The organism is Corynebacterium sp. CCUG 69979 (genome assembly GCF_024454095.1).
Classification (GTDB): Bacteria; Actinomycetota; Actinomycetes; order Mycobacteriales; family Mycobacteriaceae; genus Corynebacterium; species Corynebacterium genitalium.
Map to the genome: position 1 here is coordinate 1 of NZ_JAGPZA010000004.1, position 115,343 is coordinate 115,343.

Here is a 115,343-nt window from a genome sequence, read left to right on the forward strand (position 1 = left end):
CTTTGGTGACACAGTAGTCATTATCGGTGAAACTCCCTCTCAATCAGAGCCTCACACACAAACATCCTGACACCCTCCCCTGACCCGGATGCCGACAAGCCCGCTCCGCAGTCCATCGTCCGGTTCGGCCGGTCACGCAAAGGCAAACGCACCTTTAGCGCCACCGGTGATGACCGCGATATCGCCGCCCTTGAGCACGCTCTGCGGAAAAACCTCGACGCGGATCGTCCTGAAGGTCCGCAGATGCACGAAGCCTTCCACGACCTGCTGCACAAAGAGGGAGCTGTCGCCGCGTCGGTGCCGCGCCCGTTGGTGCAGATCCCGCTTCCGGACTATGTGAAGATCCTCGCCGGTACAGGTGACGAGACCATCCTGGGTCTATCTGATGGCACCACCATGACCGGTGCGGAGTACTTGACCCACCACCACTCGAAAGACTTGGAGGTGGCGTTGTTTCATCCGCAGGCGGGTGCGGTGAACCTGTACAGCACCAAACGCTTCGCCAACACCAAGCAGCGGGATTTGGCGCGGGCGACGTTGACGACGTGTCCTATGCCGGATTGCCGGCATGCTGCGGATAATTGGGAGGTTCACCACATCACCCCGTGGGCGAGCGGCGGGCCCACCAATATGGACAACTTGGCGGTGTTGTGTAGGTATCACAACCGGACCAACGACGACGGCCCCCACCGGAACCATCGGGGTCGAATACGGATGCGCGGCGGGACCCCGGTGTGGGTCTCACCGCGCGGAACACCGGTACCGAACACCACACACCAGTTTGGTGCGATGCACCTCCTGTTCGGGAAATAGCGAAACAGCCGAAGAGCACACACCGGGGCGAAGCATGCCCTGCGGCCGAAGAGGCGCGCGCCTAGGCGTCCCGATTTTTGTATCGTTCCGCGAGGCGTTCGATGAGTTCATCGGTGAGCTTGGCGTCGGACAAAACGATGTCCAGCATGTCCGCATGCATTGCTTCGGTCTCGGCGGGGTCGGGTTCCGTCGTTTCCCCGTCGTAGGAGTCGCCGGCGAGGTCGACACCGATGCCCTCGAAGAGGTTCTCCTCTTCAGTGGGGGTCTCGACTCCAGCGGCGGCAAGTGTTTCAGCATCGATGGCGGGGAACTGGTTGGTGAATTCGGTGAGAAACTCGTCGGCGTCGCTGCGGGCCTCGGCTGGGTGCTTACCCTTGCGGATCTCCGCCTCGATGCGCCGCTGCAAGGCTTTCTCCATCTGGCGGTGGCGCCAGGCACGCACGCTTTTGGGCTCCAGTCCGCGGGCTACGGCGCGGGAGCGGTCTTCGGCCTTCCGGGCAAGCGACGCCACTTGCGTTGCTGTGGCAGTCACGGTGGCGTTTACCGGCGCGAAGTCCGGATCTTGGCTGACCCGCCAGTTGCCGTAGTAACCGAAGAGGAACAGCGTGAAACTCGCGACCGGTCCCAGCACCATCGATATGGCCAGGTAGCCGGTGGCGTTACCGATCAACACGATCACCGCGCAGGCCACCGCCGGAATCACGGCTGGCTGGTTCCCGCCGAACACGGCTGGCTCGCGACCGGTGACGACGTCGCGGATCATGCTGCCGCCAGTGGCGGTGAACACACCCATCATGATGGTGGGCAGAAGCGGTAGCCCGTACTGGATGGCCTTGGACGCACCGGTGGCGGCCCACAACGCAGAAACGAGGGCGTCGCCGTGCGACTGGAGGAACTCCCACGCACGGCCCTTGAAGTATGTGAACCGGGAGATCAGCGCTCCGGTGAACGCCAGGATCAGGTATTCAGGCTGGCTCATGGCGGCGACGGTGCCTTGGTTGATGAGGACGTCGCGAAGCATGCCGCCGCCCAGCGCCGAAAGCATGGCGATGAACAGAAACCCCACGATGTCATAACCGAGCTGACGCGCGAGGGTGCCGCCGATGATTCCCATCAGGAGAACGCCGGAGACGTCCATCCATTGGTAGATAGAGCTGATGAGCGGGTCGACCTGGTCCACGGGCATACCTGGTGATTGTAGAGCTAGCCCCACTAAAAAGGCATGTCAGGTGCGCTGACGGCTCCGGGGCATAGAACCCAACCTGGCAGTTACGCGACGTATTTCTTGGTCTCGGCGAGCCAGGTATCCAGTTCGCCGGCATTTTCCCACAGGTCGTAGAGCTCGGAGCTACCCGGCCGCAGGGCCTGGCTCGCGCGACGGCGAATCCAGCGGCGGTCGTCGAGGGTGAACGGGAAGCGAAGCGCGGGTGCGAGAGCTTCGGAGGGCACGTGCCCGTTCAGCACGGCGGCTAAAGCGATGACGGATTCAGCTTCGTCGGTGCCGAGCGGTCCGCGGCCGCAGTCGAAACGGAACTGGTCCATGCAGAAGGAGCCGTCAGCAAGCGCTGCGACGGCGTCCACTGCCGGGTCGTTGTCGAACGGCCCGATGTCCCACGTTCCCATGGCCGGTCACCTTAGGCAACGTAGGTGAATGGGACGTAGCGTGGCCTTGAACGTTGTTCGACTAATGGGCGAAACTTCAGGCCCTCAAGCGCGCGATCAGCTGGTCGACCTGCGGTTTAAGAGCGTCCAGGTCGCCGTTGTTGTCGATGAGGATGTCGGCGGCGGCGTTGCGGGCGGCGTCGTCAAGCTGCTGCGCGATGCGGGCGCGGGCGTCGGCTTCATCGAGGCCGCGCGACAAGACGAGCCGCCGCACGCGTTCCTCGGCGTCAACGTCGACGACGACAGTGAGGTCCATGTCGCGGTGCATGCCGAGGTCGACGAGCAACGGCATGTCGTACACGACGGCCGGTTCGCCGGCAGCTTCCGCCTCCGCGAACCGACGCTCGGACTCCGTACGGATCGCCGGGTGGGTGATCGAGTTCAGCTTTTCAGTTGCCCGCTTATCGACGAACGCCCTTCCCGCCAATGTCCCCCTATCCAGCGTCCCGTCCTCACGGATGATGTCCGCGCCGAATTCCGCCGCGACGCGGTCGAGGACGGGTGAGCCCGGTTCCATGATCTCCCGGGCGATCTGGTCGGCGTCGACCACCGCGAAGCCTTCCTCTTCGAGCATCTTCGCCACAGTGGATTTGCCGCTGCCGATTCCGCCGGTGAGTCCGATCTTTTTCATGTGCTTCCGCCTTCCCGTTGGCTGGCTTGTTAGATACTCGTTTAGTCGATGTCGCTTAGCGGATCTCGCCGCAGAAGTCCCAGAACATTGCCGCGGCTGCGACGAGATTCGCGCGGAATTTCGCAGGCTGCTCAGCGGTGCTGGTGTTCCAGGAGACGCAGAATTCGGCGTCGTTAGGAAGCGGGGTATACGAGATGCCGAAGCCTTCCGGCAGGGTCGGCGCGAAGCAGTAGCGCACGATCTGGTCGGCGCCACCGATGGAGGTCGTCGACAGGAAGTCGCGACGCGCGGCCGTGGCGGCGCGGTCGGTGAAGAAAACGTCGGAGTCGTCGATGCTGGCCATCATCTGGATGTGGCGGTCGAACCCATTGCCGGACTTGCAGCGCTTCACCCACCCGCGGTGGGCGTCGAGGGCGGAGGTGAGGTCGTGGGGGGTAGCGGTGCCGTCGATAAGCTTTTCTGCGAACAAGACCGCTTCGGGCGTGGCGGCGCGCAGGCACTCGGTGCGGCCGGCGCGGAATTCGCGCATATCGACGGCCTCGTACACCGCGCGCACATGCCCGTACGTGAGCTGCTGGGCGATGTGCATGGTGATCTGTGCCGACGCGTCGCGGCTGATCTTGAACGGCAGCTCCGCCGGGATGGTGTGAGGGACCGTGATGATGTCCGCCGCCAGCTTCCCGGCAGCTTTCCGGACATCGTCCAGGCGCGCGGAAATCGTCTGCTGTGTCGCGTCGTCGAGGCCCCATGCGAGCTCTTCCGGTGCTGCGTTCGCGTCGGCCGCGTCGGTCGTGTCGGTCGCGTCGGTCAGCTCCGCGTCCTGCATGCGGCTGATCGCGGTAACGAGGGTCGCGCCGTCCTGGCACGAGTGCTCGACATGCACGGCAGCCCAGTCGCTGTTGAGGCTGATTTGGTAGCTCAATGGCTTGTATACCCAGGCGCCGCGCGGGGCGAAGGTGGCCTCACGGATGCGCTCGGTGTCGCTTGTCGCGGGGGCATCGGCCGCGACTTCCTGGATGTCAATAGTGAACAGCATGTCGCTGAGGCGCTCGTAGGTGGCGCGGTTGCTGCCCTTGTCGAGGATCATCGGCAGAAGGTCGGCGAGAATGCCGGAGCCGAGCAGCGACGGGGCGTTGAAGTCCTGGGCGGCCTCGCCAGGTTGCGCCGCGAGTTCCAGCACCGTGGCGAGACCGTCGCGCAGGGCACCGGCGGACAGGGGAGCGCCTTCGGCGTTACTGACAGGTAGCGCGAAAAGTCGGCCGTCGACGAACACGCCGATCTCGCGGTTCGCGGCGCCGAGCTGTGTCGCGATGATCCTGTCTTCCCCCTCCTCCGGATGCCTGATACCGCCTGCGTAGACGAACCACTGGTTCATGGTGATGCGGTTGCCACGGGCATCGACATCCTCGGGCAGGGCGTCAGCTGCAGCGGCGAGGTGGACGGCAGCGGCACGGCGGATGAATTCGACGGCGCGGTCCAGGTCGGCAGGGTTGGTGGCCGCAGCACCGGCTGCGGTAGGGCCACCGGACACAGGGAAGGCGATCTGGAACCCCACATTTGACGCCAGGGTCAAGGGGGAGCGGGTGGAGAGGTAGGAGGAATACCATTCGTCGTTAAGCCAATTGGTGCCCGCTGCTTCGCGCTGGGCCGCGCGTTCCCGCAGCTGCGCGTCGAGGCGTGGACCGGCTCCCGTGCGGAAGCTTTCGACGACCTCCCGCGCATGCTCCAGTTCGCTGCCGTCGAGGACCGCTTCGAGGGCGTGGCTGTACGCGTCGAGCGTGCCGTCGAGCGGCGGGACGGGCAACGGCTTGAGGTCTGTCGTTGCGGGGTGGGAAGTGGGGTGTGCCACGGCGTTGTCCTCCTGTTTTCGCCTGCGGATATACACACCTCACACTACCCACGGGGCGCAGTGGCTAGAGCGACGGGATATTCGTTAGCAAGCTGCGCGTGTAGTCGTGGAGCGGGTTGTCGAGAACGTCGTCGACAGGACCGTCGTCGACGATGACGCCCTTGTTGAGCACAGCGACGCGTGTGGCGATGTGCCGGGCGAGCGCGATGTTGTGCGTGACAAACAGCAGCGATAGGCCACGCTCGTAGCGGAGTTCGGCGAGCAGCTGCAGGATCGATGCTTGGACTGACACGTCGAGGGCCGAGGTGATCTCGTCGCACACGAGGACCGACGGCGCGTTGACGAGCGCGCGGCCGATCGCGGCGCGTTGGCGCTCGCCGCCGGACAGGTCGCCGGGACGGCGGTCGTAGAAGCTGCGGTCGAGCTGCACGGCTTCGAGGGTCTCCTCGACGATGGCGCGTTGCTCGTCGCGGGACAGTTCGCCCGCCATGATAAGCGGCACGCTCATCGATTCACCGATGGTGCGCCGCGGGTTCAGCGATGAGAACGGCGATTGGAAGATGTACTGCACGTCCTTGCGGTGCTCGAGGGTGCGGTCGCGGCTGGAGTGCGCGAGGTCTTTGCCGCGCAGCAGCACGTCGCCGGTGTAGCCGGGGTTGAGGCCGGCGATCGAGCGGGCGAGGGTGGTCTTGCCGGAGCCGGATTCGCCGAGGAGTAGCGTGGATTCGCCGGCTTCGATGGCGAGGTTGATGCCGTGCAGGACCTTGTTGTCGCCGTACGCCATTCCGAGATCGCGGACTTGGAGAAGCGGCGTTTCAGCGGACGCCGCGGGGTCGCCGTGGACCTCGGCCCAGGAGTTGGTCCAGCGGTCGTTGCCCGCGATGTCCTTTTCACCTTCCAGGTCGGGGATGGCGCCGAGGAGCTTGCGGGTGTAGGCGTGCTTCGGGTTGTACAGGACGGCGTTGTAGGGGCCTTCCTCGACGATGTCGCCGCGGAGCATGACGATGACGCGGTCGACGAGCTCGCCGACGACAGCCAGGTCGTGGGTGATGTAGAGCGAGGCGACGTCGTTCTTCATCGTCATGGTGCGGATCGTTTTCAGGACGTGGTTCTGGGTGGTCACGTCGAGGCCGGTGGTCGGCTCGTCGAGGATGAGCACGTCGGGGTACATGGCGAACGCCATGGCGATGCCGACGCGCTGCTGCTGCCCTCCGGAGAGCTGGTGCGGCCAGCGTGCCAGGTATTCGTCGGTGTCGGGCAGATCGACGTCGCGCATGACTTCGCGGACGCGTTCGGCGCGCTCGGACGAGCTGGAGCCGTACCCGTGGATGTCGAGGACCTCGCGGATCTGGTCGCCAATGCGCATCGCCGGGTTGAGGCTGAGCGCGGGGTCCTGCGGGATATAGGCAACGCGGGAGCCGCGCATGTCGCGCACGTCGTCTTCGCTAAGCGAGAGGACATCGGTGGTTTTGTCGTCGCGGGAGTAGAGCGTGACGGATCCGTCTGTGATGGTCAGGCCGGTGCGCACGTGGCCGAGCGCTGCAAGTCCGGCGGTGGTCTTACCGGAACCGGATTCGCCGACGAGGCCGACAATTTCGCCGCGGTAGAGGTCGATGTCGACGCCGTGGAGGATCTCGGTGCCGCTGTAGGTCGCCATCCGCAGGTCGCGGATGCGCAGCACGAGCGTGTCGTCGTTGCGTACAGGGGGTACGTAGTCGCCTTCGCCGCCAGTCGAGGACCACAGCGAGTCTCTTCCGCTTATCGACGACTTCTTCGGCCCCTTGCCGTCCGCATTAATCGAGGTGGTCATGCGTTCTCCTTCGGGGCAGCCTGGGTGGTGCGGCTGCGGGTGTCTTCGTTGATGATGGGGGCGACCTTGTCCTGGCGGTCGCTCGGGATAGTGGTGCCGGTGCGCTTGATGGGGGTGGCGGTGGAGGCGGTGGCGCGGGCGGTGGCGTCGGCAAGCATGTTGGTGCCGATGGTGAGCACCGCAATGGCGATGACCGGCAGAACCACGCCCCACGGCTGGATGGACAGCGCGATGCGGTTCTCATTGATCATCAGGCCCCAGTCAGCGGCCGGCGGCTGGATGCCCAGGCCCAGGAAGGACAGGGACGCAATGGAACCGATGGAGTAGGTCAGGCGCAGCCCGGCCTCGACGGACAGCGGGCCGGTGATATTCGGCAGGATCTCCTGGGTGAGGATCTTCCAGTGCGGCACCGAGTACATCTGGGCGGCGCGGATGTAGTCCTCGTTGGTGACCGACTGGGTGGCCGAGCGCGCCACGCGGGCGATGCGCGGTGCGTGGGTCAGGCCGATGACGAGCACCAGGACGGTCGCGGAGGGGCCGAAAATCACGATGGCGAGCATCGCGAAGAACAGCTGTGGGAAGGCCAGGAGAACATCGTTGATGCGCATGATCACAGCGTCGGTTACACCGCCGGTGTAGCCGGCGATCATGCCGAGCACCGTGCCGACGACCATGCCCAGCACCGTCGCCAAAAATGCCGTGATGAGCAGGATCAGTCCGCCGCCGATGAAGCGGGAGGCGACGGAGCGGCCGAGGTTGTCGGTGCCGAAGATGCCGTCGGAGGTGAACGGGAGGCCGAGGAACTCGGTGGTGGAGTAGCCGGTGAGCTGCTCGGTGAAGAAATAACCGATCAACGCGATCAGGAGCACTAGACCGGTGAGGATCATGCCGACCTTGCCCTCCGGCTGCGCCCAGATGCGCTTGAGCAGCGGGTCGGGTTTGGACAGGGAGGCTTTCAGCTCGTCGCCGGTCCTGACATCGGAGGGGGCGCCGGTAGCGCTGTTAGCGGCGCTGCTTTCGGTGTGCGCGGCAGCCGGCTCGGTCGCGGCGGCCTTGTCAGCCTTGAGCGACTCTACGGACTCGGCGCCAGTATTGTGCGGCTGGGTCATTAGTTGCTCCTTAGCTTGGGGTTGGCCATGATGCCGATGACATCGGCAAGCAGGTTGACAACGACGTAGACGGCGGCGATCAGGAGGGTGACCGCCTGCACGACCTGGACGTCTCGGTAGTTGACGGCGTCGATCATGGCGACGCCGAGGCCCGGGTAGCGGAACAGGTACTCGACCACGACAATGCCGCCGGCGAGCCATGCCAGCTGGATCGCGACGACCTGGGCGATGGGGCCGATAGCGTGGGGGAGCGCGTGGCGGAAGATGACGCGGCGCTCAGGCACGCCTTTGAGACGGGCCATTTCGACATACCCCGAGTCGAGGGTCTCGATCATCGTGGCGCGGGTCATGCGAGCGATGTACGGGCTGACGACCAGCGCGAGGGTCAACGTCGGCAGCACGAGCTGCGACGGGTACGACCAGACAGAGGCGCCCGGCTGCGACATCGTCACCGCGGGCAGCACCTGGAAGACCGAGGTTGCGAAAACCGTGACCAGCAAAATACCGATGACGAATTCCGGCATCGCGGCGAGGATCAGGGTGACCCAAGTGATGGCCTGGTCGCGGCGGAAGCCACGCCACCACGCCGCATAGATGCCGACGAGAATGCCCAGCGGAATCGCGATTAACGCCGCCAAAACCATCAAGACCAAAGAGTTGACCAGCGGTTCACCGAGCAGCTCGGACACCGGGCCGCCGGTGGTGGTGGAGGTGCCGAAGTCGCCCGTCAACACGCCGCCGAGCCACAGGAAGTAGCGTTCGACGGGGTTTTTGTCCAGGTTCATTTCGGCCTGGAGCGCGGCGATGCGCTCCGGGGTAGCCTGCTGGCCCAGGATGGCGCGGGCGGGGTCGCCCGGCAGGAGCAGTGTGGCGCAGAAAATGATGACGGACACTGCCAAAAGAATGAAGATGCTCAAGCCGAGTCGGCGAGCGATGAGTTTGCCCATTGTCTATGCCTCCGCAATCCACATGTCGTAGAACAACGCCTGGGACAGTGCAACGCCACTTGGGTGGGGGCGCGCTCCGACCACGTAGTTGTGGTACGCGTCCACCTGGTTGGGGAAGCCCCAGATGATGTATCCGCCGCGGTCGTAGAATTCGCGCTGGAGCTCTTTGATCTTCTTGCTGCGCTCGCGGTCGTCGACAATGCCGCGTGCGGCTTCGACGCGGGCGGTGAATTCGTCGTCGACCCAGTGCGTCTCGTTGAACGGTGCCTCCTCGGTGGCGCAGCGGTTGACCTGCTCGAGGAAGTTTCGCGTGTAGTAGAAGGTCTGGGAGAACGGGTAGGACAGGTAGTTTCCGTCGGCCCAGAAGGTGGTGGAGTCGACTTGGTCGATCTTCACGCGGATGCCGGCATCGCGGACCTGCTCCGTGAACACCTGAGCGGCGCGGACAGCACCGGAGGCGATTTCGGAGGTGGCAAGGGTGACGTCGATGCCGTCGGGGTAGCCGGCGTCGGCAAGCAATTTCTTTGCTTCTTCGATGTTCTGCTCGCGCTGGGGGAATTCGTGCGGGTACGCCGGGTCGTAGAGGGCGAACATGTCGTTGCCGACCTGGCCCTCGCCGGAGAAGACTTGGTCGACCATGCCGGGGCGCGCGCAGGCCAGGCGCATAGCTTGGCGGACGCGCTCGTCGTCGAAAGGTTCGTGGTCGACGCGCATGGTGAAGGGGAGCCACATGCCGGTTTCAGAACTGACGACGTGCATGCGCGGGTCAGACTCGATGACGCGGACCAGTGCGTGGTTGAGCGCTCCGATGCCGTCGACCTGGGAGGACAAAAGCGCGTTGAGCATCGCGTCCTCCTGGTAGAAATCGACGACCTCGACGCGGTCCAGGTTGGCGGGGCCGAGGAAGTAATGCTCGTTGCGCTCCATGACAGTCTCCCGGCCGGCGGAGAAGCTGACCAGTTTGAAGGGGCCAGCACCGATCGGATTCTCCGGGTCGTAGTCTTCGGGGACGATGCCCATTTGGTACTCGGCGAGCGCATCGGTCAAGGTCGCGTCGGGCCGCGACAAGGAGATCGTCAGCGTGCGGTCGTCGACGACGTTCATGGCTTCGATGTGCGCGATGGACCCTGCGCCGTTCTTCGGGTCGTCCGGATCGGCGACGCGCTCGTAGGTGGCAATCACGTCCTCCGGGCGCACCGGGCGGCCGTCGGAGAATTTCACGCCTTCACGCAGACGGATGGTCCACTCGGTCGCGTCTTCATTCGGCTCGAGGCTCTCGGCGAGACGGTTTTCCAGCTCGTATTCGTAGCCGCGGCGTACGAGGGGCTCGTACAGATTGACCACGCGGGCGGCGTCGCTGGCACTGGCGGGAATGTGCGCGTCCACGGTGTCGGCGGTGGAGCCGCCCACGAGTCCGACGCGCAGGGTGCCACCCTTGCGCGGCGGGCCCGACGTATCGATATTTTCAGCAGGCATCGTTGGCGAGCATGCCGCGAGGGCAGTCGCCGAACCAGCGACTGCCGCGGTGCCCAGCAACTGCCGGCGCGAAAGTTCAACCATGTTTATGTGTTCTCCTTCACGAAGACAGCGTCCGCTGTCATCCACGTATTCAGATATGCCGTCACAGCGTCCGCCGCGTCCGTTGCCGACAGTGCGCCGATGAGCATTTGCACACCGAGACCGTCGATCGTCGCCGTGACAGCGCTCATCATGTCCTCGGGTGCGGAGGCGGTGAATTGGCCGGAGGCCATCCCTTCGAGCACGATGGCGCGCAGCTGCTGGTCCCAGCGGCTGTACGCCACGGCAGTCGCCTCCTTCGCGTCCGCGAACATCGGCGACGACGCCCAGAATTGAGCCCACGTCGTCCACTCCCGGGTGGCTTCCGCGGAACCGTCGAGCTGCACGTGCGCAAAGCGCACCAAACGTCGTGCAGGATCGCTTATCGACGTCACCGCCTCCCGTCTTCCCGCCGCCTGCTCCGAACACAAGTCGAGAGTGGCGAGGAAGATGTCGTTTTTCGAGTGGAAGTAGTAGTGGACAGCTGAGCTGGACATTCCTGCTTCCCGGGCGATGTCGGCCACCTTGACCGCCTCGTAGCCGTTCGACGTGAACAGCGGCCATGCGGCCGCGGCGATTGCGCGGCGCCGGGCGGCCCAATCTGCTTCGCGCGGGCGGGCGGCCGGTGCGTGGCCGGTGGCCGTTGTGGACAGCGGCCTCAGACTGTCCACGGTGACGCCGGTGATCTCCGCCAAACGCTGCAGCTCGGTGGCGCTGAAGCGCCGTACGCCTGAGAGCGACTTGGACAGTTTGCTGGCGTCGATCCCCAAATGGGTGGCCACATCCGCGTGCCTCAAACCCGCCGCGGTGATCGCGGCGCGAGCTGCAGTGTTCGGATGTGTCTGGGCCATGGGCACAACCTTATGTGCAGCTGAGAGGCAATCGCAACAATTTGACTTAGGCGCGAAGGGAATCGCAACTGGCGCGGGGCGTCGATAAGCGAATCGCGGAACTGACCTAGACTGGTGTGCATGGCTTTTGCTGCTGAGCACCCCGTTTTATCGCACTCCGAATTCCGCCCTGTGGGGGAGGTGGAGCGCACCGAGAAACTCTTCAAGGTCGAGTCCGAGTTCGAGCCGTCCGGCGACCAACCGACCGCGATCGCAGAGCTGGACCGCAGGCTGCGCGACGGCGATCCGGATGTGGTGCTCATGGGTGCGACGGGCACCGGCAAGTCGGCGACCGCGGCGTGGCTGATCGAGCAGCAGCAGCGCCCGACGCTCGTGATGGCGCCGAATAAGACGCTCGCCGCCCAGCTGGCCACGGAGCTGCGCGAACTGCTGCCGAATAACGCGGTCGAGTACTTCGTGTCGTATTACGACTACTACCAGCCGGAGGCGTACATCGCGCAGACGGACACCTACATTGAGAAGGATTCGTCGATCAACGACGATGTCGAGCGCCTCCGCCACTCTGCGACGTCGGCCCTGTTGTCCCGCCGCGATGTGGTGGTGGTGTCTTCGGTGTCCTGCATCTATGGCCTGGGTACGCCGCAGTCCTACTTGGACCGTTCTTTGCTTCTTCGGGTCGGTGAAGAAGTGGAGCGCGACCGGTTCTTGCGTTTGCTTGTGGACGTCCAGTACGAACGCAACGACGTGGACTTCAAGCGCGGGACATTCCGCGTGAAAGGTGACACGGTGGACATCATCCCCGCCTACGAGGAAGTTGCCGTGCGCGTGGAGTTCTTCGGCGACGAAGTCGATTCGCTCTACTACATTCACCCGCTCACCGGTGACGTTCTGCAGCAGCGCGAGGAGCTGCGCATTTTCCCGGCAACGCATTACGTAGCTACCGAGGACCGGATGGAGAAAGCAATTGAGGCGATCAAGCTGGAACTCGCCGACCGCCTCGAAGAGCTAGAAAGCCGCGGGAAACTGCTCGAAGCGCAGCGCCTGCGCATGCGTACCGAATACGATCTCGAGATGATTCAGCAGGTCGGGTTCTGCTCTGGCATTGAGAACTACTCGCGGCATATTGACGGCCGTGGTCCTGGATCCGCTCCCGCCACCCTTATCGACTACTTCCCGGAAGACTTCCTCACCATCATCGACGAGTCTCACGTCACCGTGCCCCAGATCGGCGGCATGTACGAGGGCGACATGTCGCGCAAGCGCAACCTCGTCGAGTTCGGCTTCCGTCTGCCGTCCGCGGTGGACAACCGTCCGCTGACGTTCGACGAGTTCGAGGACCGTGTCGGCCAGACCGTGTACATGTCTGCGACCCCGGGCGACTACGAGCTGGAGGCGGCCGGCGGCGAGTTCGTTGAGCAGGTGATTCGTCCGACGGGCCTGGTCGACCCGAAGGTAACGGTCAAGCCCACCAAGGGCCAGATCGACGACCTGATCCACGAGATCCGCGAGCGAACTGAGAAGGATGAGCGCGTCCTGGTGACCACCTTGACCAAGCGCATGGCTGAGGATCTCACTGATTACTTCCTGGATAACGGCATCCAGGTCCGCTACCTGCACTCGGACATTGACACCCTGCAGCGTGTGGAGTTGCTCCGCCAGCTGCGGCTTGGCGAGTTCGACGTTCTCGTGGGTATCAACCTGCTCCGCGAGGGTCTCGACCTGCCGGAGGTCTCTCTCGTGGCAATTCTCGACGCCGACAAAGAAGGCTTCCTGCGCTCGACGAAGTCGCTCATTCAGACCATTGGCCGCGCAGCCCGCAACGTCTCCGGCGAGGTCATCATGTACGCCGATGACATCACTGAGTCAATGCAGGAAGCCATCGACGAGACGGAGCGACGCCGCACCAAGCAGATCGCGTACAACAAAGAGCACGGCATCGATCCGCAACCGCTGCGCAAGAAGATTGCCGACATCCTCGACGAGGTTTACGAGCGCGCCGAGGACGATACGTATGGCGACGGTGCGAAGCGCGGCAGCAGCGGGGAAGAGGCGATGATCGAAGGCCGTGACACATCGTCGATGGCTTCGGACGAGATTGAGAAGCTCATCGCGGACCTGACAACGCAGATGACCGCAGCTGCTCGGGAGCTGAAATTCGAGCTCGCTGGCCGCCTGCGCGATGAGATTGCGGACTTGCGCAAGGAGCTACGCGGGGTCAAAGAAGCCGGTATATAGTGGCCACCATGAGCAAGAACTACAACACCGTTGTTGTTGGCACAGACGGGTCGAAGTCCTCGATGCTGGCTGTTGAGCGTGCCGCGGAACTCGCGGCTGCGTTCGATGCCACGCTGGTCATCGGTTGCGCCTACTACGAGTCAGAAGCAGATGTTTCCACTGCGCTGCGTCAGGACTCGAACACGATTCTGGGCGATGAGACCGCACGCGAGAATCTTGCCAAGGCCGCTGAGCACGCGTCAGCTACCGGTGTGAAGGACGTGCAGACCACGGTTCGCCCGGGTACCCCGGTCGAGGCGTTGATGAGCATCGTCAACGATTACTCTGCAGAGCTGCTCGTCGTGGGTAACCGCGGCATCAACTCTCTGACCGGCCGCCTGCTCGGTTCCGTGCCGGCTGACGTCGCGCGCCAGTCTGACTGCGACGTCATGATCGTCCACACTGTTTCTTAAGCGCCGGAGATCAGGAAACGGGGAGTTCCCCAATTACGGTCAGAGTTTGCGTCGCTCGCGTGACTGCGACGTAGAGGTCTTGCCAGCCTTGCGGTGAGGCATCCACGATCGCCGCTGGCTTATCGACGATGACGTGGTCGAACTCCAACCCCTTCACCTCGTCTACATTGTCTGCGGTGAGTACCGCGACCATCCCGCCGAGGCGTGAGAGCTCAGCTCGCACGGCCTCGGCGTTCGTGTTGTCGGGAAGCCACCGGACCGATTCGTGCTCCTCCGCCTCGCCTGATTCGCGCACCGTCGCGGCCGGGGTGGCCTCCGGATCAATGACCTGCAGGATCTTGTCGGCGACACGCATGATGTCGCCAGGGGTGCGGTAGTTCACCGTGAGTTCATGGGAGCGGTAGCGCTGGCCGACGAACGGCTCGAGCGCGCTGTCCCACGTGTCCACGCCCGCCGGTGAGGAGGTCTGCGCAGTGTCACCCACCAAGGTCATCCACCGCGAGGGGCAGCGGCGGAACACCATCCGCCACTCCATTGCGGACAGCTCCTGGGCTTCGTCGACGATGACGTGCCCGTACGCCCAGGTCATATCCGCTTGTGCTCGCTGGGCGGTGGACCGGATGTCCGTCTCACGTTGGCGGCCGGCGAGCGTTTCAGCATCGATAATGTCGTGCGCGGACAAGACTTCGGCTTCAAACTCGTCGTCGGTATCGGTGTTTGCTGAGGATGCGAGGATGTCGAGTGCGTCTTCAGCGTCTGCGACGAGCTCCCGCCACTGCCGTTCGGCCTTTTCAGCTTCATCGCTGGGTGTGGGGATGCCGACGAGGGTGTACAGCTCGTCGATAAGCGCCGTGTCAGACGCCGTGAATGCGGTGCCGTCAGCGCGGTAGAGCGCGTCTTGGGTCAGCTCGTCATAATCGAAGGCTGCGGCGGCAATAGCCTCCCGGTCGCTGAGGAACTCGGCGAGCACCTCCACCGGATCGAGCTCAGGGAAGTGCTTATCGACGAGCTGAGCCACCTGCGGGTCATCCGCGAGATCATCATGAAGCTGGTCGACATCCGCCTGGGACAGTAGGTTAGACCCGCCGAGGGGGTCTTCACCGATGCGCTTGGCCAGGGCCTCCGCAACCAGTTGCGTCAACGCTTCGGCGAAGAACGGGCGCGCTTCGTTGTGGGGTTTGCGCGATCGACGTGCCCTTGTGCGGGCAGCGGTGATCATGGACGCAGTGGCGGCCAGATCAATGCCGTCGACGCGCAGCAGCTCGTCTTGCTCGGGAACTGTCTGATAGTTCCACACCGCCCGCTTGAGAATAGTGGCCATGTCCTGGCACCCCTTGACCTCGCGGGCGACAAGACTGTCAGTAGCGGCGGGGTCAAATCCTGGCACGAGCTGATCCACGGTGTTCAAGACGACACCGGTTTCACCCAGTTCCGGTAGAACCCGGGAGATGTAATCGAGGAAGGTGCGATTCGGCCCGACAATGAGGACACCAGTGCGCGCGAGCTGGTCCCGCCACGTGTACAGCAGGTAGGCGACACGGTGCAGGGCGACCGCGGTCTTGCCCGTTCCCGGTCCACCAGAGACAACCAGGACTCCACGGGTCGAATCCCGGATGATCTGATCCTGCTCGCGCTGGATAGTTTCCACGATCGACTGCATGTGCCCGGTGCGCGGTGCGTTCATGGCACGGCGCAGAGCCGCTTCGCTGCTGACGTCACTTGTCGTGCCCGACGTTTCCCCAATGGTGTCAGCGTCATCCCAGCCGGAGAGCACTTCGTCATCCACCGCCGTCACGGAACGGCCGCGCATACGGATGTTGCGGCGCGTCTCCACGCCTTCGGGGTGGGCAGTTGTGGCCAAGTAGTAGGGCCGCGCCATCGGGGCGCGCCAGTCCAGCAAAAGAGTGCGGTAATCATCGGCGCGGTCGTCGATGGCCATGCGGCCGATGTAGCGGCGGTCCACGTTCTCCCGGCCGTCGGCGGGATTCTCCGGGGAGTCATCCGCGACGTCGATCCGCCCAAAAACCAAGCCGGTTTCAACGACGTTGAGATCATCCAGTTTCGCGTTCAGGCCGTGATACTCCGTCTCACGGCGAACCAAAGCATCCGCATCCGGGTTGTCTGGGTCCACGTCCAACGCCACAGCCTCAAGCCGTCGCTGGGCAGCCTGAACCTCCGCGTCGAGCCTGCCGAACAAAGCATCCGCGTAGTCCTGTTCCTGGGCGATCTTGGAATCTGTCACCGAGCGCCTAACCTTTCTCTTCCCACCGAAGGAGTGTGCCAGTAAGCAAACAGCCCCGAGACAGGGAGTATTCCCTGCCGCGGGGCTAGTAGGTGCGACCCGGTGAATTAACCGAGCTTCTTCTGCACCTTCTTCACAGCCTTCTTAGCCTGCTTCTCGGCCTTGTTCGCCCTCTTCTTCCACTTACGCTTCTGCCACCAGCTCGGGGAGGCGTCCAGCTCATCGAAAGCGTGCTGCAGGTTCGTGATGGCATCCTGCGCACGGCCCTGCGCCTTGTCAGCAGCCTTGTTGACCTTGCGCTTGCCCTTGAACTTCTCCCACTCGGACGGGCCGAGGTCATCGAGAGAACCCTGCAGGTCGCTCACAACGGAATTGACCTTGCGCTTGGCCTTGAACTTGTCCAGCTCGGACGGGGTCAGATCCTGGACCTTGTCCTGAGCGTCACCAATGAAGCCCTTGACCTGGCGCTTCATGCGGGCCTGCTCGAGCTTGTTCGGCTTGAGGTCCTTGTAGGTGCCCTCAGCCCAGTCGGCAGCGTCAGACGCAGCATCCTGCGCCTTGTCGGCGAACTTGGACGCGGTCTTCTTCCAGTCATCCTTGTTGTCGTCGACGTAGTCAGCGACCTCGGAAGCTGCCTGCTGTGCACCCTCGGAGACAGTCTCCGCGGTATTCTGGAACCACTCGCTGGCCTTGCTCATGGCCTTCTCGGTCTCAGACTGAGTCGGCAGAGCGGACTGGATGTTCTTGTTCGCACGCTTGGCGGCATCCTGTGCGCGCCATGCCAGACCCGGCTTGCCTTCGGTGTCAGCAGTAGCCAGCAGAACACCGCCAAGCAGAGCGACGTTGGTCAGAGCGCCGGTGCGCATCTTGGCCTTCTCCTCGTCGTTCTTGGCCTCCCAGAACGCGTTGCGGGCCATCAGGGTGCACACGGTGGACCCTGCGAGCAGGCCAGCAGAAAGACGCGACATCTTGCCCAGAGCGAAGGTGGCACCCGCGCCGATCTTCACACCACCGTTGATCTTTGCCACAGTCTCCGGGTCGGAGGGAATGTAGCTTGCGTACTGTGCCGGCAGCACAGACTTAATGGTGTTGACGACCTTCTCTGCGCCCTTAGCGTGCTCAGAGGAGCTCGTCACCGTTCCCACGCCGTCTGCGATGTACACAGACGCAAGCATGGGGCGAGCAAGTTTGCGGATCATACTCACTATTCCTTTTCTTATAGGGGTCTTTCTCTACCCACTGTAGACCGATTCCACGGCAAGCGTGCCGGAAATTCTCCGGCAGAGACCTACCAGCGGCGCTCCCACCACTCGTCTAGCTTCGGCCGTTCCTCACCGAGAGTTGTCGGGTCGCCGTGGCCCGGGCGGACAATCGCGTCATCGGGGAAGCGATCGAAGATTCGCTCTTTCACGTCGTTGAAGAGACGGATGAAGTCGCCTTCACCGTTGGTCTTGCCCAACCCGTCAGGGAAGAGGGAGTCTCCGACGAAAAGATTGGTGGTGCCGTCGATCTCAGCCGCGATAGCGGCACCGCCCGGAGTGTGGCCGCGCAGAATGTAGACGGGGAAGGAGTGCCCGGCGAACTCGAGGGTGTCTTCGTTGTGCAGTTCCTTGTCGGGAGCAACCGGCAGGGCAGGGGCATCGAGGAAGGAACCCCAATGAGTCGCACCAGTGCGTTCAAGGATGTCTTCGAGCGCACCGACGTGGTCCCAGTGCCGGTGCGTTGTCAGCACATCGGTGATCTCCACTCCGGCAGATTCGGCCATGGCGAGCAGGGTGTCGGGCTCGCAGGCGGCGTCGATAAGCAAGCCCTGCCCCCGCGAGCACAGCAGATAGCAGTTGTTGTCCATCTCAGAAACAGACACGTGATGCAAGGTGAGGTCCATGCCGCCCCACTGTAGGGGAATGAACAGGGACGTAGATGTGTTGGTAAATTCGTTCGAGGACCCGCAACGCCCGAAATGGAGGACAAGTGGCCGACAAACTCACTGTGCGCGGAGCGCGCGAACACAACCTCAAAGGCATCGACGTGGAGCTGCCACGCGACAAGATGGTCGTGTTCACGGGCTTGTCGGGCTCGGGCAAGTCCTCGCTGGCGTTCGACACGATCTTCGCGGAAGGGCAGCGCCGCTACGTCGAATCGCTCAGTTCTTACGCGCGCATGTTCCTCGGCCAAATGGACAAGCCGGATGTCGACTATATCGACGGTCTGTCGCCGGCTGTGTCCATTGACCAGAAGTCGACCAACCGCAATCCGCGCTCGACGGTGGGCACGATCACGGAGATCTACGACTATCTCCGTCTGCTGTACTCGCGCGCCGGCACCCCGCACTGTCCGGTGTGCGACGCCGTCATCGACCGGCAAACTCCGCAGCAGATTGTGGACCGCGTCATGGAGAACCCGGAGCGCACGAAGTTCCAGGTGCTCGCGCCCATCGTGCGCAAGCGCAAGGGCGAGTTTGTCGACCTGTTCTCTGACCTGTCCGCCCAGGGGTATGCCCGCATCAACGTCGACGGTGAGACCTACCAGCTCTCCGAACCGCCGAAGCTGGAAAAGCAGGTCAAGCACAACATCGACGTCGTCGTCGACCGTCTCACTGTGAAGGAAAGCCAGAAGCAGCGGCTCACGGACTCCGTCGAGACAGCATTGAAGCTTGCCGACGGTCTCGTCGGGTTCGATTTCGTCGACCGCGACGCGGACGACCCCAACCGCGTAGAAATCTTCTCTGAAAAGATGGCCTGCCCGAACGGGCACACGCTCAACGTGGAGGAGTACGAGCCGCGCGCGTTCTCCTTCAACTCTCCCTTCGGCGCATGCCCCGCGTGCGACGGCCTGGGCACCCGCAGCGAGATCGATCCGGACCTGGTGATTCCGGACCCAGACGCACCGGCCGTCGACGCGTTCCAGCCGTGGAACTCCTCGCCGAACAAGGGCTACTTCACCAAGCTCATCGTCGCGCTCGGCAAAGCGGAGGGGTTTGATCCGCATGAGCCGTTGTCGTCGCTAAGCAAAAAGCACCGCACGGCGCTGATCGACGGCACCTCCACGAAGGTGTCCGTCCGCTACAAGAACCGCTACGGCCGCCAACGCAACTTCACCGCCGCGTTCGAAGGTGTGAAGGGCTACTTGAACAGGAAGATCGAGCAGTCCGAGTCGGAGCACGCGAAGGAGAAGTACCTCGCCTACACCCGCGATGTCGCCTGCCCGACGTGCAACGGTGCGCGCCTCAAGCCCGAGATCTTGGCGGTTCGCCTCGACTCGAAGACGCACGGGGAGAAGTCCATTGCGGGGCTGACCGAGCTGTCCGTCGAAGACGCGTCCCAACACCTAGACAACCTCGTGCTCGGATACCGCGAGGAAATGATCGCCGGGGCCGTGCTCCGCGAGATCCAGGCGCGCCTGCACTTCCTGCTCGACGTCGGACTGAACTACCTGACGCTGTCGCGCTCTGCGGGAACGCTCTCCGGCGGTGAGGCACAGCGCATCCGTCTGGCTACTCAGATCGGTTCGGGTCTGGCTGGTGTGCTTTACGTGCTCGACGAGCCGTCGATTGGCCTGCACCAGCGCGACAACCAGCGCCTCATCGCGACGCTGCAGAAATTGCGCGACTTGGGTAACACCCTGGTTGTGGTCGAGCACGACGAAGACACCATTCGGGCCGCCGACTGGCTTATCGACGTCGGCCCCCTCGCCGGTGAATACGGCGGCAAAGTTGTGTACCAGGGCGAGCCGAAGGGCATTGAGAAGGTCGAGGAGTCCCTGACCGGTGCCTATATCTCCGGCCGCAAGGAGATCACGGTTCCGGATGCACGCCGCCCGCTGGACAAGGAGCGGAAGCTGCGCGTCGTCGGTGCCCGCGAGAACAACTTGGACAACGTGTCTGTCGACATTCCGCTGGGCATGCTCGTCGCGGTGACGGGTGTGTCCGGCTCCGGCAAGTCCACGCTGGTCAACCAGATCTTGGCGAAGACCCTGCAGAACCGCCTCAACGGTGCGCGCCAGGTGCCCGGCCGTGTGAAGAAGGTCGATGGCCTCGAGCACCTGGACAAGCTCGTGCAGGTGGACCAGTCGCCGATCGGCCGCACGCCGCGCTCGAACCCGGCGACGTACACCGGTGTCTTCGATAAAATCCGCAACCTGTTCGCGGAGACACAAGAAGCGAAGGTGCGCGGTTACAAGGCGGGGCGTTTCTCCTTCAATGTCAAGGGTGGACGCTGCGAGGCTTGCCGCGGTGACGGCACGATCAAGATTGAGATGAACTTCCTGCCGGACGTCTACGTCCCCTGCGAAGTGTGCGGCGGCGCGCGCTACAACCGCGAAACGCTCGAGGTCCGCTACAAGGGCAAGAACATCGCCGAAGTTCTGGACATGCCGATCAGTGAGGCGACCGATTTCTTCGAGCCCATCACATCGATCCACCGCTACTTGCAGACGCTGTGCGATGTCGGCCTTGGCTACGTTCGACTGGGTCAGTCCGCTACGACTCTTTCCGGTGGCGAGGCCCAGCGTGTGAAACTCGCCGCGGAGCTGCAGAAGCGCTCCAACGGCCGGACGATCTACATCCTGGATGAGCCCACAACGGGCCTGCACTTCGAGGACATCCGCAAGCTCATGCTCGTGCTCAACGGCCTGGTGGACAAGGGCAACACCGTCTTGGTGATTGAGCACAACCTTGACGTGATCAAATGCGCTGACTGGATCATCGACATGGGTCCGGAGGGCGGCTCCGGCGGCGGAACCGTTGTTGCGCAAGGCACGCCGGAGAAGGTGTCCAAGGTGAAGGGGTCCTTCACGGGCGAGTTCCTCGCGGATGTGCTGACGACGTAGCAAGGGGGCGACCATAACCGAGTCCACGAGCGACGACCTCGTTGTGCTCTTCACTGACGGGGAGAAAGTAGTCCTGCCTGACGGCCTCGAGCACTCCGATCCGCTGTACGTCGTGTGTTTTTGGGAGTACAGCGGAGACGGTGAGAAGGACTACTTCATCCAGCGGACTGAAATTGTCCGCGGAGCGACCGACGTGCTCCAGGTCATCGACTACGCGCGGGAGTCGCTCGCTGAGGACGAGCTAGGCACGACCTTCGGTGTATTCGTGATTCCACCGGATCCGTCAGGCACGCGTGAACACATTGACCTCGTCCGTCTGTATGGAGAGGTGCCGCAAGGGCCGTTTGAAGAACCCGCGACTTTCGGCTGGACCATGTACGTAGCCGAAACGGAGGCCTCCGGGACAGTGCGGGGGATCGGCGACCCGCCCGACCCCCGCGAAGCACGGCTACTCCGGGCGGGAGCGCGGGTGGAGAAGTAGCGCTCCTACATCTCGGGGGCTGGCGGTGGAGTGTCCTGCGGGGGTTGGGGTTTGTGAGGTACCGGGCCACCATGTGCCGGTGTTGCGGCGGGGGCCTGTACACCATAAGGTCCCGGTGTCTCTGGTGCTCCTGGTGCCGCCGTTGCCGCGGGCTGAGGTTGCGAGCCACTGTTTCGTTGTGCTCCCAGAACCGCGACCGCGATAAGGAGCAGGCCGGAGACGGTGAACGCCAGTACCCTTGGAATGCCGCTCAGGGAGGCCATATCGAAGAACACGAGCTTTCCTGTTGCGACTAGGGCGAGAACCAGGCCGGCTGTGCGCGCGGACTTCGGGTTCGAACCGGATTCGGGGCGTGGTCGTTTCAACAGCAGCCAGGAGGCGAGAGCCATCACGGCGATCGAGACGGACATATGGCCGATCAGGAATCCAATGTCAGCGCCTGTCAGCGAACTGCGATCACGAGAGGAGAATGGCTGATCGCTCGGCTCAGGCCGCGGCGCAACGAAATCACCGATGATAGTGGTGATGCTGACCCACGAGACCATTGCCAAGATGAGTCCGGCTCCCGCGAGAGCGTTCTGGGCCTCGGTGGGCATTGTGCGCCAGAGTTTCCTTTGAGTCGCGACGACGATGAGGACGGCTGAGAGTGCGATCGCCTCAATGAAGATATAGGAGTCGAGCCCGAACCCCGTGTAACCGCCCGTCGTGATCAAAAGGAGCACACGGACGTTGATGAAGAGGACGATCACCCACGCAAACGTCACGCCGGGAAGATGTACAGGGCGGGTACGGAAGAGGAAGGTTGCGCCGATGAAGGCCATCATGAAGACGATTACGTAGATCGTGTAGCCGAGAACGGACCACTCCAAGGATGCAACTGCATAAGCGACAAGGAACGTCAACGGCGTGACAATGAGCCAACCGTTGACCATGGTGTCGGAGGCGCGCCTAGTGAGAGTGACGAGGACGCACACGATGCATGTTGCAACAACGGGCAGCCAGACGGACCAAGCGTCTGTGATTCCAAAACATGTCCACATGACAAGAGTGGGCATGATGACCGCGTTCAGGATCGGCGGGTTCTGTGACTGGGCGGCCGGTGTGGCCGGGATGAACAGCTCTGACACAACGAGCATGACTGCACCGGCTACCGCGATAACAACGATGACGTTTACTGGGCCTTCCTCAAGCATGCTCGAGACCCACAGAGTCTGCCACGCAAGTAGCGCCGCCGTAGCGGTGCGCACCAAAGCGTGGAGATTCTTTTCGCCGGCACGGAGTTTCCACGTGACTACGAGTGCCGAGAGCGGTGCGACCATTGCGATAGTCGTTTGAAGCACATCGAATGGGTACAGGCAGAAGTGGTAGACGAACATGGACAGACACATGCACAGCACGAGGCCCAGATTGTTCCGTACGGTCGCTAGAACGAGATAGATCATCCACAGGAATATGAAGAACGCGCTCAAGGCGAGGGCTGGGAGCCAGAGCTTCACCCAGGTGACGTAGTACAGGTCGGCATAGATGACCAGTAGAGATGTGATGTACAACGCCGTGACACCTGCCGATGGACCGCGGCGTGTGTCTACCCGGATACCGATGCCCAGTAGCGCGACCCCGAAGATGAGCGCGCCCACCGCGCGGCCAACGGGGCCGAGGAGACCGGTTTGAATGGCCAGGGCGATACCGAAACTGGCGCCTGCAAAGGTAATGAGAGAACCGATGATGGCTGCTACCCGGACTATCTTCTGCTCCGGAGTCAGACTCGGCTTTCGTGGGGCTGAGGGGGCGACAGGCATCGTTGGGCCAATGGGCGGCGGTGACGCTGGATACGGCGACGGTTGCCCCGCCTGGGGTTGGGGAGGCTGCGGCTGCTGAGGCTGTGGTGGCGCGGCGGGAGCTGACACAGCTGCGGGGGCAGACGAAGGCACCGGAACGGGTCCAGGGTCGGAATTTAGCGGGGCAAGGGAGTGGACAATGTCGTCGATAAGCTGTTGGCTGTGCGTGGTCACACGGCGCAGTTCTTCTAGCTGGCTTAGAAGCTTCTCGTTGCTTGTCATACCCTTTAGACTGAAATCCGCTCCAAATGGTTCCATCCGGGAAGGTGTTTTTATCACCTCGTTACCGAGATTTGGCCGAACGTGACCTTGGATGCTAGGGTTCTATTCACTACCGCCTTGCGCGATGTTTCACCGATTTCTCATTGGAGATGCAAAGCGCGGGTTGCAAGTGGAGTTACTCCCACCTGATGCCGCCAGCTAGATGGAAGGCTAAGGGTCAAAATCACGGTAGGTTCGCGTAAGCGCGCCTGCCGTGGACGGATGAACTCCCACGCTATCTCTGAGAGAGCGTGGGTTTTTGTTTGGGGGAGCTGCGTTTGCGGTTCGGTAGCGAACCATTGAAACCCTTCACACTCTAGGAGTTCTCATCAGCGCTGAAGCTCGGATCAACGAACGCATCCGTGTTCCTGAAGTTCGTCTCGTCGGCCCGTCCGGCGAGCAGGTTGGCATTGTCCGTACCGATGACGCACGCAAGCTTGCATACGAGGCAGACCTCGACTTGGTTGAGGTTGCGCCGAATGCAAAGCCGCCCGTGTGCAAGATCATGGACTACGGCAAGTACAAGTACGAGCAGGCCCAGAAGGCCCGCGAGTCCCGCAAGAACCAGCAGCAGACAGTGGTCAAGGAGCAGAAGTTCCGGCCCAAGATTGATGAGCACGACTACCAGACCAAGAAAGCCAACGTTGAGCGTTTCTTGGAGAAGGGCAACAAGGTCAAGGTGACCATCATGTTCCGCGGCCGCGAGCAGTCGCGTCCGGAACTTGGCTACCGCCTGCTGGAGCGCCTCGCTGAGGACATTCAGGAGGTCGGCCAGGTCGAGTCCCGTCCGAAGCAGGACGGCCGCAATATGACGATGGTCCTGGGCCCGGTTCGCAAGGGCAAGAAGTAGATCGTAGAAGCACCAAAGGATTTACAGACATGAAGCAGAAGACCCACAAGGGCACCGCTAAGCGCATCAAGGTCACCGGTTCTGGCAAGCTCCGCCGCGAGCAGGCCGGTAAGCGCCACCTGAACGAGAAGCTGTCGGCTAAGCGCCGCCGCAAGCTCTCCGGCACCACCGACGTTGCTAAGGGTGACGTCAAGCGCACCAAGCGTCTCCTCGGCAAGGCTTAAGAGCGCCCTGCCTCCCAGAAACAATCCGTAACGAGAAGTAAGGAAGTATCACTGTGGCACGTGTCAAGCGCTCAGTTAACGCCAAGAAGAAGCGTCGCGCCATCCTCAAGTCCGCGAAGGGCTACCGCGGCCAGCGTTCCCGCCTGTACCGCAAGGCGAAGGAGCAGTGGCTGCACTCCCAGACCTACGCGTACCGCGATCGTCGCGCACGCAAGTCTGAGTTCCGCAAGCTGTGGATCCAGCGCATCAACGCTGCAGCCCGCATGAACGACATCACCTACAACCGCCTCATCCACGGCCTGAAGCTGGCTGAGGTCGAGGTTGACCGCAAGATCCTCGCGGACCTTGCTGTGAACGACTTCGCTGCATTCTCCGCCATCTGCGAGGTGGCCAAGAACGCTTTGCCGGAGGACGTCAACGCCCCGAAGGCAGCTGCCGCCTAAGTCGCGTTGTGCGGTTCTCCGCGCATTGCTTATCGACGCCCCGTGCGCCACGGTTCCGAACCTGGCCGCGGGGCGTTTGGCGTGTATGCCCCTCATTGGGGCTTACCGAAGTTCCGCGGGTGGGGTGAGCGGGGGTGGTGTTTGGTGGTGTTTGCACCCGGTATTCCTGTCAATTTTTCCGCGGTCGATCATGGCGCGGACCTCGGCCATCCCGCGTTTGTGCTCAGGTAAATATCAGCTCAGACTTCGTTTCCGCTTACATTCTGTGACATTGATCTTTTACACTTCGGCACCGCTCCGTCGCTGAAACGACGGGCGGGTGGATGCGACATGACGCTTCACCGAGGTACCGACAGAAAAGGAACGTCAATGAGACACAAGAAAACAGCGGCCGTCGCGGTAGTGCCTGTAAGCCTCGTGCTGTTAGCCGCAGCGCAAATACCGGTTGCAGGGGCGCAAGATGCGCGCATCACCGATGCTCCGAGAATTGACACGCAGGTGCAGGACGATGAGGCTCCGACGCGCTTCATCGTCGAGTTCACAGAGGAGCCAAGTGCTCCTGAGGAGCGCGCCAGCATTCTCAATTCAGCGACGGACGACCCGCTTCCCGAGGTCACTGAAGTTCGTGAGCGTGAAGACGGCACGAGTGTCGTGGCGGCTGACAAGCGCATGAGCGATGAAGAAGTCCAGGAGTTCATCAAGGACACCCAGAACAGCGGGAAGGTCGCGCACATTGAAGAGGATGTGCGGATGTTTCCCATGGCTGTCAATGATCCTCGCATGGGGCAACAGTGGGCGTTGAACGGAATGGCAGGCCCGAGCATCGAAAGCGCGTGGGAGAATGCTCCGAAGCGGGGCGACGGGCAGACGATCGCTGTTCTGGACACCGGCATCACCTCGCACCCTGATTTGGATGAGAACGTGGCCGGGGGATATGACTTCATTTCTTCTTCCAAGCAGGCTCGCGACGGGGATGGCTGGGACCCTGACCCCCGTGATGAGGGCGACTGGGGGGAAGCGGGCATCTGCGGTGGCGGTGGCGGCAGGCCGTCACCATCTTCCTGGCACGGCACCCACGTTGCAGGTACGTCGGCCGCAGTGACGGACAACGGCGAAGGGGTAGCCAGCGTTGCGCCGAATGCAACGCTACAGCCGGTGCGCGTCATGGGACCGTGCGGTGGCTACAGTTCCGACATCTTCGATGCGATGGATTGGGCCTCTGGTGGCACAGTGAGGGGAGCTGAAGACAACCCGAATCCCGCCAGCATCATCAACATGTCGCTGGGTGGCCCGGGCACGTGCTCCCGCTACTACCAGGAAGTCATCGACAGGGTACGCAGCCGCGGCACCGTCGTCGTTGTCGCCGCTGGCAATGAGAACCAGAACGCGGCCAATGTTTCGCCAGCTAGCTGTAGTGGAGTAGTGACGGTGGCCGCCTCAGGTCAACGGGACGAGAAAGCAAGCTACTCCAACTATGGGGAGTCAGTAGACATCACGGCTCCTGGCGGCGACGCACGCCAAGGCGGCGGGATTCTGTCTACCTACAACTCCGGGAGCAAGCAGCCGGAGCAGCCGAACTACGGCTCGCTGCAAGGCACGTCCATGGCGACGCCGTTTGTTTCCGGTGTCGCTGCACTGATCCGTGGAGAGAACCCAGACATGAGCCCGGAGGAGGTTGCAACTCGACTACGGGACACGGCGCGCCCGATCAAGGGCTCGTGCGCAGGCTGCGGCAGCGGCATCGTCGATCCCGCTGCTGCCGTCGGCGGGCAGGGTGGCGACACCCCGCCGGTCCGGGAACCGGAGAGTTAATCTTCGCTCCCGGAGCACTGCGCGGCCCCGTGCGCCACGGTTCGCAACCTGGCCGCGGGGCGCTCGGCTTACGGAACCTACCTGAGAAGGCTGTTGTGAGTGTAGGTTGAACCCCAGCAGCGAGGTCAGGAGGGTATCGGTATGGCGGTGAGAGTGGGCGGTGCGCCGTCGGAAAGCGCGTGGCTCTTCTTCGACCGTACGCTGAACACGTACGTCTGCAAAGCCGCCCAGCGAAGATAAACCGAAGCGCAAGCCGAATCCCGTGGTGAGAGCGATGAAGGATTTCGCGATGCAGTTGATTGGTCTCCACCTGGGGTACTTGCTCCCGGTTGCCGTGGTTCTCACGTTCGGATTGCCGGCGGTGCTGGTCATCGTTTTCTTCCTGAACATTGAGCGGATGAATTCCGGTGTCGGTGGTCTGGTCATGTTCGCAATCTTGATAGCGCTGGGAATCGCGTGGTTCTTCGTCATGAAACGCATCGTGTCTGATCCCGACTTTCCTCATTCGATCTCGAGGAAGGCGCGCGGCGTGCTGACCAATCCGCTTGTGAAGCAAGCGCAGCGCGGCACGTTCAACGGCATCAACGAAGTTCCGCACGCCTTGCCTTACGCGCGAGCGTTGTTTGAACGGCAGCAGCGCGGGCTCGAACTAGAAAACATGCTGCCTTTTGACGTGCAGATCGCTCACGACATCGAGTTGAACCCCGGCCGGAGTTCGAATCTCATTCGCGTCGCGGAAACTGAGGTGCGCGCAGTCAACCCCATTGCGTTTACTCGCGTCGATTCCGCAGCCTCGGCCACGAACCCGGACCCGAACGACCGTTTCCTCCGGGCACTGGTCGACGAAGCCCGATCGACGAGGACTCTTCCCGTTGGGCATATCATTTCCACCCGTGGAGGCGTTGTTGTGGCAGACGTCAAGTACTGGCGGGGGACTCTGACTCAGACATCGAAGCACACCTTGGTGGATCATGCCCTCGGTCTCGAGGAGCTGTCGCGCCACCGGTCGGTGACCGCGCTCGCCGAAGCAGGACGGTTCATCAACGGCGGTGACGTAGCTTTGATCCTCGTCATCGTTGTCGGAGGCAAGGTCGAGGGCGGACAGCTGGAGACACGAATGAAGGGGTTTCCGGTCGTCGTCGCTGAGTGGGAGGAAGCAATGTCGGTTCTCCACCACCTCGACGCGAAGAAGAATGTCGAACCGGTCTCTATCGACACCATTCTCGAGAACAGCCCAGTTGCTTAAGCAAGGTGGGTGAGCTGACATGAAGTAGCTTCGGGCTAGGTAGCGGCGTTCACTCGGTACTCTTGGGGGTGTGGCAGAAGTTGTCGAGCTCGACTTCCCGTTCACCGGATGGTGGCGCGCACGTAATAGCCCCGCCCGCCGGGTGCCCAGTCACGGCTCGCACATGCTGGGGACTACGTACTCAATTGACTTCATCGGTCTGTCCGAAGGTGGTCGCACCGCGCCGTGGAGCTGGTCCACTCCTTTCGGATTGGAGGATCCGGAGTCGTTCCCGTCATTCGGGTGCGACGTGCTCGCTCCCGTTGGCGGGGAGGTGGTGGAGGCATGGGACGGAATTGCAGACCATGAAGCGCGCCGGTCGCCGTTCCGGCTGCTGCCGTACATGCTTGGCCAGCGGAAACGCTTGCGCACCGGCGGCATCCGGGCAATCACCGGAAATGCCGTGGTGGTGCGGTGCGCAGCAACCGGGTACTACGTTGCTCTTGTGCACCTGAAGCAGGGGAGCGTGACGGTAACAGTCGGGGATAGTCTCCGTGCCGGCGACGTGATCGGCCAGTGCGGAAATTCGGGGAACAGCACCCAACCACACGTTCACGTGCAGGTGACTGACTCACTGGACTGGACGCACTGCACAGGCATCCCAATGGCTTTTCGTGCGAGCCCGGATGAGACGGCGTGGATGCCGGGGGAGAACGAGATTTTCCATGTTGCCGAAACGCACCGGTGATACGCGGTGGCGGGTACCACGATGACACGGATGCACGCGAAAGCGCTTAGCATCGAAGTCACATTGCACCCGATTCCGGAGGCTGTCGCCTAATGGCTCTCGACTTTTCTGAACCGTTCACCGAACGCACCCCGCGCGTGGTCAACGCCGCCAAGCTGAACCGGGCGGCCGGCCGGAAGAAGGCTGGTCGGTTCCTTGCAGAAGGAGAGAATTCGGTGGAGGCCGCCGTTGCCACGGGCGCGGCAACAGACCTCTTCGTCACTGAAGCCGCTGCCGATCGCTTTTATGACGTAGTGACCACCGCCGCCTACATGGACGTGTTCACTCACGCCATCACGGACAAGGCCGCCCAGTCTCTCACTGACACAGTGCACACAACCGGCATTTTCGCCGTGTGCAAGCCGGTCACCTGGACGCTCGGCTCTGTGCTCACAGGTCGCCCCAAACTCGTCGCGGTGTGCGTGGGCACGAATGATCCGGGCAATGCGGGAACCATCATCAGGCTTGTCGACGCGCTCGGTGCCGACGCCGTCATTTTCGCCGGTGACACAGTCGACCCAGAGTCCCCGAAGGTAGTCCGTTCTTCTGCCGGCTCGCTCTTCCACGTGCCGGTGGCGCGTGAGCGCGACGTGAACGGTGCGATTGGTCAACTCCGAGCAGCGGGTCTGAAACTGGCGGCGACCACAATGGGCGGAGAAGTCTCGCTCGACGACCCCGGCAACGCGCTTGATCAGCCGACTGCCTGGCTGTTCGGCAACGAGGCGCACGGGCTTCCCGACGATGTACTGGCTGCCGCTGACTATCGCGTCTCCATCCCGATCAAGGGCTCGGCCGAGTCGCTGAATCTTTCCACGGCCGCGTCCATCTGCCTGTGGGAATCCGCCAAGATGCTGGGGGATTGAACCTTTAGCCGAGGCACGGTGGAACGGGGCTAGCGCCCGGGCAAGAATGACAGTATGCTGTCATGTATGACCAAGCTGCTAGCTTGCTACGCCACAGACACCATGGCCGACTGGGAGTTTGCCTACCTCACGACGCTGGTTGCTCGGGCGCAGCAAGCGAAACCGGGGACCTGCGAGATCCAGTTCGTGGGAGACAGAGTGGAAGACGTTCACACTCTCGGCGGTTTGAACCTCAAGCCAGATGTTGATCTCGATGAGCTTGATCTCGACCAGTTGAGTGTCTTGGTTATCCCAGGAGGGGACACCTATGGCTCGGGTCATGAACCACTCTTAGAGATTGTCCGAGAATGCGAAAGGCAAGGAGTGCCGGTTGCCGCCATCTGTGGCGGCACTATCGCACTCGCGCGGGCTGGAGTACTCGATCATCGCAAACACACCTCAAACGCCATGGAGTTTCTGGTCGGGACCGGTTATCTAGGGGCCGACAACTACTCGGACGCGCCCACGGAAAGTGACAGGGGAGTGATCACAGCGTCTGGCATCTATCCCGTGCAGTTCACGGCCGCTGTTCTGCGTGAGATTAATTTGCTCTCAAACGACCTCATCGACTCATGGGAGAAGCTCTACTTGGGTGACCCTGAGATATTCCCAGAGTTTATGGAGGCTCTAGATGCCTGGCAGAACGCCTGAGGGGGATGCTCTCACAGACCTCGTTCTGCCCCTCTTTGAGGTCGCTGCTGAACTGGAGAGCGCAGCTATGTCGATCACGGATGGTACGAGCCTGTCGCCAGCGATGTGGAAAGTTCTGGGCTTGGTCATCGATGAACCGTTGACGGTCGCGGAGATCTCCCGCCGATTAGGAAACGCGCGTCAGAGCGTGCAAAGACTGGCTAACGTTGCCGTCGAAACGGGGGCAGCACAGTGGCAAAGCAATCCCGCGCACAAACGTTCGCCTTTGCTCGCACTCACTCCAGTAGGCAAAGCCAACCTTGCTGAACTCCGGCCGCGCCAACACAGGTGGGCGAATGCGGTTGGCGGCAAGATGGGCGAGGAGGAATTGCAATGCCTCTCGAGCCACATCGAGAGGCTTCTTAGTACCTTGCGGGATGTGAGCATTAATAGGGCCCAGCTCACGGTAGCCGAATAACTGGGCCTTGCCGCGGGGAAACCGAGGTGCGCAGGTATGCTGGTGACCGTTTTGAAAACGTATGTCTGGAAAGGCGCGGGTGAACGGTAGCGTGGCTGATCAGAGCACTCCCACACCGGAAATCGAACTGACCGAAGAGAGCTTGAATGCCGCTGCGGATGCAGCCATCGCCGCCTTTGAGGCGGCGGAGGATCTCACCGCCCTCCAGGCCGCCAAGCGCGCGCACCTTGGTGAGCAGTCGCCGATCATGCAGTCACGCAAGGCGCTCGGTACTTTGCCCAAGGACCAGCGTAAAGATGCCGGACGGTTCGTGAACATGGCCCGCGGCCGGGCTGAGAAACGCTACAGTGAACTGCACACCGAGCGTGAGGCGGAGTACCGCGAGCAGCAGCTGCGCGAGGAGAAGGTCGATGTCACCCTGCCGACGTCCCGTGCACAGGCCGGTGCAATGCACCCAATTACGACTCTCAGCGAGAACATTGCAGACATCTTCATCGGCATGGGCTGGGAGGTTGCCGAGGGGCCGGAGGTTGAAGCTGAGTACTTCAACTTCGACGCGCTCAACTTCATCCCGGACCACCCGGCGCGCACGCTGCAGGACACGTTCTACGTCGGCAGCGAGCGTTCTCGCCAGGTCATGCGCACGCACACCTCACCGGTACAGGTGCGCACGATGCTCGAGCGTGATCTGCCGATTTATATCGCATGCCCGGGCCGTGTGTTCCGTACGGATGAGCTCGATGCGACGCACACGCCGGTCTTTCACCAGGTGGAGGGGCTCGCCGTCGATAAGGGCCTGACCATGGCGCACCTGCGTGGCACCTTGGATCACCTGGCCAAAGTCCTGTTCGGGCCGGAGACGAAGACGCGCATCCGCACCAATTACTTCCCGTTCACGGAGCCGTCCGCAGAGGTGGATGTGTGGTTCCCGAACAAGAAGGGCGGCGCCGGCTGGATCGAGTGGGGCGGCTGCGGCATGGTCAACCCGAACGTCCTGCGTGCGGTCGGCGTTGACCCGGAAGTCTACTCCGGGTTCGCGTTCGGGATGGGTATTGAGCGTACGCTGCAGTTCCGCAATGGACTGACCGATATGCGCGACATGGTTGAAGGCGACGTGCGGTTCACCCAGCCGTTCGGAGTACAGGCTTAAGGGATAAGGGGAGGAAAAGAAAGATGCTGATTTCCCAGAACTGGTTGATGTCCCTGCTGAACAACGCCGGCAACCCCGGCTGGACCGTGAGCGCTGAGGAGCTCGACGCCGGTTTCGTGCGCGTGGGTTTTGAGACGGAAGGCTATGAGCCTCTGCCGGAGATCACCGGCCCGCTCGTTGTGGGCCGCGTGAAAGAGATCGAAGAGCTCACGGAGTTCAAGAAGCCGATCCGTTACTGCCAGGTCGACGTTGGCCGGGCCAACGGCACTGGCGAACTGCAGGGCATTATCTGCGGTGCTCGCAACTTCAAGGAGGGCGACCTCGTGGTCGTCTCCCTCCCAGGTGCCGTGCTGCCGGGCGGCTTCGAGATCGCCGCGCGTGAGACCTACGGACACATCTCCAACGGCATGATGGCCTCGGAGGCTGAGCTCGGCTTCACCGCCACGAGCGACGGGATTATCGTCCTCGAGGAGGGTGCCGGCGAGCCCGGCCAGGACGCCCGTGAGGTGCTCGGCGGCCCGGATACGGTCTTCGACGTTAATATCACCCCGGACCGCGGATATGCGCTGTCTGCACGTGGTCTCGGCCGCGAGGTCGCTTCCGCATTCGACCTCGAGTACAAGGACCTTGCCGCAGATCCGTCTATCGCGGGCATCGATGTCAGCGATGTTCCGGCCCCGGCCGGCGATCTCATCCCGATCACTCTTGAGGAGTCCACGAAGGCGCAGCGCTTCGGCCTGCGCATGGTCGAGGGTATTGACCCGAAAGCTCAGGCGCCGTTCTGGCTCAAGCGCGTGCTCATGCTCGGTGGTGTCCGTTCCGTCAACGCCGCGACCGACGTGACCAACTTTGTCATGCTGCTCACCGGCCAGCCAATGCACGCCTTCGACGCTGACAAGATCGCCGGCGGTCTGCGCGTCCACAACGCTCAGGGTGGGGAAGAGTTCGAGACGCTTGATCACGTCAAACGCACCCTCACTGCGAACGATGTGGTCATCTCCGACGACAACGGCATCCAGTCCCTGGCGGCGATCATGGGCGGCACGACATCGGAGATCTCCGACGAGACCACCAATGTCTACTTCGAGGCGGCATCGTGGGACGCGCTCACCGTCGCACGCAGCGCACGCCACCACAAGCTCAGCTCTGAAGCTTCTCGACGTTTCGAGCGCGGCGTTGACCCCGCCATCATCGAAATCTCCCTCGACATTGCCTGCGCACTGCTGGCAGACATCGCTGGCGGAACCATCTCCGACAAGCGCACCCTCGTCGGCGACGTCAAAGACCGCGCGCCGATCGAGATGCGAGTGAGCCGCCCGTCCGAGCTCATCGGTGTCGACTACTCCAAGGAGACAGTCGTACGCCGCCTCGAAGAAGTGGGGTGCGCTGTAACGGGCGACGACGAGACTTTGCGCGTCACCCCACCGACGTGGCGCACTGACCTCAACGAGCCGGTCGAGCTGATCGAGGAGATTGTTCGTCTCGAGGGCTTGGACGATATTCCGCTCGAGCTGCCGACCCCGCGCGGTGGTCGCGGCCTGTCCCCGGTGCAGCGCCGCCGCCGCGCCGTCACGCACGCGCTAGCGTACTCCGGCTATGTGGAGATCATTCCGACGCCGTTCATGCCCAACACGGTTTTGGACACCTGGGGACTCGAGAGTGGCGACAAGCGCCGCAAGACCGTGCAGGTCCAGAACCCGCTTGATGCCGACTACGCCGTACTGGCCACGACGCTGCTGCCGACGATGCTCGAGGCCGTCGGCCGCAACGTCGCTCGGGGCCGCACGGACCTGGCCCTGTACTCGGTCGCGCAGACCGTGTTCAAGACCGCCGACGAATCTCCGATGCCGAGCGTGCTGGAGCGTCCGACTCCGGAGGTGCTTGAGGAGCTCATCGGTTCCCTGCCAGAGCAGCATCTGCACGCCGCTACCGTGGCGATCGGCAACAAGGAGCTTGAGGGCCCCTGGGGCAAGGGTCGTACGTATACGTGGGCGGATGCGATCGAGTCGGCTCAGATCGTCGCTAAGTCCTGCGGTGTGGAACTGGACATCGAGTCTGCCGAACACCTGCCGTGGCACCCCGGACGTTGTGCGCAGCTTTCCGTCGATGGCAGCGTTGTCGGCTACGCGGGTGAACTCCACCCGCAAATTCTCGAAGCCCTCGGTCTGCCCGAGCGCACCTGTGCGATGGAGATCGATCTGACCGCGCTACCGATAAGCGAGAACCTGCCGGCTCCGGTTCTCTCGGCGTTCCCAGCACTGCACCAGGACATTGCGCTCGTTGTCGATGATGACATCCCGGCTGAAACTGTGCGTCGCACGCTCGTCGAGACGGCAGGCGAGCTGCTGGAAACCGTTGAGCTTTTCGACGTCTACCGCTCCGACGCCCTCGGCGACGGTAAGAAGTCGCTCGCATTCGGTTTGGTGTTCCGTGCCTCTGACCGCACTTTGACGGACGAGGAAGCTAATGAGGCTCGCCTGGCTGCTGCGGAAGCGGCTGCTCAACGTCTCGGAGCCCAGATGCGCGCATAAAATGAATATGGTGGAATAGTTTGCAAGTGTCTGGTCAGATGCGTAGCATGACCGCTATGACAGACAACCAGGGCACTGCAACCGGTACTGACACCGTCACCGTGGCTGTTGCCGGCGCCACCGGGTATGCGGGCGGGGAGATCCTCCGCCTGCTGCTCGGACACCCGCGCTATGCCGACGGGACGTTGAAGATCGGGGCGTTGACGGGCAATTCCAATGCAGGTCAGGGCGTCGATACGCTCATGCCGCACCTGCCGCAGCTCGCGGACCGCGTCATTGAGCCGACGTCGCCGGAAACATTGGCCGGCCATGACGTTGTCTTTCTCGGCCTTCCGCACGGATTCTCTGCAGAGATTGGCTCTGCTCTGCCGGAGGAGACCCTCGTGCTTGACTGCGCTGCGGACTTTCGCCTGCGCAATGCCGACGATTGGACAAAATACTACGGCGGCGAACATGCAGGCTCATGGCCGTACGGCATTCCGGAGATCCCGGGTCGCCGCGAGGAGATCGCCGCGGCCAAACGCATTGCGGTCCCGGGCTGCTTCCCGACGGGCGCTACCCTCGCAGCTTTGCCTGCCGTCGCACATGAACTCGTGGGGCCGCGGCTCAACGTCGTCTCCATCACCGGTGTTTCCGGTGCCGGCAAGAAGACGAATGTTGACCTGCTGGGGGCAGAAACCATGGGATCGCTGAAGGCCTACAACACCGCCGGCAAGCACCGCCACACTCCCGAGATGGTGCAGAACCTGAGCGAGGTCACGGAGAAGGACGTGATAGTCAGCTTCACGCCGGTGTTGGCACCACTGCCGCGCGGGATTCTCACCACGGTCACTGCTCCTTTGACGGAAGGGATGACCGAGGATGAGGCGCGGGGCGTGTACGCGGAGTACTACGCGGGCGAGCCATTCATCCACCTCCTGCCGAAGGGCGTGCAGCCCCAGACGCAGAACGTGGTCGGGTGCAACATGTGCCACGTCCAGGTGGAGGTCGATCAGGATGCGGGAGTGCTGCTGGCTACCTCGGCGATTGACAACCTGACCAAGGGCACGGGCGGTGCCGCCGTGCAGTGCATGAACATCGCGCTGGCTGAGATGGGGTTCAACGAAACGGACGGACTGCCCCGGGCGGCAGTCGCGCCCTAAGTAGGTGAAGGAGAGACAATGAGCGCATCTGAGAAAACGGGTGTGACCGCACCCGCAGGCTTTAGCGCCTCGGCAACGACGGCCGGAATCAAGCCGTCCGGAAAACCCGACATGGCGCTGGTGGTCAACCATGGCCCGCGCTTTGACGCCGCTGCAGTGACCACGCGCAACAAAGTCGTCGCATCACCGGTGAAGGTCACTCGTGACGCGATGACGACGGGCTCACTGGCCGCCGTGGTGTTCAACTCCGGTAGTGCCAACGCCTGCAATGGCCGTCAAGGCGATGTGGACGCAGTGGAGATGCAGTCGCTGGCAGCCCAGTCGATCGGCGTAGCACCCGAGGATGTCGCGGTGTGCTCCACGGGCCTGATCGGTGAACTCATGCCCATGGACAAGGTCCGCGCAGGCATCGAAACACTCGGTGGCCAGCTCGGTGACAACGGTCATGAGGCTGCTGTGGCCATTCTGACGACTGACACAGTGGAGAAGCAAGCGCTTGTAGAGCGCGACGGGTGGAGCATCGGCGGCATGGCCAAGGGCGTGGGCATGATGGCCCCGTCGCTGGCGACCATGCTGGTGTGCTTGACTACCGATGCTGAGGTGTCTGCGGGGGAGTTGGATCAGGTGCTCAAGGAAGCGTCGAAAAGCACCTTCAATACGCTCGACATTGATGGCGCGACCTCGACCAATGACACTGTCATCCTCATGGCGTCGGGCGCTTCTGGCGTCCAGCCCGACAAGAGCGAATTCGCCGCTGCGATCGCCGAGATCTGCGCGGATCTGGCTGACCAACTCCAGGCGGACGCTGAGGGTGTGACCAAGCGCGTAGCCATCACTGTTGAGGGCACTGCCGACGATGAGCAGGCTCTCAACGCCGCACGCACGATCGGACGCGACAACCTGTTCAAGTGCGCCATGTTCGGCTCCGATCCGAACTGGGGCCGCGTGCTCGCCGCGGTGGGCATGGCGGATGCGGAAATGGACCCGGACAACATCAGCGTCTACTTCAACGGCCAGCCGGTCTGCGAGGGCAGCACTGGTGCACCTGGTGCGCGCGAAGTCGACCTCAGCGGCATTGACGTTGACGTGCGCGTTGATCTCGGGACTGGCGGACCCGGAACGGCCACGGTGCGCACCACTGATCTGTCCTACGCCTACGTGGAAATCAACTCGGAGTACTCGACGTAAATGGAACCTTCACAGCTCTCCCGGGCTCTCTCCAATCAGGACCGGGCACACGTGCTCGCCGAAGCTCTGCCGTGGCTGCAGCACTTCCGCGACAAGATCGTCGTGGTCAAGTATGGCGGCAATGCCATGATCGACGAGGACCTGAAGTCCGCCTTCGCCGCTGACATGGTCTTCCTGCGCACCGTGGGGGCGAAGCCCGTCGTCGTGCACGGTGGCGGGCCGCAGATCACCGACATGCTGGGACGTCTGCAGCTCGACGGCGGTGAGTTCGTCGGCGGGTTCCGCGTGACTACACCAGAGATTCTCGATGTGGTGCGCATGGTGCTCTTCGGCCAGGTCGGCCGCGACCTGCTGGGCCGCATCAACTCGCATGGGCCGTACGCGGTGGGCACCTCGGGCGAGGATGCAGGACTGTTCACGGCGGAGAAGCGTCTTGTCGAGGTCGATGGGGAACTGACCGACATCGGTCTCGTCGGTGAGATTGTCGATGTTGACCCGTCTGCAGTGATGGACATTATCGACGCCGGTCGCATCCCAGTCGTTTCCGGCATTGCCCCCGGAGCGGACGGAAACGTCTACAACATCAACGCCGATTCTGCTGCCGGCGCACTCGCTGCCGCGCTCGATGCTGAGCGCCTCGTTGTACTCACCAACGTCGAGGGCCTCTACACCGACTGGCCGAACAAGGACTCGCTCGTGTCCAAGATCGAGCTCGAGCAGCTCGACGAAATCATGCCGTCGCTCGACTCCGGAATGATCCCGAAAATGGAAGCCTGTGTGACCGCTGTGCGTGGGGGCGTCAGCGCCGCCCACGTCATTGACGGACGGATCCCGCATTCCGTGCTGCTGGAGCTGTTCACCATGGGAGGCATTGGCACCATGGTGCTTCCCGACGAATACGACACCGCCAACTATCCCGACGGAACCGTGTTCAGGAAGGACGACCTGCAGTGAGCAACCAGCAAGTACTCGGGCAGTGGACCAAGGCGCTAATGAATACCTACGGCACCCCGCAACTGCCGTTGGTCAGCGGCCGCGGCGCCACGGTGCGCGACGCCGACGGCAACAGCTACATCGACATGCTCGCCGGCATCGCAGTGAACTCACTGGGCCACGCCCACCCGAGGCTGGTGGAGGCCGTCGACAGCCAGGTCCGCACGCTCGGCCACATCTCCAACTTCTTTGCCTCGGAGCCAGCGTTGAGCGTGGCTCAGTCGCTCAAGCAGCGTTCCGGTGATCCATCCGCGAAGGTCTTCTTCTGCAACTCCGGTGCAGAGGCGAATGAGACTGCGTTCAAACTCACCCGCTTGACCGGCCGCACCCGCGTGCTGGCGGCGCTCGATGGCTTCCACGGCCGCACTATGGGCTCGCTGTCTTTGACTGGCCAGCCAGGTAAGCAAGCCCCCTTCGAGCCGCTCGTGCCCGGGGTGGAGTTCTACCGTTACGGCGACATTGACCACCTGCGCGAACTCGTCGAGCAGGACCCGACGCAGACTGCCGCCGTCTTCCTTGAGCCGATCCAGGGTGAGACCGGTGTCATCCCAGCGCCGGAGGGATTCCTAGAAGCGGTCCGCCAACTGTGCGATACCCACGGCATCCTCATGGTCGTCGATGAGGTGCAAACCGGCGTCGGACGCACCGGAGCGTTCTTCGCCCACACAACCTCGGGGGTGCAGCCGGACATTGTCACCATGGCCAAGGGGCTGGCCGGCGGGCTACCGATCGGGGCTGTCATCGCGCGGGGTGATGTGGCCGATCTGTTCACGCCCGGTTCCCACGGGACCACCTTTGGAGGCAATCCGATCTCCTGCGCGGCTGCCCAGGCAGTGCTGGAGGTTGTCGACGATCAGTTCTGTGCTGAGGTGCGGGAGAAAGGGGAGGGGCTGGCGCGTGACGTCGAAAAGCTTGACGGCGTCGACCATGTGCGCGGCCGCGGATTGATGCTCGGCGTCGTGCTGGACAAGCCCGTGGCGAAAGACGCCGTGACCATCGGTCTGAAACACGGCGTGATACTCAACGCCCCCACTGAGTCTGTGGTGCGCCTGACCCCGCCGCTGGTGATCACCGGCGACGAGCTGCGCGCAGCAACGGACGCGATCGCAACTACGCTGGAGGAAGCACTGTCCCGCTTTGCCAGCACCAACGGAGGACACCAGTGACCACACCACGCCACTTCCTAGCCGACGACGATGTGACCCCCGCTGAACAGGCGGAGATTCTGGCTCTCGCGGCCGAGATGAAGCGCGACCGCTATTCCCGCCGCCCGCTCGAGGGGCCGCAATCTGTTGCCGTTCTCTTTGATAAAACGTCGACACGCACCCGCTTTTCTTTCATGGCGGGCATCGCTGAGCTCGGCGGTTTCCCGATTGTGGCCGAGACCGGCAACTCGCAGATGGGTAAAGGTGAGACCTTCCAGGACACTGGCGCGACCTTGTCGCGTTACGTCTCCGCGATCGTGTGGCGCACGTACGCGCACTCGAACTTCACGGAGATGGCAGAGGGGGCGAGTGTGCCGATCATCAATTCGCTTTCCGACGATCTTCACCCCTGCCAAATCTTGACCGACCTGCAAACAGTCATCGAGAACCTATGCCCGGAGGAAGGCCCGGCGGGCCTGCGGGGTAAGCATGCCGTTTACCTAGGTGATGGCGACAACAACATGGCGAATTCCTACATGATCGGCTTCGCCACCGCTGGGATGGACATCACCGTCATCTCCCCGGAGGGATTCCAGCCGCGCACGGAATTCGTGGAACGCGCGCAGGCCCGCGCTGCAGAAACGGGTGCAACGGTCGCCGTCACGTCCGATGTGGCGGCCGTGGATGGTGCTGATGTGGTCATCACCGACACGTGGGTGTCCATGGGCATGGAAGAAGACGGCAAGGACCGCCGTACTCCGTTCCTGCCGTACCAAGTGGATGCAGCGATGATGGGCCGTGCCAGCGACGGCGCGATCTTCCTGCACTGCCTTCCGGCGTACCGTGGCAGTGAAGTCACGGCTGAAGTCATCGACGGCCCGCAGTCGCGCGTGTTCGACGAGGCAGAAAACCGCCTGCACGCGCAGAAAGCGCTGCTTGCCTGGCTGTTGGAGAACCAGTAGATGAGTGCACCGAATTCGCGTACCGCACGCCAGGCGAAGATCCTGGCGATTCTCGATCACACCCGGGTGTCCTCGCAAGTGCAGCTGTCCGAGCTGCTCCTGGATGAGGGCATCGATATCACCCAGGCCACTTTGTCGCGCGACCTCGACGAACTTGGAGCGCGGAAGGTGCGACCGTCGGGCGGCGGGCGTTCCTACTACGCAGTCGGGGAGGAGGCCCAGTCGTTCCAGGCCTCGCCCAAAGGCCCGCGCGACAAGCTGCGCCGGATGCTCGCGGAACTGGTGGTGTCTGTCGACTACACCGGCAACATTGCAGTACTGCGCACACCGGCGGGGGCTGCGCAGTACCTGGCCAGCTATATCGACCGGGTCGCGCTGGAGAAAGTCGTGGGCACCATCGCTGGCGACGACACGATCTTCGTGCTGGCACGCGAACCACTCTCCGGCAGGCAACTCGCCGAGGAATTCATGGGCGACCGCGTCGACGGCGCCGAGGACGCTGAAGAGTAGACTTTCTTCGGTTTGGATCTCAAACAGAACCAATTGAACCGATAAGCAAAACAAGGAGCTTTGACACCAATGACTAACCGTGTTGTTCTCGCGTACTCCGGTGGACTGGATACCTCTGTGGCCATCCCGTACCTGGCAGAGATGACTGGTGGTGAAGTCGTCGCCGTTTCCCTCGACCTGGGGCAGGGTGGAGAGGACATGGAGTCGGTGCGTCAGCGCGCGCTCGACTGCGGCGCTGTCGAGTCCATTGTGGTGGACGCCCGTGACGAGTTCGCTGAGGAATACTGCCTGCCCACCATCAAGGCGAACGCGCTGTACATGAAGCAGTACCCGTTGGTGTCCGCGATTTCGCGCCCGCTCATTGTGAAGCACCTCGTGGAGGCCGCGCAGGAGCACGGTGGCACACACGTTGCCCACGGCTGTACCGGTAAGGGCAACGACCAGGTCCGTTTCGAGGTCGGCTTCGTCAACCAGGACCCGGACCTGGAGATCATTGCTCCGGCCCGCGACTACGCATGGACCCGCGACAAGGCCATCGAGTACGCAGAGGGCAAGGACCTGCCGATCGAGCAGTCCGCTGCGTCTCCGTTCTCCATCGACCAGAACGTGTGGGGCCGCGCCGTGGAGACTGGCTTCCTGGAGGACCTGTGGAACCCGCCGACCAAGGATCTGTACTCCTACACTGAGGACCCGGCGCTGGGTAATGCTCCGGACGAGGTCATCATCTCCTTCGAAGCCGGTAAGCCGGTGGCTATCGACGGCCGCAAGGTGACTGTCCTCGAGGCCATTGAGGAGATGAACCGCCGCGCCGGTGCTCAGGGCATTGGTCGCCTGGACATGGTGGAGGACCGCCTGGTGGGCATCAAGTCCCGCGAGGTGTACGAGGCACCGGGTGCAGTCGCACTGATCACCGCTCACCAGGCGCTCGAAGACGTCACCGTCGAGCGCGAGCTCGCGCGTTACAAGAGGCTTATCGACGCCCGCTGGTCCGAGGAAGTCTACGACGGCCTCTGGTTCGCACCGCTGAAGCGCTCCCTCGACGCCTTCATCGAGTCCACCCAGGAGCACGTCACCGGCGACATCCGCATGGTCTTGCACGCCGGTACCGCTACCGTGAACGGTCGTCGTTCCAACCACTCCCTGTACGACTTCAACCTGGCTACCTACGACACCGGCGACACCTTCGACCAGTCCCACGCCAAGGGCTTTGTCAAGCTGCACGGCCTGTCCTCTGAGATTGCCAACAAGCGCGACAGGGCAGCCGCTAACGCAACTGCCCAGGAGTCCTAATGGAAAAGCACGGAACCAACCAGGGCGCACTGTGGGGCGGTCGCTTCTCCGGCGGGCCCTCGGAAGCAATGTTCGCGCTGTCTGTGTCCACTCACTTCGACTGGATCCTTGCCCCGTATGACGTGCTCGCGTCGAAGGCCCACGCGAAGGTCCTTAACCGGGCGGGACTGCTGACCGATAGCGACCTCGATGCGATGCTTTCCGGCCTCGACCAGCTTGGCCGTGATGTTGCTAATGGTTCCTTCGGCCCTGCGCCGACCGACGAGGACGTGCATGGAGCGATGGAGCGCGGTCTCATTGATCGCGTCGGCCCCGAACTCGGCGGCCGCCTGCGCGCTGGCCGATCCCGTAATGACCAGGTTGCTGCGATGTTCCGCATGTGGCTTCGTGATGCGGTGCGTGCTGTCGCACAGGACACTGCTGACCTGATCGAAGCTCTGTCCACCCAGGCAGCCGCCCACCCTGACGCCGTCATGCCCGGCAAGACCCACTTCCAGGCGGCGCAACCGATCTTGTTGGCCCACTCGCTGCTGGCGCACGCGCAGCCCCTGCTGCGCGACATCGAGCGCATCCGCGACCTGGACAAGCGTCTAGCTGTGTCCCCGTACGGCTCCGGCGCTCTGGCTGGTTCGTCGCTGCAGCTCGACCCCGAAGCGATCGCGGAGGAACTCGGGTTCGACTCTGCGGCCGATAACTCCCTTGACGGTACGTCGTCACGCGACTTCGTTTCGGAGGCTGCCTATGTGCTCGCGCAGATCGGTGTAGACATCTCTCGTCTAGCCGAAGAGATCATTGCGTGGTCGACGCCGGAATTCGGCTACGTCACGCTTGATGACGCGTGGTCAACCGGGTCATCCATCATGCCCCAGAAGAAGAACCCGGATGTTGCGGAGCTGGCCCGCGGTAAGGCCGGCCGGTTGATCGGCAACGTGACCGGCCTGCTGGCCACATTCAAAGCGCAGCCGCTTGCCTACAACCGCGACCTGCAGGAGGACAAGGAGCCGATCATCGACTCGGTCGACCAGCTCCGCATCCTGTTGCCGGCGATGACCGGGTTGGTGTCCACGCTGACTTTCCACGAGGACCGGATGCGTGAGCTCGCCCCGGCTGGGTTCACGTTGGCCACGGATCTTGCGGAGTGGATGGTCCGCCAGGGCGTGCCGTTCCGTGAAGCGCACGAAGCCTCCGGCGCATGCGTTCGGATCGCCGAGTCTCGCGGGGTGGATTTGATCGATCTGACGGATGAAGAGCTGGCAAGCGTCGATAAGCGACTCACCCCGCAGGTGCGCGACGTGCTCACGATCGATGGTGCTGTGGCATCCCGCGCGACGCGCGGCGGCACCGCCGGAGTGCGTGTCGCGGAGCAGCGTGAACGTGTGGACGCCGCGAACGCCGATGCCCGTCGTTGGGCACAAACCCCGGTGCGTTCTTAAACGTCAAGTGAATCAAATGAATTCTGTATTCATAATTCCTACCTAACACCGTGGTTCACAGGCGCTTGACGCGTCCTTTACATAAACTGTGGCCATGACCACACAACAAGGCGCACAAGAGGGGTTGCGGAAACCACCTCGAGGGTGCGCCATTTTCATTGGTGTCTTGCTGGCCATCATTGCCCTTGTTGCGGTCTTCATCGGACGCGGGGGCTTGGGTGAGGGGTCGTTCATCTCCGGGCGCGGGTCGAAAGAAGTCACCGGTGTGATCGGTTCGGAAAAGCGCGAGTACTTCGAGGACCCGGAGGTCGTTGACCGTCTGACAGAGCTCGGGTTCACGGTGAATTTCACCACCGCCGGTTCCCGCCGCATCGCCAATGAAACGAATTTGGCGCAGCAGGATTTCGTTTTCCCGTCGTCAGGCCCGGCAGCCCAGAAGATCACTGACCAGGACGCCAATTACTCCGTGGAGTACCCGTTCTTCTCGCCGATGGCGGTAGCAACGTTCAAACCAATCGCTCGCATCCTTGAGAAGGAGGGCGTGGCCACGGAAGCTGCCGGAAAGTACACCCTTGACGTCGGCGAGTTCATCACCCTGACGCAGCAGGGGAAGCGCTGGCGTGATTTCGGGAACACGTTCCCGTCGCAACGCAATGTACAGGTGGCCACCACCGACATCCGCACCTCGAACTCTGCAGCGATGTGGCTGGCAATCCTGGCATGGGAGTTTGGGGAGAGCAACCCCGACAAAGCAGATGACATTGGCTGGCTGACCAACCAGATCGCTCCATTCTTCACCGGCCAGGGTTACACCCAGTCGTCGTCCGCCGGCCCGTTCGCCGACTACCTCAGCCAAGGCATGGGAGCGGTGCCCATGGTGTTGGTCTACGAGGCGCAATTTTTAGGCGAACAGATGAAGGAGAGCTCCCGCATCAAAGACGACATGGTCCTGATGCACCTCGAACCGACCGTACTGGCCAACCACGGCATCGTGGGAATCTCGCCAGAAGGCAAGGAGCTGGCCCAAGCGCTGGCCTCGGACCAAGAACTGCAGCAGCTAGCCGCTAGGCACGGTTTCCGGCCGGCCACCGGAGACTATCTCACCACCGCTATGGAGGGCCATGGCCTTGGCTCCCCGGCGCACTACGACAACTCAGTCGACCCGCCCAGCTTCGACAGAATGGAGAAGCTTATCGAGGGTGTGGGCAACCGGTACGGATCCGTCCCCCCACGTAACCAGGAGGAACAGGAGAAATGAAGAAACTTCTAGCGACGCTTGCGGCACTGCTCGCCGGAACCGCCCTCGTAGCATGCAGCGACGATAACGGAGGCGGGGGAGGAGGCTTCGGCGGCTTTGGCGGGGGCTCCAAAGGCCCACTGACTATCGTGGCCGCGACTGAGTTGCAAGACCTGGAGCCGCTGGTGCAGCAGGCGTCGGAGGACCTCGGCTTCGACATCACCCTGCAATTCCCGGACGGTACCCTGCAGAACTCCCAGGAGCTCAAAGCGGGCAACTTTGACGGTCAGATGGATGCGACGTGGTTTGCCACTAACCGCTACGTCAATCTCATCGATGCCCAGGGCAAGCTGGCCGATGAAACGAAGATTGCCACCAGTCCCGTTGCTTTCGGTGTGCAGCGGGACAAAGCGCAGGAGCTCGGCTGGGACACGAAACAGCCGACGTGGTCGGGCTTCGCCGATGCCGCACGCGAGGGAAAGTTCTCCTTTGGTATGACCGACCCGTCGACCTCCAACTCTGGTTTCTCCGCGCTGGTGTCTGTAGCGACTGCGATGGCGGACACTGGCTCCGCGCTGACCCAGGAAGACATCCAAAAGGTCGGCACACGGTTGACTGAGCTGTTCCAGGCGCAGTCGTTGGTTTCTGGCTCGTCGAGCTGGCTCAAGGACGCATTTTTGGAGAGCCCGGAGCGCGCCGACGCGATCATCAACTACGAATCCACTTTGCATGCCATGCGCAACGAGGGTGCAAATATCGAGGTCATTGTTCCGGCGGACGGCGTTATTTCCGCTGATTACCCGCTGTCCACACTCGCTCAACCGAAAAACGAGAACGCCGCTGAACAGGTTCGCCAACTCGCTGAATGGTTGCTTGAGCATGAAGAGCAGATCGCGGACAGCTACCGCCGCCCCGTCACCAACGCTGACCTGATGCCCGCTGAGATGAGCAATCAGACCGTCATTGAGCTTGCATTCCCAGCCAGCTACGGCACTGTCGAAGCGCTGCTGGACCGCTACAACAACGACTACCGCCAGCGCGGAACTGCCACCTTCGTCCTGGATACTTCTGGCTCCATGGAAGGTGAGCGCATCGCGTCCCTGCAGCAGATCATGACGTCGCTTATCGACGGCTCCGCTGCCACCGCCACGGGCGACGTGGCCCTGCGCGATGGCGAGCTGGTGACGTTCCAATCCTTCTCAACGGCACCTCACGAGCCATTACTGGGCGAGTTCCTACGCGATGACCGCATCACCAAGGCCAAGTACCAGGGCTACGTGAATGACCTTGTGGCAGACGGCCAGACCGCAATCTACGACACGTTATTCGATGCGCTACGCAGTTCCGACCCGAACGCAGGTATCAGCTCGATCGTGCTCTTGTCCGACGGTGAAGTCACGCACGGCATGGACTACTACGCCTTTGAGAAGCAGTACCAGGGGCTTTCCCCGGAGCAGCGCTCCATCCCGGTCTTTGTGATCCTCTACGGGGAGGCCAATGCGAGCGAGATGAACAACCTGGCAGAATTGACGGGCGGTGCCGTCTTCGACGCGTTGAACGGCGACTTGGATGCAGCTTTCAAGGAGATTCGTGGCTACCAGTAATACGCCCAGCCCCTACCGGCCAGGAGGTCCCGCAGCGACAGGAGTGGGGGAGGGGAACTTCTTCACCTCCCGCAAGAACAAAGTCGGGATGAGCTTGGCGGCTCTTGTCATCATTCTGCACGTCGTCCTGATCATGGCCACTGGAGTTGGCCTGGGGTTCTTGTGGCCTGTCGTGGCCGTGGCTGCATGGGGTGCCGGCGTTGCTCTGACCCCGCCGCCGGCGCCGAAGGCAATAGCGCCGCCCGCGCCGATGGAACCGGTCAACGTCCAGTTGAACCGCGACGTGCGCAACACACTGCGGGAACTCGTGCGCGCGAAGCCGCCGGAGCGGGTGCTCAACCAAGCGTCCGAGCTGGAAGACAACATGCGCTTCATTTTGGATGAGTGGGATGAGTTGCAGTCCACCCCGGAGCACCAACAAACGGTATGGAACATCGTGAAGATCTACTTGCCGGAAGTGGTGAACACCTACGTCAACGCCCCGCAGTATCACAGCGCTGAGGCAGCTGCGGTCATGGAGGATTCACTGTCAACGCTGACCGGCGCGCTCGAGCGGATCAAGCTAGGCGTGGTCGACCACAGTCTGCGCACGATGGATTCCCAGGCCCGCACACTGCGCGAGACCTTCGGCAATCTTCCGGGGCTGGACCAGACCTAGCCCGAGCCCGAGAATGCGCAGGGGTACGATTGACCACTATGACGGCCGATAAACTCACGCTCGACCCCCAGCTCCTCGAGGTCCTAGCGTGCCCGCAAGACAAGGGTCCGCTCGACTACGACCACGAGGAGCAACTGTTGATCAACCCGCGGATGGGCATTGCCTACCGCATTGATGACGGTATTCCGGTGCTGCTTATCGACGAAGCTCAGCCGCACCCCGCAGACAACGAGGTTTGAAAAGAACTACTTTATGGCGAACATCATTGATGAACTCCAGTGGCGTGGATTGGTCAACCAGTCCACGGATCTCGAGGCACTCAAGGACCAGACAGCGAACCCAATCACGCTGTACGCGGGCTTCGATCCGACCGGTCCGTCCCTGCACGCCGGCCACTTGGTTCCCCTGCTCATGTTGCGTAGGTTCCAGGAAGCCGGACACCGGCCGATCGTGCTCGCTGGCGGCGCAACAGGCTTGATCGGTGACCCACGTGAGGTCGGCGAGCGGTCTATGAACACCACCGACACGGTCGAGGATTGGGCGCAGCGAATCACCGGCCAACTGCAGCGTTTCGTGTCCTTTGAAGGAGACAATGCCGCCGTGCTGGTCAACAACGCCGAGTGGACCAACGACATGTCGGTGATCTCGTTCCTGCGTGACATCGGCAAGCACTTCTCTTTGTCGACGATGCTGTCGCGCGAGACGGTCAAGCGCCGTCTTGAGGGTGACGGCATTTCCTACACGGAGTTTTCCTACATGCTGCTGCAGGCGAACGACTTCGTGCAGCTGCGGCGCCGTCATGATTGCATCCTGCAGATCGGCGGGTCGGACCAGTGGGGCAACCTGGTCGCGGGCGTCGACCTGAATCGCCGCGTCGACGGCGCATCGGTCCATGCACTGACCGTGCCGCTGGTCACGGATTCGGAGGGCAAGAAGTTCGGAAAGTCCACCGGTGGCGGGTCACTCTGGCTCGATCCTGAGATGACCAGCCCGTACCGCTGGTACCAGTACTTTGTGAACACCGCGGATGTCGATGTGATCCGTTACCTGCGCTGGTTCACCTTACTGAGGCAGGATGAGCTCGCCGAACTGGAAACCGAGGTGGAGGAGCGACCGTTCAAGCGTGAAGCCCAGAAGCGTCTCGCCCAGGAGATGACCGACCTTGTTCATGGGCCCGAGGCGACGAAGGCTGTCGAACTGGCCTCACAGGCGCTGTTCGGCCGTGCAGAGCTGTCTGAGCTGGATGAGCAAACTCTCGCCGCTGCTGTCTCTGAAACGGATGTCTTCGAGGTTGAGGCGGGAGCGCCGCGCACCATTGTTGATCTGCTGGTGGGCACTGGCCTGGTGGACTCGAAGGGTGCCGCTCGTCGGGCCATCAAGGAAGGTGGTGCCTACGCCAACAACGAGCGTATTGAGTCTGAGGAGTGGGAACCTACCGCGGAAGATCTGCTCCACGGTTCATGGGTTGTTTTGCGCCGCGGCAAGAAGAACTTCGCCGGCGTGAAGGTGCACGGCTAAAGGAGGACTGGCATGAGCAAAGACGGCCAACCGAGAACGCATGCCAACCGGGGGCGCCGGGACGGACGTGAGGACAAGAAGGTCCGGCACGACCGCTCCAACCCGTACCGCCAGGGCTTCCGCGAGGAGCGCATGGCGCAGAAGGAGAATGAGCCGTCCATTCCGGACGACATCGACCCGTCTGACCTTGACCCGTCCGTTCTGCAAGACCTGCGAGTGCTGGCGAAGGACAACGCTGACAAAGTAGCTAAGCACATGATCATGTCTGCTACGTGGATGGCGGATGATCCCCGGCTGGCCTTGGCGCATGCCCGCGCCGCAAAAAACCGTGCGGGTCGCGTTGGTGTCGTCCGTGAGGCAGCAGGCATTGCTGCGTACCACGCTGGGGAGTGGAAGGAAGCGCTGTCTGAGTTGCGAGCAGCCCGCCGGATGAGCGGTGGCCCCGGTCTGCTTGCTGTCATGGCTGACTGTGAGCGAGGCCTGGGTCGCCCCGACAAGGCGATCGAGATCGGGCGTAGCCAGGAAGCACAGCAGCTCGATCCTGAGTCGCAGGTCGAACTGGCCATTGTTGTTGCGGGGGCACGCCACGACCTCGGCCAACACGAAGCTGCGCTGGCGACGCTGCAGCAGCTCAATCCCACCATCGATGAGAAGAAGGTGGGGGACTTCGCCCACACCCGTCTTTCCTACGCCTACGCGGATGCTCTTGCCCAGGTTGGCAGGACTGATGAGGCCCGGACGTGGTTCGAGCACGTCAAGAAGGTCGATAGCGAAGAGATGACGGATGTCGCGCAGCGTCTGAAGGAGTTCAGCTAAGCAATGCTTATCAGCGGTTACGACGCTCTGCTTCTCGACCTTGACGGAACAGTCTGGCACGGCGATGCTTCTATCCCCGGCGCAGTCGATGCGATCAACGCCGCTATTACCTCTGGGCGCCGCGCTGCATACATCACGAACAACGCTTCCAAGGCGCCACGTGATGTTGCGAGCAAGCTGCAGTCCATTGGCCTCAAAGCGACTGAAAAGGACGTGATGACATCTGCGCAAGCCGCAGTCCAGCTCGCGCAGCAGCACGCGGCTCCCGGCGCGGCAGTGCTCGTGGTGGGTGCTGACTCATTCCGCGACCTTGTCCGTGAGGCTGGTTTCACTGTCGTGGACTCCGCTGACGACGCACCGGCCGTCGTGCTCCACGGGCACTCGCCCGACAACGGATGGCGGCACCTGTCGGAGGCAGCACTGGCTATTCAGGCCGGGGCGACGTATCTGGCGAGCAACCTGGACTCGACGTTGCCAATGGACCGCGGGTTCATGGTGGGCAACGGGTCCATGGTCGCGGCAGTCACGAACGCCACCGGTGTCACCCCGCGGGCTGCGGGCAAACCCGGCCCTGCCATGTTCACCCTCACACGCGACAACCTCGGTGTGACAGCGCCACTTGTCATCGGTGACCGCCTCGACACCGACATCGCCGGTGGTGTCGCCGCAGGCATGGACACGTTGCACGTGCTCACAGGCGTCTCCGGCCCACGCGCACTCATTTCTGCGCCAGCCGATCAGCGCCCGACGTTCATCGCCGAAGACATGTCTGTGCTTGTCGACGCTTCGGTGGAAGCCGACCAGCTGCGCCCATGCGCCCAAGGCGGATTCACTGCGGCGGTGGAACGGGACGACGACACTGGGGGATCGGTGGTTGTGCTGGACGGGGGAGATGAGACGTCGACAAGCATGCAGGCTCTGCGCACAGTGTTGAAGGCGGCCTGGAGCCTTGGTGCTGGTGAGGTGCCCGATGTTGAAGCAGCATCAGCTGCTGCGCGCCGTGCCGTGGAAAGCTGGTGGTGATAGTGAGTACTCCCGAGCAGCTGACCGAGCGCTTCGAGACGGCGATGGCTCAAGCACCAGAGGACCTCGCCGGCGAACTAGCCCAGTACGAGGCCGCGTACACCGTCCTCGCCGATGCGTTGCAGGACCAGGCCTAATGGGGCAGGGTCCAGGGCGCCGTCGCCTTGACGCGGAGTTAGTGCGCCGCAAGATCGCGCGGTCCCGTGAACAAGCCGTCGAGTGGATCAAAGCGGGCCGAGTCGAGGTCGGCGGGTTCACCGCGACGAAGCCTGCGACGGTTGTCGAGCCTGAGGTGTCCATTAAAGTCGCTGAAGTCGACGGTGATGATTGGGCGTCTCGCGGTGCCCACAAGCTGCTCGGTGCCCTTGAGGCATTCGAGCCGCACGGCCTGTCCATTGCAGGAAAGCGCGCGCTGGATGCCGGTGCCTCCACAGGCGGATTCACCGATGTGCTGCTGCGCCGCGGTGCCCGCGAGGTCGTAGCTGTTGACGTCGGGTATGGCCAGCTGGTCTGGCGGCTGCAGGACGACGACCGTGTCACGGTGCTGGACCGGACTAACATCCGCCATCTCACCCCTGAATTCATGGATGGAACAGCGGAGCTGATGGTCGGCGACCTGTCTTTCATCTCGCTCGAGCTGGTGCTGCCTGCTATCGCACAATGCATGGCCGACGGTGCGGATCTGCTACCCATGGTCAAGCCGCAGTTCGAGGTGGGCAAGGACCGCCTGGGCAGCGGCGGAGTGGTTCGGTCGGCGGAGTTGCGCGCAGAAGTCACCCTCGATGTCGCCCGTTTTGCGCTGTCATTGGGGTTGAGTTGCCGCGGTGCGGTGGCGTCACCGCTACCCGGGCCGAGCGGGAACGTAGAATACTTCCTATGGCTCGTTCACGATGGTGGCGAAAGCGCACCCGATGATGGGGAGCTGACTGCCATGATCACGCGTGCAGTAGAGGAAGGACCGAAGAACTAATGACACAAAGCGACACCGACCGCTGCGTACTCTTGGTCCCGCACACCCGGCGCGAGGGCAACATTGCTTCTGCGGCGCGTGCGACAGAGCTGCTCATGCAGGCGGGCATCACCGTCCGTCTTGTCGGGGAGGATGAGCTGCCGTTCACGGACAACTATCCGGTTCTCGGCCAGATCGAGCAGGTCGCCCCGAAGGATGAGGCGGCAGCCGGATGTGAACTCGTGCTCGTGCTCGGCGGTGACGGCACCTTCCTGCGGGCAGCTGGTATGGCCCGTGCACAGGATGTCCCCGTTTTGGGCATCAATTTGGGCCACATCGGCTTCCTCGCCGAATGGGAGGAAGACAGCCTGGAAACCGCGATCCGGCGCGTGATCGACCGCGAGTACACCGTCGATGACCGCATGACGATCGACGTGACGGTGCACGACTCCAACAACGACCAGATCGGCCAGGGGTGGGCGCTCAATGAGGCAAGCCTGGAAAACCTCGACCGCCGTGGTGTGCTGGACGCGATTCTGGAAGTCGACTTCCGTCCGGTGAGTTCTTTCGGGTGCGATGGCGTGCTCATTTCCACGCCCACGGGTTCGACTGCCTATGCGTTCTCCGCAGGTGGCCCGATCTTGTGGCCGGAGCTCGACGCGATCCTTGTTGTGCCGAACAACGCCCACGCGCTGTTCACCAAACCCCTAGTCGTCTCGCCGCGTTCCAGGGTGGCGGTCGAGTCGCTCATCACCACGACCCCTGCTGACGTTGTACTCGACGGCTTCCGGCACCTGGACATGCCGCCGGGGTCCCGCCTTGACGTCGTGCGCGGTGTAAAGCCCGTGCGCTTGGTGCGTCTGGACGATTCACCGTTCACCGACCGCCTCGTGCATAAGCTTCAGCTGCCGATCAATGGCTGGCGTGGCCCGGTGCTGAAAGAAGACAAGACGTACGGCGACAACGTGACGCGACGCTAATGCTTCTCGATCTCACTATTGACAACTTGGGCGTCATCCCGCACTCCCATGTCGAATTCGCCCCGGGGTTGACCGTTCTCACTGGTGAAACCGGTGCTGGTAAGACCATGGTGGTTACCGGGCTTCGCTTGCTCACGGGTGGTCGCGCCGACGCTTCGAAGGTGCGCACGGGTGCGGACCATGCGAGCGTGCAAGGATCCTTCAGCACGGAGGGGCTTGTCGACGGCGCCAGCCACGCCGTCGCCACCCTCGCCGAGGATGCCGGCGCTGAGCTTGATGAGAACGGCGACTACCTAGCCGCCCGTTCGGTCAAAGCGACAGGTCGTTCCCGGGCGCACCTGGGCGGCCGCACCGTTCCGGCCGCCACCCTGGCTGACTTCACTGCGCACGTGCTCACCATTCACGGACAGAACGACCAACTCCGTTTGCTCTCACCGGCAGAACAGCTCAGCGCTCTCGACTCTTTCGATCCAGCAATTGCTCCTCTGCGTGAGGCCTATGGGGAATCCTTCTCTGCGTGGCGGGCTGCGGTCAAAGACTTGAAAGAGCGCACGGAGAAGCGCCGTGAACTCGCCCAAGAGGTGGACCGCCTGGAGTTCGCCATCGGAGAGATCGACGAAGTCGACCCCCAGGAGGGGGAAGACGCCGAGCTAGTGGAGACCATTAACCGGCTGCAGGACGTCGACGCACTGCGTGAGGCTGCAGAGGAAGCAGTCGTGGCCATTGACGGCGCCGAATCTGTCGGCGGTTTCGGCGGCAGCGCCGACGGTGACGCCTCCGCATCATCGCTCGTCGGTGCAGCTGGCGCCGCGCTGACTGGGGCGAGCGACGGTCAGCTACGCGAACTGGGCAACCAACTGGGCGATGTCGCCGCGATCCTTTCGGATGTCTCCGGTGAGCTGAACGCGTACTTGTCCAACCTTCCCAGCGACCCGGAAGAGCTCGACCGCCTTCTCCAGCGCCAGCAAGAGCTCAAGGCGCTGACCCGTAAGTACGCTCCCGACGCCGCCGGCATCATTGCGTGGCGCGCGAAAGCAGCGAAGCGTTTAGAGTCCATCGATACGTCCGCGGAAGCGATCGAGGAGCTGAAGAAGGCCGTGGCGTCCCACGAAAAGTCCATGACAGCTGCGGCATCCAAGTTGACGGCAGCGCGGAAGAAGGCCGCGAAGGCGCTCGAGAAAGCGGTCACGGGTGAGCTACGTGGCCTAGCGATGCCGAAAGCGCGCATTGTCGTCGCCGTGGACTCAGCCAAGGATCCGCAGGACTTCACGCGGGACGGGGCAGACGTCGTGGAGTTGCGGCTTGCACCCAACGACGCGTTGGAACCACAGCCGCTGGCATCGAGCGCATCCGGTGGTGAGCTCTCGCGCGTCATGTTGGCCCTCGAAGTCATTTTGTCTGAACGCCGCAGTGGCGCCACGCTGGTCTTTGACGAGGTCGACGCTGGCGTCGGTGGCCGTGCGGCCGTAGAGATTGGGCGTAGGTTGGCGCGGTTGGCAATGAATAATCAGGTCATCGTCGTCACGCACTTGCCGCAAGTCGCGGCCTACGCTGACTCGCACTTGCACGTGTCGAAGAATGTGGGTGATGAGTCGGTGACCTCTGGCGTACAGCTCCTCGGCGACGATGACCGCGTCGACGAGCTCGCTCGGATGCTAGCCGGTATGGATGATTCCGCGACCGGTCGAGCGCACGCCGCGGAGCTATTGAACAAGGCCAAAGCCGACGTGGAGGGCTTTTCCCCGCGCGCCTAACCCGATTTGAGTGCTTGAAACGGCAAGATCTGGGGTTATGAGCTCAATCTTCAACCCCGCCTCCACGAGCACCCCGAGCACTCCCAGCGCAGCAGAGAGTGCTGATCTCACCGGTGCGTTGCGCGACTGCACCCCACAGGGCAAGGGTCTGCGCAAACTGTCCGAGGGCGACATCGCGATTGTCGACGCCCCGGACATGTCCCGCCGTGAAGCTCAGCTGCTCGTGGAAAAGCGCCCCGCCGCAGTGGTGAACATTGCCCCCTTCTCGTCCGGCAATATCCCGAACTACGGGCCGCAGCTGCTGCTCGACGCCGATATCCGCTTGCTTGAGGGGGCTGGCGCTGCCACCCGCGAAGCGTTCCGCGACGGCAAGAAGGCGACGTTGACTGCTGACGGCGAGATCATCGTCGGCAAGAAAGTCATCGCTCAGGCCGAGCCGCTCGATCAGGCGGCCGTTGAGTCCTCCTTCGACAACTCGCAGCGCGAACTCGTCGACCACATGGAAGCCTACTTCGGCAACACCACCGAGTTCATTCACACCGAATCGCCCTTGCTTGTCGACGGCGTAGGCGTCCCCGAACTCGGCGACGTGATGGACGGCAAGAAGGTGCTGGTGGTCAGCCCGACGCTGGACACCCGCGAGAAGATCTCCAATCTGCGTCACTTCATCCGCGAGTTCCAGCCCGTTGTCATCGGTGTCGGCGCTGCGTCTGACACGCTTCTCGACCTCGGCTACTCCTGCGACTTCATTGTCGGTGATCCGGCGGACATCTCGTCCGACAACCTGCGCGGTGATGCCCGCGTGATCCTCCCCGCTGACCCAGATGGCCACGCCGCGGGTCTCGAGCGCATCCAGGACCTCGGCGTCGGTGCCGTGACGTTCCCAGCCGCCACTGACTCGCCGACCGATCTCGCGATTCTCTTGGCGGTCTACCATAACGCAGAGATCATCGTCACGGCCGGCGACTCAGTAGACCTCGACAGGATCTTCGCCGGTGCGGACCACGCTGCGCCACCTGCCATGCTGGCTTGTCTCAAGGCAGGGGACCGCCTCGTCGATTCGCAGGTGATTGAGAACCTCTACCGCCCGTCGTCTAGTGGCGGTGTCGCTTGGGCGTGGGCAATCCTCGGCCTGTTGGTGGCTATCGCAACGATCGTCGTCATCGTCGGTGTCATGGGTAACGGCACGTTTGTGGACAACCTCATCGACTCGTGGAACAACTTCGCCCTGGCCGTTCAGAACCTGTTCAAGAACTAGAGGAGAGGAGGGAAACAAACATGCCGAAACAGAATTCCGGGGGTGCTGGCTGGTTCACCAGCGGTGTCACGTGGGGCATTGCCGGGGGCATCGCTCTCGGTGCTCTCGTGGTGGCTCCGGCGATGGCGCCGATCGCGAACAACTCCTTCAACAACATCGGGGGTTCTTCGACCCCTGAAGGCGAGCAAAAGGATAAGGACCGAGCTGACAATCGTGAAGCGAACGCGGCGAATGCGCTGCTGGCGCAATCGTCGACACGCATTGTCGACGGCACGCTGACCGGTCGCCCGTACCTCATCATCCGCACTCCGGACGCGAACGACGATGATGTGAGCACCACGAGCTGGCTTGCTGAAATGGCAGGCGGCACCAAGGCTGGCCAGATCACGCTGACGGACAAATTCCTCTCCCAGGATGGTGCGGACGAGCTGCGCTCGATCATCGCCAACACGCTCCCTGCCGGCGCTCAACTGTCGGTGGATAACCAAGCGCCGGGCATTCACGCGGGAGAATCCCTTGGCGCGACGCTCATGTTCGATCAGGCCACGGGTGCACCGCTGGCTACCGTTGAAGATCGTGCGATGGTTCTGCAGACTCTGCGCGAGGCGGGCTTCATCGAGTACGAAGACGGCACCATCACCCCGGCTCAAGGCATCATCGTTGCCACCGGTGAGGCCGAGGGCGGCAACGAGTTCGCCTCGACCGTCCTTGCAGATCTTGCCCGCGGTCTAGACTCCCGCGGGGATTCTGTTGTCCTCGCCGGCCGCCGGGGCGCCGCAGAGGACAAGGGCCCCATCGCGGTGGTCCGCGACGACCCGAAGGCGAACGAGAACATCTCCACCGTGGACTCGCTGGAATCCGAAACAGGCCGAATCTCGGCCGTGCTGGCCCTGGCAGAACAGATCAACGGAGGCTCCGGTTCGTACGGTTCAGCAGACAATGCCCAGGCACCAGCCCCGGAGCGTGGATAATGCGCCACGAATTCACGGTCACGGATTCAGAACTGCTTGTTGACGCTCCCATTCTCGCCCTGCGCCGCGATACAGTCACCATGCCCGGTGGAAACACGGCAAAGCGGGAGATTGTCGAGCACTTCGGGGCGGTAGCGGTCGTCGCGCTCGACGATCAACAGCGCATCGCCATGGTCGAGCAGTACCGCCACTCCGTCGGCGCGCGGCTGTGGGAGTTGCCCGCGGGCATTCTCGACTTCGCAGGCGAGGACGAGCTGAACACCGCTAAGCGCGAGCTGGTGGAAGAAGCCGGCCTCGAAGCGGCGGAGTGGTCGCTGCTCGTTGACCTGGTCACCTCTCCCGGTTTCGCCGAGGAAGCCGTCCGCATTTTCTTGGCCTCTGGCCTATCCCACGTTGAGCGCCCCGACGCCGAGGATGAGGAAGCTGACATGGACTTCGCGTGGGTGCCGCTGGACGATGCCCGTGCTTCCGTCATGGACGGGCGCATCACCAACTCGATCGCTATCGCTGGTGTGCTCGCCGCGTCTGAGGTCGTTGCGGGCCGTGCAACAGCGCGCAGCACCGATGTCCCGTTCGCTCTCCGACCGACCCACATGGCAGATAGGCGCCAAAAACAGGGCATTGTGCCCGATATGAAGAAGAAGCAGTGAGCGCCGAAGCACTCGGCAAGCTGTGGCTCGATCACCTCGCGGTGGAGCGCGGCTTGTCGGCCAACACGCTGAGCAACTACCGGCGCGACGTTGACCGCTACGTCACATGGCTGGAATCAGCAGGAAAAACAGACCTGAATAGCGTGACCGCGTCCGACCTCGAGGACTATGTAGCGGATCTGCGTCGTGGGGGACTGGCGGCGTCGTCCGCTGGTCGTGCACTCGTCGTTGCGCGCGGGCTGCATAAGTTCGCCACCGTGGAAGGCGCCGTCGCCGCCGACGTTGCTGCCGGGGTGTCACCGCCGAAAACAGGCGAGAAGCTTCCGGACACGCTCAGCATTGAGGAAGTGGGCTTGCTTCTCGACGCATGCCCCACCGACACCCCAGCAGACCTCCGCGACAAGGCACTACTTGAAGTCCTTTACGCCACTGGGGCGCGCGTTTCCGAGGTGCTCGGCCTCGTCGTTGACGATGTGGTCGGTCTCGATGACGGGACGTTCATCAAAGTCACCGGCAAGGGAAATAAGCAGCGCATCGTTCCCGTCGGCAGCGCTGCCCGTGACGCGGTGGAGGCGTACCTTGTCCGCGGCCGCCCCGCATTGTCGAAGGGCAAGACCCATGCACTGTTTCTGAATAAGCGCGGCGGTGCCCTATCGCGGCAAAGCGCGTGGACGGTGATCAAGGAGGCGGCGGGGCGAGCGGGCGTCGATAAGCATATTTCTCCGCACACTCTGCGCCACTCGTTTGCAACGCACCTACTGGAAGGCGGGGCAGATGTGCGTACGGTGCAGGAGTTACTCGGGCACGCTTCTGTGACAACGACGCAGATTTACACCCACGTCACCCCGGAGAATTTGCGCGAAGTATGGCGCACGGCGCACCCCCGATCCTAAACGTGGAAAATGACACCTGTGTAAGATGGCCATCATGACGGAGGATGGACTCTTCGATACCCCGGGTATCGGCCTAACGGGCCGCCCTATCCGCGAGCTGCCGCAGCCCGAGCGGCTGGACAAGCATGGCCCCGCCACGATCATCTCCATGGTCAACCAGAAAGGCGGTGTGGGCAAGACCACGTCGTCCATCAACCTCGGAGCCTGCCTTGCAGAGCAGGGGCGTAAAGTCCTCCTCGTCGACCTTGACCCGCAGGGCGCGCTTTCGGCCGGACTGGGGGTCACCCAGGACGAAGACCAGGTCACCGTCTACGACTTGATGTTGGACAACACATCCTCCATCCACGCCTCCATCAAGCACAGTAACGTCTCCGGTCTAGATATGGTCCCGGCGAACATTGATCTCTCTGCGGCGGAGATTCAGCTGGTGAATGAAGTCGGGCGCGAGCAGACTCTCGGCCGCGCACTGCGTCCCGTGCGCAGCGAGTACGACTACATCATCATTGACTGCCAACCCTCTCTCGGCCTGCTCACCGTGAACGCGCTCGCTTGCTCGCAGGGCGTGATCATTCCGATGGAGTGCGAGTATTTCTCACTGCGCGGCCTCGCGCTGCTGACGGATACTGTGGAGAAAGTGCGCGACCGCATCAACTTCGACCTGGACATCGTCGGCATTCTGGTGACGATGTTCGACCGCCGCACAACGCACTCCCGCGAGGTCATGGATCGCGTGGTGGAAGTCTTCGGCGACCGCGTCTTTGACACGGTGATCACGCGTACCGTTCGTTTCCCCGAGACATCTGTGGCCGGCGAGCCGATCATTACCTGGGCACCGAACTCTTCAGGGGCCGAGCAGTACCGCACTCTCGCGCTCGAGGTCATTGAACGGACAACATGACCGCGAACATTCAAGAGGGCTACCAGCCGGAGATCACCGGGTTCACCCTCGCTCTCAACAACTTCGAGGGCCCGTACGACCTGCTGCTCAACCTCATCGGGGCACGTAAACTCGATGTCACTGAGGTTGCTCTGGCCGAGGTCACTGATGAGTTCATTGATTATGTGCGTCAACTGGGGGAGACCGCTGAGCTCGACGAGATCACAGAGTTTCTTCTCACCGCCTCCACGCTGCTGAGCCTGAAAGCACAGCGCCTGTTGCCGAAGAGCGGGGAAGAAGACGAGGACGACCTTGAGCTGCTGTCGACCCGCGACCTTCTCTTCGCACGCCTGCTGCAGTACCGCGCCTACCAAAAGGCCGCTGATCAGTTTGAGCGCTGGCAACGCGAAGCTCGCCGCCGCTACCCCCGCGCGGTGGGCATGGAAGAGCAGTTCCTCGACCTCTTGCCGCCGGTGCAGCTGGGGCACACTGGAGGCAGTTTCGCGGAACTGGCTGCGTCAGTCTTCCGGCCTAAACCACCGGAGGAAGTGCGGGTCGACCACCTCCACGCCCCGCCTGTCTCCGTGCCAGAACAGGCAGGCAAGCTGCTGGACACCCTCAAGGTTGCGGGACCGGACACATGGCTTACCTTCGCAGCTCTCACCCGGGACTGCACGCGATCGATGGAAGTCGTCGGGCGGTTCCTCGCCGTGCTGGAACTCTACAAAGCGCACGCCATTGACGCTCAGCAAGAAGAGGCGCTGGGTCCGTTGGACATTTCCTGGACCGGTAAGGACGTCGATCCTGCCGTCATCGCTGCGCAGAACTGGGAGTAGACGTGAACTCATCGCCTGAGCTGCCCATGGTCTCCCAGCTGAGATCGCAGATCGAGTCCATCATCCTGGTCGTGGAAACTCCTGCTACGGCAGAGGATTTAGCTGGCGCGCTCTCAGTGCCAGTGACTGCTGTTCAGGAAGAGCTTGAAGCGTGGGCTCAAGAACTCAATGACCGTGGATCGGGCATGGATCTGCGCGAGACGCTGGAGGGGTGGCGGCTCTATACCCGGCCGGCCAACGCTGAGGTCGTCGAAGCTTTTCTTCTGGACGGCACCCAGACCAAAATCTCCCGGGCCGCCATGGAGACTCTCGCGGTGGTTGCCTACCGCCAGCCCGTCACCCGCGCGCAGGTGGCGGCGATCCGCGGTGTCAACGTCGATGGTGTCATGCGCACCCTGACGTTGCGCGGGCTCATCGCCGAGGTGGATCCGGAGGAATCATCGGGAGCTCACCGCTACGTCACCACCGAGCTCTTCCTAGAGCAGCTCGGTATCGACTCGTTGGACCGCCTTCCCGATTTGGCGCCGCTGTTGCCCGATGTGGATGCGATCGAAGAGTCTTGGTAATGCCTTTAACGCACTGGTAGCTTTGGAAACTATGACTCCTCCCGCTCGCCGAGAAGGCACACCGGACAAGTTTTATCTCTCTAACGCGAAGCCCGCCAAGCACCAGAATGTGAGCTTGAGCAAGCGCCGCGAAGCCGCCGAGAAGGAACCCCACCCGCTCGAAGACAACTGGTGGGACTACCGCGACGACCCTGTTGCACCGGAAGGCAACGCATTCAGCGATGATGCTGAACCTGCCGCACCGCACAAGCGCGGGGAGGGTATCCGCCTGCAAAAGGTCCTCGCGCAGGCCGGGGTGGCATCTCGCCGCCACTCTGAGGTGATGATCGATGAAGGTCGCGTCGAGGTCAACGGCAAGATTGTGCGCCAGCAGGGTGTGCGCGTCGACCCGAACGTGGACATTATTCGCGTCGACGGGGTGCGCGTGAACGTCAATGAGGACCAGCAGTACTTCGCATTGAACAAGCCGCGCGGCGTGCACACGACCATGGAGGATGAGCTGGGCCGCCCGTGTGTGGGTGATTTCGTCGCCGACCGCGTGGCGGCGGGCCAGCGCCTTTTCCACGTCGGACGACTCGACGCGGACACGGAGGGCTTGCTGCTGCTCACCAACGACGGTGAGCTGTCCAACCGTCTCATGCACCCGAAGTACGGCGTGGAGAAGACCTACCTGGCCACAGTTCTCGGCGAGGCCAAGCCTGCACTCGTGCGCGAGCTCAGGAAGGGCATTGAGCTTGAGGATGGGGTGGCCAAGGCTGACTACGCTCAGATCGTCGATACGCACCAGGGCCAGTCGCTGATCCGCCTGGTCATTCACGAAGGGCGCAAGCACGTGGTGCGCCGCATGCTCAAAGAGGCCGGATATCCGGTCCAGCGGCTCGTGCGCACGAAGATTCACACCGTCCAGCTCGGTGAGCTCAAGCCTGGCGCGATGCGCGCGCTGAACAATTCTGAGTTGACTGCGTTGTACAAGGCGGTGGAGTTGTAATGAGCCAGATTTCCAATATGCCCAACGGGGGCCTTATTCTCGCAGTTGATGGCCCTTCCGGTACCGGCAAGTCCACGACGTGCCGTACGTTGGCCAAGCAACTCGATGCGAAGTACGTCGATACCGGCGCGATGTACCGAGTGGCTACGCTCGCCGTCTTGCGCGCTGGCGTCGACCCAGCTGACACCGATGCCGTCATCGAGGTCACGCGTGACCTTCCGTTGGAGGTCAGCGATGATCCGGATTCCACCGAGGTGCTTCTAGGCGGTGAGAACGTCGCCCGCGAGATCCGTGAACGTGAGGTCACGCAAAACGTCTCTGCCGTGTCCGCCATTCCGGAAGTGCGTGTCAACCTCGTTGAGCTGCAGCGCAAGTTGGCGCACGACGCGCACCGCGCCATCGTTGAAGGCCGCGATATTGGCACCGTCGTGCTTATCGACGCCCCAGCCAAAGCCTTCCTTACCGCCTCCCCTGAAGTACGAGCCACACGGCGCTACAACCAGGACACCGCAGCCGGCCGCGACGTGGACTACGACACCGTTCTGGCCGACGTGATCCGCCGTGACGAGCTCGACTCGTCCCGCGCGACGAGTCCGCTGCGCCCCGCTGAGGATGCAGCCGTCATCGACACCTCTGAGATGAGCAAGGACGACGTGCTGGACAGCCTGATCGGGCTGATCGAAAGGAGCGCACAGTGACGCATCCACAGGATGAAGACGAGATCGAGTTCTTCGAGGGTGATTTCGACGAGGCTGATTACGGTGAGCCGGAGTCCGATTCCGATCTTTCTGACGATGACCTGACCGAAGAAGAATGGGCGGAAGTAGAGGAAGCTTTCGGTCTCACCGCCGATGGACACCTCGAAGAAGCTTTGCCGACGGTGGCTATTGTCGGCCGACCAAACGTGGGCAAGTCCACGTTGGTCAACCGGTTCTTGGGCCGTCGTGAAGCTGTTGTGGAGGATCACCCTGGTGTGACCCGTGACCGCGTGAGTTACCTGTCGGACTGGAACGGACAGCGCTTCTGGGTGCAGGACACCGGTGGCTGGGATCCGGACGCGAAGGGCATTCACGCCTCCATCGCGCACCAGTCCGAAGCGGCAATGGCTGATGCTGACGTCATTGTCATGGTCGTCGACTCCCATGTCGGAGTCACCGAATCGGACGCTGTCATGGCGAACAACCTGCAGCGCTCCGAGGTTCCCGTGATTCTCGTGGCCAACAAATTCGAGTCCGAGTCCCAGTGGGCGGACGTCGCCGAATTCTATTCGCTCGGTCTGGGTGACCCGTGGCCCGTATCGGCGTTGCACGGCCGCGGCGGTGCCGACGTTCTCGATGAGATCGTCAAGTCGTTCCCGGAGGAGCCCAAGTCGGCGAACTCGGTCACGGAAGGACCGCGCAGGGTTGCGCTCGTCGGAAAGCCGAACGTCGGCAAGTCTTCGCTGCTGAACAAGCTGTCGCGGTCGGACCGTGCGGTCGTCGATAATGTCGCGGGCACCACCGTTGACCCCGTCGACGAACTCATTCAACTTAACCAGAAGCTGTGGCGTTTCATCGACACCGCTGGTCTGCGCAAGAAGGTCAAGAACGCCGAAGGGCACGAGTACTACGCGTCGCTGCGCACGCGAGGCACGATCGACGCCGCCGAAGTGTGCGTTGTGCTTATCGACGCCTCCCAGGAGATCACCGAGCAGGACCAACGCGTCATCAGCATGGTGCTCGACGCCGGTAAGGCAATGGTCATCGCGTTCAATAAGTGGGACTTGATGGACGAGGACCGCCGGTACTACTTTGACCGCGAATTCGACATGCAGCTCGACCACCTGCCGTGGGTGTCCAAGATCAATATTTCTGCGGAGACGGGCCGTGGGCTGCACCGCCTGGAGAAGGAAATGACCACGGCGCTGGAGAACTGGGATAAGCGCATCTCCACCGGCCAGTTGAACAACTGGATGCGGGACGCGATTGCCGCGAACCCGCCGCCGATGAAGAACAACCGCCTGCCCAAGGTGCTCTTCGCCACCATGGTGTCTACGCGCCCGCCGACCATCGTTCTGTTCACCACTGGCTTCCTCGACGGCGGGTACCGCCGATACCTCGAGCGAAAGTTCCGTGAACAATTCGGCTATCACGGCACCCCGGTGCGCATTGCCGTCCGCGTGCGTGAACGCAAGCCCCGTAAATAAGGAGACGCCATGACCGGACAGTCACGCCGTATCACCCGCACCGTCACAGTCGATGGGGTCGACCACACCTACCAGTGCTCTGTTCCGGTCACCTTAGAGGGGGACAAGTTACCGGTCATTCTGGCGATTCACGGTAAGGGTGACAACGGGCATGACTTCCTCGTGGGCACGGGACTCGGTGCCGCCAAAGCGATTGTCGCTGCGCCGACCGGGCGTGGTCTGGCGTGGAGCCCCGCGCCCTACGCCGTGACGACGGTCGAGGAAGACACCGCACTAATTCACGCCATCCGTGACGACATCATCGCCACCTACTCCGTCGACCCGGAGCGGGTGTATCTGGCCGGGTTTTCCAATGGCGGAGGGTTTGTCGCCGTGCTTGCCGTGAATGATCCGTCAGCCTATGCCGGTGTCGCGACCGTCTCAGGGGCGATTCGTGTGGATATGGATCTGCTGGAGCAGGGCACTCCGATCGACTACCTGAACATTCACGGCACCTGGGACGACGTTGTTCCCTACATGGGCCAAGACCGTGGAGTTCTGGGCACCATCATGCCGGCTCCCGACGTGGTCGCCGCCTTTGAACGCCGAAATGGCGATACTGCTCGCACAGTGCACATCCCAGTGGAGGGCATGAGCCACGAATGGCCCTCAGGGATATGGGCCAGGGGCCGGGGCATCGACGTGACCGATGAGATCCTCGGCTTCTTCGATATCGAGAAGTTGGCGGAGCAGGAGTAAACGGTGCGACGCGCAGTCCGATCGACCGCGTTAGGCGTCTTCGCCGCCGTTTTGCTCGCATCCTGCGCTGGTCCGGAAAGCTCCCCGCCAGAGACGAGTAGTGCCTCGGTGCCAGCGGAGGTCTCGCAACGCACCGTCAACGCCGCAGGACGGGAGCGGACCTATACGGTCTCCACCCCGCACGATGCGGACGAGCCTTTACCGGTCATCATTGCTTTTCACGGGCGTGGTGGCACCGGTGAGAGTTTTCTCACGGGCACAGGGTTGGACGACGCACCAGCAATCGTGGCTGCACCTGACGGTGTTGGTGGCGCATGGGCCCCGGCACCCTATGCCGACACCACACTGAAGGACGAAACCGCATTCATTGAAGCGATCGTCGCCGACGTGAAAGCCACCTTTCCGGCTGAAAATTCACAGGTCTATCTCGTGGGGTTCTCCAACGGTGGGGGACTGGCCACCGCTGCCGCGGCAGCTCACCCTGACCGCTATGCGGGCGTAGCCACAGTGGCTGCAGCCGTGCGCACAGATCCGGCACAGTTCACCACAGGTGAAGCTATCGACTACCTGAACATCCACGGCACCTCCGACATCAGGGTTCCCTACGACGGCGAACTTCGCGGCACTAGTGACCGCATTTACGGCGCCGATGACGTCGTGGCGGCCTTCCGCAAACGCAATGGCGATGCAGGCCGAGTCGAGCACCTTGCCGTTGACGGCATGGGGCATGGGTGGCCGGCGGGATCTGGGGCCGACAGCGTGGACGTCACCGAGGAAATTCTTTCCTTCTTTGGTCTGAGTGCTCTCCCGTAACTGTTCAACTTTTCGCCGAAAAGGCGGCGCATCATTCTTCTGCTGTGGAAAAGGGGTAGCCAGCAGGGCGGAAGAAGGCGTGGATGTCGTACTCCTCGTCGCAGTAGCTGTGCGGGTCGTCGGGATCGAAGTCTGCATCGCGGCCCGTGCCGTCGTAGGTGTTGAAGAATTGGTTGTCGGGGACTACGAGCTCATCGTCTGGCACGGCCTTTGGCGGGAGCGGGTGGTAGTGGAAGATTTCGTCGAATTCTTCCTCGAGGTCCTGCAGATCAGCCTTGCACTGTTTGTAGAGGTCCCAGGCAGCTGTTTGCTCCTCCGGAATGTGCGGATCGTAGGCTTGTGCGGTGGTCTCGTAGGCGTCGAGAACTGCGTGACTTTTCGCCAGAAAGTGCTCGGTTTGCTGTCTGAGGCGCTCGACATCGTCAACACTGCGCCGCCACCTGGGCGCTGTGGGGGTGGTGTAGGCGGCGAGCAAGCCATTGGGATCGGTCCAGTAGTAGGTGCCGTCTTCGAGAAGCCACACGATTGATCCTGTCACCGGGTCGGGGACATAGAATGCGCGGCGATCGGTTTTCAGGTTGTGGTGGTGCTGGCATAGGCAGAACAGATTGTCGGCCGTGGTCATGCCACCTTCGTCGTAAGGCTGGCGGTGATCGAGCTGGCAAGCCTGTGCCGGGCGTGTGCAACCCGGGTACACGCACGTGCCGTCCCGGCCGCGGACGTAGGCGGCGACATCAGCTGGCGCGTCGTGCCCAGCGACGACCTTCTTCGACGCGACGTCTAGGTCCACCTCGGTCGTGCCGTAGGTGGCGGCGAAGTGGTGCAGCAAGGCTGTGGAGTTCGGCCCGGTGTGCCCGAACCCGGGAATGAACGCCGCGGCCTCTTGGTCGACCTCACCGTCAGCATTTTTGGGGGCGTAGGCGTAGATCGTCGCCATCGCAGCCGGAGTGACGTCACCGGTGGCAAGCTTGACCAACGCGTTGGCCTGCGTGGTTCCAAGTTCGCGCGCGGTCGCCTCAATGCTTGCTCGCATGGCTGCAATAGTGGCGTTGTCAGCGTTCAGGGTCATCCATGCTGTATCAGCGCCCGCAGCGCCAGGGCCGAAGTCGAGATCATTCGTGCTGGGAGGACCCTTCTTACGCTTCTTCCGCCGCTCAGGATCGAATGCGGCTGCGTTGTCGAACTCCGCGATCATCTTGTTCAACCGCAAGCTGATCGTGTTGCTCGTGGGCAACGGTTGCCGGGTCCGGGTGGGGGTGAATATGTCCACCAGCACGTCATCGAAGGCTTCGTAGGCTTCGGCGGGTGCCTCGCAACCAAGGGCAGCGATTGCTCTTGCGATGGCGTCTAGTCTGTCGACGTCTAACCGCCAATGCTCTTTTTGGATCGCACGGAGACCCGGTAGCCGGCGCAGCGACTGGTAACCGTAAATGCCTTTCTCAACTTCGCCCTTGCGCAACCCGCTGCGTTGCGTCAAGCGGGTCACTTCCAGGTCGTAGTCGCGGGATCCCGCCAACACGTTCTCAGCGTCGGCGAATTCCATGAAGGCGTCGGCTTGACCTTGCCGGATGGACTTTCCGGCAGTTGCAGCGGGACAGTCCGGGTCTTCGGTGACGAAGAAAGGGGCCCGCTTACCCTTCTTCGCTTGCCTACAAGTGTCCATAGTGTCCCCCTCGACGTCGTCGGTTCCGTCCGGATAGCTATGGGAACATTCTTGCAAACCGATGTACCAACATAGCCAGAAACCGAACCCAAAATAGAACGCGCGTTCGAACGATGGACAGATCGCCCAGTGTCTGGCGAGGTCGTTCGAAAAGGCCGGGACGTCGTTAAGCTAGCGCCGCTCGTACACGAACGCGTCGGTGCGATAGGGGAGGGGAATGGGCTGACCTTTGTCGAACCCGAGGCGATCAAAGAGGTACCACCGGAGATTCTCGGTGACCTTCGCGCGCGTGGCCTCATTCGCCCGCAGCCAGTACGATCGCGTGCGTGCGAGTGCGAAGAGGTCGTCCGTGGTCACGGCTTCAAACCACTTCGTGCGCAGTTCGCGTGAAAGCGCCCATTGCTTAGCGACGTCGGGATAAAACCCTTCCCTCTGAACATCCCCCGAGTGACTGATCCGGGAGAGCCGCAGAACCCACGGATGCGACACGTCGAGAGTGTTCCAACACAGGAGCAGTTTGCCTCCAGGCGCGACGACACGGTGGGCCTCTGCGCTGGCCGCCGCGGTGTCGACCCAGTGCCAGGTTTGGGCACAAGTGATGGCGTCAACGGAGGCGTCAGTAAGCGGGAGTGCTTCACCGACTGCTCGGAGAGTTTTCACCTCGGGCATGCGAGAGCGCAACACCCTGAGCATGTCGTTGGAAGGATCAGCTGCGTAGATGGTGCGGCCAGGCTGCACCAGCAGCTCTGTGAGCTTGCCCGTCCCCGCGCCGAGATCGAGTACGCTGCCCGCCGTGCTTATGAGCTCGGGGATGGTAGTGGGGTAGGAGGGGCGTGTGGCGTCGTAAAGCTGCGCCCCGGACGCGAACGCTCTCGCTGTGTGTTGTCGCGATGCGGCGTCGCGGAACCCCGGCATATCTTTGGCGCTGGGTTTGAAGTTGCGTGGAGTGGGGCTGGCTTCCATTACGTGTCAACTTACCGGTCGACGCTTTGATTGCTAAGGTTGCCCACGAAAGCAGCGCCACGATTCCTAAGGATGCACCTTCACCGTGCGAAAACTCACACGATCAGCAGCGATAACCTGCTCTTTCCTGCTCTCTGCCGGGGCGCTTGCAGCATGCGGGGATGGCAATAAAGAGTCGATGCGCGCCGACAGCGTCGCCGAGGAAGTCACGCAGAAGGTTCGTGAGGAACTTGTGCAACCGGTGCGCGATTTCGAGGGTGAACCGTTCACTGAAACCCGGAAGATCAAAGCTGGTGGACTCGACCGGGAATTCATCCTCACCGTGCCGCCGGAAGTCGATGAGCGGTCTGATCTACCACTGATTTTCGCGTTTCATGGGTATACGAACAACGCGGAGGCAATGCGTCAGTTCACTCAGTTAGATAAAGCACATGCAGTGGTCGTGTACATGAACGGTGTGGGCAGCGCATGGGCGCCGGCGCCCTACGCGAAGACATCGGGGGAGCAGGATCTGGCGTACTTCGACGCGGTGCGGCAAGAGATGCTCGAGGAGTTCTCGATCGATCCCGCCAAAGTATTCGTCACCGGCCTGTCGAACGGCGGCGGGTTTGCCGCCTATGCCGCGTGCCACCGTTCCCATCAGATCACCGGCATTGCGACAGTGTCTGCCGCGTTCTACGACAAAGTCTTCGATGATTGTTCGCCAACCCCGGTCAAGCAGATCGACATGCACGGCACCAAAGACGGCATCATCGACTACTACGGGGGAGTGCGCCACAACGAGGCCATCCTCAGTATTCAAGACGTCATGGCTAACGCAGCTCGGCGAAACCACTGCGAACCCGAACCCGTCCGCGCAGAGATCCGCCGTCCCGGCGAAGAGCTCGTGTGGGAGGGCTGTGATGCGCAGCTGCGCCATTACCGCCTCGACGGCGGTAGGCACGTCTGGCCGGGCAGTAAGCAGGACGACAGCTTCGCCACCCAACCATCTGACGGATTCGGAACAGAGACGATTCTGGACTTCTTCGGTGTGGATTTCACCGGCGCGGTGGGGCCGAACCCGCAGTAACCGCACAATCAATTGCTCCGGCGGGTTTTTACCTATCCTGGTGTCCACGATCTCGAAAGTAAGGAGCAAATAGTGAACCGTGAACTTGTTTTCATCGTGTACGCCTCGGACATCGACGCATCGGTCGCTTTCTATAGTGACCTCCTGGGTCTTGAGACCGACTTTGTCACGCCCCGCTACGTCACCTTCGCGCTGGGTGAGGGGGTGTTCTTAGCGCTATGGTCGGGAAATGCCAACTCGCTGGAAGGTGCAGCGAATCGCACTTCGGAGGTATGCCTGAACGTGCCTGCCGAAGAGGTCACCACCACGTTCGAACAGTGGAAGAACAAAGGGGTAACGATCCTCCGCGAGCCCTATGAGGAAGTGTTCGGCACGACGTTTGTAATCGAAGACCCCGACGGGAATCTTATTCGCGTCGCGCCTATTGACTAGGTCTGCTGACGAGGCCAACAGCTGCAAAGAGTAAAGGCCTCGGACAACTCATCTTTCGACCCCTCAGCGGTGAGCCCGATCTAACCCCACTCCTGATTTTCGCGTGCCGGATGAAAGCCACCGCAACTCGACGAATAGCCTTTGTTTTACTGGCGAAAGTTTCACACTGCCTAAAAACGTTGCGCACTCAAAGAAGTCGGGATTACGCTCGGCCACACCCTAACCATGGAAAGGTTCCCCATGAAAGCACTGACCTGGCAAGGGAAACGCACCGTGAGTGTCGAGGACGTCCCCGACCCCAAGATCATCGAACCCACCGACGCCATCATCCGCGTCACCTCCACCGCCATCTGCGGCTCTGACCTCCACCTCTACGAGGTCCTTGGACCCTTCATGGACAAGGGCGACGTGATCGGGCACGAGCCGATGGGCATTGTCGAGGAGGTCGGCAGTGCTGTGACCAACCTCAAACCCGGCGACCGCGTCCTGGTCCCCTTCACCGTCTCCTGCGGTCACTGCTTCATGTGCGAGCGCGGCTTTCAGTCTCAGTGTGAGACCACGCAGGTGAAGGAGTACGACAAGGGAGCTACCCTGTTCGGTTACTCGCGCCTCTACGGCTCGCTGCCCGGCGGCCAGGCCGAGTACCTGCGCGTCCCGCACGCCGACTACGGCCCCATCAAGGTCCCCAGCGTCGGCGAGGACGAGCGCTACCTCTTCCTTTCTGACGTTCTGCCGACCGCCTGGCAGGGCGTCAAGTACGCAGGCGTCCCTGACGGCGGCACCCTCGCTGTGCTCGGCCTCGGCCCGATCGGGCAGATGGCTACCCGTATCGGTGCGCACTTCGGCTACCGCGTCATCGGAGTCGACCCCGTCGCGGAGCGGCGCGCCATGGCGGCCCGGCACGGGATCGAGGTCATCGAGGACGGCGAGGATGTCGTCGAGAAGCTGCAAGAGCTTTGCGACGGCCGCGGGCCCGACTCCGTCGTCGACGCCTTCGGCATCGAAGCCCACGGTTCTCCAGTCAGCGGCGTCTACGGCGGGATGAAGGACCCGATGCCGATGATGACGCTCTTTGACAAGCAGATCCAGATGCGGATGGGCCAGTGCAACGTGCGCAACTGGACCGATGACATCCTCCCGCTGGTCGACGACCCGTCCGACCCCCTCGGCGTGCTTGACCTGAAAACGCACACCGCGCCGCTTGACGACGCCCCTGCCATGTACGAGAAGTTCCAGAAGAAGGAGGACGGCTGCATCAAGGTCGTCCTCAAGCCGTAAGAACCCGTGAAAAGAATTGTCGGGCTGACAGGATTTGAACCTGCGACCCCTACACCCCCAGTGTAGTGCGCTGCCAAACTGCGCCACAGCCCGTTGCTCCCGAAGCATTCTTGGGGAACTTCGATAGATTACAGCACGGTCAGTTTAATCAGTAATCAGCAGGTCACGTAGAGTCGCACTATGGGTAAGTTTGACTGGTTCTGGAAAGCGATGGGCTCGACGTCTGAGCGCAACGACAAGAAGTCGAAGGGCATTGTCGCTTCCGCGCACGAACTCATTCCTGCGTACGAGGGGCGCAGTGATGCGGAGCTTGCCAAGGAGATCCGGGCAACCGTTGTGGACGGGCAGATTCAGAAGAAGCCAGAGTTTCTCGCCATTCTTTCTGTGGCCTCAACCCGCACGTTGGGGATAACGCCGTTCAACGTGCAGAATCAAGCGGTACTGCGTCTGCTCGAAGGCGACGTGATTCAGATGGCCACCGGTGAAGGCAAGACGCTCGTGGGTGCGATGGCTGCCACGGGTTTCGCACTCACTGGCAAGCGTGTGCACGTCATCACCGTGAACAACTACCTCGCGCAGCGTGACGCGGAGTGGATGCGCCCGCTCGTCGAATTCTTCGGGCTCACGGTGGGCTTTGTCACCGAATCGAGCGAGCGCGAAGACCGGGTTGAATCGTACAGGGCGGACGTAGTCTACGCGCCAGTTGCGGAAATCGGATTTGACCACCTGCGCGACAACCAAATCACGAGTCGCGGCCAGACTGTTCAGGCGCGGGCTGACGTTGCGCTTGTCGACGAAGCAGACAGCGTGCTTGTCGACGAAGCCTTAGTCCCGCTCGTCCTCGCCGGTTCCAAGCCAGGGGAGCAGGCTACCGGGCAGATCACGGAGGCTGTTTCCCATTTGAGGGAGGGGATCGACTACACGATCGATGCGGATCGCCGCAATGTGTTCCTGACCGACGACGGCGCCGCCAAGCTGGAGAAGTCTCTCGGTATTGACTCGCTGTATTCGGATGGGAACATCGGCACGATTCTCGTGCGCGTCAACCTCGCATTGCACGCGAAAGCGCTGCTCATCCGCGATGTCCACTACATCGTTCAGGACGGCAAGATCGACCTAGTGGATGCCTCCCGTGGTCGCGTCGCTGAGCTCCAACGCTGGCCCGACGGTTTGCAGGCGGCTGTCGAAGCGAAGGAAGGACTCGATGTCAGTGAGGGCGGCCGCATCCTCGACTCCATCACGCTCCAGGCACTGATGCGCCGTTACCCGCTCGTGTGCGGGATGACGGGTACTGCGGTGGAGGCGACGGATCAACTGCGCCAGTTCTACGATCTGCGCGTCTCGGTCATCGAGCGGGCTAAACCCCTCCAGCGTTTCGACGAGCAGGATCGCGTTTACGCCACCATGGATGAGAAGTTCAAAGCCATCGTCGCGGAGATTGCCCACCTTCATGAAACGGGGCAGCCAGTGCTCGTCGGCACGCACGACGTGGCTGAGTCTGAGGCTCTTGCTGACGCTTTGATGCAACGCGGCATCGAGGTCAACGTGCTCAACGCCAAGAACGATGCGGAGGAGGCGCGCATCGTGGCAGAAGCGGGCGATCTGGGCCGCGTCACGGTGTCGACGCAGATGGCCGGACGAGGTACCGACATTCGCCTGGGCGGCGCTGACGAGGCCGACCACGACGCCGTTGCGGAACTCGGTGGACTAGCGGTCATCGGTACGGCCCGACACCGCACAGCGCGCCTGGACAATCAGCTCCGTGGCCGCGCGGGACGCCAGGGCGATCCTGGCTTGAGTTTGTTCTTCGTGTCCCTCGAAGATGACATCGTAGCCGCGGGTGGAGCGGACGAGAAGATCACTGCGCAGCCCGATGCCGATGGCCGGGTGGACGCAAAACGCATTCACGACTTCGTGGCCCACTGCCAGCGTGTCACTGAGGGCCAACTGCTAGAAATCCACGCGCAGACGTGGAAGTACAACCAGCTTCTTGCAGATCACAGGGCTATTATCGACGAGCGCCGCGCCATCCTCTTGGACACCGACCGTGCATGGGTCGAACTGTCGCAGCGTGCGCCGGAAAAGGCTGCGGAGGTTGAGGCTGCGGGCGTCGATAAGCATGTGCGTGAACAGGCCGCGCGCGAGATCATGCTTTTCCACCTCGACGACGAATGGTCCGAGCATCTGGCCCATATGGACGACGTCCGCGAGTCCATCCACCTGCGGGCCATCGCGCGCGAAACCCCGCTGACCGAGTATCACCGAATTGCCGTGCGGGAGTTCAAGGAGCTGGCACAACGCGCTGTCGATCGTGCCGTTGACACCTTTGAGCAGGTGCTTATCGACGACCGCGGCGCCCACCTCGCTAACACCGGCTGGAAGCGCCCGAGCGCAACGTGGACCTACATGGTGTCCGACAACCCGCTCGCCGGGGGAGGAAATTCGGTCATCTCTGGGATAGCCAGCATGTTCCGGTAGGTTAGAGCGCGAACCGCCCACGATCGCAGCGCGGTCGACGAAGTTGTCGGTATGATGGGCGTGAAGTTGAATAACGATTGACATCCGTCGAAAGCGTCAGGAGAAGACATGAGCGAGAACACCGGTACGCCGGAGGCACAGGTAGAAACCACTTCGGTATTCCGTGCCGATCTTCTGAAGGAGATGGAGACGGGAGCTACCGCCTCTGACAACGTCGGTGGCGTGGAGGGCCTGCCGGAAGGCGCAGCCCTCCTCGTTGTGAAGCGTGGCCCGAACGCGGGTGCCCGCTTCCTGCTGGACCGTGACACCACCACCGCAGGCCGCCACCCCGAGGCAGACATCTTCCTCGATGACGTGACCGTGTCCCGCCGTCACGCTGAGTTCCGCCGCAATTCCGGCGAGTTCGAGGTCGTCGACGTCGGATCCCTCAACGGCACCTACGTTAACCGCGAGCCGCGCAACTCCCAGGCGCTGTCTACCGGCGACGAAATTCAGATCGGCAAGTTCCGCCTCGTTTTCATCTCTGAATCTGAGTAATCCTTCTGCACAGTGACCGCGATCCGGAAAACCCAACAACAGGCACCCCAACAAGCAAAGAAGACGGGGAACAAGACCATGTCCATCGGCGTGGTCATCCAACGCCTGCGCGAAGAATTTCCGGATGTCACTGTGTCGAAGATCCGGTTCCTCGAATCGGAGGGGCTGATCAGCCCGGAGCGCACAGAGTCGGGGTACAGGCGCTTCACGGAGGCTGATATTGATCGCCTGCGCTACATCTTGGTGACGCAGCGGGATAACTACCTGCCGCTCAAAGTCATTCGCGAGCAGCTTGAAGCCATGGATTCCGGAGACGTCGTCGTGGTCTCTGAGCAAGTCATTTCCTCGGAGAGCATCGGCGCGGCGAAGGCGACGCGCCTGACAGACAAAGACGTGGCCGTACAGGCGCAGTGCGAGCAGTCCTTCGTAACGAAGTGCATCAATGCTAGATTGATCGTCCCGGACTCGAGTGGGCTGTTCTCCGCCGATGACGTACGGATTGTCAGCACGGCAGCTTCGTTGGCTGAATTCGGTCTTGATGGACGCCACCTGAAAGCCCTTCGCAATGCTGCAGGCAGGCAAGCGGACATGGTGGCAAAGGTCGTTGGCCCTGTTGCGAAGTCGGGTAAAGCCTCCGCCAAGCAGGAAGCTGACGAGCTCGGGCAGCAGGTGGCCTCACTTGTGGTGTCTTTGAACTCTGCCTTGGTGAAGGACGAGCTGCGCCGCGGGCTAGGGGCGTAGGCCTATGACCTCTGTTCCCGTCACATTTTGCGGGGTTTTTCCCGTCGGCCCGGAAAGCTTCCTGTGTGCACTGCTCCTGTGGGAGGAGCGCCGTCGTTTCGTCCCGGTGTGGTTGCCGCCCGTCGGTGGGGCGCAGCTCATTGGACGCATCGGTGACTGGGAGCCCACGCGCCCCGACACCCATGATCTGCTGCTCGATCTCATCGAGCAGTCCACCGCCGGCATTGCTGCTATTGAGCTGACTAATTATCACAACGGCGTGTTCATGGCGCAGATCACGATGGAAGACGGTGCCGAGTTCGATTGCCGCCCGACGGACGCGTTTGTCCTGTCCGTCATGCTGGATATGCCGATTGAGGTTGATGAAACTGTCTGGTCGCAGTCGTCATTGTGGCTGTCAGCGGAGGATGCGCTGGATTACTTCGACATTGAAGTCGATGACGAAGCGGTGCCAGCCGGATCTGATTCTGCCTCTGGTGATGCCAAGGCAGACGCTGATTTTCAGCAACTGATGCGCGATCTCGGAGTATCAGAGCAGGACCTCGGATTCGAAAGATCCGATGTTAAAGATGTGACTGAAGATGACAGTGGGGAAGAGTAACTCTAAAGTTAAAGTTGAGCTTGAAGTTACGGCGTGTCGGTGTCCCTGGTCTTGACCGCAGCTTAAGCTTGGCTTTAAATAACTAGTGCGCCCTTCTCTAAACATCATGGGAGTAATTACGTGAGTATCTTCGACAGTCACGACGACATCGATGCCCCTGTCCAGGAAAGCCTGTTTGACCTCGGGCCGTCGGATGAGGTTGGCTACCGCGTGCCCATCGCATGCCAGGTGGCCGGCATCACGTACCGCCAGCTGGACTACTGGGCGCGCACCGATCTGGTGAACCCCTCCATCCGAAACGCCACAGGCTCCGGCTCGCAGCGTCTCTACTCCTTCACTGACATCCTCGTCCTGAAGATCGTCAAGGGCCTGCTGGACACTGGCATCTCCCTGCAGAACATTCGCCTCGCCGTGGACAACCTGCGTGACCGCGGCATCAACGAGATCTCCGAGATCACCCTCGTTTCCGACGGCGCCACCGTGTACGAGTGCCGCAGCAACGACGAGATCATCGACCTGCTCGGCGGTGGCCAGGGCGTGTTCGCCATCGCTGTTCCGCAGATCGTCAAGGAGCTCACCGGCACCATCTCGGCGTTCCCCTCCGAGCGGATCGGCGGCGACGCTGTCGCAGAAGAATCCGACAACGTCGTCGCACTCGATGAACTGGCTGCCCGCCGGGAGCGTCGCAGCTCCTAGGGTCAACCGAAGATACGTCAAACCCTGCTGGATAATCTCCAGCAGGGTTTTCCTTTTACGTAGGGAGTTTTAGAGTCCTACTGCCTCGCGGATAGCGGAATCGACTGGGGAAGAGAGGTCAGTGGAGGAGGTTGCTGCGTCGATAAGCACCTGGTCTTTTGGCGCGGCACCAACGTGAACGACAGACAGTTCAACTCCAGCTGCACGAGCGTGTGCGATAGCCGGTGTCACGTCAGCGTCGTCGACAGTGCCTGAGGTAATCAACATCACTCGGATGGGAGTTTCAACAGACTCTGCATACTTCAGCGCGGCTGCGACGGCTTCACGGGTGCGGGGGGCACCGGCATTGATGAAGCCTTGTGCGGCGGCACCGATCTGCGCGCCATCGTTGGTGAACTCCACGTTGCGGCGGAAGCCCTGGGTGACGCCGGGGTTGAGCGGCGAGGAGTAGTTCCACAGCGCAACTTGGCGCCCAGCGTCCGTAAGTGAAGTAGCCACCGCTCCAATGCTTTGGGCCACCGGTTCCGCAAAGTGTGCCATTTGATCCGAGGTGTCCAGCAGGAACAGGGTGTCAATCGGTTCACCGATCTCCGTCTGCGCTGGTTCGTGCTCCTGCGCCGCTGTGGAGATGCGTTCTCCACCGTTGGGGCGGGCAGCGGCCCAGACCGACTCAGCGACGACCGGGAGCTGGGAGTCGTTGCCGTACTGTTCACTCGCGAAGTCTGCGAATGCTTGAGCCGCTCGAGTTTGGTCCTCTGTGACGGCGTCCGTCGTATTCAGCGGGATGGCAGAGTAGACGACAGAGGTATCGGCTAACGGGCTGAATGTGAATCCGTCGGGGACGTTGGATTCATCGCTGGCAACGAAGCGGGTGGAGTTCGCGGTGTCGGATGCGGCGGTGCCCACACGCTGTTCGGTCAGGGCGGCAACGGCGGCGTTATCGTTGTCAGCTACAGCGGAGGCGACAACTGCAGATGCTTCGGGCTGTTCATCGGTGGGGAAGTCCACCTGTTTGATGTCCACTGTGGCCGGGTCGATCTCATTAGGCCCGGCAAGTCCGACGACCGACGAATACACGGAGGCGGGCTCGTTGGTCGTGGCACTGCGTTGTGCATGCGCGATCTCCTGGTGGGAGATCGGTGTGTTAGGCGCAATGTATACAGCGGCCTCGCTCAGGTTGTCCACGTAGACAGGCTGAACACAATAATCGCGGACCACAGGCTGGGAGTTGGCGTAGGCGTTGATCACCTCGCGGGCCACGCCTTCCGACGACGCAGCGACGGGCAGGGCTAACTCACCGGACACGCACTCGGGCGCGGCTTGGTTCCCGCCCGCTTTGCCACGATGCGTTCCCCACACCACCCCCGCAGCCGCAACCGCAAGCATCATGAGGGCGAGCAATACGAGGAACGCAATTGCGCCCTTGGACAGGGCGTAGTTGTTCTTGCCGTTGGAATGCCGAGCCATGGTCTGCCTTTCGCAATAGTTACGATAGACAGCTTATCGGGTAAATGCAGCGTCAAGAAGTTGAAGCAGCTGATTTCGCAAAGGTTCCGCTCGCGCAGAGAACGCGCGCTGCTTTGCTACGTACTCAGCTTTGCCCTCCGGCGTCTCAATCGGGACCACCCCGAAGCCGAGCGTGCGGCAGTCATACGGGGAGGCCTCCATGTCCAGCAGTCGAATATCCATCGCCAGCTCCAGGCAGTCCAGCATGAGGTCACCGGGCACAAGCGGGCCCATCTTGGTCGCCCATTTGTACAGGTCCATGCCCACGTGAAGGCATCCGCACTGGTCATTCGCGGGGCGGGTGGCAGAGTCAAGCACGGTCAGATTGAGCGGTTTCGCGGGTGGAGTGAAAAAGCGGTACGCGTCAAAGTGCGTGCACTTCAGATCGTGCTGCTTGACCACGTCATCTGTGCCCCGTTGCCCCAACCGCAACGGAACGTCGTGACGGGGTCGCCCGGTGTTGTAGACCATGGCCCATTCGTGCAAACCGAAGCAGTCGAACTGCGGGCGGTTGTGATCAATAGCGCGCAACAGAACCCGAATATTTTCCATATCGGACCGCCGGCGGGCGAGGAACGATTCGACGTCGAGGGTGACTGTTCCGTCAGGGCCGCGCTGGTAATCGCGCCATGAAGTGTGAGGGGCATCGGACGCGTCGAGAAGCTTCGTGCCAAGGCCCGGGTGCCAGCGCGTGAGGTGCGTGGGGCGAACAGGGTAGTAGTCGAAGAGGAAATCCCAGATCGGATGCTTCTCACCACGGCTGCGCCGCGCTATGTGCGGATCGACCCACTGTCGGGCACGCTTCTCGTGGGTTTCAGCGAGTTCGCTCCACTCCTCACGCGCGAGCGAGATCATTGCTCATGGGTCCAGTCGGTCACGGTGCCCACGTACTCCTCGATCAGGTCCTCAAGCGCGAGAACACCCACTAGCTCACCGTTGTCGCGGACCTGGGCCATGTGAGCGGAGCGACGGTGCATTGCGGTCAACGCGTCGTCGAGGCTGCCGGAGCCGTCGACAATGCTCAAGCGACGGACGCGGTTGTACGGGATGACCGGGCTCTCCATCTCCGAGTCGAGGAGGTCGAGGACGTCCTTGACGTGGATGTACCCGAGCAGTGCGCCATCGGTGCCCTCCACCGGGAAACGCGAGTATCCGGTCTCACGGACAGCGTTTTCAAGGACGCGCAGAGGAATCCCTTGCCGGGAGTAGGGGATGGTCACCAGCTTGTCGATGGGGATCATCACCTCTTGCAGGCTGCGCGACTCAGACGACAGGGCAGAGGCAAGGCGGGTGGTCTCCTCTTCGTCCAGAAGCCCTTCCTGCCGGGACTCCCAGATCATGTTGGCCAGCTGCTCCTGGTCCACTGTGGCGTCGAGTTCGTCGCGCTGCTCAATGCCGAAGAGGTAGAGCGTCCAGCGGGCGATCTCGTTCAGCGCGAAGATCAGTGGCCGGGTCAGCTTCACCCAGACATCCATCACCGGTGTCAGCCACACAGCGAGCGTTTCAGGCCCGGCGATCGCGATGTTCTTCGGGATCATCTCGCCGAAGATGATGTGGAGGATCGTGATGATGAGCAGGGCGATGACGAACGAGATCGGGTGCAGGAGGTTCTCCGGAACGCCGATGCTGGTGAAAGGATCCTCCAAAAAATGCGCGATGGCAGGTTCGGCGACCTTACCCAGAATGAGCGAGGCGAAAGTGATGCCGAACTGAGCGCCGGCCAAGTACAGCGACAGATGCTCCGTGGCTTCCAAAGCGCGCCGTGCGCTGGTCTTGCCCTGCGCGATCATGGATTCGAGGCGATCGCGTCTCGACGAGACGAGCGCGAACTCCGTGGCCACGAAGAAGGCGTTGGCAGCTAGCAGGGCGATGATGAGGATGGTGGCAGTCCAGATGCTCATGACTGGTACCTCCCGATATCATCGGAGGAGATTGGCGTCAGAATGGCTTTGTCCAGTCGACGGCCCTCCATGATGGACACGCGAGCCAGCCAACGGCCAGCGTTCGCTTCCTCGAGCTCCTCCGAAAGATCTTGGGCAGGGTGGGGGAGAACCACAGTATCGCCGACAGAGGGGACTTGGCCGAGCGAGGCCATGATCAACCCTCCAAGAGTTTCATACGGCCCGTCAGGGGCGGTGTAACTGATCCGCTCCGACAGTTCGTCGAGACGTACAAGGCCGGAGACTTCCCACGACTTTCCGAAGCGCTGGAAATCGCGCTCGGACTCGCGGTCGTCGTACTCGTCGTAGACTTCGCCGAGGATTTCTTCGACGACGTCTTCAATGGTGACCAAGCCCTGGGTGCCGCCGTACTCGTCCGCAACGAGCACAACCTGTGAACCGGCGGAACGCACTTGATCGAGAACAGCATCTCCGTCGAGTGTGCCGGGGACGTAGCTGACCGGCTTGGCTAGATCGCCTAGCCGCGTCGTGGCGCGTTGGTCTCGGGCGACCGAGAACGCGTCTTTGATGTGAACCAGTCCCACGGTGTCATCCAGGTCACCGTTGCGGACAGGGAAGCGGGAGTGGCCGGATTCCATCGCCAATGCGATCAAATCGTTCACCGTGTCCGAGACATCGAGGGACCTCACCGTCGACCGCGGCGTCATGACCTCTTCCGCGGTGGTCTCGCCGAACTGAAGGGAGCGATCAATCATGCGGGCAGTCTGCTCATCCAGTCCACCCGCTTCTGCGGAGCTGCGGACCATAGCGCCCAACTCAGGACCTGAGCGGGCGGAGGCGAGCTCATCTGCCGGCTCAATCCCGAGCTTGCGCACGAACCAGTTTGCCGACGCATTCATCGCCTTAATGAACCACTTGAACACCGTGTTGAAGGCATTGACGGGCGGCACGACGAAACGGGCCGTGGCCAACGGCTCAGTAATCGCGATGTTCTTCGGTACCAGCTCGCCGAACACCATGGACAGTGTCGTTGCCACGACGAGGGCGAGGATGAGGGCGACGGCGCTCGAGGCGGACTCACTGAGCCCAACGAGCTCGAGCGCGGGGCCGAAGAAGCGAGCCAGCACCGGCTCTGCAAGAAAACCAGTCGCAAGAGTAGTCAGCGTGATGCCCAGCTGCGCCCCCGAGAGGACGAAAGAGAGGTTGCTGTGGTCGCGTTGAACGGCCAGAGCGGTCTTATCTCCTTTCTCCTGCACATGGTTGTCCACGGTTGAGCGCTCCATGCCGGTGAGCGCGAATTCGATGGCGACAAACAGACCAGTTGAGGCCGTGAGCAGCACAAACCCTAGAAGGGCGAGTAGAGAGATAAGAAGATCCATAGGTGGTGTTGTCAGTGCCGTTTCCCGCGGGAGCGCTTGGTTGTCTGCGGTTGGCCGGGCGGCGGAAGTGGACGGCCGTGGGGCTCCTGCGCGCCCGTAATCTTAACTAACTCGTCGGACATCGGGGTAACGCGGACCTTTTGCGCGTCCACGCCCGCTGTGCGGAGCAGTTGATCGACTTCTTTGCGCTGTTCGTCCATGACCAAGGTCACCACAGTGCCGGACATGCCTGCGCGGGCGGTGCGCCCGGCACGGTGCAGGTAGGACTTGTGCTCGGCCGGGGGATCGATGTGGACGACCAAGGACACGTCGCTGATGTCAATACCGCGTGCAGCGATATCGGTTGCGACCAAAACAGGAACAGACCCGTCTGTGAATCCTTCGATAGCCCGGGTGCGTGCGCCCTGGCCCTTGTCACCGTGGAGCGGTTGAGCCTCAATGCCGACGCGACGGAGCTTCTTCACCTGCCGGTCCACGCCATGCTTCGTGCGCATGAACATGATGGTCTTGCCCTCGCGCGCGGCGATGAGCGGCACGATCTCGTTCCTGGACTCTCGGCTGCCCACCAGCAGCTGGTAGTGCTGCATCGTGTCCACGGCAGCCTGGGCAGGGGCCGTCGAGTGCATCACAGGATCCGTCAGGTACCGCTGCACAAGCTTTTCCACGTCACCGTCCAGCGTCGCCGAAAACAGTAGGCGCTGGCCGTTTTCAGGTGTGGCGTCGACAAGCTTGCGGACCTGGGGGAGAAAGCCCATGTCGGCCATCTGGTCAGCCTCGTCAATCGCTGTGACGGCGACGGAATCGAAGCTGAGCTTGCCCTGGTTGATCAGGTCCTGAGCGCGTCCGGGCGTAGCGACGAGCAGGTCCACTGGCGCTGCAAGCGAACGAATGTGGTTGTTGATGTTCACCCCGCCCACAACCTCGAGCACACGCAGACCAACGGCAGCAGCAGGATCGTCGAGTCGCTGTCGGATCTGCGCTGCGAGCTCACGGGTGGGGGCGAGGACGAGGCCGCGCGGGTGGCCGGGTTTGGACGGGGAACCGGCGAGCAGCGCCAGCATCGGTAGCCCGAAGGCAAAAGTCTTACCCGAGCCCGTCGGCCCGCGCCCGAGCACATCCCGTCCGTCGAGAACAGCGGGGATCGCCGCTTCCTGGATTGGGAAGGGCTCCTCGATTCCTTGTTTCGTGAGAACGTTGACGATGGAGCGGGGCAGGCCGAGATCCGAGAATGTGGGCATCGGATGAAGTGTACAACCCTACCGGGCTAGTACGTGATTTCCTCACGCTCACCGGACCACGTGGTGTGGTAGGTGCCCTCCATGTCCACGCGCTTGTAGGTGTGGGCGCCGAAGAAATCGCGCTGGCCCTGGATGAGAGCAGCCGGTAGGCGCTCCGCGCGCAGCGAGTCGTAGTAGGACAGGCTTGAGGCGAACACCGGGATCGGCAGACCCAACTGGGTGGCAATGATGACCACACGCCGCCAGGAATCGACAAGGCCCTTCTCCAGCTCAGACTTGAAGTAAGGGTCGAGCAAAAGCGACGGCAGCTGCGGGTCGTTGTTGTACGCCTCGGTGATGCGGTTGAGGAACTTCGCGCGGATAATGCAGCCACCGCGCCAGATCGTCGCGAGGTCTTGCGGCTTAATGCCCCAGCCGTACTCCTGGGAGCCAGCGTTGATCTCGTCGAAGCCCTGCGCGTAGGCCACAAGCTTGGAGGCGTACAGGGCGCGGCGGACATCTTCAACGAACTGCTGCTTATCGACGCCGAGCGTCTCCAGCGACGTGACCTCACCCGACGGCAAACCCGTGTCCTGGACAGCCTGGCGCTGCGCCAGCGCCGAGGACAGGGCGCGGGCGAAGACGGCCTCCCCAATGCCCGTTGTGGGCACGCCAAGGTCGAGTGCTTCCTTCACAGTCCAGCGGCCGGTGCCTTTCTGGCCAGCGGCGTCGACAATGACGTCCACCAGCGGCTTGCCCGTCCTCGCGTCGACTTGGCGCAGCACTTCAGCGGAAATCTCGATCAGGTAGGAGTCCAGATCACCCTGGTTCCACTCGGCGAAGATGTCTGCCATCTCAGCCGGCTCGATGCCCGCCGCGTAACGCAGCAGGTGGTAAGCCTCGCCGATGACCTGCATGTCGGCATACTCGATGCCGTTGTGGACCATCTTCACAAAGTGACCAGCACCGTCAGGGCCGATGTGAGTCACGCACGGCACGCCATCGACTTCAGCAGCGATGGATTCCAGCAGAGGACCGAGGGTCTCCCACGACTCTTTCGGGCCACCCGGCATGATCGACGGCCCCTTCAGGGCGCCCTCCTCGCCACCGGAGATGCCCGCGCCGACGAAGTGGCGGCCCTTCGCTGCGACCTCTTTCTCGCGGCGGATGGTGTCGGTGAACAGAGCGTTTCCGCCGTCGATAATGATGTCGCCATCGTCCATGGCCTCAACGAGCTGATCGATCACTGCATCGGTGCCGGCACCGGCCTGCACCATGATGACTGCCTTGCGCGGGCGTTCCAGAGACGCAACGAAGTCCTCAATGGACTCCGAAGGGATGAAGTTGCCTTCGTGGCCGTGCTGCTCCATGACGGCGCGGGTCTTCTCGGGGGAGCGGTTGTAGATAGCTACCGTGTGGCCGCGGGAGGCGAAGTTGCGGGCCAAGTTGGAGCCCATCACAGCCATGCCCACGACGCCGATCTGCGCAAGATTCTCGTTAGTCATGCCCAAAGCATACGCAGGCCAGTCGGTCCTACGCAGGCGATGGGCCATATAAGAACCCTTTAAATACAAACAGATCTATAACCGCGCACGCGATCTAGTTTCGTTGGTAAAATCTCTGGCCATGGAGATGGATTTCAGCAAACTCATGGAACTACGCGACCGTCAGCTCACCGACGACGAACTGGCGTACCTGAACGCTCACCACGTCGAATTCGACAGCTTCATCGGGCTGCACTTCACCGCTTTCGGCCCGGAGAAGATCACCGCGACGGTGGAAGCGGACCCGCGCCACCACCAACCCGCCGGCCAGGTCAACGGTGGGGTGTTCTGCGCCATCGGAGAGAGCATGGGCTCTTACGCTGGGTACGCCGCCGCGGGCGCGCCCGTTGTGGGCATGAACAACAACACGGATCTGATCCGCAGCGTCACTTCCGGCACGATTGAGGCTGAAGCATCGCCCGTCCACCTGGGCCGGCGCACCCAGATCTGGCGCATCGAGATGAAGCAGGGGGGCAAGATCGTCGCGATTACCACCCTGCGCACCATGGTGATGGCCTAACAGCTGGGTTAGAGCCAGTTGTTCCGGCGGAACCACCAGTACATGGCCACGATGGAGCCGAACATCACCACTAAGACAACCGGATACGCATAGCGCCACGACAGCTCTGGCATGTACTCGAAGTTCATGCCGTAGATTCCGGCGATCATCGTCGGAAGGGCCGCCATTCCCACCACGGCTGAGATCGTGCGCATGTCGGAGTTCTGCTGCATGCTCACCTTGGCCACGGACGCGTCGAGAAGCGAGGAAAGCCGCTCATCGAATCCGTTGACGTTGTCGGTGACAATCATCGCGTTGTCCTGCACGTCACGCAGGTAAGAGCGGATCTGCTTGCTCAACAGGTCCTTGTGCAGGTTCAGTCCTGTCTTCAACGCGGGACCCAGCGGGTCAATCGCGTGGCGCATCTCCAAGATCTCACGCTTGTAGGAGTAGATCTTGTCGATGTTGATCTGCCGGCGCGGAGTGAAGACTTCGTTCTCCAGCTCATCGACGTCTTCGCGGAGGAAGGTCGTGATCATGGCGTAGTTCTCTACGACGTGGTCTGCGACCTTCCAGGCGACGGCAGCGGGTCCCAGCGCGGAAATCTCCGGGTCTTCGACAAGCTCCTGAGTGAGGTTCGGAAGCTCCGCGTTGTGGCGGATTGTGATCACGAAGTTCTCGCCGATGAGCATCTGCACTTCACCGGTCGAGATGATCTCGCGCAGGTCAGTGACCTCTTCGTCGTCGCGGTACTCAATCGTGCGGATGACCAGAAACAGCTGATTGTTGTAGCGTTCCACCTTCGGGCGTTGATGGGCGCTCACGGCATCTTCCACAATGAGATCGTGAATGCCGAACTCTTCGGCGACCTTCTCCATCTGCTCCACGTTGGGCTCGCGGAGGGACAACCACACGTAGCCGCTCTCAGCTTCATTCACTTTCTTGAGAGCGGTGGAGTAGTGGCAGCTGCCAGGTTCAAGTTGACCATCCACAATCACGCGGCAGAAGTCGATCGAACGTTCCACCGGGACAGGGATAGGTTTCTGGGTCGCCTTTTCTGTCTGCTTCGACTTTCCCAGGGAAAGCGGGTTCTTCGGTACCAAGGCAACCCCCTTCGGGCAGATGTATCAACTGGATGAACGGGCAGAATCATACGCCCGCCGCCGGATTCGGGGGAACCGGGGGCGGGCGTAGGGGAGAAGAAGAGCGAGCTTAGTTCTCGCCGTTGGTGTCACGCACCTCGACGAGGTGCTCAGCCTCCTCCGCGGCGTACTTCTCCAGGTTCAGCAGGGCAGTGCGGCCGTGCATTTGCTGCTGGGTCGCGGCGAGGTTGTAGCGCTTGGGGGACAGGGCGTTGAGCGTCCAGGTGAACATAGACACGATGCGGTTGCGCTTGGACACGAGGAAAGACACGTGGACGAGCAGCCACATGATCCAGCCCAGGAAGCCGGCGATTTCTACCTTGCCCATCTTCACCACGGCGTGGAAGCGCGAAACGATGGCCATGGAGCCCTTGTCGAAGTACTCAAACGGCTCGCGCTGGTCCGGCTCCTGGTCATTCTCCACGCCATCCTTGATCGCCTTAGCCGCGTACTCACCGGTCTGGATCGCCACCTGAGCCAGGCCCGGCAGCTTGTCCAAATTCATCATGTCGCCGACGACGAAGACATTGCGGTGGTCGCCCACGGAAAGGTCCTTGTTCACCGGGACCTTGCCGGCACGGTCGACCTCGAGGCCGGCCTGGTCGGCGACGAGCTTGCCCAGCGGGGAAGCGGCCACACCCGCGGACCAGATCTTGGTGTAGGACTCGATCGTCGTCTCTTCCTCGGTCTCCATGTCCTTGTAGGTCACCGAGGTCTCGTCGATGTTGGTCACCATCGAGTTGAGGTGGACCGTCACGCCGATGCGTTCGAGCTCGCGCTGCGCCTTGCGGCCGAGGCGCTTGCCGAAGGGCGGGAGGACCTGGGGTGCGCCGTCGAGAAGAATGATCTTGGCGGAGGAGGGGCGGAAGTGCGAGTACTCGTTGCGGAAGCTGCGGTGCGCCATCTCGGCGATCTGGCCGGCGAGCTCGACACCGGTCGGGCCCGCACCGACGATGACGAAGGTGAGCAGGCGCTCGCGCTCGGCCGGGTCCTCGGTGACTTCGGCGCGCTCGAACGCGGTGACGAGGCGGGAGCGGATCTCCAGCGCGTGGTCGAGCGTCTTGAGTCCGGGGGCGAACTCGGCGAAGTGGTTGTTGCCAAAGTAGGACTGGCCGGCACCGGCGGCGACGATGAGAGAGTCGTATTCGTAGGTGTAGGTGTACGGACCCTCTTTGCAGGTGACCGTCTTAGCGTCGAGGTCGATGTCGGTGACATCGCCGCGCATGATGTCGGTGTTCTTCTGCTTGCCCAGGATCTGGCGGGTGGAGGTAGCAATCTCGCCCGAGCCGAGAATGCCCGTGGCCACCTGGTAGAGCAGCGGCGGGAAGAGGTGGAAGTTGGTGCGGCTAATCAGCGTGACGTCAACGTCAGCGCCGTCGAGTTCGCGTGCGGCAAAAAGGCCGCCGAAGCCGGAACCAATGATCACGACATGGTGGCGGTTACCTGCGGGGCGGTACGGTTTGTCGGACATGTATGAACTCCTTTTAGCCTTCTAGAACAACGTTGTGCGGATCCGCCATGAAATCATACGCGGGTTTGCAGCAAGTGCGCGCCGTGGCACCGCTACACCGCTGCCACGGCGGTCTATTCTAAACGGCGTGCCCGACAATGCTTCCTATCGTCCCCAGTTAGACCACTTGGCAACTGTGGATCCCGCGCAATGGCCGAGCATCGCGCACGTTCCGTCTGGGCGTGCGATGGGACTTCGGTCGCGGCGGGCGGAGGCGAAGTTCGCGAAAGCGTGCATGCAGGCCGGCCTCGATCTTGATCCGAACGGTCAGCCAGACCTTGTTGTCGATCACGAGGCCATGTTTGCCCGCATCGCCGCTCACGGTTGGATTGGGCTGGCGGAGGCCTACATGGCAGGAGAGTGGCGCACGCAGACCCCGGTAGCGCTCGTCAAGGTGCTCTCCGGCCTGATTGAATCGGGGTACAACCCCCGAACCTCGAGCGCGAAAGCGGATACACGTTTTATCGGTGGGGATGTGCCGCCAGAGCTCGTCGCCCGTTACGCCGGGGACGGAATGAGCTCTTTCGCCGGCCATTTCTCAACAGGGGTGCCCACGACGGAGCGTCGCAGCGTCAAGTCGTTCTCGCCGAGCGCGGGCAAGCGCGGGGAGCCGGCCAACTATTTCGTCTCTGTGACGAATTTCAGCGAACCGTTGAGCACGGAAAAGCTGGATCTTGCCGACGCACAGCGCAGAAGCGTCGGCATGCTTCTCGACGCCGCCGGTGTCCACGCCGGCTCCCACATAGCGGAACTTCCCAGTTCCGGCGGGGCAGTGGCTATAGCGGCGGCCGGAAGGCAAGCTACAGTGGATTCGCTCGTAACAGATCCCGGTACCGTACCGGGGCTGCGCGAGCGCCTGACTCTGGCGGGAGTCGACGACAGCGTGCATATCAACGTCGTACAGAGCGTCCAGCAAGCACTCGCACGACGAGAGGGGCGTTATGACGCAGTTGTTTCCGTCGAGACACTCGAAACCCTCCCGATGCGTCTGCGCCCCGCATACACCGCAGTCATGGACGAGTTGCTCACACGGGGAGGCCGTGCCGTCATCCAAACTGTCGTGGCGACAGAGAAGCTCACCCCGGTCGCTGCGTCATCCCTGGAATCGCTCCGCGCCTATGTCTGGCCCGCGTTGGAGTACGGCACGGAGGAGTCGCTACGCAGGCTCGTCGATAAGCACAGCGGTTTACGCGTCATCGGTGAGACGCACGCGCCGGAGCACCTCGCATTGTCCTTGGGACACCAACGCACGACGTTTCAAGGGCAGCTGCGCGAAGCGGCGGCCGACGGATTCGATGCGGTGTATCGGCGCCTGTGGACGTGGCAGCTTGCCCTCCGTGAAGCGCTTGCGCGGTTGGGGATGCTCGATGCGGTTCAGTACACGCTTGCGCACAAGCACCGCTGGGGAGTGCGGTAGGGGGCAACGTCGAAAAGCGGGCGGAGCTAGGCGCACGTCCTACTTGACATAATGTACATTATCGGACAAATGGGGATATTTTACTGCTTATCCATCTTGAGGCGGATATTGATCTCGCCTTCTTCCGCAATCTTCGCGGCCACGAACTCCGGCGTCTCCACGCCATAGTCGAGACGGTTGAACGGAATGTCGGCGTGCACGATCACGTTGTCTTCCGTGCGTAGCGCGTTGAACTCCTGCGTGATCGTGTTTGTCTCCCCGTGAATGGTCATGTCACCCGTGAGCGTGACGGTGCCGATGCTGCCGTCGTCTGGCAGCTGCGAAACATCAACGGGCTCCGTCAGGACAAATGTCGCTTCCGGGTACTCCTCCGTGTGGAGGATGCTCCTCCGCACATTAACGTCACGGACATCGCGATCCGTGACGATATTAGTCATATCCACAGTCACCTCACCGGCGGTCAGCGTGCCGGCCTCGATGGTCATTTCACCCGTGACAGCTGGCGTAGAGCCGGATGTGACGCGCTCATCACCCGGTAACAGCTCACGGAATGTGAACCCAGCGGACGTCGCATTCTTGCCCATCTGGTTGCTGACCACCCAGTGCCCGTCCACCTCGGTTGTCGCGGCTTTGGCACCACTGTTGTCAATGGGCTCGGTCTTGATGCCAGGCGAGTTGAACAGCGCAAAGACGAGCGGAACGATCGCTACCAGAGTGAGAGGAATGATCACCGCCAGACCACCAAAGAACACGATCTTCTGGGTGCGTGTCTGCATGACTTCCCCTCTTTCTGCTTGCAAAACTTCTCAAAACTTCTAGTGAAGCTTTTCGATTCTCTTAGCCATGGTAACCAGCTCATCGCACAAGGACTCAATCTCGTTGATGTCTGCACCCTCAGAGACAGCCGTGGCGATGTCCTCTGCCGCGCAGCGCAGCGCGAATAACCGATCGCGCAGAGTGTCGTCGTTGTGCGGACGCGCGCGGCCCGAACGCCCAAGGTTGCCTGGGACATAGTGCCGCCGCTCGTAGGCGCGCTGCTTGCACGAGTCGCTGCAGTACTTGCGGCGGCGGCCGCGCCCCTGCAGTTGTTCAACGGGAGCACCGCACCACAGGCAGGCGCCCGGTTCGTCCTTAGTGTGAAGTGGCTGGTTCATGATCGGATCACTTGTGATCGTAACTGCTGGAACAAACGGTGTGGGTGAACCGTTGCTATGGGTGGCCGTTATACTTTGAAGATTGCATGGGGCTGCACGACCGCCCCGCAAGCTTCTACAGACCAATAGATGAAGGGACAGATGCAGCATGGCTGATCGGGTACTGCGTGGTAGCCGGATGGGTGCAGTGAGCTACGAGACGGATCGTGACCACGATCTCGCCCCCCGCAGGATGGCGAAGTACCGCACCCCTTCCGGTGAAGTCTTCGAGATCCCGTTCGCAGACGACGCCGAGATCCCCGAGGAGTGGCCGTGCAAAAACGGCCAGACCGGCACCCTCATTGAGGGCGAAGGTGTAGAGTCCAAACCGGTCAAGCCACCGCGCACCCACTGGGACATGCTGCTGGAGCGCCGCACCATCGATGAGCTCGATGAGCTGCTTGAAGAACGCCTAGAGCAGCTGCGCAAGCGCCGCCGCAACGCGGCACGCATTGCTAAGGAGCAGAAAGAAGCCCAAGAGAACCAGGCTTAGTGGCGGTTGTTCACCAGCCGCTGCACCTCATACTTCGCCAAGCGCGCCCCCTCTTCCACGAAGCCGACAAGACTGCGGCCCAAGGAAGCCAGGGGGCGCGTGTCTACTTCGTCAGAGTTCCGCTTGAGCTCGTATGCCAGCAGTTTCGAGCCTTCTTCGACCATGTCGCCGGCGACCGAAAACGCACCGGTGATCTTGCCCGGGATCCGCTGCACTCCCAGTTGTTCAAGCTCGTATTTACCCAGGCGTTTCAGCTCGTAGGCCATCTCCTTCGCCTGACTCGAGCGGCGCGTCCAACCCCACTTGGTCACTTCGGTCAGGGAGTCTTTGGCAAAGCTGGCGTCCAGCTTGGATTCGCCGAGTTCGCGGTCGACGAAGGTGATGGGCACCTCGCGCACATCGAAGCCTTCCTGGACGACGACATCGGCGATCTGCACCTGGAAGATATAGCCCTTGCGGGACAGGTCATCGAAGTCAATGGCTTCGAGCACCTCGCGACGGAACGCGCGGTAGCCAGCAGTCATGTCCGCAATCTCGTCGCCGAGAGCGATGGAAATATAAAGATTGCCCAGCTTCGACAGGTAGAAACGCTCCTTCGGCCAGTTCACCGCTTCCCCACCGGGGACGTAGCGCGAACCAATGACCAGATCCGCACCCGTATCCACCGCATCCAGCAGATCCCGCAGCTGCTCCGGCGCGTGGGAACCATCCGCGTCCATCTGGCAGATGACTTTGTACTCGCGCTCAAGCGCCCACTCGAAGCCTTCACGGTATGCACCCAGCAGGCCCGACTTTTCCTCGCGGTGGACAACGTGAACGTGCTCGTCCGCAGCAGCGAGGGAGTCCGCCTTGTCACCGGTTCCGTCCGGGGAGTTGTCGTCGACAACGAGGATGTCCACCTCCGGCGTGGCGGCACGGACACGCGCCACGATGCGCGGAAGGTTCTCCAGCTCGTTGTACGTCGGGATGATCACCAACGTGGAGTCACTGGGTTTGTCAGCCACAGGCACGGTTTCTCCTTATTACCAGGGATGTCGTTTCTCTCGTGTTTCTCTAGGCAGTGTACCCGCGTCGCGCGCCGATCATGGATGCGGCCATCACCGCGACTCCCCCTGCAACGAGCAGCCACTGCACCCACTGCCCATAGCGCACGGCAAATGTCACGGAATCACGCAGCGGAAGCTTTTCGACGAGATACCCCGGCTGGAAGATCTCCGTATGTTGCGACACCGAACCATCCGGGTGGACAATCGCAGAGGCGCCGGACGTGGCAGAGACGACGACGGCTCGGTCAGTCTCCATCGCGCGGATGCGGCTCATGGCTAGCTGCTGGTAAGTCATGTCCGTGAACCCGAACGTAGCGTTGTTCGTCGGGGTAGTCAGGATCTGTGCACCAGCCTTCACCGCGTCGCGGTAGGCCATGTCGAATGCGACCTCGTAGCAGGTGGCCACGCCGACAACGTGGTCGCCCATCCGCACGGTGCCGTTGCCGTCACCGGGCTTGAAGTTGCCGGCCATGTCGACATACTCGGAGAAGTTCCGGAAAAAATCTCGGTAGGGCATCCATTCGCCGAACGGCTGCAGATACTTCTTGTGGTGGTAGTCCCCCGGCCCGTTGTCTGGGTCGAAGATGACGGCAGTGTTGCGATCGCCGACCTCGTCCTTTGTCAAGGTGCCCACCAGGGTGGGCGCATCCGCCTCTGCCACGGCGCCGGAGATGAGCTCGAACGCGTCTTCGTCCGCGAAGGGGTTCACATCAGAGGCGTTCTCGGGCCAGAAGACCATGTCGACGCTCTCCCCTTTCCCGTGCACGTCGGTGGCCATCTCTTTGGTCACGTTCACGTGGTTGGCCAACACCGCGCGGCGCTGCGCGTTGAAGTCCAGGCCCATGCGGGGAACATTGCCCTGAATTGCGGCGACAGTGACCTCCCCTGTTGTCGGGGCGTCGCGGTTGACGGCCAGGCCCGCGATCATGCTCGTGGAGATCATCAACCCCGCCACAACCATCGACCAGGCGACCACACTCCCCTTCGGCGACCACTCGACGCGAGAGAGAAGCCCATGCACGCAAGCGGCTATAGACGCACTGAGCAGCACAGTCGCGAACGTGATCAGTGCGGGGCCACCCCACGGCGCCACGTTGGCCAGCGGGCCGTTGATTTGCCCCCAGGCCAGACGGACCCAGGAGAATCCGCCGAAGGGGAACGAGGACAGCGCGTACTCGACGGCGACGTAGACCAGAGGGAACGCGAGAAAACCGAAACGCCACCGGGCAACAAGAGCGCCGAACGCGCCTGTGATGAGCGAGTAGAGAGCGCACGCCAAAGACAGCGCGATCCACGGCAATGCGCCCACAAACTCACCCACCCACGGCAACAACGGCAGGTAGAGGCAGACTGCGTGAACGTACCCGAGCAACGCGCCACGGCCGGCGGTCGGCGCAGCGGCTTTATCGGTGGCGGTAACGAACGGCCACGGCATCAGAGCAAAGTAAAACAGCGCCACGCCGAAAATCGCCGCCCAGAAGTGCCCGTGCGGTTCGTGGGAGAAGTACACCAGCACTCCCCCTGCGCCTGCCAGCAGCAGGCGGCCGCCAGTGACCACCGCATTCGAGTTAGCGCTCACTCGGACCTCCGAAGTCTTCCGGTCGAGCATCACGCGACCACTTTTCGATCTCCTCAGAATCAATCACTTCTTCCGAAGCCGAGCCGTCACCGAACGTGCCGTAGGAGGTTGCGTGCCGCTGCATATTGGACACGTCGTATACCTGGGCACCAAACGTCTCTACACGCATGCGCAGGGACGCCGCCATGGACTGACGGATGAGGTCACGGGTAGGGCGGAACAGCAGCAGGACACCGACCGCTGAGGTGATGTACCCCGGAAGGACGGTCAACGCTCCCCCAGCCATGGCAAGGGCGGTGCCTCCCGCAAACTGGCCAATGCTGGCGCGCCCGTGGGAGGCGCGGGCGACCTCAGCGCGCATGGCTCCGGAAGCACCCACGGCACCGACAATCATGAGAATGAAGATGCCGGCTAAGGCCCATCCGACTCCGATGAGCTGGCTCACACCCCAGAACGCGAGCGCCTCGAGGATCAGGTAGATCAGGAAATAAGCGGCATAGGGCATGCGGCCAGACTACCTGCCTGAGGCCCCAGAACTCTCAATCTGCCGGATCAACCATGTTGCATCGTCGTGCATCCAGATGAAGAACGGCACGAGGTGCTTGGCTACGTCGAAACGCAGCAGCGGGAACAGGCGCCGCGTGGTCAGCTCGATGCCCCAATCGCGTGCCAGTTTCTCGGTTGAGTGGTACGGAATGATGTCGTCGTGAACGCTTGCCCACAGGCGCGTCGGAACCTGCGGAGAGGGGTGGCCAAGGAGTTTGTCGCCGATGAGCGAGTTGGTGATCGGCAGCTCCTTGATCACGTCGACGAGCTTGCGGCCATCGGTGGTCCACGTCGTGGTGTCTTGGCGGGCGCTATGGGGCATCGCGCCGAGCACGCACCGGGTACGTGCCAGCCCCAGCAGTTCGCCAGCGCTCTCCGTGAGGTGTGGAAGAAGCTCCCCTGCAATCTCGGGGTACGAGGCCATCATTCCGTCGAGCGCGTACGGCAGCACGAACGTCGCGGTTGCGCCGTCGACGTGGTTGAGAATGTCCTCGAGGTCTGACGGCGGCGCGCCGCACACCGCCGCGACAACCGGAATGTCGGGGGCGTACTCGGGCTCCTCGAGCGCTGCAGCGACGCACCCGCCACCCTGGGAGAACCCGGACAGGCCTACGCGGTCGCTGGTGACGTCGAGGTGCTTGGCGGCACGGAGGGCGTCGTAAAGCGAATGCGCCCCTGCTACGTGGTCGCAGTAGAGCTGCTTGCCTGTTTCCGGATCCCGCGGGTAGTCGGTGACCACCACATGGCAGCCGGCGGCGACGTACATGTTCACTGCGGGCTGCTCGTACGCGGAAACGATGTCGAAGGGCCACCGCGCGTCGAGGAACATGCTGAAGGAGTACGACGGATCACAGTGGCGCGCCGTGCCCTGCGTTCCGGGCGCGAACCCGATAACGGGACGCGGGCCTGTTCCCTCCCACGGATTCTCCGAGCGGATCACGGCGGCCGTGGCGGACAGTGGGCGCCCGTGCGCGTCCGTCGTCGCGTACTCGATCCGCCACATCGTGCCCTTGTTCATAGACGAGTTCAGCCCGAGTGCGCGAACCTTCTGAGTCCGCAACAACTCTCCACCGGTGGCACCGGACAACCACTGCGGCGGCTCGAACTCGGGATCGGTGACGGGGCGGTTGATGATGTCTTTTGCTAGATCCACAAACAGCGGCAGCCATGCCCGCGTGACCAGTCCTCGGGTGCCTGATTCCCGAGAGTTCTTCCACAGATGACCAGCGGCAGCAGCGGCCCCGAGACCGGCTACCACACCGACAATGTTGCTCGTCTTGCCCACGTTTCCTCCCTTGTCGCACCAGTTTTTCCGAATTCTACCGTGGCATATGCCTCCAGATCGGGCGCGGAACAAAGCGCATGATCCAGGCCAACACCTGCAGCTGACGAGGAATCCAGACAGTGCGGCTGCCCTTCTTTTGCGCTGCGGCAATGACCGCCTCGGCGACATCCTCCGGTTTCACAGACAGTGGTGCAGGCTTCATGCCCTCGGTCATGGAACCGATGACAAAGCCCGGGCGTGCCGTGATCAGCTTCAGCGGCCCACCGTGCAGTTTGTCCGCTAAGCCCTGGCAGAACGCGTCGAGCCCGGCCTTGGTTGACCCATACACGTAGTTCGCGCGCCGCGGCCGCCATCCTGCAATCGACGAGAACGCGAAGATTTCCCCGCGGTGCATGGCATCTGCCAGCACAGTGAGCATGTTCACCTGCGCGGTGTAGTCGATCATGGCGATTTCGGCTGCATGTGCTTCGTCGTGTTCCGCGCGCTCTTGGTCACCGAGAATCCCGAAGGCCACAATCGCCGTTGTCATCGGGCCAGCTGCGTCTACGACCGCTCGGTGCGAAGAGAGGTCCATCGCTTCGAAAGGGACGCTACGTACACTCGTGGCTCCCGCATTGCGCAGTCGCTTTTCGACGTCTTCCAGCGCCTCTGGTCTCCGGGCTGCCAGAACCACATCGCGACCGGAACATACACGCACAGCAATCTCCCCGCCGATGTCGCTGGTCGCGCCGAGGAGCAGGATGGTGCCGGCGCCCGGTGTGGCCTGTGTCATGACTGCAAACCATAGCGGAGTTGGCGGGCAGCGTTGTTGAGGCGGCGTGCGCCAGCGGGTTCGAGCACGACAATGTCTTCGATCCTCATCCCCCACTGCCCGGGCAGGTAGATCCCCGGCTCGATCGAGAACACCATGCCTTCTTCGAGAACCGTGTCGCTGCCCTCGACGATGAACGGTGCCTCGTGCAGGGCCAATCCAATCCCGTGACCGAGCCGGTGGGAGAAGTTCACTCCGTACCCAGCGTGGTTGATGATGGAGCGTGCCACGGCATCGAGCTCCCCCGCCGTCATACCGGGTCGTGCAGTATGAACGGCTGTGTCCTGCGCGGTGCGGAGCACGTCATAGGCACGCTGGAACGAGGGGTCTTGAACGGTTCCCGCCACGTAGGTGCGGGTGCAGTCGGAGTGGTAGCCGGCGCCGACGGAGCCGCCGATATCCACCACGACTGGGTCGCCGTCCTCCAGTACGCGGTCTGAGTGGTCGCGGTGAGGGTTGGCGCCATTCGGGCCCGAGCCGACAATGACGAAGTCCACCGATGCGTGTTCACGCTTGATCAATTCGGCGAGGTCCGCTGCTACCTCGTTCTCGGTGCGGCTGGGACGGAGCAGGTCCGGGACCTGCTCGTGAACGCGGTCAATGGCGGCAGCTGCGAACTCCAGCTGCGCGATCTCATCGGTGTCTTTCACCATGAACAGGTCCGGCACCGCATCGTCGATAAGCACGGTGTCTTCGACGACCTCCATGAGGCGAAGCACGTGGTCGGCAGTCAACGATTTGCCCAGCGCCACCGTGCCGCCACCGAGGTGCGCCGCAACGATACGGTAGGGATCGTTTCCGTCACGCCACGTGTGCAGGGTGATGCCCAGCTGCTCCACGAAGGCCAGGTCGGCAGCATCGGTGGCCGGGGCGATGAGCGTGGGGTCGCCCAGCGGCGAGATGACAAGCGCGGTGAGACGCTCATGCGACTGTGTCCACGCGCCGGTCAGGAACGCGAGTTCCGGGCCAGTTCCCACCACTGCCCCACCGAGTCCCCGCTGCGTGCACAGGGTTTCGGCCCGCTTAATGCGGTGCGCGTAGACGGCCGGTGGGAAATGCGTGGGAATAGCATTCATGCCCGCCATTGTAGGTGGATAGGATGGGCGGCAATGTTTCCTGCTTCGCTTGTCCGCATCTCATCTGGGGCTGCTTATTGCTCGGGCACGCTGCTCGATCCTGAGACGGTGCTGACGTGTGCGCACTTCTTCCGGGAGCATCCCACAGGAGCCACGGTGAAGGCCCACGGCGCTATCCGAACCATTAGGCAGGTCAGAGCCGTGCCGGGCACAGATATTGCCATCGTGACCGTTCGTCCTTTTCGGAAGTTGTCGGCTGAGACCTTCCCGCGGATCGTTGAGGGCGCTGCGCCACGGATCGGCACCCCAGCCGTCACGTTCGGGTTTGGCGGACGCGCGCGGAGGATGCAGGCGCGTCCAGGCCTGTGGTTGGGCACGATTCCTATGGCGATGTCGCGGTCTCGGGCCACGCGCGTGCGGCCGGCTGGGCTGGTCTTCAACACGAAGCCCGCAGTCAAGGGCGATTCCGGCGGCCCGGTCATGGTCGGCGGGAGGATCGTTGGAGTGCAGTCGCTGATCCTCGACCCGTTCGGGAAGAATCTCCGCGTGGCCACGGTGAACCTGCTCCCAGAAGGGACGGTGCGCTAGTTGCCGATCGCCACCACACCGCGCCGGATCGCGTCGACTGCCCTGCGGGCGCTGTGCTTGATGTCGGCGGAGTACCCGGTCTGCACAATTTGTTCCAGCAGGTCGATGACCTGGCGCGACCAGCGTACGAAGTCGCCCGGTGTCAGCTCCGCACCAGACTCGGCGGCTGCGGCCAGCGCGTAACCCAACGGTGCGCCGGCAGTCCACTGGTGCATCGACAAAGCAAAGCCAGGGTCCGGGATGCCCGTCGGCGGCAGGCGGTGGCGCTGCTCGTCGCTAGCGAGCTCGCCGTGAATGCGCACCGTGTCGTTCATCGCATCTGCCATCCGGTCTGTCGCGGCCTCCGGATACCCTCCGGTCGACTTGCGGTTCTCGAACACGCACATTGAAACAACGCCAGCCAACTCGGCAGGATCAAGGTCATCCCAGATCCCCCGCTTCAGACACTGGGCGACCAGCAGGTCGGAAGGATTATGGATGCGCGCGAGACGCTCGCCTTCGTCGGTGACGGTGGGCTCGCCGTCGACAAGCTCCACGTAGTCCATCTCCGTGAGCAGGCCGATGATGCGTTCAAACATGCGCCCCAACGTGTCCGTTTGCTTATCGACGCTTTTCTGCGCCCGCTCCAGCGACCTTTCCTCACGCACCAACTCATCTCCGAGCCGAGCGAGCTGCTCCCGCTGCGCAGCCGGCCAGGAGTGCACCGGGTGGGACCGGATCGCATCGCGCAGTTCGAGCATGCGTTTCGACGGCCGGTTGCGCGCCTCCTGCTTCAACTTCTTTGGCGCGTTGAAGCGGCTGCGGGAGAGCTCGCTGACCACCTTCCGGGTGTGCTTGCGCGGTTTGTGCGCGATGTCTCGCGGCACCTTGATGCTGCCGACCACGACAGGGGCGTTGGCGAAGGCGGAGGCGTCAATGCGTCCCGACCAGCCGCGCTCGGTGGTGATCCACGGCCGCGGGTCATCCTTCTTCCCTGCGGGCGCAACGACAGCGGCGAGTTCCGGACGGCGTTTCGACGGCAAAGCGATGACATCACCGATCTGCAGCCGGCCTAACACGGCCTGAACTTCTTGACGGCGCTCAGTAATGGAGTCCTTCTTGTTGCGCTTCTCTTCCTCTGTGAGGTCCCGGCGCAGGTTCATGTACTCCATGAGGTCGTCGCTGACGTCGGCGCCTGCGGCGTCGATAAGCTCAGCGCGCAGCGTGTCTACCTTGGCGCGCTGGCGCTCGATGGTGCGCACCTCGCCGACGACGGAGCGGTCGGTTTGGAACTGAGCGAAGGACTTCTCGATAAGTCGGATTGAATCTTCAAAGCCGTTCATCTGCAGCATGTTAATGGCCATGTTGTAGCCGGGTGTGAACAGCGAGATGAGCGGGTAGGTGCGGGTGGAGGCGAGACCGGCGACTTCCCGGGGATCCATCGCTGGCGCCCATTGCACGACGGCGTTACCGATCGTGTCGATCCCGCGGCGGCCTGCACGTCCCGTCAACTGGGTGTACTGCCCCGGGGTGAGATCCACGTGGGCATCGCCGTTGAACTTGACCAGTTTCTCTAAGACCACGGTGCGGGCCGGCATATTGATGCCCAGCGCAAGCGTCTCCGTGGCAAAGACAACACGGACGAGACCTTCGACGAAGAGCTGCTCCACGATGTGCTTGAACGCTGGCAGCAGGCCTGCGTGGTGGGCAGCGAATCCGCGCGACCAGGCTGTACGCAGTTGGCGAAAGTTCAGTACCTCGAGGTCTTCTTCGGGAATGCCCTCCACGCCTTCGTCGGCGATCTGCTTGATCCGCTCAGCTTCCTCCTGCGTGGTCAGTTCCTTGCGGGAGCGCAGGCATTGAAACAGCGCGCCGTCACACCCCGCGCGGGAGAAGATGAACACGATGGCGGGCAGCATGTCTCGCCCCCGCAGGGCCTCCACGACCTCGGGGCGGCCAACAGGTCGGATCCGGTCCTGGCCCCGCGGTGCGCCACTGCGGCCGCCGCCAGCACGCGAGCGGAAGCCTTTACCTTGGCGGAAATCATCGCGACCTTCGTTGGCGGCGCCGGATTCGAGCCGCTCGATGGCGCGCTCCAGATCCTTGTTCACGTTGCCGGGCGCTTCGACCGCGCCGGGCTCGAACAGCGGCATGATCTTGCTCTGCACCATCATGTACTGGTTAAGCGGGACTGGGCGTTTCTCCGAGACGATGACCGCGGTATCGCCGCGGACCTCGTGTAGCCACTCGCCGAACTCTTCCGAGTTTGAGACCGTGGCAGACAGACCAATGATGCGAGCAGACTCGTCGAGGTTGAGGATGATCTCTTCCCACACCGCACCACGGTCGCGGTCAGCGAGGTAGTGGATCTCGTCCATGACCACGTGCGACAGGCGGTCGAGCGCGCTCGACCCGGCGTAGATCATGTTGCGCAAGACCTCGGTAGTCATGACGACGATCTCCGCGTTGCCGTTGATGCTCACATCACCCGTGAGCAGGCCGACGGCATCCTCGCCGTGCTCCCCGACGAGGTCGTGGTACTTCTGGTTGCTGAGCGCTTTGATCGGAGTGGTGTAAAAGCACTTCGTCCCGCGCGACAACGCCAGCGAGACCGCGAACTCCCCCACCACGGTCTTTCCGGAGCCCGTTGGGGCGCACACCAGCACCCCGCGATCCTCCTCCACCGCCTGGCACGCCTCCACCTGAAAGTCATCGAGGGGAAACGACTTAGTGGCGCGGAATTCATCCAGGTGCGTGTGGAGCGTCGAAGACATGGCTACCACCCTAGAGCACGTCGTCGAAATAGCCCGGTTTGTTGAAGTCGTCTACGGGTCGAGGGGCAGGTGATGCCACCGGAGTCGGAGTACTTACGGGAGCGGCAGCGCTAATGGGCTCGGCAGGAGCGATGGGGCCGGAAGCTTCGTCGTCACGCATATCGCCCCAGTCCCCGGTCTTCTTCTTGCGGCGCTTGTCGTTGATGCGGCAGAACTGGAACGCCATTTCCACGAGGAAGCACAGCGACAGGGCGAGCACGATCATGGAGAACGGATCCTGGCCGGGCGTCATGAACGCCGCGAAAATGAACAGGGCCACGATGATGATCCTGCGCTTGTCTTTCACCTGCTCGTACTCGAGCAGCCCGGCAAGGTTGAGCATGATGATGATCAGGGGCACCTCGAAGCTCACGCCGAAGATGATGATCAGTGCGAGGACGAAGTTGTAGTACTCGCCACCGGACAGGGCGCTGACCTGGTACTCACTACCGATCGACATGAGCACGTAGAGGCCCTGGTCGACGATGAAGTACGCGAGAACTGCGCCGGCGACAAAGAGCGTCACAGCGAAGGTGACAAACGACATCGTCCAGCGCCGCTCATTCTTATGCAGGCCCGGAGTGATGAACGCCCAGATCTGCTGCAGCCACACCGGAGACGACAGCACCAGACCCGCGAGGAAACCCACCTTGAGACGCAACATGAACATCTCGAACGGCGAAGTAGCGATGAGACGGCACGAACCGTCAGAGGTCAGATCCGCCCGCAAGTGCTCCGGCAGAGAGCAATAGGGACGGCGAATGATCTCGCCCAGCGGCATCGTCGGCCCAGGCGCCCACTGGTACCAGATGAATCCGACGATGGTTCCGACGACGATGGCGATGAGCGACACGACTACGCGTCGGCGCAGTTCCTGCAGGTGCTCCGTGAGGGTCATCGTGCCCTCGGAGTTCTTGCGGGACACGGCTAGTTAGCGGGGCGCTGCTGGTTCTCCGGCTGGTCCCAGAAGCCCTGCTGCGAGTTGGGGGGCTGAGTCGACTCGGCGCCCGAGGTCAGCTCACGCTGAGGGTTCGCGACAGACTCCTTTGCAGCCTTGTCGTTGTTCATCTCGTTGACCTCGGACTTGAAGATGCGCGCAGAACGGCCCACAGAGCGAGCCAAGTCCGGAAGCTTTCCAGCTCCGAAAAGCAGGAGGATGATGAAGACGATCAGGAGGATTTCCATCAGGCCAAGGTTTGGCATGGGAGTTCCTTTCATTCAAGGGCTTAAAGCGCGTGTGGCTCTAAGCATAACGCTCAAGGGCCGCAGAACTGCGACCGGCGACCTCTTCGGCAATATGAGTCGGCTCCACAACGCTCACTCGGTCGGCCTGGCTGAGGCAGAAACGAACCATCCAGTCGTCGCTGCCGTAGGGCATGGAGGCCTCGACCCACTCACCTTCGGTGAGCGCCGTGGGCTCAGTCTCGTGCAACTCGATCTGCCAGTAGTCTGCCAGCCACGTCGCGTCACTGCGGATGCGCAGTGTGGCGACGTTCTCCTGCCCGAACCCGAAGGGGTCTGCCGCGTCGTAGTCGCGGTGGGCAGACGGGGCGGCGGGGACGTCGAGAAGCGATGCGTCCTGGATACGGTCCAAGCGGAAGGTTTTCGGTGAGCCGTCCTCGAACGCCGACAGGTAGGTCGCACCGTCACGGTGAAACATGCCCACCGGGGAGACCGTGCGCGTACGCGTCGTGTCCGAGGTGGCCGAGTAGTAGGTGATCTCCAGCATGCAGCGCTGCGTCAGCGCCTGGGACACCATGCGTGCCGGTCCGGGAGTCTCCGCATGGTCGGAGTCGGGAACACCGGCATCGTGCATGACGTCCCGGAGTTTCTGCGCGGCGGACGCCACCGCGGTTTGATCCACGAGACCCGGCATGGTTTCCAACGATTCCAGGGTGAGCAAGAGGGCATTCGCTTCCGTAGGCGTGAGACGCAGCGGCGCGTTCAACCCTTGATCTTCGATGAGCGTGATGCCAGTCCAATCTGCGGAAAGGTCGATCATCTCGCCCGGTCCTTTACCCACGCCCGACATCTGCAGCCGCTTCAGGTCCTCCATGACCTCGGTGTGCGGATACCCCAGGTTGCGGGCGATCTCCATTGGCGTCGCATCCGGGTGTTGGTGCAGGTACGGGATCAAGTTCAGAGCGCGGACGAGTTGGCCGAGCTTTTCCGGGCTATCTTTCATTCTGCGCCTCCTGAGTCGCACTCAATAGCTTGATGACGTCCTCGCGCACATCCCCCGGGGACTCCACCATCGCATGCGGAGCGAAGCTGGCGGTAGTGCGCACCAGCCAGTCACGCTCCACGTCGACGAGACGGAAACGGCTATCACCGAGATCTGTAGCTTTCGCGACGAGCTCCCCTGCCGTTCCGGGGTCAACGCGCACCACCGCTTCTTTCACCGTGGGGCCGCGCAGAGAATCCTCAACGATCTGCTGGACTGGGCGGTCTGGAAGGTGGAAATCTGCTGCGGGCACGTCACGCACTTTCCGGACCTCGCTGACGCGCACCGCCCGGAAACTGCGTTCAGCTTCGCGTTCCACGTCGTAGCCGACGACGTAGGCGCGGTTGTTCAGCGCGATGAGCCCCCACGGGTCCATCGTGCGCGTTTGCGGCGGCGCTGTCGGAGAGGGTTGGTAGGTGAAGCGCATCCGGGTGCGGGAACGCACGCACGCGGTCACGGCCGCGACGACATCAGTGTCGAGCCGGGAAATGTCGTTGTCCAGCGCGCTAATCGGAGCATCGTCAAATGCCCGCGTTGCACCGCCCGCTGCGATCTTGGTCCACCCGGAGCGCGCGAACGCGCCCAAGCTTCCCGACGTCCCCAAGTCCCCCGCCAACCCCAGCACGTAGGCTTCTTCCTCGGTGAAGCTGATCGGCGGGAGTTCGTAAGAGTCTTTGTTCACCCAGACCAGCCCGTTCTCACTGCGCGCGGGAACGCCAGCCCGGCGCAGTGATTGGACATCGCGCTTGAGGATGCGCGCCATGGCGGTATCGGTCTTGTCTTCGTAGCCGTCAACATGCGTGCGGATCCACTCGATATCACGCGGCTTATTCGACCCCAGCAATGCGAACGTGAGGTTGGTCAGCCGCTGGATCACACGCGCGTCATTAGCCACGGATTCCCCCTTGTGCGTTGCCAAGCACCTCGCGGTTCTCGCGCATGTACGCCACGAGCTTATCGACGCCTACGTCCTCCGTCGCGAACGGATCCTGAACATCCACCGTCTGCGGCTCTGGGCGGTCTACCTTCATGTGCACCCAGTCGACGGTGTAGTGGGCGCCCAGCTCACGGGCCGTATCGAGGAACTGTGCGCGCAGAGTGGCGCGCGTTGTTTCCGGCGCGGTAGCCGCAGCCGCGGCGATTGCCTCGTCGGTGGTCCACCGCTGGACTAATCCTTTATTTTGCAGGTGGTAGAACAGCCCGCGGCGCGGGTTGATGTCGTGGTACGCCAAGTCGATCTGGGCGAGCTTCGGGTGATTCCAGTCCCCGCCCAAGCGGTCGCGGTAGCGCTCAAGCAAGTTGCGTTTGATCACCCAATCGATCTCGCCAGAGACTGGCTCGAAGTTCTGCGTCTCGATGGCCGTGAGTGTCCTGCCCCACAGCTCCACGACCTTCTCCAACTCAGCATTCGGCGTGCCCTCGTCCTGGCGCTGGGCGAGCCAGCCCTTCGCGGCCTCGAGGACGGCCTGCTGGACCTCGAGCGCGGTCACTGTGGTGTCGTCTTTGAGCGCGAGTTCTGTCTGGCCGGTCGGGTCGAGCGCGATCTGTTTGATGTGCTTGATCGGCTCGGCCACGTCGAAAGCCGGTATGTCCCAATCCGCTTCGAGCATCTCGATGACCAACTGCGTCGAGCCGATCTTGAGAGCAAAGGAGGGCTCCGCCATGTTGGAGTCACCAACGATGACATGCATGCGGCGGAACCGGCTCGAATCCCCATGGGGTTCGTCGCGGGTGTTGATGATCGGGCGTGTCCTCGTCGTTGCTGACGAGACTCCCTCCCACACCTGATCGGCGCGCTGCGAGATGACGAAACGGCCGTTCTTGATCATGCCCGCACCGCACAGCAGCTGCCGGGTGATCAGGAACGGCAGCAACCGCTTGCCGAAGTTCTTCAGCGACAGCTCTCGGCTGATCAGGTAGTTCTCGTGCGTACCGTAGGAGTTACCTGCAGAGTCAACGTTGTTCTTGAACAGGTACACGTCGCCGCCGATGCCTTCGGCTGCGAGGGTCTTTTCCGTCTGGGCGGCGAGATCGTTGAACAGTACTTCACCCGCTTTGTCGTGGTTGAGCAACTGGGTGAGCGAATCGCACTCCGCTGTCGCGTACTCCGGGTGCGCACCGACATCGAGATACAGACGGGCCGCGTTGTCGGTGAAGATGTTCGTGCTCTTGTACTGGGCCACGACTGGCTTGAACAAGTACCGCGCGATCTCTTCCGGCCCTAAAACCGCCTTGCCGTCACGGATGGCGGTCAGCCCGAATTCAGTCTCCACGCCCATGATGCGGCGCGGATACACCGTCATTACTGGCCGCCCTTTTGCACGTAGGAACGGACGAACTCCTCGGCGTTGTTATCCAGCAAAGAGTCGATCTCGTCGAGCAAGTCGTCGGTGCCTGCGGTGTTGACGTTCACCTGACCAGCCTCCTGGCCGGTGCCCTCCTCGTCCGAGCCTCCGTCGGAGTGGGTATTGATCTGTTCTTGAGCCATAGCTCTACCCTACTTAGCACTTATGGGTTCTCGTTGAAAGCAGCGACAATCTCCTCCACGGATGCCGCACGGTCCAGCAACTCACCGACATCATCGCGCGTGAATCCGTCCACTGCGTGGATGGAGACAGTCCGCGGGCCAGCGGTCGTGTTGAACTGGATGGTCTGCCAACTCGAGGAGAGGACGTCTTCGCCGAATTCCTTCGCGATCCTGCCGCGGAAATACGCCCGGGAGTTCTCTGGTGGTGTGGCCGCCGCCCGGGCGATGTCCTCGTTGCTGACCAACGTTTTCATCCGTCCAGCCCGAACCAGCGTGTGATAGAGCGACTTGTCCGGATCGATGTCGGCGTATTGAAGGTCCACGGCCTTGAGCTTGGCGTTGCCGATGTCGATTCCGCGGTCGAGGTAGCCCTTGATCAACGCCCACTTCGCTGTCCAGTCGAGACGGTCCGCGGTAGACAGTGGATCGCGATCAAGATCGTCCAGGATCTCTCCCCATAGAGCCACGACCTGTTTATCCACATCCGTCGCGGGCGTGACGCGTGCAAGGTAGTCGCGCTGAATCGCCAATGCTGTGAGCGCACGGCCATCCTTGAGCCCGAGCTGGTGCGTCAGGCTCAGATCACGGGACACCCGCTTGAGTTCCTCAACCGGTTCCTTGAGCTGGAGGTCCGAGAAGTCGACGCCTTCTTCGATGGCGTCGAGGACGAGCTTCGTCGTGCCCAATTTGAGCAGGTTGGCGTACTGCGACATGTTGGCATCGCCGATGATGACATGGAGCCGGCCGAACTGGGTCGCGTCCGCATGCGGCTCGTCGCGGGTGTTGATGATGCCGCGGTTGAGTGTCGTCTCCAGCGAGACCTCTTGGAAGAAGTAGTCGGCCCGCTGGGAGATCTGGAATCCGTCCTGCTCCCCCGCTTCCCCCAGTCCCATTCGGCCCGCGCCCGCGAAGACTTGGCGGGTCACAAAGAACGGGATCAAACCCTCAGTGATCGCCTCGAATGGGGTCTGCCGCGAGTATTGGTAGTTTTCGTGGGCACCGAACGATGCGCCTTTGCCGTCGACATTGTTCTTGTACAGCTTCAGCGGCGGGCAGGGGTCGTGGCCGCCCAGCACTGAGACGCCATCTTCCCACAGCTCTGCGATCCGGGCGGCGGCGTCGTTGAGAACGTGGTCACCGGCAGCGTCGTAAAGCATGGCGCTGAAGGCGTCCGGCACCTCGGGCGATGAGTACTCGGGGTGCGCGTGGTCGACGTAGAAGCGCGCACCGTTCTCCGTGACCACATTGGCCACACCGATCGCGTTAGGGTCGACGATGGGAACCGTTTGGTAGCGCTTCAGATCGAACCCGCGGGAATCCTTCAGCGGGTGCTCGTCCTGATAATCCCAGCGCGCACGGGCGGCGGTGTGCATCGCCGCATAGGCCACCACCGCGTGCGTCGAGCTCACAATCGGGCTCAAGCTCGGGCTATCCGGAGTGAGAATGCCGTACTCAGTTTCGGTTCCCATGAAACGCGTCATGGTGCACCAGTCTAAAGGGGCGTACGTCGCGGGTGAGAGCCCCGGTCCTACATTTTCAGTATCGCCTTTCGCGACCCCGCAGCTGCGTTTCCGCAGTTCGCCAGTTGGCTAAACGCCTGAAAGGCGATACTAAAGATCTATTGCTGGCTACCAACCGCGCTCGGCAAGACGGTGCGGAGCCGGTAGATCAGAAACATTGATGCCGACCATTGCTTCACCGAGACCGCGGGACGCCTCGGTGACAGCAGCGATGTCGTTCCAGTTCTGGGTAGCTTTCACCACACCAGCTGCACGGGCCTCCGGGTTGCCGGACTTGAAGATGCCGGAGCCGACGAAGACACCGTCGGCACCCAGTTCCATCATCAGGGCCGCATCGGCCGGCGTGGATACGCCACCGGCGACGAAGAGTGGTACCGGCAGTGCGCCGTGCTCGGCCACGTAGGCAACCAGTTCGTAGGGCGCCTGCAGTTCCTTGGCGGCAACGTAGAGCTCATCGCGGTTGCCGTTCCACAGTGCTTGCAGGCCAGCGATCTCACTCTTGATAGTGCGGAGGTGCTTGGTGGCCTCGGATACATCACCGGTGCCGGCCTCGCCCTTCGAACGAATCATTGCTGCACCCTCGTTCACGCGGCGCAGTGCCTCGCCCAGGTTGGTCGCGCCGCAGACAAACGGCACGTCGAAGCCGCGCTTATCGATGTGGTTGACGTAGTCCGCCGGGCTGAGCACCTCAGACTCGTCGACGTAGTGAACACCGAGGTGCTCGAGAATCTTGGCCTCCACCGAGTGGCCAATACGAGCTTTGGCCATCACGGGAATGTCGACGGCACCGAGAATGCCTTCGATAAGGTCCGGATCGGACATGCGGGCAACACCGCCCTGAGCGCGAATGTCGGCGGGCACGCGCTCGAGCGCCATCACAGCGATAGCACCGGCGTTCTCGGCGATCTTCGCCTGCTCGGGCGTGACCACATCCATGATCACTCCGCCCTTGAAGGACTCGGTCAACTCAGCTTTAGAGAGGTTCGTGGAAAACGTCATAGCACTAGTCTTGCCCTCCCACTGGTAGATTCCTAGTGCCAGTTTGATTTAGATTCTTTGGACCAGTCACCTTCGAGCAATGCTTATCGACGTCTCCCGCGACCTCCCCACTCCACTCCCCGCGCAAGTAGCAACCGCCATCAGGACGGCTATCACCGAAGGAGAACTGCAGCCCGGGGATGAGGTGCCGTCGACACGCGAGCTTGCGCGACTGGCCGGGATCTCACGCGGTAGCGTCGTCACGGCGTACGACCAGCTCATCAGCGAAGGGTACTTGCTGGCCTCGCAGGGTTCACCGACGCGCGTGCATCCCGATCTGCCGGCGGGTGCACCTAGTGGCATCGATGCACCAACTTTTCGGCCAAAAGTTGAGCAACCGCGAAAGTTCATTTCTTTGAAGCCGTCGTCCGGGCACGCCGGAGCAGTACGTCCCGCCGCATGGCGCCAAGCGTGGCGGGAGGCAGCAGCTGAACCGCCCATCGTGGTCGATTCTGCAGGACAACCCGAGCTCCGCAGGGCGATCGCAGAGCACCTCCGTCTGGCCCGCGGACTGGCGGTGACTGAGGACCGAATCGTAGTCACCGGCGGGTCACGCGAAGGCCTCATGCTGATTCTGCTCACTCTCGCCAGGCGGCAGCATCATCTCCGGGTGGGGGTCGAGGACCCTGGCCACCCAGGCCTCCGCCGCGTCATTCCAACCACCGGGCACAACGCGGTCCCATGCGCCGTCGATGAGTACGGCGTGAACGTCCAACTCTTGCCCGACAAATTGGATGCTCTTCTGGTCACTCCCGCTTTCCAGTACCCGCTCGGTGCATCGATGCCGGCTGCCCGCCGGTCCGAACTGCTCGCGTGGGCGCATGAGAGGGGCACAGCTCTCATCGAGGATGACTTCAATGCTGAGCTGCGCTACCGCCTTGCCCCGCAACCTCCGCTGGCCGCCCTCAATCACCAGGCCGACGTGTTCACGCTGGGTACCTTCTCGACGTTGCTGAGCCGCAACCTTTCTGCCGGGTACGTAGTCACTCCCCCAGCATTCGCTGAAGGCGTGCAGCAGACGCGGAAGGTCCTCGGTATGCCCGTATCCGCGGTCACGCAGCTGGCCGTCGCGCGTCTGCTTCAGAACGGGCATGTTCGCCGGAACACGAAAGCCGTCCGTAACCGTTTGGCACGTCGGCGGGCGATCATCCACACTGATCTCGTTCCGGTGCTCGAGGCCAGCGGCGCACACGTCAACGAAATGGCCGAGTCGAACGGAGTGGATCTCACACTGAACTTCGACTCACCTGCCCACCGGAACCAATTCGCTGACAAGCTTCGGTCACATGGGATCGAGTGCGGCCGCCTCGAGTCGCTGTGGTCGAGCCGAGATGGGCGCACGGAAGGATTGATCATGAGCTTCGCGCACCTCAGCGACCACGACTTCGACATTGTCCTACGGACCCTTGCTAGCAGTTCGGCTCTTTGAAGCACGACCCCGGACACCTACAGCACCTCAGCAGCCACGACTCGTTTGCCGGTGCGGCCCGAAATGCGCGCCCATTCGTCCGGGTTGGACACGTTTGGCATGTCCTCGCTCTCGTCCTGCTCTGCACGAACTGCGGCGCGCACGTGCTCGACGGAAACTCCCGAACCCGCGCCCGAAATTTCATCCTTAATAGCCAGCTTCTTCGCACGGTCGACGACGTTGGCGATCATCGCGCCGGAGACGAAGTCGGAGTAGTGGAGGGTTTCGGTGGTGCCGTCGACAAGCGTGAGCTGGACGAAAGGACGCGGGGCAAAGAGCTTATCGACGCCCGCGTTCACCAGATCTTCCACCTCCTCCGCGTGCGGAACATCGTCAGTGATGTAGCGGGCGAAGATCTCGCGGGCCTCCTCGCGTGAGGGACGGTCGACACGGATTTTGATGTCTAGGCGGCCGGGCCGCAAAATCGCCGGATCGATGAGTTCTTCCCGGTTGGTGGCGCCGATGACGATGACGTTGGCGATGTCTTCCACTCCATCAATCTCCGTGAGCAACTGCGGGACGACGGTCGTTTCCATGTCGGAGGACACACCGGAGCCGCGGGTCCGGAAGATCGACTCCATTTCGTCGAAGAAGACGATGACGGGACGTCCCTCGCCGGCGAGTTCGCGGGCGCGCTCGAAGATCAGGCGGATGCGGCGCTCGGTCTCACCGACGTACTTATTCAGCAGCTCCGGGCCCTTGACGTTGAGGAAGTGCGCCGCTCCCCCGTCACCGATGCGAGTCGACAGCGAGTTAGCGACCGCTTTGGCGATCAGCGTTTTTCCACAACCGGGCGGGCCGTAGAGCAGCAGCCCCTTCGGCGGTTTCAAGTTATAGGCCTTGTACAGCTCCGGGTGCGTGAACGGCAGCTCGACAGAATCCCGGATCGTCTCGATCTGGTCCCGCAGGCCGCCAATGTCGGCGTAGGTGACGTCGGGAATCTCTTCGAGGGATAGCTGGTTGACCTCAGTTTTGGGGATGCGTTCGAAGGCGTAGCCCGCTTTTGCGTCGATAAGCACGGTGTCGCCTGCGCGGGCCTTGGCGCGAACATTCTCGGCAAGGTGGACGACCTGCTCCGCGCCCTGCATGTCAGCGACGATGGCGCGGTCAAACCCGATTTTCTCCGACAGGGTTGCCAGCTGACCGGCCTTAGGGAAACCGGCCGCCTCCACGACAATCGACCCTTCGCCGAGGCGCACGAGACCACCCGGAGTGAGCGTGCCCGGCTCAATATTCGGCGAGACCTTCAAACGCATCCGTCGGCCGGATGTGAACACTTCAGCTTCTTGTCCGCGGCGCGCTGGGGCGAGGTAGATGCCGTACGTCGATGCCGGTTCGGACAGCGCCTCGACCTGCGCGGAAAGGTCCTTGAGCTTGTCGCGGGAGACCTTCAACATCTCCGCGAGCTGCTTATTGCGCGCGGAGAGAGCCTGGTTCTGCTGTTTCAGCTCGCGGAGGTCAGCATCGTTCATGGCTCCAGCTTATCTGCGGGCCCGACGCTGCGGACGAGGGGGCGTGACACCGTCGGCAAGCCTGCGGGTCCACACCAAAAACGCTGTGTGCGCGTTCATGCGGTGCTCCGGGCGGGTGGCCAGGCCCTCGACTTTCCATTCGCGCAGGAGGGTCTCCCAGGAGCGCGGTTCGGTGAAGCACTTCGCTTCGCGGATCCCCTCAACGATGTTCATCAGCTGCGGCACTGTGGCCACGTACGTCATGAACACCCCGCCCGGGATGAGGATGTCCTTCACCGTATCGATGAAGTGCCACGGCTCCACCATGTCCAAAATGACGCGGTCGACGGGACCACCGAGGTCTTCTTGGGTCACCTCGCCGAAATCGCCCAGGCGCGGGGTCCACCAGGACGGGCGCTGCCCGAAGTAATCGTCGACGTTGTCCTCGGCAAAAGCCAAGTGATCATCACGAATCTCGTAAGAGAACACGTGACCTTCCGGGCCGACAGCGCGCAGCAGGGACATCGTCAGCGCACCGGAGCCAGCACCAGCCTCCAGCACGCGGGCACCCATGAAAATGTCGCCCTCGACGAGGATCTGGCCGGCGTCCTTCGGGTAGATAACCGCCGCGCCGCGGGGCATCGACAGGACATGGTCCACGAGCAGGTGGCGGAAGCACAGATAGTCGGCACCGTTGGAGGACTTCACCACAGAGCCTTCGTCGGCGCCGATGATGTCGTCGTGGGAGATGCCGCCCTTGTGCGTGTGGTACGTCGCGCCGGGGACGAGCTCAATGGTGAAGTGGCGGCGCTTCGCGTCGGTCAGCTGCACCTTGTCGCCGGGGCGGAATGGGCCTGAATACATGGATGTCCTTTCTAGCAGTCGCCACGTAGGAAGGCGGACAGCGCATCCTCGAACCAGGCCTGGTCCTGCACGCCGACCAACTCGCGGGCAGAGTGCATCGATAGCAGCGGCACGCCTACGTCAACAGTGGGGATGCCTAGGCGCGTCGAGGCAATGGGACCGATCGTCGACCCGCATGGCACCCCGTTGTGCCCGACGAACGTCTGCACCGGCACGTTCGCGTTGCGGCAGGCACGGATCCAGGTCGCTTCCGTTTCCGCGTCCGAGGAGTAGCGCTGGTTCGCGTTGATCTTCAGCACCGGCCCGCGGTTCATCAGCGGACGGTGGGTCGGGTCATGCTTGCCCGGATAGTTCGGGTGCACAGCGTGGGCGGCATCAGCCGAGATCATCGTCGACTCGGCGAAGATATCCAGCGGGTCGCCCAGATCACGGGCAACGCGTGTGAGCACCCGTTCGAGCAATGGTCCGCCCGCGCCGGTGACTGAGGCCGAGCCAACCTCCTCGTGGTTGAATGCGGCGAGGACGAGCACGTCCTTCGCCTCATCCTTCGCGCGCACCATGGCCTGCAGCGACGCGTGCACGCTCGACAGATTGTCCAAACGCCCGGCCGCCATGACATCCCCCATCACCGCTGGGGGCTGGGCATCAGCGGAGATGAGTTCATGCGCGATGATCTCCTCCGGCTTCACACCGAGCTGCTCAGCCACGACGTCCATGAACGGCCGGTCCACAGCCATCACCGGCTGCATGTGCACTTGCCTGTCCATCTCCGGCGCGTCACCGCGGTAGAGATGGATCGCTAGGTTCGGTACTCGCGCGATGGGGCCGGTGGAGACGAGGTGGGTGGAGCCGTCGATAAGCGACACACGCCCGGCGAAGGTGAGCTCGCGGTCGAACCACGACTGCAGAATTGGCCCGCCGTAGACCTCGACGGCGAGCTGGCGGAACCCCTCGCGCACGAAATCGGGGTCTGGCTTGAGCATCAGCCCCGGCGAGTCGGTGTGCGAGCCGATGATGCGGAAACGCGGGTTCGGGTTCTCCGGGATCCACCATGCGATCACGGCGCCGCCGTGGACGAGGATTCGGTCGTCGGGAAAGCCTGCGACCACCAGCTCGTCGCGGACGTTCGCGGCGGCATGGAACGCGCTTGGGCTTGCTGCGATGAATTCGGAGAGGTTCATGGCTCCACCTTAGAATGGTGGGCACGATGAAACCGCTTGCCCTCTCCCCATCGCGCGCCAACGACTACTTGCAGTGCCCGTTGAAGTATCGCCTCCGTGCGATCGACCGGATCCCGGAACCGAAGACGGAAGCGCAGGTCACCGGCACGCTTGTGCATGCTGTTCTCGAGGAGATGCACGCCTGGCCCCGCGAGGAGCGGACTTACCCCGCCGCGGTGAAGCGCATCAAGCCGGCATGGCAGAAGATGCTTATCGACGATTCTTCCTGCGCCGACCCTATTGCTGACGAGTACGCCCTGTTCGTCGCGGCGCGTTCCCTGCTGCGCGGGTACTTCGAGATGGAGAACCCGCACGGTTTCGACTCACACGCCCAAGAAATGTACGTCGATGCCGTGCTGCCGAATGGTGTTCCCGTGCGCGGGTTCATCGACCGCGTGGACATTGCGCCCACGGGTGAAATCCGTGTTGTCGACTACAAGACGGGCAAGAAGCCCTCGCCCCGCTTCTCTGACGAAGCAAAGTTCCAGATGCGTTTCTATGCGCTGGTGTATTGGCGCATGTTCGGCACGATTCCGCACCAGCTGAGGCTGATGTACCTCAAAGTGATTGATTCACTCTTCCTTGCCCCATCGCGGGAGGAACTCGAATTCTTCGAGCGGGACTTAGGCGACCTGTGGCACAAGATTCAATCCGACGGGCAGTCCGGCAACTTCCGCCCGAACCCGTCGAAGCTGTGCAACTGGTGCTCGTTCCAAGCCCTGTGCCCGATCTACGGTGGGACACCGCCGGAGTACCCCGGATGGCCGGGGTCTGCAGCTGATTCTGTTCCGGAGGTTTAGAACAGCCCGCTGATGGTGCCGGTGGCGTCGACGTCGATATTGTTGGCGGCGGGCACCTTGGGTAACCCCGGCATGGTCATCACGTCGCCGGTCAGAGCGACGATGAAGCCAGCTCCGGTGCGTGGGATGAGCTTGCGCACGTGCAATGTGTGTCCCTCCGGTGCACCAAGCGCAGCTGGGTCATCCGAGAAGCTGTACTGGGTCTTTGAGACGCACACCGGAAGGGTGTCCCAGCCGTTGTCCTTGATCGTCTTCAAGTCACGTTGCGCATTGACCGAGTACTGCACCTTGTCAGCGCGGTAGATCTCTCGGGCGAGAGTCTCGATAGCATTCTCAATCCCATGGGCAGGGTCATACAGCGTCTTCGACGTGCCTTCGGTGAGGTTGTCCAACAGCGTTGTGGCCAGTTTCTGGGCTCCTTCGCCGCCTTTCGCCCACACCTCGGCTTCCTCCAGGGCGACGCCGAACGACTCGGCCCATTCACGCATGAAGTCGCGTTCTGCCTGTGTATCGGACGCGAACAGGTTGAGCGCGACAACCGGGGTGACACCGAACTTCCGCACGTTTTCCACGTGGCGCTCGAGATTGACCACGCCCGCCTTGAGCGCCTCAAGGTTCTCGTCCGTGAGCTTCTGCTTGTCGACGCCGCCGTTGTACTTCAGCGAACGAATCGTCGCCACAATCACTGCGCCGGCGACATCCAAGTTCCCGTATGCGGCCTTGATATCGAAGAACTTCTCCGCACCCAGGTCCGATCCGAAGCCCGCCTCGGTGAGTACGATGTCGGCGCATTTCTGCGCGGTGCGGGTGGCAATGAGGGTGTTGCAGCCGTGCGCAATGTTCGCAAACGGTCCGCCGTGAATGAACGCTGGCGTACCCCCGAGAGTCTGCACAAGGTTCGGGTTGAGAGCTTCCTTGAGCAGCGCTGCCATGGCACCTTGGGCGTGGAGATCGCCGGCGGTGACAGGCTTCCCGTCGAAAGTCAGGCCAATGGTGATCCGCGCCAGGCGCGCTTTCAGGTCTTCGAGGTCGGTGGCGAGGCCGAGTACAGCCATGATCTCGCTGGCCGCGGTAATGGTGAAGCCGGTCTGGGCCGGGACACCAGAGGCTGGGCCACCGAGCCCGGTGACCACGTTGCGCAGGGATCGGTCGTTGACGTCCAAGCAGCGCTGCCATGTCACGCGCCGGGCATCGATTCCCAGCTCGTTGCCCTGCTGGATGTGGTTGTCGATCATCGCGGCCAGCGTGTTGTTGGCAGACGTGATCGCATGGAAGTCACCGGTGAAGTGAAGGTTGATGTTTTCCATCGGCACCACCTGCGAGTAACCACCACCGGCGGCGCCGCCCTTGATACCCATGACTGGGCCCAGCGACGGTTCACGCAGAGCGACCATGGCGTTGTGACCCTGCTGCGCCAATGCGTCGGTCAGACCAATCAGGACGGTCGACTTGCCTTCGCCGGCCGGGGTCGGCGACACACCGGTGACGAGGATGAGCTTTCCATTCTTGTGGTCGCGGTCCGCCGATTGAAGCGCACTGACATCTACCTTCGCCATGTTTCTGCCGTACGGGATGAGTGCACCGTCGGGCACACCGGCCTTCGCGGCGATGTCCCCGATCGGTTCGAGTGTGTGGGCTTGGGCAATAGCGACGTCAGTGGTAGGAGCGTTCATACCTCCCAGCGTAGGCGCGCTATATCAGCACCGCACCGAAACCGTAACCCAGCAGGACAGAGAGAATGTTGCACACTGTGCCCGGAATGATGAACGGGTGGTCAAAGACGTATTTTCCGATCCGCGTGGAACCGGTGTCGTCCATCTCCACTGCCGCGAGCAGAGTTGGGTATGTAGGCAAGACGAACAGTGCGGACACTGCCGGGAACGCGGCGACTGCAGTCAGCGGGCTGACTCCAATGGCAATAGCCGCCGGCATGAGCGCCTTCGCGGTGGCTGCCTGGGAGTACAGCAGAGATGCCGCAAAGAAAAGCACGACCGCCAGCAGCCACGGTTGCGACTGCAGCACGCTTCCGGAGATGTCCTGGATCTCGTCGATGTAGTGGTTGATGAACGTCGTGCCCAGCCATGCGACACCGAGCACACAGACCGCCGCCGACATTCCGGAGCGGAACACCTGAGTGTTCAAGACCTGCGCGGCGTGCTGCTTTGTCACCATGAGAATGATGGCCGCGGCCGCCAGCATGATGGTCATGATCGCCTCATTGCGCGGGATCGTGGGTTCAGCGATGAGACCGACTTGATCGGAAATGATCGTCGCGTACACCATGACTACGACAATGGCGACGAGGAAAATGATCACAGATGTTTTCGCGCCCTTTGTCGGTGCGTAACCGGTCTGCGAGGCGGGAGGCTTGACCAAGCCTTCCTCGAGTCGCTGGCGGTAAACAGGATCGTCTACAAGGTCCTTGCCCATTCGGTTGGCCAACCATGCCGTGGGAAAGATGGCCAGGAATGTTGCAGGAATCATCACACCGAGCAGCTGCAGGTAACCCACGCCGTGAGGCTCAAGCAGGTCTGCCATGAAGACCACAGCGGCCGAGATCGGTGAAGCGACAATGGCCATCTGGGAAGCGATGACCGCCACCGTCAGGGGGCGCGACGGCCGGACCTTGCCCTCCTTCGCCACCTCCACAATGACGGGCAGCGTGGAGAACGCGGTGTGGCCGGTTCCGGCTAGGACGGTCATGAGCCAGGTGACAATCGGCGCGTACAACGTCACGCGCTTCGGGTCGCGGCGGAGGAACTTCTCCGCCAGATACACCAGGTAGTCCATTCCGCCGGCGAGCTGCATCGCTGAAATCGCAGCGATGACGCACATGATGATGCCGATGACATCGAAGGGAATGTCTTCGGCAGTGACCTGCATGCCGGTCAGGCCGAGCGCGATAACGCCCAAACCTCCGGCGAAACCGATAGCGATGGAACCCAGGCGGGCGCCCAAAATGATGGCGCCGAAGAGGATGATGAGCTGAAGCACTAACAGCACAACGGGGTCCTTTCTCGAGCACAGTGAGAGCTCTGTTGAGTTGCGATACCCCCAGTATGCGACGCAAAAGACCGCCCTACCAGGCTGGTAGAGCGGTCAGAGGCGGATTGTGGCGAGGCTAACCCCCGTTTGCGTCTCACTCCAGGTAGAGCTTGCCGCGGAACTCCGGGTGCATGAGGTTTTCCTTGGAGAGAATCTTGTCGAGGGTTTCTTCGTCGAGAAGCTCCTTCTCCAGCACGAGCTCGCGCACACCGCGGCCCGTCTCGGCGGCCTCCTTGCCGATCAGGTCACCATTGTGGTGGCCGATGAACGGGTTGAGGTAGGTGATGATGCCGATGGAGTTCTCCACGTAACCCTGGCAGACGTCCTTGTTGGCGGTAATGCCAGTGACGCACTTCTCACGCAGCGTCTTCGCGGCGTTGCGCAGCAGGGAGATGGACCCGAACAGGCTGCGAGCGATGACCGGCTCCATCACGTTGAGCTGGAGCTGGCCAGCCTCGGCAGCCATAGAGACGGTGACGTCGTTGCCGAACACCTTGAAGCACACCTGGTTGACCACTTCGGGGATGACCGGGTTGACCTTCGCGGGCATGATCGAGGAACCAGCCTGGCGCTCCGGCAGGTTGATCTCATTCAGGCCGGCGCGCGGGCCAGAGGACAAAAGGCGCAGGT

107 protein-coding genes and 1 tRNA gene (1 of these 108 running past the window's edge) are annotated in these 115,343 nt (G+C 62.3%); 61 read left to right on the forward strand and 47 right to left on the reverse strand.

The annotated features are described in order from the left end of the window. Positions 1-243 precede the first annotated feature (243 nt). On the forward strand, positions 244-813 hold the full coding sequence (locus tag KBX18_RS03655; protein ID WP_255994853.1) for an HNH endonuclease signature motif containing protein: 570 nt from the start codon (positions 244-246) through the stop codon (positions 811-813). A gap of 61 nt (positions 814-874) precedes the next feature. Here KBX18_RS03655 and KBX18_RS03660 read toward each other — a convergent pair whose 3' ends face one another. From KBX18_RS03660 to KBX18_RS03700, 9 genes are all read right to left on the reverse strand, one after another. Further along, positions 875-1,999: a trimeric intracellular cation channel family protein gene (locus KBX18_RS03660; RefSeq protein ID WP_255994854.1), complete on the reverse strand. Its 1,125-nt coding sequence runs from the start codon at positions 1,997-1,999 to the stop codon at positions 875-877. Positions 2,000-2,082: 83 nt separating this feature from the next. Then, on the reverse strand, positions 2,083-2,436 hold the full coding sequence (locus KBX18_RS03665; protein WP_255994855.1) for a DUF4259 domain-containing protein: 354 nt from the start codon (positions 2,434-2,436) through the stop codon (positions 2,083-2,085). 76 nt (positions 2,437-2,512) lie between these two features. Then, entirely contained in the window at positions 2,513-3,106 is a 594-nt protein-coding gene (gene coaE, locus KBX18_RS03670; protein ID WP_255994856.1) for a dephospho-CoA kinase, read from the reverse strand. A 55-nt stretch (positions 3,107-3,161) separates the two neighbouring features. Next, complete coding sequence (locus KBX18_RS03675) at positions 3,162-4,955, reverse strand: choline/carnitine O-acyltransferase (RefSeq protein WP_255994857.1); 1,794 nt, start codon at positions 4,953-4,955, stop codon at positions 3,162-3,164. Positions 4,956-5,019: 64 nt separating this feature from the next. Continuing rightward, positions 5,020-6,765: an ABC transporter ATP-binding protein gene (locus KBX18_RS03680; RefSeq protein WP_255994858.1), complete on the reverse strand. Its 1,746-nt coding sequence runs from the start codon at positions 6,763-6,765 to the stop codon at positions 5,020-5,022. Continuing rightward, positions 6,762-7,874: an ABC transporter permease gene (locus KBX18_RS03685; protein ID WP_255994859.1), complete on the reverse strand. Its 1,113-nt coding sequence runs from the start codon at positions 7,872-7,874 to the stop codon at positions 6,762-6,764. The genes KBX18_RS03680 and KBX18_RS03685 overlap by 4 nt, the downstream gene beginning before the upstream one ends. Next, the gene (locus KBX18_RS03690; protein ID WP_005290312.1) at positions 7,874-8,821 is read right to left on the reverse strand and encodes an ABC transporter permease; all 948 of its coding nucleotides are present in this window, start codon (positions 8,819-8,821) and stop codon (positions 7,874-7,876) included. The genes KBX18_RS03685 and KBX18_RS03690 overlap by 1 nt, the downstream gene beginning before the upstream one ends. A 3-nt stretch (positions 8,822-8,824) precedes the next feature. Beyond that, positions 8,825-10,381, reverse strand: coding sequence for an ABC transporter substrate-binding protein (locus KBX18_RS03695; RefSeq protein ID WP_255994860.1), 1,557 nt, complete (start codon positions 10,379-10,381; stop codon positions 8,825-8,827). 2 nt (positions 10,382-10,383) lie between these two features. After that, on the reverse strand, positions 10,384-11,229 hold the full coding sequence (locus tag KBX18_RS03700) for a TetR family transcriptional regulator C-terminal domain-containing protein (protein ID WP_255994861.1): 846 nt from the start codon (positions 11,227-11,229) through the stop codon (positions 10,384-10,386). Between the two features lie 120 nt (positions 11,230-11,349). Between KBX18_RS03700 and uvrB the strand changes: the two genes are divergently transcribed. Both uvrB and KBX18_RS03710 read left to right on the forward strand, forming a co-directional pair. Further along, positions 11,350-13,464 carry an excinuclease ABC subunit UvrB gene (uvrB, locus tag KBX18_RS03705; protein WP_255994862.1) on the forward strand — a complete coding sequence of 705 codons (2,115 nt, stop codon included), beginning with the start codon at positions 11,350-11,352 and terminating at the stop codon, positions 13,462-13,464. An 8-nt stretch (positions 13,465-13,472) separates the two neighbouring features. Further along, positions 13,473-13,916, forward strand: a complete 444-nt coding sequence (locus tag KBX18_RS03710; protein WP_040424470.1) for a universal stress protein — start codon at positions 13,473-13,475, stop codon at positions 13,914-13,916. A gap of 10 nt (positions 13,917-13,926) precedes the next feature. Here the strand turns inward: KBX18_RS03710 and KBX18_RS03715 are convergent, their stop codons facing one another. The 3 genes from KBX18_RS03715 to KBX18_RS03725 all read right to left on the reverse strand — a co-directional run bounded on the left by KBX18_RS03715 (position 13,927) and on the right by KBX18_RS03725 (position 18,043). Beyond that, positions 13,927-16,158: a UvrD-helicase domain-containing protein gene (locus KBX18_RS03715; RefSeq protein ID WP_255994863.1), complete on the reverse strand. Its 2,232-nt coding sequence runs from the start codon at positions 16,156-16,158 to the stop codon at positions 13,927-13,929. A 107-nt stretch (positions 16,159-16,265) separates the two neighbouring features. After that, positions 16,266-17,357: a DoxX family protein gene (locus KBX18_RS03720; protein ID WP_255994864.1), complete on the reverse strand. Its 1,092-nt coding sequence runs from the start codon at positions 17,355-17,357 to the stop codon at positions 16,266-16,268. A gap of 89 nt (positions 17,358-17,446) precedes the next feature. Next, positions 17,447-18,043 (reverse strand): MBL fold metallo-hydrolase, encoded by a 597-nt coding sequence (locus KBX18_RS03725; protein WP_005290305.1) that lies wholly within the window; start codon positions 18,041-18,043, stop codon positions 17,447-17,449. Between the two features lie 86 nt (positions 18,044-18,129). On the opposite strand from KBX18_RS03725, the gene uvrA reads away from it, so the two are divergent. Continuing rightward, the gene (gene uvrA / locus KBX18_RS03730) at positions 18,130-20,985 is read left to right on the forward strand and encodes an excinuclease ABC subunit UvrA (RefSeq protein WP_255994865.1); all 2,856 of its coding nucleotides are present in this window, start codon (positions 18,130-18,132) and stop codon (positions 20,983-20,985) included. A 43-nt stretch (positions 20,986-21,028) separates the two neighbouring features. Further along, entirely contained in the window at positions 21,029-21,466 is a 438-nt protein-coding gene (locus tag KBX18_RS03735) for a hypothetical protein (protein WP_255994866.1), read from the forward strand. 5 nt (positions 21,467-21,471) lie between these two features. Here KBX18_RS03735 and KBX18_RS03740 read toward each other — a convergent pair whose 3' ends face one another. After that, positions 21,472-23,526: a DUF2339 domain-containing protein gene (locus tag KBX18_RS03740; protein ID WP_255994867.1), complete on the reverse strand. Its 2,055-nt coding sequence runs from the start codon at positions 23,524-23,526 to the stop codon at positions 21,472-21,474. A gap of 337 nt (positions 23,527-23,863) precedes the next feature. Between KBX18_RS03740 and infC the strand changes: the two genes are divergently transcribed. From infC to KBX18_RS03950, 42 genes are all read left to right on the forward strand, one after another. Next, the gene (infC, locus tag KBX18_RS03745) at positions 23,864-24,415 is read left to right on the forward strand and encodes a translation initiation factor IF-3 (RefSeq protein ID WP_083770299.1); all 552 of its coding nucleotides are present in this window, start codon (positions 23,864-23,866) and stop codon (positions 24,413-24,415) included. Between the two features lie 29 nt (positions 24,416-24,444). Further along, positions 24,445-24,639, forward strand: a complete 195-nt coding sequence (gene rpmI, locus KBX18_RS03750; protein WP_005290299.1) for a 50S ribosomal protein L35 — start codon at positions 24,445-24,447, stop codon at positions 24,637-24,639. 53 nt (positions 24,640-24,692) lie between these two features. Beyond that, complete coding sequence (gene rplT, locus KBX18_RS03755; RefSeq protein ID WP_005290298.1) at positions 24,693-25,082, forward strand: 50S ribosomal protein L20; 390 nt, start codon at positions 24,693-24,695, stop codon at positions 25,080-25,082. A 369-nt stretch (positions 25,083-25,451) separates the two neighbouring features. Beyond that, positions 25,452-26,894 carry a S8 family peptidase gene (locus tag KBX18_RS03760; RefSeq protein ID WP_255994868.1) on the forward strand — a complete coding sequence of 481 codons (1,443 nt, stop codon included), beginning with the start codon at positions 25,452-25,454 and terminating at the stop codon, positions 26,892-26,894. Between the two features lie 289 nt (positions 26,895-27,183). After that, the gene (locus KBX18_RS03765; protein ID WP_255994869.1) at positions 27,184-28,140 is read left to right on the forward strand and encodes a hypothetical protein; all 957 of its coding nucleotides are present in this window, start codon (positions 27,184-27,186) and stop codon (positions 28,138-28,140) included. A 70-nt stretch (positions 28,141-28,210) separates the two neighbouring features. Further along, positions 28,211-28,867, forward strand: coding sequence for a M23 family metallopeptidase (locus KBX18_RS03770; RefSeq protein ID WP_255994870.1), 657 nt, complete (start codon positions 28,211-28,213; stop codon positions 28,865-28,867). A gap of 92 nt (positions 28,868-28,959) precedes the next feature. Next, positions 28,960-29,769, forward strand: coding sequence for an RNA methyltransferase (locus KBX18_RS03775; protein ID WP_255994871.1), 810 nt, complete (start codon positions 28,960-28,962; stop codon positions 29,767-29,769). A 66-nt stretch (positions 29,770-29,835) separates the two neighbouring features. Continuing rightward, complete coding sequence (locus KBX18_RS03780) at positions 29,836-30,459, forward strand: DJ-1/PfpI family protein (RefSeq protein WP_005290293.1); 624 nt, start codon at positions 29,836-29,838, stop codon at positions 30,457-30,459. Between the two features lie 67 nt (positions 30,460-30,526). Beyond that, a complete protein-coding gene (locus KBX18_RS03785) occupies positions 30,527-30,916 on the forward strand; it encodes a MarR family winged helix-turn-helix transcriptional regulator (RefSeq protein ID WP_255994872.1) in 390 nt (129 codons plus the stop codon). Positions 30,917-30,977: 61 nt separating this feature from the next. Then, positions 30,978-32,066: a phenylalanine--tRNA ligase subunit alpha gene (pheS, locus tag KBX18_RS03790; protein WP_005290287.1), complete on the forward strand. Its 1,089-nt coding sequence runs from the start codon at positions 30,978-30,980 to the stop codon at positions 32,064-32,066. Between the two features lie 23 nt (positions 32,067-32,089). Further along, positions 32,090-34,597 (forward strand): phenylalanine--tRNA ligase subunit beta, encoded by a 2,508-nt coding sequence (gene pheT / locus KBX18_RS03795; protein WP_005290286.1) that lies wholly within the window; start codon positions 32,090-32,092, stop codon positions 34,595-34,597. Positions 34,598-34,653: 56 nt separating this feature from the next. Then, the gene (argC, locus tag KBX18_RS03800; protein ID WP_255994873.1) at positions 34,654-35,739 is read left to right on the forward strand and encodes an N-acetyl-gamma-glutamyl-phosphate reductase; all 1,086 of its coding nucleotides are present in this window, start codon (positions 34,654-34,656) and stop codon (positions 35,737-35,739) included. Between the two features lie 18 nt (positions 35,740-35,757). Continuing rightward, complete coding sequence (argJ, locus tag KBX18_RS03805; RefSeq protein ID WP_255994874.1) at positions 35,758-36,927, forward strand: bifunctional glutamate N-acetyltransferase/amino-acid acetyltransferase ArgJ; 1,170 nt, start codon at positions 35,758-35,760, stop codon at positions 36,925-36,927. After that, complete coding sequence (gene argB / locus KBX18_RS03810; protein WP_005290279.1) at positions 36,928-37,881, forward strand: acetylglutamate kinase; 954 nt, start codon at positions 36,928-36,930, stop codon at positions 37,879-37,881. Next, positions 37,878-39,086: an acetylornithine transaminase gene (locus KBX18_RS03815; RefSeq protein ID WP_255994875.1), complete on the forward strand. Its 1,209-nt coding sequence runs from the start codon at positions 37,878-37,880 to the stop codon at positions 39,084-39,086. The genes argB and KBX18_RS03815 overlap by 4 nt, the downstream gene beginning before the upstream one ends. Beyond that, entirely contained in the window at positions 39,083-40,027 is a 945-nt protein-coding gene (argF, locus tag KBX18_RS03820) for an ornithine carbamoyltransferase (protein ID WP_255994876.1), read from the forward strand. The genes KBX18_RS03815 and argF overlap by 4 nt, the downstream gene beginning before the upstream one ends. Beyond that, on the forward strand, positions 40,028-40,537 hold the full coding sequence (locus KBX18_RS03825; RefSeq protein WP_255994877.1) for an arginine repressor: 510 nt from the start codon (positions 40,028-40,030) through the stop codon (positions 40,535-40,537). It abuts the gene before it with no gap. Positions 40,538-40,606: 69 nt separating this feature from the next. Continuing rightward, on the forward strand, positions 40,607-41,827 hold the full coding sequence (locus KBX18_RS03830; protein WP_255994878.1) for an argininosuccinate synthase: 1,221 nt from the start codon (positions 40,607-40,609) through the stop codon (positions 41,825-41,827). After that, a complete protein-coding gene (gene argH / locus KBX18_RS03835) occupies positions 41,827-43,260 on the forward strand; it encodes an argininosuccinate lyase (RefSeq protein ID WP_255994879.1) in 1,434 nt (477 codons plus the stop codon). Before KBX18_RS03830 ends, argH begins: the two co-directional genes overlap by 1 nt. 94 nt (positions 43,261-43,354) lie before the next feature. Beyond that, entirely contained in the window at positions 43,355-44,518 is a 1,164-nt protein-coding gene (locus KBX18_RS03840) for a hypothetical protein (RefSeq protein ID WP_255994880.1), read from the forward strand. Beyond that, positions 44,515-46,101, forward strand: coding sequence for an extracellular solute-binding protein (locus tag KBX18_RS03845; RefSeq protein ID WP_255994881.1), 1,587 nt, complete (start codon positions 44,515-44,517; stop codon positions 46,099-46,101). Before KBX18_RS03840 ends, KBX18_RS03845 begins: the two co-directional genes overlap by 4 nt. Continuing rightward, positions 46,088-46,759 carry a hypothetical protein gene (locus KBX18_RS03850; RefSeq protein ID WP_156774832.1) on the forward strand — a complete coding sequence of 224 codons (672 nt, stop codon included), beginning with the start codon at positions 46,088-46,090 and terminating at the stop codon, positions 46,757-46,759. Before KBX18_RS03845 ends, KBX18_RS03850 begins: the two co-directional genes overlap by 14 nt. A gap of 38 nt (positions 46,760-46,797) precedes the next feature. Continuing rightward, on the forward strand, positions 46,798-46,998 hold the full coding sequence (locus KBX18_RS03855) for a Trm112 family protein (RefSeq protein ID WP_005290262.1): 201 nt from the start codon (positions 46,798-46,800) through the stop codon (positions 46,996-46,998). Positions 46,999-47,011: 13 nt separating this feature from the next. Then, entirely contained in the window at positions 47,012-48,277 is a 1,266-nt protein-coding gene (gene tyrS, locus KBX18_RS03860) for a tyrosine--tRNA ligase (protein WP_255994882.1), read from the forward strand. A 12-nt stretch (positions 48,278-48,289) separates the two neighbouring features. Further along, positions 48,290-49,093, forward strand: a complete 804-nt coding sequence (locus KBX18_RS03865; RefSeq protein ID WP_005290259.1) for a tetratricopeptide repeat protein — start codon at positions 48,290-48,292, stop codon at positions 49,091-49,093. A gap of 3 nt (positions 49,094-49,096) precedes the next feature. After that, positions 49,097-50,116 (forward strand): HAD-IIA family hydrolase, encoded by a 1,020-nt coding sequence (locus KBX18_RS03870; RefSeq protein ID WP_005290257.1) that lies wholly within the window; start codon positions 49,097-49,099, stop codon positions 50,114-50,116. Between the two features lie 2 nt (positions 50,117-50,118). Next, positions 50,119-50,253, forward strand: coding sequence for a hypothetical protein (locus KBX18_RS03875; RefSeq protein ID WP_255994883.1), 135 nt, complete (start codon positions 50,119-50,121; stop codon positions 50,251-50,253). Beyond that, positions 50,253-51,086 (forward strand): TlyA family RNA methyltransferase, encoded by an 834-nt coding sequence (locus tag KBX18_RS03880; RefSeq protein WP_005290252.1) that lies wholly within the window; start codon positions 50,253-50,255, stop codon positions 51,084-51,086. The genes KBX18_RS03875 and KBX18_RS03880 overlap by 1 nt, the downstream gene beginning before the upstream one ends. Next, positions 51,086-52,045 (forward strand): NAD kinase, encoded by a 960-nt coding sequence (locus KBX18_RS03885; RefSeq protein ID WP_005290249.1) that lies wholly within the window; start codon positions 51,086-51,088, stop codon positions 52,043-52,045. The genes KBX18_RS03880 and KBX18_RS03885 overlap by 1 nt, the downstream gene beginning before the upstream one ends. Continuing rightward, positions 52,045-53,799, forward strand: a complete 1,755-nt coding sequence (gene recN / locus KBX18_RS03890; protein ID WP_255994884.1) for a DNA repair protein RecN — start codon at positions 52,045-52,047, stop codon at positions 53,797-53,799. Before KBX18_RS03885 ends, recN begins: the two co-directional genes overlap by 1 nt. 37 nt (positions 53,800-53,836) lie before the next feature. Further along, the gene (steA, locus tag KBX18_RS03895) at positions 53,837-55,057 is read left to right on the forward strand and encodes a putative cytokinetic ring protein SteA (protein ID WP_255994885.1); all 1,221 of its coding nucleotides are present in this window, start codon (positions 53,837-53,839) and stop codon (positions 55,055-55,057) included. A gap of 20 nt (positions 55,058-55,077) precedes the next feature. Then, entirely contained in the window at positions 55,078-56,028 is a 951-nt protein-coding gene (locus KBX18_RS03900) for a copper transporter (RefSeq protein WP_255994886.1), read from the forward strand. Beyond that, positions 56,028-56,678, forward strand: coding sequence for an NUDIX hydrolase (locus KBX18_RS03905; RefSeq protein WP_255994887.1), 651 nt, complete (start codon positions 56,028-56,030; stop codon positions 56,676-56,678). The genes KBX18_RS03900 and KBX18_RS03905 overlap by 1 nt, the downstream gene beginning before the upstream one ends. Beyond that, positions 56,675-57,571: a site-specific tyrosine recombinase XerD gene (gene xerD, locus KBX18_RS03910; protein WP_255994888.1), complete on the forward strand. Its 897-nt coding sequence runs from the start codon at positions 56,675-56,677 to the stop codon at positions 57,569-57,571. The genes KBX18_RS03905 and xerD overlap by 4 nt, the downstream gene beginning before the upstream one ends. Before the next feature lie 34 nt (positions 57,572-57,605). Continuing rightward, positions 57,606-58,469, forward strand: coding sequence for a ParA family protein (locus tag KBX18_RS03915; RefSeq protein WP_255994890.1), 864 nt, complete (start codon positions 57,606-57,608; stop codon positions 58,467-58,469). Further along, positions 58,466-59,284: a ScpA family protein gene (locus tag KBX18_RS03920; protein WP_255994891.1), complete on the forward strand. Its 819-nt coding sequence runs from the start codon at positions 58,466-58,468 to the stop codon at positions 59,282-59,284. The genes KBX18_RS03915 and KBX18_RS03920 overlap by 4 nt, the downstream gene beginning before the upstream one ends. A 26-nt stretch (positions 59,285-59,310) precedes the next feature. Next, on the forward strand, positions 59,311-59,850 hold the full coding sequence (locus KBX18_RS03925; RefSeq protein ID WP_255994958.1) for an SMC-Scp complex subunit ScpB: 540 nt from the start codon (positions 59,311-59,313) through the stop codon (positions 59,848-59,850). A gap of 31 nt (positions 59,851-59,881) precedes the next feature. Next, on the forward strand, positions 59,882-60,838 hold the full coding sequence (locus tag KBX18_RS03930) for a pseudouridine synthase (protein ID WP_255994892.1): 957 nt from the start codon (positions 59,882-59,884) through the stop codon (positions 60,836-60,838). Further along, positions 60,838-61,536, forward strand: coding sequence for a (d)CMP kinase (gene cmk, locus KBX18_RS03935; protein WP_255994893.1), 699 nt, complete (start codon positions 60,838-60,840; stop codon positions 61,534-61,536). The genes KBX18_RS03930 and cmk overlap by 1 nt, the downstream gene beginning before the upstream one ends. Beyond that, positions 61,533-63,023: a ribosome biogenesis GTPase Der gene (gene der, locus KBX18_RS03940; RefSeq protein ID WP_255994894.1), complete on the forward strand. Its 1,491-nt coding sequence runs from the start codon at positions 61,533-61,535 to the stop codon at positions 63,021-63,023. The genes cmk and der overlap by 4 nt, the downstream gene beginning before the upstream one ends. Before the next feature lie 9 nt (positions 63,024-63,032). Further along, on the forward strand, positions 63,033-63,761 hold the full coding sequence (locus tag KBX18_RS03945) for a PHB depolymerase family esterase (protein WP_005290224.1): 729 nt from the start codon (positions 63,033-63,035) through the stop codon (positions 63,759-63,761). 3 nt (positions 63,762-63,764) lie between these two features. Further along, positions 63,765-64,574 carry a PHB depolymerase family esterase gene (locus KBX18_RS03950; protein WP_083770297.1) on the forward strand — a complete coding sequence of 270 codons (810 nt, stop codon included), beginning with the start codon at positions 63,765-63,767 and terminating at the stop codon, positions 64,572-64,574. A 31-nt stretch (positions 64,575-64,605) separates the two neighbouring features. On the opposite strand, the gene KBX18_RS03955 is transcribed toward KBX18_RS03950, so the two are convergent. Together KBX18_RS03955 and KBX18_RS03960 are read right to left on the reverse strand one after the other, a co-directional pair. Next, entirely contained in the window at positions 64,606-66,237 is a 1,632-nt protein-coding gene (locus tag KBX18_RS03955; RefSeq protein WP_255994895.1) for an HNH endonuclease signature motif containing protein, read from the reverse strand. A gap of 171 nt (positions 66,238-66,408) precedes the next feature. After that, positions 66,409-67,200, reverse strand: a complete 792-nt coding sequence (locus KBX18_RS03960; protein ID WP_005290219.1) for a class I SAM-dependent methyltransferase — start codon at positions 67,198-67,200, stop codon at positions 66,409-66,411. A 178-nt stretch (positions 67,201-67,378) separates the two neighbouring features. Here KBX18_RS03960 and KBX18_RS03965 point away from each other — a divergent pair, with 178 nt between their 5' ends. The 3 genes from KBX18_RS03965 to KBX18_RS03975 all read left to right on the forward strand — a co-directional run bounded on the left by KBX18_RS03965 (position 67,379) and on the right by KBX18_RS03975 (position 69,979). After that, a complete protein-coding gene (locus KBX18_RS03965) occupies positions 67,379-68,269 on the forward strand; it encodes a PHB depolymerase family esterase (protein WP_005290218.1) in 891 nt (296 codons plus the stop codon). Positions 68,270-68,341: 72 nt separating this feature from the next. Next, complete coding sequence (locus KBX18_RS03970) at positions 68,342-68,701, forward strand: VOC family protein (RefSeq protein ID WP_040423721.1); 360 nt, start codon at positions 68,342-68,344, stop codon at positions 68,699-68,701. 240 nt (positions 68,702-68,941) lie between these two features. Continuing rightward, the gene (locus tag KBX18_RS03975) at positions 68,942-69,979 is read left to right on the forward strand and encodes an alcohol dehydrogenase catalytic domain-containing protein (RefSeq protein WP_255994896.1); all 1,038 of its coding nucleotides are present in this window, start codon (positions 68,942-68,944) and stop codon (positions 69,977-69,979) included. Between the two features lie 19 nt (positions 69,980-69,998). Here KBX18_RS03975 and KBX18_RS03980 read toward each other — a convergent pair. Beyond that, positions 69,999-70,072, reverse strand: a tRNA-Pro gene (locus KBX18_RS03980). Between the two features lie 87 nt (positions 70,073-70,159). Between KBX18_RS03980 and secA2 the strand changes: the two genes are divergently transcribed. The 5 genes from secA2 (at position 70,160) to KBX18_RS04005 (ending at position 75,032) form a co-directional block, all read left to right on the forward strand. After that, on the forward strand, positions 70,160-72,457 hold the full coding sequence (secA2, locus tag KBX18_RS03985; RefSeq protein ID WP_255994897.1) for an accessory Sec system translocase SecA2: 2,298 nt from the start codon (positions 70,160-70,162) through the stop codon (positions 72,455-72,457). Positions 72,458-72,565: 108 nt separating this feature from the next. Further along, positions 72,566-72,994 (forward strand): oxoglutarate dehydrogenase inhibitor Odhl, encoded by a 429-nt coding sequence (odhI, locus tag KBX18_RS03990; RefSeq protein ID WP_005290211.1) that lies wholly within the window; start codon positions 72,566-72,568, stop codon positions 72,992-72,994. Between the two features lie 12 nt (positions 72,995-73,006). After that, positions 73,007-73,735, forward strand: coding sequence for a MerR family transcriptional regulator (locus tag KBX18_RS03995; protein ID WP_255994898.1), 729 nt, complete (start codon positions 73,007-73,009; stop codon positions 73,733-73,735). A 4-nt stretch (positions 73,736-73,739) separates the two neighbouring features. Continuing rightward, a complete protein-coding gene (locus KBX18_RS04000; protein ID WP_255994899.1) occupies positions 73,740-74,336 on the forward strand; it encodes a bifunctional nuclease family protein in 597 nt (198 codons plus the stop codon). 120 nt (positions 74,337-74,456) lie between these two features. Further along, positions 74,457-75,032, forward strand: coding sequence for a MerR family transcriptional regulator (locus KBX18_RS04005; RefSeq protein WP_321207014.1), 576 nt, complete (start codon positions 74,457-74,459; stop codon positions 75,030-75,032). Between the two features lie 69 nt (positions 75,033-75,101). Here KBX18_RS04005 and KBX18_RS04010 read toward each other — a convergent pair whose 3' ends face one another. From KBX18_RS04010 to gndA, 6 genes are read right to left on the reverse strand one after another with little or no spacing between them, the layout of a single operon-like run. Beyond that, positions 75,102-76,499, reverse strand: coding sequence for a vWA domain-containing protein (locus KBX18_RS04010; protein WP_255994900.1), 1,398 nt, complete (start codon positions 76,497-76,499; stop codon positions 75,102-75,104). A gap of 33 nt (positions 76,500-76,532) precedes the next feature. Beyond that, positions 76,533-77,393, reverse strand: a complete 861-nt coding sequence (locus KBX18_RS04015) for a hypothetical protein (protein ID WP_005290202.1) — start codon at positions 77,391-77,393, stop codon at positions 76,533-76,535. Next, a complete protein-coding gene (locus KBX18_RS04020) occupies positions 77,390-78,439 on the reverse strand; it encodes a hemolysin family protein (protein ID WP_255994901.1) in 1,050 nt (349 codons plus the stop codon). The genes KBX18_RS04015 and KBX18_RS04020 overlap by 4 nt, the downstream gene beginning before the upstream one ends. After that, positions 78,436-79,818 carry a hemolysin family protein gene (locus KBX18_RS04025; protein ID WP_255994902.1) on the reverse strand — a complete coding sequence of 461 codons (1,383 nt, stop codon included), beginning with the start codon at positions 79,816-79,818 and terminating at the stop codon, positions 78,436-78,438. The genes KBX18_RS04020 and KBX18_RS04025 overlap by 4 nt, the downstream gene beginning before the upstream one ends. Positions 79,819-79,829: 11 nt before the next feature. After that, positions 79,830-81,056, reverse strand: coding sequence for a DEAD/DEAH box helicase (locus KBX18_RS04030; protein WP_255994903.1), 1,227 nt, complete (start codon positions 81,054-81,056; stop codon positions 79,830-79,832). Positions 81,057-81,082: 26 nt separating this feature from the next. After that, the gene (gene gndA, locus KBX18_RS04035; protein ID WP_255994904.1) at positions 81,083-82,540 is read right to left on the reverse strand and encodes an NADP-dependent phosphogluconate dehydrogenase; all 1,458 of its coding nucleotides are present in this window, start codon (positions 82,538-82,540) and stop codon (positions 81,083-81,085) included. Between the two features lie 121 nt (positions 82,541-82,661). Here gndA and KBX18_RS04040 point away from each other — a divergent pair, with 121 nt between their 5' ends. Beyond that, positions 82,662-83,099, forward strand: a complete 438-nt coding sequence (locus KBX18_RS04040) for a PaaI family thioesterase (protein ID WP_005290191.1) — start codon at positions 82,662-82,664, stop codon at positions 83,097-83,099. An 8-nt stretch (positions 83,100-83,107) separates the two neighbouring features. On the opposite strand, the gene KBX18_RS04045 is transcribed toward KBX18_RS04040, so the two are convergent. Then, entirely contained in the window at positions 83,108-84,181 is a 1,074-nt protein-coding gene (locus KBX18_RS04045) for a magnesium and cobalt transport protein CorA (RefSeq protein ID WP_005290189.1), read from the reverse strand. A gap of 109 nt (positions 84,182-84,290) precedes the next feature. Continuing rightward, positions 84,291-85,691, reverse strand: coding sequence for an NAD(P)/FAD-dependent oxidoreductase (locus tag KBX18_RS04050; RefSeq protein WP_255994905.1), 1,401 nt, complete (start codon positions 85,689-85,691; stop codon positions 84,291-84,293). Between the two features lie 127 nt (positions 85,692-85,818). On the opposite strand from KBX18_RS04050, the gene KBX18_RS04055 reads away from it, so the two are divergent. Next, positions 85,819-87,147, forward strand: coding sequence for a class I SAM-dependent methyltransferase (locus KBX18_RS04055; RefSeq protein WP_370687221.1), 1,329 nt, complete (start codon positions 85,819-85,821; stop codon positions 87,145-87,147). Positions 87,148-87,227: 80 nt separating this feature from the next. On the opposite strand, the gene KBX18_RS04060 is transcribed toward KBX18_RS04055, so the two are convergent. Next, positions 87,228-87,923, reverse strand: coding sequence for a YceI family protein (locus tag KBX18_RS04060; RefSeq protein ID WP_255994906.1), 696 nt, complete (start codon positions 87,921-87,923; stop codon positions 87,228-87,230). A gap of 39 nt (positions 87,924-87,962) precedes the next feature. Beyond that, positions 87,963-88,301 carry a hypothetical protein gene (locus KBX18_RS04065; RefSeq protein WP_255994907.1) on the reverse strand — a complete coding sequence of 113 codons (339 nt, stop codon included), beginning with the start codon at positions 88,299-88,301 and terminating at the stop codon, positions 87,963-87,965. Positions 88,302-88,449: 148 nt separating this feature from the next. Here KBX18_RS04065 and KBX18_RS04070 point away from each other — a divergent pair, with 148 nt between their 5' ends. Next, entirely contained in the window at positions 88,450-88,833 is a 384-nt protein-coding gene (locus tag KBX18_RS04070; RefSeq protein WP_083770293.1) for an RNA polymerase-binding protein RbpA, read from the forward strand. Here the strand turns inward: KBX18_RS04070 and KBX18_RS04075 are convergent. From KBX18_RS04075 to KBX18_RS04100, 6 genes are read right to left on the reverse strand one after another with little or no spacing between them, the layout of a single operon-like run. Next, positions 88,830-89,837, reverse strand: a complete 1,008-nt coding sequence (locus tag KBX18_RS04075; RefSeq protein ID WP_255994908.1) for a polyprenol monophosphomannose synthase — start codon at positions 89,835-89,837, stop codon at positions 88,830-88,832. The genes KBX18_RS04070 and KBX18_RS04075 overlap by 4 nt on opposite strands. 49 nt (positions 89,838-89,886) lie before the next feature. Next, positions 89,887-91,488, reverse strand: a complete 1,602-nt coding sequence (gene lnt / locus KBX18_RS04080; protein WP_255994909.1) for an apolipoprotein N-acyltransferase — start codon at positions 91,486-91,488, stop codon at positions 89,887-89,889. Then, positions 91,448-91,963: an FxsA family protein gene (locus tag KBX18_RS04085; RefSeq protein ID WP_255994910.1), complete on the reverse strand. Its 516-nt coding sequence runs from the start codon at positions 91,961-91,963 to the stop codon at positions 91,448-91,450. The genes lnt and KBX18_RS04085 overlap by 41 nt, the downstream gene beginning before the upstream one ends. A 9-nt stretch (positions 91,964-91,972) precedes the next feature. Beyond that, a complete protein-coding gene (locus KBX18_RS04090) occupies positions 91,973-93,289 on the reverse strand; it encodes a lipase family protein (RefSeq protein WP_255994911.1) in 1,317 nt (438 codons plus the stop codon). Positions 93,290-93,323: 34 nt separating this feature from the next. Next, on the reverse strand, positions 93,324-94,061 hold the full coding sequence (locus tag KBX18_RS04095) for an SDR family oxidoreductase (RefSeq protein ID WP_255994912.1): 738 nt from the start codon (positions 94,059-94,061) through the stop codon (positions 93,324-93,326). Next, positions 94,058-95,185: a Xaa-Pro peptidase family protein gene (locus KBX18_RS04100; RefSeq protein WP_255994913.1), complete on the reverse strand. Its 1,128-nt coding sequence runs from the start codon at positions 95,183-95,185 to the stop codon at positions 94,058-94,060. The genes KBX18_RS04095 and KBX18_RS04100 overlap by 4 nt, the downstream gene beginning before the upstream one ends. A 24-nt stretch (positions 95,186-95,209) precedes the next feature. Here KBX18_RS04100 and KBX18_RS04105 point away from each other — a divergent pair, with 24 nt between their 5' ends. After that, on the forward strand, positions 95,210-95,764 hold the full coding sequence (locus tag KBX18_RS04105; RefSeq protein ID WP_255994914.1) for a serine protease: 555 nt from the start codon (positions 95,210-95,212) through the stop codon (positions 95,762-95,764). On the opposite strand, the gene KBX18_RS04110 is transcribed toward KBX18_RS04105, so the two are convergent. The 9 genes from KBX18_RS04110 to pdxS form a co-directional block, all read right to left on the reverse strand. Then, complete coding sequence (locus KBX18_RS04110) at positions 95,761-98,517, reverse strand: RNA helicase (protein WP_255994915.1); 2,757 nt, start codon at positions 98,515-98,517, stop codon at positions 95,761-95,763. The two genes, KBX18_RS04105 and KBX18_RS04110, sit on opposite strands and share 4 nt — an antisense overlap. A gap of 10 nt (positions 98,518-98,527) precedes the next feature. Beyond that, a complete protein-coding gene (tatC, locus tag KBX18_RS04115) occupies positions 98,528-99,454 on the reverse strand; it encodes a twin-arginine translocase subunit TatC (protein WP_255994961.1) in 927 nt (308 codons plus the stop codon). 29 nt (positions 99,455-99,483) lie between these two features. Continuing rightward, entirely contained in the window at positions 99,484-99,759 is a 276-nt protein-coding gene (gene tatA / locus KBX18_RS04120; protein WP_005290161.1) for a Sec-independent protein translocase subunit TatA, read from the reverse strand. A gap of 40 nt (positions 99,760-99,799) precedes the next feature. Next, on the reverse strand, positions 99,800-100,741 hold the full coding sequence (locus KBX18_RS04125) for a YafY family protein (RefSeq protein WP_005290160.1): 942 nt from the start codon (positions 100,739-100,741) through the stop codon (positions 99,800-99,802). Continuing rightward, complete coding sequence (locus KBX18_RS04130) at positions 100,731-101,675, reverse strand: WYL domain-containing protein (RefSeq protein ID WP_255994916.1); 945 nt, start codon at positions 101,673-101,675, stop codon at positions 100,731-100,733. Before KBX18_RS04130 ends, KBX18_RS04125 begins: the two co-directional genes overlap by 11 nt. After that, the gene (gene pafA / locus KBX18_RS04135) at positions 101,668-103,083 is read right to left on the reverse strand and encodes a Pup--protein ligase (RefSeq protein WP_255994917.1); all 1,416 of its coding nucleotides are present in this window, start codon (positions 103,081-103,083) and stop codon (positions 101,668-101,670) included. Before pafA ends, KBX18_RS04130 begins: the two co-directional genes overlap by 8 nt. Beyond that, complete coding sequence (locus KBX18_RS04140) at positions 103,083-103,268, reverse strand: ubiquitin-like protein Pup (protein ID WP_005290155.1); 186 nt, start codon at positions 103,266-103,268, stop codon at positions 103,083-103,085. Before KBX18_RS04140 ends, pafA begins: the two co-directional genes overlap by 1 nt. Before the next feature lie 20 nt (positions 103,269-103,288). After that, entirely contained in the window at positions 103,289-104,788 is a 1,500-nt protein-coding gene (dop, locus tag KBX18_RS04145) for a depupylase/deamidase Dop (RefSeq protein ID WP_255994918.1), read from the reverse strand. A gap of 147 nt (positions 104,789-104,935) precedes the next feature. Next, positions 104,936-105,826: a pyridoxal 5'-phosphate synthase lyase subunit PdxS gene (pdxS, locus tag KBX18_RS04150; protein WP_255994919.1), complete on the reverse strand. Its 891-nt coding sequence runs from the start codon at positions 105,824-105,826 to the stop codon at positions 104,936-104,938. Positions 105,827-105,905: 79 nt separating this feature from the next. Between pdxS and KBX18_RS04155 the strand changes: the two genes are divergently transcribed. Next, positions 105,906-107,294: a PLP-dependent aminotransferase family protein gene (locus KBX18_RS04155; protein ID WP_255994920.1), complete on the forward strand. Its 1,389-nt coding sequence runs from the start codon at positions 105,906-105,908 to the stop codon at positions 107,292-107,294. Between the two features lie 17 nt (positions 107,295-107,311). On the opposite strand, the gene arc is transcribed toward KBX18_RS04155, so the two are convergent. Genes arc through KBX18_RS04170 form a run of 3 tightly spaced genes read right to left on the reverse strand, consistent with a single transcriptional unit; the run spans position 107,312 to position 110,829 of the window. Then, positions 107,312-108,805, reverse strand: coding sequence for a proteasome ATPase (arc, locus tag KBX18_RS04160; protein ID WP_255994921.1), 1,494 nt, complete (start codon positions 108,803-108,805; stop codon positions 107,312-107,314). A 9-nt stretch (positions 108,806-108,814) separates the two neighbouring features. Continuing rightward, positions 108,815-109,648, reverse strand: coding sequence for a tRNA (adenine-N1)-methyltransferase (locus KBX18_RS04165; protein ID WP_005290147.1), 834 nt, complete (start codon positions 109,646-109,648; stop codon positions 108,815-108,817). A gap of 11 nt (positions 109,649-109,659) precedes the next feature. Then, the gene (locus KBX18_RS04170) at positions 109,660-110,829 is read right to left on the reverse strand and encodes a M18 family aminopeptidase (protein ID WP_255994922.1); all 1,170 of its coding nucleotides are present in this window, start codon (positions 110,827-110,829) and stop codon (positions 109,660-109,662) included. Between the two features lie 26 nt (positions 110,830-110,855). Here KBX18_RS04170 and KBX18_RS04175 point away from each other — a divergent pair, with 26 nt between their 5' ends. Then, the gene (locus tag KBX18_RS04175) at positions 110,856-111,668 is read left to right on the forward strand and encodes a RecB family exonuclease (protein ID WP_255994923.1); all 813 of its coding nucleotides are present in this window, start codon (positions 110,856-110,858) and stop codon (positions 111,666-111,668) included. Here KBX18_RS04175 and KBX18_RS04180 read toward each other — a convergent pair. From KBX18_RS04180 to aspA, 3 genes are all read right to left on the reverse strand, one after another. Beyond that, positions 111,665-113,341 carry a formate--tetrahydrofolate ligase gene (locus tag KBX18_RS04180; RefSeq protein WP_255994924.1) on the reverse strand — a complete coding sequence of 559 codons (1,677 nt, stop codon included), beginning with the start codon at positions 113,339-113,341 and terminating at the stop codon, positions 111,665-111,667. The two genes, KBX18_RS04175 and KBX18_RS04180, sit on opposite strands and share 4 nt — an antisense overlap. A gap of 19 nt (positions 113,342-113,360) precedes the next feature. Continuing rightward, on the reverse strand, positions 113,361-114,671 hold the full coding sequence (locus KBX18_RS04185; protein ID WP_370687222.1) for an anaerobic C4-dicarboxylate transporter: 1,311 nt from the start codon (positions 114,669-114,671) through the stop codon (positions 113,361-113,363). Positions 114,672-114,807: 136 nt separating this feature from the next. After that, positions 114,808-115,343: the 3' end of an aspartate ammonia-lyase gene (aspA, locus tag KBX18_RS04190; RefSeq protein ID WP_255994925.1), read on the reverse strand. Its footprint extends 883 nt past the window's final position; the window shows 536 of its 1,419 coding nt (coding positions 884-1,419); the start codon falls outside the window, past its right edge; its stop codon occupies positions 114,808-114,810.

Bases quoted from the DNA above. Each gene is read 5' to 3' on its own strand.
- KBX18_RS03655 (WP_255994853.1), top strand. From the start codon at position 244: ATGCACGAAGCCTTCCACGACCTGCTGCACAAAGAGGGAGCTGTCGCC.
- tatC (WP_255994961.1), bottom strand. From the start codon at position 99,454: ATGACCCTCACGGAGCACCTGCAGGAACTGCGCCGACGCGTAGTCGTG.
- KBX18_RS04040 (WP_005290191.1), top strand. From the start codon at position 82,662: ATGGAGATGGATTTCAGCAAACTCATGGAACTACGCGACCGTCAGCTC.
- KBX18_RS03710 (WP_040424470.1), top strand. From the start codon at position 13,473: ATGAGCAAGAACTACAACACCGTTGTTGTTGGCACAGACGGGTCGAAG.
- KBX18_RS04110 (WP_255994915.1), bottom strand. From the start codon at position 98,517: ATGTCTTCGACGCTCCACACGCACCTGGATGAATTCCGCGCCACTAAG.
- KBX18_RS03840 (WP_255994880.1), top strand. From the start codon at position 43,355: ATGACCACACAACAAGGCGCACAAGAGGGGTTGCGGAAACCACCTCGA.
- gndA (WP_255994904.1), bottom strand. From the start codon at position 82,540: ATGACTAACGAGAATCTTGCGCAGATCGGCGTCGTGGGCATGGCTGTG.
- pdxS (WP_255994919.1), bottom strand. From the start codon at position 105,826: ATGACGTTTTCCACGAACCTCTCTAAAGCTGAGTTGACCGAGTCCTTC.
- argB (WP_005290279.1), top strand. From the start codon at position 36,928: ATGGAACCTTCACAGCTCTCCCGGGCTCTCTCCAATCAGGACCGGGCA.
- arc (WP_255994921.1), bottom strand. From the start codon at position 108,805: ATGAACGATGCTGACCTCCGCGAGCTGAAACAGCAGAACCAGGCTCTC.
- KBX18_RS03695 (WP_255994860.1), bottom strand. From the start codon at position 10,381: ATGGTTGAACTTTCGCGCCGGCAGTTGCTGGGCACCGCGGCAGTCGCT.
- KBX18_RS03930 (WP_255994892.1), top strand. From the start codon at position 59,882: ATGACTCCTCCCGCTCGCCGAGAAGGCACACCGGACAAGTTTTATCTC.
- KBX18_RS04170 (WP_255994922.1), bottom strand. From the start codon at position 110,829: ATGAACCTCTCCGAATTCATCGCAGCAAGCCCAAGCGCGTTCCATGCC.
- KBX18_RS03760 (WP_255994868.1), top strand. From the start codon at position 25,452: ATGAGACACAAGAAAACAGCGGCCGTCGCGGTAGTGCCTGTAAGCCTC.
- argH (WP_255994879.1), top strand. From the start codon at position 41,827: ATGGAAAAGCACGGAACCAACCAGGGCGCACTGTGGGGCGGTCGCTTC.
- KBX18_RS03660 (WP_255994854.1), bottom strand. From the start codon at position 1,999: ATGCCCGTGGACCAGGTCGACCCGCTCATCAGCTCTATCTACCAATGG.
- KBX18_RS03775 (WP_255994871.1), top strand. From the start codon at position 28,960: ATGGCTCTCGACTTTTCTGAACCGTTCACCGAACGCACCCCGCGCGTG.
- KBX18_RS04165 (WP_005290147.1), bottom strand. From the start codon at position 109,648: ATGTATTCAGGCCCATTCCGCCCCGGCGACAAGGTGCAGCTGACCGAC.
- pheS (WP_005290287.1), top strand. From the start codon at position 30,978: ATGTCTGGAAAGGCGCGGGTGAACGGTAGCGTGGCTGATCAGAGCACT.
- uvrB (WP_255994862.1), top strand. From the start codon at position 11,350: ATGGCTTTTGCTGCTGAGCACCCCGTTTTATCGCACTCCGAATTCCGC.
- KBX18_RS04000 (WP_255994899.1), top strand. From the start codon at position 73,740: ATGACCTCTGTTCCCGTCACATTTTGCGGGGTTTTTCCCGTCGGCCCG.
- secA2 (WP_255994897.1), top strand. From the start codon at position 70,160: ATGGGTAAGTTTGACTGGTTCTGGAAAGCGATGGGCTCGACGTCTGAG.
- KBX18_RS04015 (WP_005290202.1), bottom strand. From the start codon at position 77,393: ATGATCTCGCTCGCGCGTGAGGAGTGGAGCGAACTCGCTGAAACCCAC.
- pafA (WP_255994917.1), bottom strand. From the start codon at position 103,083: ATGACGGTGTATCCGCGCCGCATCATGGGCGTGGAGACTGAATTCGGG.
- KBX18_RS03720 (WP_255994864.1), bottom strand. From the start codon at position 17,357: ATGATCCGCAAACTTGCTCGCCCCATGCTTGCGTCTGTGTACATCGCA.
- KBX18_RS04060 (WP_255994906.1), bottom strand. From the start codon at position 87,923: ATGCAGACACGCACCCAGAAGATCGTGTTCTTTGGTGGTCTGGCGGTG.
- coaE (WP_255994856.1), bottom strand. From the start codon at position 3,106: ATGAAAAAGATCGGACTCACCGGCGGAATCGGCAGCGGCAAATCCACT.
- KBX18_RS03855 (WP_005290262.1), top strand. From the start codon at position 46,798: ATGACGGCCGATAAACTCACGCTCGACCCCCAGCTCCTCGAGGTCCTA.
- lnt (WP_255994909.1), bottom strand. From the start codon at position 91,488: ATGCTCGACCGGAAGACTTCGGAGGTCCGAGTGAGCGCTAACTCGAAT.
- KBX18_RS03780 (WP_005290293.1), top strand. From the start codon at position 29,836: ATGACCAAGCTGCTAGCTTGCTACGCCACAGACACCATGGCCGACTGG.
- KBX18_RS03955 (WP_255994895.1), bottom strand. From the start codon at position 66,237: ATGGACACTTGTAGGCAAGCGAAGAAGGGTAAGCGGGCCCCTTTCTTC.
- KBX18_RS04100 (WP_255994913.1), bottom strand. From the start codon at position 95,185: ATGGCGGGCATGAATGCTATTCCCACGCATTTCCCACCGGCCGTCTAC.
- KBX18_RS03830 (WP_255994878.1), top strand. From the start codon at position 40,607: ATGACTAACCGTGTTGTTCTCGCGTACTCCGGTGGACTGGATACCTCT.
- KBX18_RS03845 (WP_255994881.1), top strand. From the start codon at position 44,515: ATGAAGAAACTTCTAGCGACGCTTGCGGCACTGCTCGCCGGAACCGCC.
- KBX18_RS04085 (WP_255994910.1), bottom strand. From the start codon at position 91,963: ATGCCCTATGCCGCTTATTTCCTGATCTACCTGATCCTCGAGGCGCTC.
- KBX18_RS03965 (WP_005290218.1), top strand. From the start codon at position 67,379: ATGCGCGCCGACAGCGTCGCCGAGGAAGTCACGCAGAAGGTTCGTGAG.
- tyrS (WP_255994882.1), top strand. From the start codon at position 47,012: ATGGCGAACATCATTGATGAACTCCAGTGGCGTGGATTGGTCAACCAG.
- cmk (WP_255994893.1), top strand. From the start codon at position 60,838: ATGAGCCAGATTTCCAATATGCCCAACGGGGGCCTTATTCTCGCAGTT.
- KBX18_RS03685 (WP_255994859.1), bottom strand. From the start codon at position 7,874: ATGACCCAGCCGCACAATACTGGCGCCGAGTCCGTAGAGTCGCTCAAG.
- KBX18_RS03680 (WP_255994858.1), bottom strand. From the start codon at position 6,765: ATGACCACCTCGATTAATGCGGACGGCAAGGGGCCGAAGAAGTCGTCG.
- KBX18_RS03885 (WP_005290249.1), top strand. From the start codon at position 51,086: ATGACACAAAGCGACACCGACCGCTGCGTACTCTTGGTCCCGCACACC.
- KBX18_RS04125 (WP_005290160.1), bottom strand. From the start codon at position 100,741: ATGAAAGATAGCCCGGAAAAGCTCGGCCAACTCGTCCGCGCTCTGAAC.
- KBX18_RS03765 (WP_255994869.1), top strand. From the start codon at position 27,184: ATGCAGTTGATTGGTCTCCACCTGGGGTACTTGCTCCCGGTTGCCGTG.
- KBX18_RS03690 (WP_005290312.1), bottom strand. From the start codon at position 8,821: ATGGGCAAACTCATCGCTCGCCGACTCGGCTTGAGCATCTTCATTCTT.
- KBX18_RS03725 (WP_005290305.1), bottom strand. From the start codon at position 18,043: ATGGACCTCACCTTGCATCACGTGTCTGTTTCTGAGATGGACAACAAC.
- KBX18_RS04030 (WP_255994903.1), bottom strand. From the start codon at position 81,056: ATGCCCACATTCTCGGATCTCGGCCTGCCCCGCTCCATCGTCAACGTT.
- KBX18_RS03785 (WP_255994872.1), top strand. From the start codon at position 30,527: ATGTCGATCACGGATGGTACGAGCCTGTCGCCAGCGATGTGGAAAGTT.
- KBX18_RS03740 (WP_255994867.1), bottom strand. From the start codon at position 23,526: ATGACAAGCAACGAGAAGCTTCTAAGCCAGCTAGAAGAACTGCGCCGT.
- KBX18_RS04095 (WP_255994912.1), bottom strand. From the start codon at position 94,061: ATGACACAGGCCACACCGGGCGCCGGCACCATCCTGCTCCTCGGCGCG.
- KBX18_RS03960 (WP_005290219.1), bottom strand. From the start codon at position 67,200: ATGGAAGCCAGCCCCACTCCACGCAACTTCAAACCCAGCGCCAAAGAT.
- KBX18_RS04010 (WP_255994900.1), bottom strand. From the start codon at position 76,499: ATGGCTCGGCATTCCAACGGCAAGAACAACTACGCCCTGTCCAAGGGC.
- argJ (WP_255994874.1), top strand. From the start codon at position 35,758: ATGAGCGCATCTGAGAAAACGGGTGTGACCGCACCCGCAGGCTTTAGC.
- KBX18_RS03665 (WP_255994855.1), bottom strand. From the start codon at position 2,436: ATGGGAACGTGGGACATCGGGCCGTTCGACAACGACCCGGCAGTGGAC.
- KBX18_RS03825 (WP_255994877.1), top strand. From the start codon at position 40,028: ATGAGTGCACCGAATTCGCGTACCGCACGCCAGGCGAAGATCCTGGCG.
- KBX18_RS03975 (WP_255994896.1), top strand. From the start codon at position 68,942: ATGAAAGCACTGACCTGGCAAGGGAAACGCACCGTGAGTGTCGAGGAC.
- KBX18_RS03920 (WP_255994891.1), top strand. From the start codon at position 58,466: ATGACCGCGAACATTCAAGAGGGCTACCAGCCGGAGATCACCGGGTTC.
- argC (WP_255994873.1), top strand. From the start codon at position 34,654: ATGACAGACAACCAGGGCACTGCAACCGGTACTGACACCGTCACCGTG.
- pheT (WP_005290286.1), top strand. From the start codon at position 32,090: ATGCTGATTTCCCAGAACTGGTTGATGTCCCTGCTGAACAACGCCGGC.
- recN (WP_255994884.1), top strand. From the start codon at position 52,045: ATGCTTCTCGATCTCACTATTGACAACTTGGGCGTCATCCCGCACTCC.
- KBX18_RS03900 (WP_255994886.1), top strand. From the start codon at position 55,078: ATGCCGAAACAGAATTCCGGGGGTGCTGGCTGGTTCACCAGCGGTGTC.
- KBX18_RS03925 (WP_255994958.1), top strand. From the start codon at position 59,311: ATGGTCTCCCAGCTGAGATCGCAGATCGAGTCCATCATCCTGGTCGTG.
- KBX18_RS04155 (WP_255994920.1), top strand. From the start codon at position 105,906: ATGCTTATCGACGTCTCCCGCGACCTCCCCACTCCACTCCCCGCGCAA.
- KBX18_RS03915 (WP_255994890.1), top strand. From the start codon at position 57,606: ATGACGGAGGATGGACTCTTCGATACCCCGGGTATCGGCCTAACGGGC.
- rpmI (WP_005290299.1), top strand. From the start codon at position 24,445: ATGAAGCAGAAGACCCACAAGGGCACCGCTAAGCGCATCAAGGTCACC.
- odhI (WP_005290211.1), top strand. From the start codon at position 72,566: ATGAGCGAGAACACCGGTACGCCGGAGGCACAGGTAGAAACCACTTCG.
- tatA (WP_005290161.1), bottom strand. From the start codon at position 99,759: ATGCCAAACCTTGGCCTGATGGAAATCCTCCTGATCGTCTTCATCATC.
- KBX18_RS04065 (WP_255994907.1), bottom strand. From the start codon at position 88,301: ATGAACCAGCCACTTCACACTAAGGACGAACCGGGCGCCTGCCTGTGG.
- KBX18_RS04025 (WP_255994902.1), bottom strand. From the start codon at position 79,818: ATGGATCTTCTTATCTCTCTACTCGCCCTTCTAGGGTTTGTGCTGCTC.
- KBX18_RS03945 (WP_005290224.1), top strand. From the start codon at position 63,033: ATGACCGGACAGTCACGCCGTATCACCCGCACCGTCACAGTCGATGGG.
- dop (WP_255994918.1), bottom strand. From the start codon at position 104,788: ATGACGCGTTTCATGGGAACCGAAACTGAGTACGGCATTCTCACTCCG.
- steA (WP_255994885.1), top strand. From the start codon at position 53,837: ATGAGCTCAATCTTCAACCCCGCCTCCACGAGCACCCCGAGCACTCCC.
- KBX18_RS04140 (WP_005290155.1), bottom strand. From the start codon at position 103,268: ATGGCTCAAGAACAGATCAATACCCACTCCGACGGAGGCTCGGACGAG.
- KBX18_RS04020 (WP_255994901.1), bottom strand. From the start codon at position 78,439: ATGAGCATCTGGACTGCCACCATCCTCATCATCGCCCTGCTAGCTGCC.
- KBX18_RS04175 (WP_255994923.1), top strand. From the start codon at position 110,856: ATGAAACCGCTTGCCCTCTCCCCATCGCGCGCCAACGACTACTTGCAG.
- KBX18_RS04180 (WP_255994924.1), bottom strand. From the start codon at position 113,341: ATGAACGCTCCTACCACTGACGTCGCTATTGCCCAAGCCCACACACTC.
- KBX18_RS04070 (WP_083770293.1), top strand. From the start codon at position 88,450: ATGGCTGATCGGGTACTGCGTGGTAGCCGGATGGGTGCAGTGAGCTAC.
- KBX18_RS03880 (WP_005290252.1), top strand. From the start codon at position 50,253: ATGGGGCAGGGTCCAGGGCGCCGTCGCCTTGACGCGGAGTTAGTGCGC.
- KBX18_RS03905 (WP_255994887.1), top strand. From the start codon at position 56,028: ATGCGCCACGAATTCACGGTCACGGATTCAGAACTGCTTGTTGACGCT.
- KBX18_RS04105 (WP_255994914.1), top strand. From the start codon at position 95,210: ATGTTTCCTGCTTCGCTTGTCCGCATCTCATCTGGGGCTGCTTATTGC.
- KBX18_RS03865 (WP_005290259.1), top strand. From the start codon at position 48,290: ATGAGCAAAGACGGCCAACCGAGAACGCATGCCAACCGGGGGCGCCGG.
- KBX18_RS03700 (WP_255994861.1), bottom strand. From the start codon at position 11,229: ATGGCCCAGACACATCCGAACACTGCAGCTCGCGCCGCGATCACCGCG.
- KBX18_RS04050 (WP_255994905.1), bottom strand. From the start codon at position 85,691: ATGTCCGACAAACCGTACCGCCCCGCAGGTAACCGCCACCATGTCGTG.
- KBX18_RS03870 (WP_005290257.1), top strand. From the start codon at position 49,097: ATGCTTATCAGCGGTTACGACGCTCTGCTTCTCGACCTTGACGGAACA.